The organism is Falsiroseomonas stagni DSM 19981 (genome assembly GCF_900114315.1).
Classification (GTDB): Bacteria; Pseudomonadota; Alphaproteobacteria; order Acetobacterales; family Acetobacteraceae; genus Falsiroseomonas; species Falsiroseomonas stagni.
In genome coordinates, this window is record NZ_FOSQ01000016.1 from 5,418 (window position 1) to 118,263 (window position 112,846).

At 68.8% G+C, this 112,846-nt stretch carries 107 protein-coding genes, 1 tRNA gene and 1 pseudogene (1 of these 109 running past the window's edge); 68 read left to right on the forward strand and 41 right to left on the reverse strand.

Annotated elements, in window-relative coordinates:
- On the reverse strand, positions 1-6,080 hold a 6,080-nt coding region (locus BM041_RS30820; protein WP_175534184.1), incomplete at its 3' end, for an Ig-like domain repeat protein.
- 1,311 nt (positions 6,081-7,391) lie between these two features.
- Here BM041_RS30820 and BM041_RS26010 point away from each other — a divergent pair.
- The gene (locus BM041_RS26010; RefSeq protein WP_175534185.1) at positions 7,392-8,939 is read left to right on the forward strand and encodes a methyltransferase domain-containing protein; all 1,548 of its coding nucleotides are present in this window, start codon (positions 7,392-7,394) and stop codon (positions 8,937-8,939) included.
- A gap of 8 nt (positions 8,940-8,947) precedes the next feature.
- A complete protein-coding gene (locus tag BM041_RS26015; protein WP_175534186.1) occupies positions 8,948-9,970 on the forward strand; it encodes a rhamnan synthesis F family protein in 1,023 nt (340 codons plus the stop codon).
- Positions 9,971-11,354: 1,384 nt separating this feature from the next.
- Here BM041_RS26015 and BM041_RS26020 read toward each other — a convergent pair.
- A pseudogene (locus tag BM041_RS26020) lies at positions 11,355-11,612 on the reverse strand (transposase); the annotation flags it as partial.
- 217 nt (positions 11,613-11,829) lie between these two features.
- Between BM041_RS26020 and BM041_RS30230 the strand changes: the two are divergent.
- From BM041_RS30230 to argB, 15 genes are all read left to right on the forward strand, one after another.
- On the forward strand, positions 11,830-12,030 hold the full coding sequence (locus BM041_RS30230; RefSeq protein WP_139226189.1) for a hypothetical protein: 201 nt from the start codon (positions 11,830-11,832) through the stop codon (positions 12,028-12,030).
- 348 nt (positions 12,031-12,378) lie between these two features.
- On the forward strand, positions 12,379-13,992 hold the full coding sequence (locus BM041_RS26025; RefSeq protein WP_092962843.1) for a sensor domain-containing diguanylate cyclase: 1,614 nt from the start codon (positions 12,379-12,381) through the stop codon (positions 13,990-13,992).
- Positions 13,993-14,181: 189 nt separating this feature from the next.
- The gene (locus tag BM041_RS26030; protein WP_217648851.1) at positions 14,182-14,805 is read left to right on the forward strand and encodes a ribonuclease D; all 624 of its coding nucleotides are present in this window, start codon (positions 14,182-14,184) and stop codon (positions 14,803-14,805) included.
- A gap of 282 nt (positions 14,806-15,087) precedes the next feature.
- The gene (lptC, locus tag BM041_RS26035; protein ID WP_245762283.1) at positions 15,088-15,789 is read left to right on the forward strand and encodes an LPS export ABC transporter periplasmic protein LptC; all 702 of its coding nucleotides are present in this window, start codon (positions 15,088-15,090) and stop codon (positions 15,787-15,789) included.
- Positions 15,786-16,820, forward strand: coding sequence for an LptA/OstA family protein (locus tag BM041_RS26040; protein WP_245762277.1), 1,035 nt, complete (start codon positions 15,786-15,788; stop codon positions 16,818-16,820). The genes lptC and BM041_RS26040 overlap by 4 nt, the downstream gene beginning before the upstream one ends.
- A complete protein-coding gene (gene lptB, locus BM041_RS26045; protein WP_175534188.1) occupies positions 16,817-17,620 on the forward strand; it encodes an LPS export ABC transporter ATP-binding protein in 804 nt (267 codons plus the stop codon). The genes BM041_RS26040 and lptB overlap by 4 nt, the downstream gene beginning before the upstream one ends.
- 51 nt (positions 17,621-17,671) lie before the next feature.
- Complete coding sequence (rpoN, locus tag BM041_RS26050) at positions 17,672-19,168, forward strand: RNA polymerase factor sigma-54 (protein ID WP_092962845.1); 1,497 nt, start codon at positions 17,672-17,674, stop codon at positions 19,166-19,168.
- A gap of 67 nt (positions 19,169-19,235) precedes the next feature.
- Complete coding sequence (hpf, locus tag BM041_RS26055) at positions 19,236-19,844, forward strand: ribosome hibernation-promoting factor, HPF/YfiA family (RefSeq protein ID WP_092962846.1); 609 nt, start codon at positions 19,236-19,238, stop codon at positions 19,842-19,844.
- A gap of 334 nt (positions 19,845-20,178) precedes the next feature.
- Positions 20,179-20,313, forward strand: a complete 135-nt coding sequence (rpmH, locus tag BM041_RS26060) for a 50S ribosomal protein L34 (protein WP_092962847.1) — start codon at positions 20,179-20,181, stop codon at positions 20,311-20,313.
- A gap of 25 nt (positions 20,314-20,338) precedes the next feature.
- Positions 20,339-20,707: a ribonuclease P protein component gene (gene rnpA / locus BM041_RS26065; protein ID WP_092962848.1), complete on the forward strand. Its 369-nt coding sequence runs from the start codon at positions 20,339-20,341 to the stop codon at positions 20,705-20,707.
- Entirely contained in the window at positions 20,704-20,982 is a 279-nt protein-coding gene (gene yidD / locus BM041_RS26070) for a membrane protein insertion efficiency factor YidD (protein WP_092962849.1), read from the forward strand. The genes rnpA and yidD overlap by 4 nt, the downstream gene beginning before the upstream one ends.
- An 11-nt stretch (positions 20,983-20,993) precedes the next feature.
- Positions 20,994-22,826, forward strand: a complete 1,833-nt coding sequence (yidC, locus tag BM041_RS26075; RefSeq protein ID WP_092962850.1) for a membrane protein insertase YidC — start codon at positions 20,994-20,996, stop codon at positions 22,824-22,826.
- Positions 22,823-23,512: a ribosome biogenesis GTP-binding protein YihA/YsxC gene (gene yihA, locus BM041_RS26080; RefSeq protein WP_092962851.1), complete on the forward strand. Its 690-nt coding sequence runs from the start codon at positions 22,823-22,825 to the stop codon at positions 23,510-23,512. The genes yidC and yihA overlap by 4 nt, the downstream gene beginning before the upstream one ends.
- Before the next feature lie 115 nt (positions 23,513-23,627).
- Positions 23,628-23,972 (forward strand): hypothetical protein, encoded by a 345-nt coding sequence (locus tag BM041_RS26085; RefSeq protein WP_092962852.1) that lies wholly within the window; start codon positions 23,628-23,630, stop codon positions 23,970-23,972.
- A 115-nt stretch (positions 23,973-24,087) separates the two neighbouring features.
- A complete protein-coding gene (argB, locus tag BM041_RS26090) occupies positions 24,088-24,972 on the forward strand; it encodes an acetylglutamate kinase (protein WP_092962853.1) in 885 nt (294 codons plus the stop codon).
- A 41-nt stretch (positions 24,973-25,013) separates the two neighbouring features.
- On the opposite strand, the gene BM041_RS26095 is transcribed toward argB, so the two are convergent.
- From BM041_RS26095 to BM041_RS26105, 3 genes are all read right to left on the reverse strand, one after another.
- Positions 25,014-26,258 carry a phosphotransferase gene (locus BM041_RS26095; RefSeq protein WP_092962854.1) on the reverse strand — a complete coding sequence of 415 codons (1,245 nt, stop codon included), beginning with the start codon at positions 26,256-26,258 and terminating at the stop codon, positions 25,014-25,016.
- Between the two features lie 148 nt (positions 26,259-26,406).
- Positions 26,407-27,633, reverse strand: coding sequence for a DUF2336 domain-containing protein (locus tag BM041_RS26100; RefSeq protein ID WP_092962855.1), 1,227 nt, complete (start codon positions 27,631-27,633; stop codon positions 26,407-26,409).
- Positions 27,633-28,880 (reverse strand): sensor domain-containing diguanylate cyclase, encoded by a 1,248-nt coding sequence (locus tag BM041_RS26105; protein WP_092962856.1) that lies wholly within the window; start codon positions 28,878-28,880, stop codon positions 27,633-27,635. The genes BM041_RS26100 and BM041_RS26105 overlap by 1 nt, the downstream gene beginning before the upstream one ends.
- Before the next feature lie 133 nt (positions 28,881-29,013).
- On the opposite strand from BM041_RS26105, the gene dapD reads away from it, so the two are divergent.
- From dapD to BM041_RS26125, 4 genes are all read left to right on the forward strand, one after another.
- The gene (dapD, locus tag BM041_RS26110) at positions 29,014-29,850 is read left to right on the forward strand and encodes a 2,3,4,5-tetrahydropyridine-2,6-dicarboxylate N-succinyltransferase (protein WP_092962857.1); all 837 of its coding nucleotides are present in this window, start codon (positions 29,014-29,016) and stop codon (positions 29,848-29,850) included.
- Between the two features lie 129 nt (positions 29,851-29,979).
- Positions 29,980-31,101, forward strand: coding sequence for a succinyl-diaminopimelate desuccinylase (gene dapE, locus BM041_RS26115; protein ID WP_092962941.1), 1,122 nt, complete (start codon positions 29,980-29,982; stop codon positions 31,099-31,101).
- 80 nt (positions 31,102-31,181) lie between these two features.
- Complete coding sequence (locus BM041_RS26120; protein WP_092962858.1) at positions 31,182-31,724, forward strand: hypothetical protein; 543 nt, start codon at positions 31,182-31,184, stop codon at positions 31,722-31,724.
- Positions 31,725-31,752: 28 nt separating this feature from the next.
- The gene (locus BM041_RS26125) at positions 31,753-32,820 is read left to right on the forward strand and encodes an Ldh family oxidoreductase (RefSeq protein WP_092962859.1); all 1,068 of its coding nucleotides are present in this window, start codon (positions 31,753-31,755) and stop codon (positions 32,818-32,820) included.
- A 3-nt stretch (positions 32,821-32,823) separates the two neighbouring features.
- Here BM041_RS26125 and truA read toward each other — a convergent pair whose 3' ends face one another.
- Genes truA through def form a run of 3 tightly spaced genes read right to left on the reverse strand, consistent with a single transcriptional unit; the run spans position 32,824 to position 35,047 of the window.
- Positions 32,824-33,585: a tRNA pseudouridine(38-40) synthase TruA gene (gene truA / locus BM041_RS26130; RefSeq protein ID WP_092962860.1), complete on the reverse strand. Its 762-nt coding sequence runs from the start codon at positions 33,583-33,585 to the stop codon at positions 32,824-32,826.
- On the reverse strand, positions 33,585-34,514 hold the full coding sequence (gene fmt, locus BM041_RS26135; protein WP_092962861.1) for a methionyl-tRNA formyltransferase: 930 nt from the start codon (positions 34,512-34,514) through the stop codon (positions 33,585-33,587). Before fmt ends, truA begins: the two co-directional genes overlap by 1 nt.
- A complete protein-coding gene (gene def / locus BM041_RS26140) occupies positions 34,511-35,047 on the reverse strand; it encodes a peptide deformylase (protein WP_092962862.1) in 537 nt (178 codons plus the stop codon). The genes fmt and def overlap by 4 nt, the downstream gene beginning before the upstream one ends.
- 152 nt (positions 35,048-35,199) lie before the next feature.
- Between def and BM041_RS26145 the strand changes: the two genes are divergently transcribed.
- The 6 genes from BM041_RS26145 (at position 35,200) to BM041_RS26170 (ending at position 40,091) form a co-directional block, all read left to right on the forward strand.
- Entirely contained in the window at positions 35,200-35,697 is a 498-nt protein-coding gene (locus tag BM041_RS26145; protein WP_092962863.1) for an Hsp20 family protein, read from the forward strand.
- A gap of 65 nt (positions 35,698-35,762) precedes the next feature.
- On the forward strand, positions 35,763-36,017 hold the full coding sequence (locus tag BM041_RS26150; protein ID WP_092962864.1) for a DUF1150 family protein: 255 nt from the start codon (positions 35,763-35,765) through the stop codon (positions 36,015-36,017).
- A gap of 78 nt (positions 36,018-36,095) precedes the next feature.
- A complete protein-coding gene (locus BM041_RS26155; protein ID WP_092962865.1) occupies positions 36,096-37,550 on the forward strand; it encodes a dihydrolipoyl dehydrogenase family protein in 1,455 nt (484 codons plus the stop codon).
- Between the two features lie 56 nt (positions 37,551-37,606).
- Entirely contained in the window at positions 37,607-38,401 is a 795-nt protein-coding gene (locus tag BM041_RS26160) for a 3-hydroxybutyrate dehydrogenase (protein WP_092962866.1), read from the forward strand.
- A gap of 34 nt (positions 38,402-38,435) precedes the next feature.
- Positions 38,436-39,545, forward strand: coding sequence for a patatin-like phospholipase family protein (locus BM041_RS26165; RefSeq protein ID WP_092962867.1), 1,110 nt, complete (start codon positions 38,436-38,438; stop codon positions 39,543-39,545).
- Between the two features lie 171 nt (positions 39,546-39,716).
- Positions 39,717-40,091: a hypothetical protein gene (locus tag BM041_RS26170; RefSeq protein WP_092962868.1), complete on the forward strand. Its 375-nt coding sequence runs from the start codon at positions 39,717-39,719 to the stop codon at positions 40,089-40,091.
- Position 40,092: 1 nt separating this feature from the next.
- Here BM041_RS26170 and BM041_RS26175 read toward each other — a convergent pair whose 3' ends face one another.
- From BM041_RS26175 to BM041_RS26200, 6 genes are read right to left on the reverse strand one after another with little or no spacing between them, the layout of a single operon-like run.
- On the reverse strand, positions 40,093-41,265 hold the full coding sequence (locus BM041_RS26175; RefSeq protein WP_092962869.1) for a zinc-dependent alcohol dehydrogenase: 1,173 nt from the start codon (positions 41,263-41,265) through the stop codon (positions 40,093-40,095).
- Positions 41,266-41,324: 59 nt separating this feature from the next.
- A complete protein-coding gene (locus BM041_RS26180) occupies positions 41,325-41,705 on the reverse strand; it encodes a DUF3293 domain-containing protein (RefSeq protein ID WP_092962870.1) in 381 nt (126 codons plus the stop codon).
- Positions 41,702-42,886, reverse strand: a complete 1,185-nt coding sequence (locus BM041_RS26185; RefSeq protein ID WP_092962871.1) for a class I SAM-dependent rRNA methyltransferase — start codon at positions 42,884-42,886, stop codon at positions 41,702-41,704. The genes BM041_RS26180 and BM041_RS26185 overlap by 4 nt, the downstream gene beginning before the upstream one ends.
- A gap of 19 nt (positions 42,887-42,905) precedes the next feature.
- Complete coding sequence (locus tag BM041_RS26190; RefSeq protein WP_092962872.1) at positions 42,906-43,796, reverse strand: DMT family transporter; 891 nt, start codon at positions 43,794-43,796, stop codon at positions 42,906-42,908.
- A gap of 52 nt (positions 43,797-43,848) precedes the next feature.
- Positions 43,849-44,523, reverse strand: coding sequence for a hypothetical protein (locus tag BM041_RS26195; RefSeq protein WP_092962873.1), 675 nt, complete (start codon positions 44,521-44,523; stop codon positions 43,849-43,851).
- Positions 44,524-44,581: 58 nt separating this feature from the next.
- Positions 44,582-45,370: an aldolase gene (locus tag BM041_RS26200; protein WP_092962874.1), complete on the reverse strand. Its 789-nt coding sequence runs from the start codon at positions 45,368-45,370 to the stop codon at positions 44,582-44,584.
- A 68-nt stretch (positions 45,371-45,438) separates the two neighbouring features.
- Between BM041_RS26200 and BM041_RS26205 the strand changes: the two genes are divergently transcribed.
- The 3 genes from BM041_RS26205 to BM041_RS26215 all read left to right on the forward strand — a co-directional run bounded on the left by BM041_RS26205 (position 45,439) and on the right by BM041_RS26215 (position 48,665).
- Positions 45,439-46,032, forward strand: a complete 594-nt coding sequence (locus BM041_RS26205; RefSeq protein WP_092962875.1) for a peroxidase-related enzyme — start codon at positions 45,439-45,441, stop codon at positions 46,030-46,032.
- A 339-nt stretch (positions 46,033-46,371) separates the two neighbouring features.
- Entirely contained in the window at positions 46,372-47,619 is a 1,248-nt protein-coding gene (locus BM041_RS26210; RefSeq protein WP_092962876.1) for a Zn-dependent hydrolase, read from the forward strand.
- Positions 47,620-47,783: 164 nt separating this feature from the next.
- Positions 47,784-48,665 carry a coiled-coil domain-containing protein gene (locus BM041_RS26215; protein ID WP_092962877.1) on the forward strand — a complete coding sequence of 294 codons (882 nt, stop codon included), beginning with the start codon at positions 47,784-47,786 and terminating at the stop codon, positions 48,663-48,665.
- 66 nt (positions 48,666-48,731) lie between these two features.
- Here the strand turns inward: BM041_RS26215 and BM041_RS26220 are convergent, their stop codons facing one another.
- Positions 48,732-49,457, reverse strand: a complete 726-nt coding sequence (locus tag BM041_RS26220; RefSeq protein ID WP_245762278.1) for a VIT1/CCC1 transporter family protein — start codon at positions 49,455-49,457, stop codon at positions 48,732-48,734.
- Positions 49,458-49,578: 121 nt separating this feature from the next.
- Here BM041_RS26220 and BM041_RS26225 point away from each other — a divergent pair, with 121 nt between their 5' ends.
- From BM041_RS26225 to gap, 4 genes are all read left to right on the forward strand, one after another.
- Entirely contained in the window at positions 49,579-50,604 is a 1,026-nt protein-coding gene (locus BM041_RS26225; protein ID WP_092962879.1) for an alpha/beta hydrolase family protein, read from the forward strand.
- 39 nt (positions 50,605-50,643) lie between these two features.
- Entirely contained in the window at positions 50,644-51,723 is a 1,080-nt protein-coding gene (locus BM041_RS26230; RefSeq protein WP_092962880.1) for a calcium:proton antiporter, read from the forward strand.
- 188 nt (positions 51,724-51,911) lie between these two features.
- Positions 51,912-53,855: a transketolase gene (gene tkt, locus BM041_RS26235; protein WP_092962942.1), complete on the forward strand. Its 1,944-nt coding sequence runs from the start codon at positions 51,912-51,914 to the stop codon at positions 53,853-53,855.
- A gap of 22 nt (positions 53,856-53,877) precedes the next feature.
- Positions 53,878-54,900: a type I glyceraldehyde-3-phosphate dehydrogenase gene (gene gap, locus BM041_RS26240; RefSeq protein WP_092962881.1), complete on the forward strand. Its 1,023-nt coding sequence runs from the start codon at positions 53,878-53,880 to the stop codon at positions 54,898-54,900.
- Positions 54,901-54,971: 71 nt separating this feature from the next.
- On the opposite strand, the gene BM041_RS26245 is transcribed toward gap, so the two are convergent.
- Positions 54,972-55,358 (reverse strand): DUF6636 domain-containing protein, encoded by a 387-nt coding sequence (locus BM041_RS26245; RefSeq protein WP_092962882.1) that lies wholly within the window; start codon positions 55,356-55,358, stop codon positions 54,972-54,974.
- Positions 55,359-55,391: 33 nt separating this feature from the next.
- Here BM041_RS26245 and BM041_RS26250 point away from each other — a divergent pair, with 33 nt between their 5' ends.
- The 4 genes from BM041_RS26250 (at position 55,392) to BM041_RS26265 (ending at position 58,173) form a co-directional block, all read left to right on the forward strand.
- Positions 55,392-56,594 carry a phosphoglycerate kinase gene (locus BM041_RS26250; RefSeq protein WP_092962943.1) on the forward strand — a complete coding sequence of 401 codons (1,203 nt, stop codon included), beginning with the start codon at positions 55,392-55,394 and terminating at the stop codon, positions 56,592-56,594.
- A gap of 190 nt (positions 56,595-56,784) precedes the next feature.
- Positions 56,785-56,991, forward strand: coding sequence for a hypothetical protein (locus BM041_RS26255; RefSeq protein ID WP_092962883.1), 207 nt, complete (start codon positions 56,785-56,787; stop codon positions 56,989-56,991).
- Between the two features lie 157 nt (positions 56,992-57,148).
- Positions 57,149-57,703, forward strand: a complete 555-nt coding sequence (locus BM041_RS26260; RefSeq protein WP_092962884.1) for an NUDIX hydrolase — start codon at positions 57,149-57,151, stop codon at positions 57,701-57,703.
- Positions 57,700-58,173 carry a hypothetical protein gene (locus tag BM041_RS26265; protein ID WP_092962885.1) on the forward strand — a complete coding sequence of 158 codons (474 nt, stop codon included), beginning with the start codon at positions 57,700-57,702 and terminating at the stop codon, positions 58,171-58,173. The genes BM041_RS26260 and BM041_RS26265 overlap by 4 nt, the downstream gene beginning before the upstream one ends.
- On the opposite strand, the gene BM041_RS26270 is transcribed toward BM041_RS26265, so the two are convergent.
- The 6 genes from BM041_RS26270 to dapF all read right to left on the reverse strand — a co-directional run bounded on the left by BM041_RS26270 (position 58,174) and on the right by dapF (position 64,540).
- Entirely contained in the window at positions 58,174-59,181 is a 1,008-nt protein-coding gene (locus BM041_RS26270; RefSeq protein WP_092962886.1) for a transporter substrate-binding domain-containing protein, read from the reverse strand.
- 16 nt (positions 59,182-59,197) lie between these two features.
- On the reverse strand, positions 59,198-60,226 hold the full coding sequence (locus BM041_RS26275; protein WP_092962887.1) for a transporter substrate-binding domain-containing protein: 1,029 nt from the start codon (positions 60,224-60,226) through the stop codon (positions 59,198-59,200).
- A gap of 10 nt (positions 60,227-60,236) precedes the next feature.
- On the reverse strand, positions 60,237-61,046 hold the full coding sequence (locus BM041_RS26280) for a DUF4189 domain-containing protein (protein ID WP_092962888.1): 810 nt from the start codon (positions 61,044-61,046) through the stop codon (positions 60,237-60,239).
- Between the two features lie 181 nt (positions 61,047-61,227).
- Positions 61,228-62,190 (reverse strand): signal recognition particle-docking protein FtsY, encoded by a 963-nt coding sequence (gene ftsY, locus BM041_RS26285; protein ID WP_456303970.1) that lies wholly within the window; start codon positions 62,188-62,190, stop codon positions 61,228-61,230.
- Positions 62,191-62,462: 272 nt separating this feature from the next.
- The gene (gene mtaB / locus BM041_RS26290; protein WP_092962890.1) at positions 62,463-63,713 is read right to left on the reverse strand and encodes a tRNA (N(6)-L-threonylcarbamoyladenosine(37)-C(2))-methylthiotransferase MtaB; all 1,251 of its coding nucleotides are present in this window, start codon (positions 63,711-63,713) and stop codon (positions 62,463-62,465) included.
- Positions 63,710-64,540 (reverse strand): diaminopimelate epimerase, encoded by an 831-nt coding sequence (gene dapF, locus BM041_RS26295; RefSeq protein WP_456303971.1) that lies wholly within the window; start codon positions 64,538-64,540, stop codon positions 63,710-63,712. Before dapF ends, mtaB begins: the two co-directional genes overlap by 4 nt.
- 130 nt (positions 64,541-64,670) lie before the next feature.
- Here dapF and BM041_RS26300 point away from each other — a divergent pair, with 130 nt between their 5' ends.
- The 3 genes from BM041_RS26300 (at position 64,671) to BM041_RS26310 (ending at position 68,335) form a co-directional block, all read left to right on the forward strand.
- Complete coding sequence (locus tag BM041_RS26300) at positions 64,671-66,224, forward strand: ABC transporter substrate-binding protein (protein WP_092962891.1); 1,554 nt, start codon at positions 64,671-64,673, stop codon at positions 66,222-66,224.
- A 109-nt stretch (positions 66,225-66,333) separates the two neighbouring features.
- A complete protein-coding gene (locus BM041_RS26305) occupies positions 66,334-67,206 on the forward strand; it encodes a metallophosphoesterase family protein (RefSeq protein WP_092962892.1) in 873 nt (290 codons plus the stop codon).
- A 157-nt stretch (positions 67,207-67,363) separates the two neighbouring features.
- Complete coding sequence (locus tag BM041_RS26310) at positions 67,364-68,335, forward strand: ATP-grasp domain-containing protein (protein WP_092962893.1); 972 nt, start codon at positions 67,364-67,366, stop codon at positions 68,333-68,335.
- Positions 68,336-68,503: 168 nt separating this feature from the next.
- Here BM041_RS26310 and BM041_RS26315 read toward each other — a convergent pair whose 3' ends face one another.
- Positions 68,504-68,836, reverse strand: coding sequence for a hypothetical protein (locus BM041_RS26315; protein WP_092962894.1), 333 nt, complete (start codon positions 68,834-68,836; stop codon positions 68,504-68,506).
- An 8-nt stretch (positions 68,837-68,844) separates the two neighbouring features.
- Positions 68,845-69,054, reverse strand: a complete 210-nt coding sequence (locus tag BM041_RS26320) for a hypothetical protein (protein WP_092962895.1) — start codon at positions 69,052-69,054, stop codon at positions 68,845-68,847.
- Between the two features lie 237 nt (positions 69,055-69,291).
- Between BM041_RS26320 and rpmI the strand changes: the two genes are divergently transcribed.
- The 4 genes from rpmI (at position 69,292) to pheT (ending at position 73,529) form a co-directional block, all read left to right on the forward strand.
- Entirely contained in the window at positions 69,292-69,498 is a 207-nt protein-coding gene (gene rpmI, locus BM041_RS26325; protein ID WP_092962896.1) for a 50S ribosomal protein L35, read from the forward strand.
- A gap of 15 nt (positions 69,499-69,513) precedes the next feature.
- Positions 69,514-69,879: a 50S ribosomal protein L20 gene (gene rplT / locus BM041_RS26330; RefSeq protein ID WP_092962897.1), complete on the forward strand. Its 366-nt coding sequence runs from the start codon at positions 69,514-69,516 to the stop codon at positions 69,877-69,879.
- A gap of 85 nt (positions 69,880-69,964) precedes the next feature.
- Positions 69,965-71,050, forward strand: coding sequence for a phenylalanine--tRNA ligase subunit alpha (gene pheS, locus BM041_RS26335; RefSeq protein ID WP_092962898.1), 1,086 nt, complete (start codon positions 69,965-69,967; stop codon positions 71,048-71,050).
- Positions 71,051-71,054: 4 nt separating this feature from the next.
- Complete coding sequence (gene pheT, locus BM041_RS26340) at positions 71,055-73,529, forward strand: phenylalanine--tRNA ligase subunit beta (RefSeq protein WP_092962899.1); 2,475 nt, start codon at positions 71,055-71,057, stop codon at positions 73,527-73,529.
- Here the strand turns inward: pheT and BM041_RS26345 are convergent.
- The 3 genes from BM041_RS26345 to BM041_RS26355 all read right to left on the reverse strand — a co-directional run bounded on the left by BM041_RS26345 (position 73,526) and on the right by BM041_RS26355 (position 74,853).
- The gene (locus tag BM041_RS26345; protein WP_092962900.1) at positions 73,526-73,807 is read right to left on the reverse strand and encodes a DUF2218 domain-containing protein; all 282 of its coding nucleotides are present in this window, start codon (positions 73,805-73,807) and stop codon (positions 73,526-73,528) included. The genes pheT and BM041_RS26345 overlap by 4 nt on opposite strands.
- A gap of 5 nt (positions 73,808-73,812) precedes the next feature.
- Entirely contained in the window at positions 73,813-74,370 is a 558-nt protein-coding gene (locus tag BM041_RS26350; RefSeq protein WP_092962901.1) for a PadR family transcriptional regulator, read from the reverse strand.
- 90 nt (positions 74,371-74,460) lie between these two features.
- Positions 74,461-74,853, reverse strand: a complete 393-nt coding sequence (locus tag BM041_RS26355) for a RidA family protein (RefSeq protein WP_092962902.1) — start codon at positions 74,851-74,853, stop codon at positions 74,461-74,463.
- 136 nt (positions 74,854-74,989) lie between these two features.
- Here BM041_RS26355 and BM041_RS26360 point away from each other — a divergent pair, with 136 nt between their 5' ends.
- Entirely contained in the window at positions 74,990-75,979 is a 990-nt protein-coding gene (locus tag BM041_RS26360; RefSeq protein WP_092962903.1) for a Bug family tripartite tricarboxylate transporter substrate binding protein, read from the forward strand.
- A gap of 6 nt (positions 75,980-75,985) precedes the next feature.
- Here BM041_RS26360 and BM041_RS26365 read toward each other — a convergent pair whose 3' ends face one another.
- Complete coding sequence (locus BM041_RS26365; RefSeq protein ID WP_092962904.1) at positions 75,986-76,390, reverse strand: VOC family protein; 405 nt, start codon at positions 76,388-76,390, stop codon at positions 75,986-75,988.
- Between the two features lie 122 nt (positions 76,391-76,512).
- Between BM041_RS26365 and BM041_RS26370 the strand changes: the two genes are divergently transcribed.
- Positions 76,513-77,673, forward strand: coding sequence for an MFS transporter (locus tag BM041_RS26370; RefSeq protein WP_092962905.1), 1,161 nt, complete (start codon positions 76,513-76,515; stop codon positions 77,671-77,673).
- Positions 77,674-77,733: 60 nt separating this feature from the next.
- On the forward strand, positions 77,734-79,539 hold the full coding sequence (gene lepA, locus BM041_RS26375; RefSeq protein WP_092962906.1) for a translation elongation factor 4: 1,806 nt from the start codon (positions 77,734-77,736) through the stop codon (positions 79,537-79,539).
- Between the two features lie 39 nt (positions 79,540-79,578).
- Here lepA and BM041_RS26380 read toward each other — a convergent pair whose 3' ends face one another.
- Positions 79,579-80,568, reverse strand: coding sequence for a Bug family tripartite tricarboxylate transporter substrate binding protein (locus tag BM041_RS26380; RefSeq protein ID WP_092962907.1), 990 nt, complete (start codon positions 80,566-80,568; stop codon positions 79,579-79,581).
- 239 nt (positions 80,569-80,807) lie between these two features.
- Between BM041_RS26380 and BM041_RS26385 the strand changes: the two genes are divergently transcribed.
- Entirely contained in the window at positions 80,808-81,791 is a 984-nt protein-coding gene (locus tag BM041_RS26385; protein WP_092962908.1) for a tripartite tricarboxylate transporter substrate-binding protein, read from the forward strand.
- 120 nt (positions 81,792-81,911) lie between these two features.
- Here the strand turns inward: BM041_RS26385 and BM041_RS26390 are convergent, their stop codons facing one another.
- On the reverse strand, positions 81,912-82,994 hold the full coding sequence (locus BM041_RS26390; RefSeq protein ID WP_092962909.1) for an adenosine deaminase family protein: 1,083 nt from the start codon (positions 82,992-82,994) through the stop codon (positions 81,912-81,914).
- 170 nt (positions 82,995-83,164) lie between these two features.
- On the opposite strand from BM041_RS26390, the gene BM041_RS26395 reads away from it, so the two are divergent.
- A tRNA-Ser gene (locus BM041_RS26395) sits at positions 83,165-83,254 on the forward strand.
- Positions 83,255-83,537: 283 nt separating this feature from the next.
- On the opposite strand, the gene BM041_RS26400 is transcribed toward BM041_RS26395, so the two are convergent.
- From BM041_RS26400 to BM041_RS26440, 9 genes are all read right to left on the reverse strand, one after another.
- Positions 83,538-84,455, reverse strand: coding sequence for a restriction endonuclease (locus tag BM041_RS26400; RefSeq protein ID WP_092962910.1), 918 nt, complete (start codon positions 84,453-84,455; stop codon positions 83,538-83,540).
- Positions 84,452-87,127 (reverse strand): DEAD/DEAH box helicase, encoded by a 2,676-nt coding sequence (locus BM041_RS26405; protein ID WP_092962911.1) that lies wholly within the window; start codon positions 87,125-87,127, stop codon positions 84,452-84,454. The genes BM041_RS26400 and BM041_RS26405 overlap by 4 nt, the downstream gene beginning before the upstream one ends.
- A complete protein-coding gene (locus BM041_RS26410; protein WP_245762279.1) occupies positions 87,124-88,794 on the reverse strand; it encodes a site-specific DNA-methyltransferase in 1,671 nt (556 codons plus the stop codon). The genes BM041_RS26405 and BM041_RS26410 overlap by 4 nt, the downstream gene beginning before the upstream one ends.
- Positions 88,791-90,590 (reverse strand): AIPR family protein, encoded by a 1,800-nt coding sequence (locus tag BM041_RS26415; protein ID WP_092962912.1) that lies wholly within the window; start codon positions 90,588-90,590, stop codon positions 88,791-88,793. Before BM041_RS26415 ends, BM041_RS26410 begins: the two co-directional genes overlap by 4 nt.
- Entirely contained in the window at positions 90,587-93,448 is a 2,862-nt protein-coding gene (locus tag BM041_RS26420; RefSeq protein WP_092962913.1) for an SNF2-related protein, read from the reverse strand. The genes BM041_RS26415 and BM041_RS26420 overlap by 4 nt, the downstream gene beginning before the upstream one ends.
- Positions 93,438-93,689: a methylation-associated defense system helix-turn-helix domain-containing protein MAD1 gene (gene mads1 / locus BM041_RS32165; protein WP_092962914.1), complete on the reverse strand. Its 252-nt coding sequence runs from the start codon at positions 93,687-93,689 to the stop codon at positions 93,438-93,440. Before mads1 ends, BM041_RS26420 begins: the two co-directional genes overlap by 11 nt.
- A 90-nt stretch (positions 93,690-93,779) precedes the next feature.
- Positions 93,780-94,160, reverse strand: coding sequence for a hypothetical protein (locus BM041_RS26430; RefSeq protein WP_092962915.1), 381 nt, complete (start codon positions 94,158-94,160; stop codon positions 93,780-93,782).
- Positions 94,157-95,509: a recombinase family protein gene (locus tag BM041_RS26435; protein ID WP_092962916.1), complete on the reverse strand. Its 1,353-nt coding sequence runs from the start codon at positions 95,507-95,509 to the stop codon at positions 94,157-94,159. Before BM041_RS26435 ends, BM041_RS26430 begins: the two co-directional genes overlap by 4 nt.
- A complete protein-coding gene (locus BM041_RS26440) occupies positions 95,506-96,012 on the reverse strand; it encodes a DUF2924 domain-containing protein (protein ID WP_092962917.1) in 507 nt (168 codons plus the stop codon). Before BM041_RS26440 ends, BM041_RS26435 begins: the two co-directional genes overlap by 4 nt.
- Before the next feature lie 323 nt (positions 96,013-96,335).
- Here BM041_RS26440 and BM041_RS26445 point away from each other — a divergent pair, with 323 nt between their 5' ends.
- The 14 genes from BM041_RS26445 to BM041_RS26510 all read left to right on the forward strand — a co-directional run bounded on the left by BM041_RS26445 (position 96,336) and on the right by BM041_RS26510 (position 108,413).
- Positions 96,336-97,568: a hypothetical protein gene (locus tag BM041_RS26445; protein WP_139226193.1), complete on the forward strand. Its 1,233-nt coding sequence runs from the start codon at positions 96,336-96,338 to the stop codon at positions 97,566-97,568.
- A complete protein-coding gene (locus tag BM041_RS26450; RefSeq protein ID WP_217648852.1) occupies positions 97,552-98,478 on the forward strand; it encodes a helix-turn-helix domain-containing protein in 927 nt (308 codons plus the stop codon). Before BM041_RS26445 ends, BM041_RS26450 begins: the two co-directional genes overlap by 17 nt.
- A gap of 125 nt (positions 98,479-98,603) precedes the next feature.
- A complete protein-coding gene (locus BM041_RS26455) occupies positions 98,604-99,176 on the forward strand; it encodes a sigma factor (protein ID WP_092962920.1) in 573 nt (190 codons plus the stop codon).
- A gap of 33 nt (positions 99,177-99,209) precedes the next feature.
- Positions 99,210-99,566, forward strand: a complete 357-nt coding sequence (locus tag BM041_RS26460) for a hypothetical protein (protein ID WP_092962921.1) — start codon at positions 99,210-99,212, stop codon at positions 99,564-99,566.
- Entirely contained in the window at positions 99,563-99,931 is a 369-nt protein-coding gene (locus tag BM041_RS26465) for a hypothetical protein (protein WP_092962922.1), read from the forward strand. Before BM041_RS26460 ends, BM041_RS26465 begins: the two co-directional genes overlap by 4 nt.
- On the forward strand, positions 99,928-100,830 hold the full coding sequence (locus BM041_RS26470) for an ATP-binding protein (protein WP_092962923.1): 903 nt from the start codon (positions 99,928-99,930) through the stop codon (positions 100,828-100,830). Before BM041_RS26465 ends, BM041_RS26470 begins: the two co-directional genes overlap by 4 nt.
- A gap of 16 nt (positions 100,831-100,846) precedes the next feature.
- A complete protein-coding gene (locus BM041_RS26475; RefSeq protein WP_092962924.1) occupies positions 100,847-101,491 on the forward strand; it encodes a hypothetical protein in 645 nt (214 codons plus the stop codon).
- A gap of 17 nt (positions 101,492-101,508) precedes the next feature.
- Positions 101,509-103,185 carry a DEAD/DEAH box helicase gene (locus tag BM041_RS26480; RefSeq protein ID WP_092962925.1) on the forward strand — a complete coding sequence of 559 codons (1,677 nt, stop codon included), beginning with the start codon at positions 101,509-101,511 and terminating at the stop codon, positions 103,183-103,185.
- Between the two features lie 165 nt (positions 103,186-103,350).
- Entirely contained in the window at positions 103,351-103,560 is a 210-nt protein-coding gene (locus tag BM041_RS31605; protein ID WP_092962926.1) for a DUF6511 domain-containing protein, read from the forward strand.
- Positions 103,560-104,327, forward strand: coding sequence for a hypothetical protein (locus BM041_RS26490; RefSeq protein ID WP_092962927.1), 768 nt, complete (start codon positions 103,560-103,562; stop codon positions 104,325-104,327). The genes BM041_RS31605 and BM041_RS26490 overlap by 1 nt, the downstream gene beginning before the upstream one ends.
- Positions 104,324-106,675: an AAA family ATPase gene (locus BM041_RS26495; RefSeq protein WP_092962946.1), complete on the forward strand. Its 2,352-nt coding sequence runs from the start codon at positions 104,324-104,326 to the stop codon at positions 106,673-106,675. The genes BM041_RS26490 and BM041_RS26495 overlap by 4 nt, the downstream gene beginning before the upstream one ends.
- Before the next feature lie 418 nt (positions 106,676-107,093).
- A complete protein-coding gene (locus BM041_RS26500) occupies positions 107,094-107,642 on the forward strand; it encodes a crossover junction endodeoxyribonuclease RuvC (RefSeq protein WP_092962928.1) in 549 nt (182 codons plus the stop codon).
- Positions 107,639-107,869 (forward strand): hypothetical protein, encoded by a 231-nt coding sequence (locus BM041_RS26505; RefSeq protein ID WP_092962929.1) that lies wholly within the window; start codon positions 107,639-107,641, stop codon positions 107,867-107,869. Before BM041_RS26500 ends, BM041_RS26505 begins: the two co-directional genes overlap by 4 nt.
- Positions 107,859-108,413 carry a DUF6456 domain-containing protein gene (locus tag BM041_RS26510; protein WP_092962930.1) on the forward strand — a complete coding sequence of 185 codons (555 nt, stop codon included), beginning with the start codon at positions 107,859-107,861 and terminating at the stop codon, positions 108,411-108,413. The genes BM041_RS26505 and BM041_RS26510 overlap by 11 nt, the downstream gene beginning before the upstream one ends.
- A 3-nt stretch (positions 108,414-108,416) precedes the next feature.
- On the opposite strand, the gene BM041_RS26515 is transcribed toward BM041_RS26510, so the two are convergent.
- Positions 108,417-108,926: a GNAT family N-acetyltransferase gene (locus tag BM041_RS26515; RefSeq protein ID WP_245762280.1), complete on the reverse strand. Its 510-nt coding sequence runs from the start codon at positions 108,924-108,926 to the stop codon at positions 108,417-108,419.
- Complete coding sequence (locus BM041_RS26520; protein WP_092962931.1) at positions 108,917-109,240, reverse strand: type II toxin-antitoxin system TacA family antitoxin; 324 nt, start codon at positions 109,238-109,240, stop codon at positions 108,917-108,919. Before BM041_RS26520 ends, BM041_RS26515 begins: the two co-directional genes overlap by 10 nt.
- 397 nt (positions 109,241-109,637) lie before the next feature.
- Between BM041_RS26520 and BM041_RS26525 the strand changes: the two genes are divergently transcribed.
- The 4 genes from BM041_RS26525 to BM041_RS31610 form a co-directional block, all read left to right on the forward strand.
- Positions 109,638-111,092 carry a site-specific DNA-methyltransferase gene (locus tag BM041_RS26525; RefSeq protein ID WP_245762281.1) on the forward strand — a complete coding sequence of 485 codons (1,455 nt, stop codon included), beginning with the start codon at positions 109,638-109,640 and terminating at the stop codon, positions 111,090-111,092.
- Entirely contained in the window at positions 111,082-112,335 is a 1,254-nt protein-coding gene (locus BM041_RS26530; protein ID WP_092962933.1) for a site-specific DNA-methyltransferase, read from the forward strand. Before BM041_RS26525 ends, BM041_RS26530 begins: the two co-directional genes overlap by 11 nt.
- 100 nt (positions 112,336-112,435) lie before the next feature.
- On the forward strand, positions 112,436-112,672 hold the full coding sequence (locus BM041_RS26535; protein ID WP_092962934.1) for a hypothetical protein: 237 nt from the start codon (positions 112,436-112,438) through the stop codon (positions 112,670-112,672).
- Between the two features lie 95 nt (positions 112,673-112,767).
- On the forward strand, positions 112,768-112,846 hold the beginning of the coding sequence (locus BM041_RS31610; protein ID WP_245762282.1) for a DUF3489 domain-containing protein. Its footprint extends 791 nt past the window's final position; 79 of the gene's 870 nt are visible here — the first part of the coding sequence; its start codon is at positions 112,768-112,770; the stop codon falls past the right edge of the window.

The window sequence follows — 112,846 nt, forward strand, 5'->3', positions numbered from 1 at the left end:
GAAGCCAACGCGGACGACAGGGTCGCCGTCACGGTCTGGCTCGCAACCTTCGTGAGACGGTCGCTCGTCGACGTTCCGGTATCCGTGCCAATGGCAAGGCCCGACAGCGTCGTCGTCGGCGCCACCGTATCGAGAACATAGGCCTGATCGAACGCCGCGCCAGCGTTGCCAGCCACGTCCATGACGCGGAGCTGGATGCTGGAGCTGCCGGCCAGCGTCGCGCCAGCCCAGCTGACCGCCGTACCGCTCGCCGCGGACGTGATGTCAGACCAGGTCGCCCCGCCGTCCACAGAACCCTGCAAGATATCGCCAGCCGCCAGCGCCGACGACAGCGTCGCCGTTACCGTCTGGCTGGCCGCCTTGGTGACGAAGTCGCCGGCCGAGGTGCCCGTGTCCGCGGAGATGTCGAAGCCCGAGAACGTCGTCGCCGGGGCAACCGTATCGAGTTCATAGACCTGACCGAACGCCGCGCCAGCGTTGCCAGCCGCGTCCATGACGCGGACCTGGATGCTGGAGCTGCCGGCCAGCGTCGCGCCTGTCCAGCTGACCGCCGTACCGCTTGCCGCGGACGTGATGTCAGACCAGCTCGTCCCGCCGTCCACCGAACCCTGCAGGATCTCGCCAGTCGCCAGCGCCGACGACAGCGTCGCCGTTACCGTCTGGCTGGCCGCGTTGGTGACGAAGTCGGTCGCAAAAGTGCCCGTATCCGCGGAGATATCGAAGCCCGAGAGCGTCTTCGTCGGCGCAACGGTATCGACCACATAGGCCTGGCTCGTGGAGCCGACATTGCCGGCCTCATCCGTCACGCGCAGCTGGATGGTCGAGCTGCCGGACAGCGTCACGCCCGACCAGGTTACCGCCGTGCCGGACACCGAACCGGTGATGTTCGTCCACGTCGTCCCGCCATCCACCGAGCCTTCCAGAACCTCGCCCGCCGCCAACGCCGCGTTCAGCGTCGCCGTGACGATCTGGCTTGCCACATTGGTCAGGAAATCGGTCGCGAGCGTGCCGCTATCCGACGAGATGTCGATCCCGGACACGCCAGGCGCCGTTGTATCCAGCACATAAGCCTGGCTGGCCGCGCTGCCGGTGTTGCCGGCGGCATCGGTCACGCGCAGCTGGATGCTCGAGCTGCCGGCGAGGGTCGCGGTAGCCCAGGACACGGCCGTACCGGACACCGAACCGGTGATGTCGGACCAGGACGCCCCGCCATCGACGGAGCCTTCCAGGATGTCGCCCGTGGCGAGAGCCGAGGACAGCGTCGCCGTGACCGTCTGGCTCGCCACATTGGTGACGAAGTCGGTCGCAGAGGCACCGCTATCCGACGCGATGTCGATCGCCGAAAGCGTGGTCGTCGGCGCCGTGGTATCCAGCACATAGGCTTCGGACGCCACGCTGCCGGTGTTGCCGGCCGCGTCCATGACGCGCAGCTGCACGCTGGAGCTGCCCGCCAGCGTCAAGCCGGTCCAGCTCACCGCCGTGCCGGTGGCCGATGGCGTGATGTCAGACCAGGTCGCGCCGCCGTCGACCGAACCCTGGAGGACCTCACCGGTGGCGAGAGCCGAGGACAGCGTCGCCGTGACCGTCTGGGCCGCAACATTCGTGACGAAGTCGCTGGCCGAGGTGCCGGTATCCGAGGAGATGTCGATCCCGGAAAGCGTCGTCGCGGGCGGCGTGGTGTCCAGCTCATAGGCCAGGCTGGCGAAACCACGGTTTCCAGCCGCATCCGGCGTAAGGCGCAGCTGAACACTGTTGCTGCCAGATGCCAGTACGGCGGGGGCGGAAACAGCCGTGCCGGTAACCGAGCTGGGAGCCACATTCGCCCAGCTCACGCCGCCATCGACCGACAGCTCCAGGACTTCGCCAGGCAGCAGCGGTGCCGACAGCGTCGCCGTCACCGTCTGGAGCGCATCCTTCGTGATGTCGTCAGTCGCCGATGTGCCGGTATCCGAGGAAATGGCGATCCCCGAGATCGTCGTGAACTGCGTATCGAGCACATAGGCCTGCGTGGAGCTGATGCCTGCATTGCCCGCGGCATCGAGCACCCGCATGTGGATGCTCGAGCTCGTGACGCTCTGCACACCACTCAGCAGGGTGGCGCCCACCCAGTTGACGGCCGTGCCGGATACGGAAGTCGTGATGTCCGTCCAGGTCAGGCCACCATCGACAGAACCCTCCAGGACCTCGCCGGCCAGCAGCGCGGTCGACAGCGTCGCCGTGATGTCCTGGGTGGCCACATTGGTCAGGAAGTCGGTGGCCAGCGTCCCTGCGTCAGCGGAGATGTCGATCTGCGACACCGTCGTGGTCGCCGCCGTGGTGTCGAGCACATAGGCCGCGGTCCCCGCGACACCGACATTGCCGGCCACATCGGTCACGCGCAGCTGGATGCTGGAACTGCCCGACAGGGTAACACCTGTCCAGTTCACCGCCGTGCTGCCGACGCCGCCGCTGATGGTGGTCCAGGTGGCGCCGCCGTCGACGGACCCTTCAAGGATCTCGCCAGCCAGAAGCGGGGACGACAGAGTCGCCGTCACGGTCTGGGCGGCCACATTGGTGATCAGGTCGGACGCGGAGCTGCCCGTATCGCTGGACAGACCGATCCCCGACACCGTCGTCGCCCCGACCGTATCGAGCACATAGGACTGAGCGCTCACAGTACCGATATTGCCGGCCGCATCGACGACCCGAAGCTCGATCGACGAGCTGCCGGAGAGTGTGGCGCCGGTCCAGGTAACGATCGTGCCGCTGATCTGGTTCGTGATGTCCGTCCAGTTCACCCCGCCATCGACGGAGCCCTGCAGGATGTCACCGGGATCCAGCGGCGTGGTGAGCGTCGCCGTGATCGTCTGCGTGGCCTGCTTGGTCTCGAAATCGCTGGACGAGACCCCCGTATCCGAGGAGATGTCGATGTTCGACGCCGTGGTCACCGGATCGAGCTGATCAAGCACGTAGTTCTGAATGCCAGCCGTACCGCCATTGCCGGCGACATCGGTGACCCGAACCTGGATGCTCGAGGACGCCACTGTCCCGAATGCGCCCGGCAGGGTCACGCCGAAGCTATGCGTGGACGTGCCGGCAACACCGCCTTGCGCTGCCCAAGTCACCCCGCCATCCACCGAGGCTTCAACGTACTCGCCCACCGCCAGCGGCGCGGAGAACGCCACATTGACGATCTGGAACGGGGTTTTCGTCAGGAAATCGCTCGAGGAGGTGCCGCTGTCGTTCGAGATGCTGGTGATCGACACCGCCGTCAACGGCGCCGTCTGGTCGAGTTCATAGGCCTGGATGGAGGGGATGCCGACATTGCCGGCGGCATCCGTCACCCGCAGGCGGATGTCATTGACACCCGCCGACAGCGCCACCCCCGACCAGGCGATCACGGTACCAGTGGCCGCAAAGGTGACATCCGCCCAGGTCACCCCGCCATCGAGCGAGCCTTCCAGGACTTCGCCCGTCGTGAGCGCAGCAGACAGCGTCGCATTGATCGTCTGGGGACCGGCGTCGTTGGTGACGAGATCGGTCGTCAGAGCGCCGGTATCGGACGAGAGACCGATCGCGGAGACGGTCGTCGTCGCCGCCGTCGTGTCGATCACATAGGCCTGGCTGGCGATCGTGCCGACATTGCCGGCCGCGTCAGTCACCTTGATCTGAATGGTATTGCTGCCGGTCAGCGTCTGGCCAGCCCAGGTTACCGTCGTGCCCGTCACGGAACTCGTGATATCGGTCCAGGTCGCCCCGTTGTCGATCGAGCCTTCCACCAGGTCGCCGGTATCCAGCGTTGCGCCCAGCGTCGCCGTGATCGTCTGGCTGCCCGCGCTGGTGATGAAATCGCTGTCGGAACTGCCAGTGTCGTCGGAAATGTCGATCGCCGACACCCCCGTACCCGTCTGGTCAAGGACGTAGTTCTGGCTGGACAGAACGCCGTTATTGCCGGCCGCGTCGGTGACGCGCAGCACAATTGAGTCGCTACCCACCAGGGTCGCGTTAGGACCAGACCAGCTCACCGCCGTGCCGGTCACCGACCCCGTGATGTCCGTCCAGGTCGCGCCGCCATCGACCGAACCGTAAAGCGCCTCACCCGCTACCAACGCGGACGACAGCGTCGCCGTGATCGTCTGGGCAGCATCCTTGGTGACGAAGTCGTTCGAGGAGATACCGGTATCCGACGAGATATCGATGGAAGACGCGGTCGTCGTCGCCGGCGATGTATCCAGCACGTAGTTCTGCGTGTCGACACTCGTATTGCCGGCAACATCGGTGGTCCGCAGCTTGATGGAGCTGCTGCCCGCCAGCGTCGCGCCAACCCAAGTCACCGAGGTGCCGGACACCGAACTCGTGATGTCTATCCAGGACGCGCCGCCATCCACGGACCCTTCCAGGATCTCGCCGGCTTCCAGCGCAGACCCGAGGGTCGCAGTAATGGTCTGGCTCGCGGTCTTGGTAATGAAGTCAGACGCCGAACCGCCGGTATCGGCCGAAATGCCGATGCCCGAGATCGTCGTCGACGCGGTGTCGAGCACATAGGCCTGGCTGGACAGGGAGCCGATATTGCCCGCCAGATCCTTCACCTGGAACTGAATGGCGCTGGCGCCCGAAAGGGTGGCGCCAACCCAGTTCACCGCCGTGCCGGTCACCGAGCCCGTGATGTCCGTCCAGGTCGCACCGCCATCCGTCGAGCCTTCCAGGATCTCGCCCGACGCCAGGGCGGTGGACAGCGTCGCCGTCACCGTCTGGGCAGATTCGTTTGTCCGGAAGTCCGAGGGAGATGCCCCTGTGTCATCCGAAATGTCGATGCTGGCCGCGGATGTCAGCGGCGCCACGGTGTCAAGGACGTAGCTCCTGCTGGCCACAGGGCCCGAGTTTCCGGCAAAATCTTCCACGCGCAACAGAATGTCGTTGCTGCCTGGCCTGAGCGACACCGACCAGTTGAGAGTGGTGCCAGAAACAGCGCCGTTGAGAGACCCCCAGGACACGCCACCGTCGACGGAACCGAGCAGAATCTGATCCACACCCAAGGTGGAAGAGAGAGTCGCAGAAATCGTCTGCGACGAGTTGTTGGTATTGAAGTCGGAATCCGACGTCCCGGTATCGGCGCTGATGTCGATCGCCGACACCGTCACATCCGGCGCGACGGTCAGCAGCGTGTAGCCCAGGCCCTGAGCCGGACCATAGTTCCCAGCCGCATCGGTCACGCGCATCTGGATGCTGCTGGTGCCGCCGATCAACTGGGCAGCAGCGGAAACCGAAGTCCCAGTGACGGACGCGCTGATGTCGGACCAGCTGGCCCCGCCATCCACGGACAGCTCAAGGATCTCGCCACCAGCCAACCCCGACGAAAGTGTCGTCGTGATGGTCTGGGAAGCCGTCTTGGTGACCAGGTCGCTCGAGGAAACGCCCGTATCGTCCGAGATGGAGATAGACGACACCGTCGTGCCCGGAGCCACCGTATCGAGTTCGTACGGCCTGACTGACTCAGTGCCGGTGTTGCCCGCAGCGTCAGTGACGCGCAGCCGAAGGCTGTTCGTCCCGGACAGAAGCGCCGCACCCGACCAACTGACCGAAGTGCCAACCACAGAACCCGTGATCGTCGTCCAGGTTGTACCGTTGTCGACCGATGCCTCCAGAATCTCCCCCGCCGCCAGCGGAGCAGAGAGAGTGGCCGTGACAGTCTGGCTCGCGGTTTTGGTGAGGAAGTCAGACGCGGAACTGCCGGTGTCCGCCGAAATGTCGACACCCAACACCGTGGTCGTCGGCGCGACCGTGTCCACCACGTAAGCCTGACTTGAGACCGGGCCGGACAGGCCGCCCGACACAACCCTGAACTGGAGGCTTGAGTTACCCGCCAGCGTCACGGAAGACCATGCGACCGACGTTCCCGCAAACACGGAGGACGAGATATCCGTCCAGTTCAACCCGCCATCAACCGAAGCCTCTAGCGCCTCACCAGACACCAGCGCCGCCGAGAGGGTCGCAGTGACGTTCTGAATTGCATTCTTGGTGACGAAGTCAGCCGCTGAGCTGCCGCTGTCCTGAGAGATGTCGATCCCGGAAATCGTCGTCGTCGGGCCTGAGAAACTCATCTATCTTCTCTCTCTGCACTGCGGCAGGCCCGAGATTTCGAGCCACGGCCGCAAGGTTTGGACAGCCCCCTCGGCTCATTCTCTGAACAAAGAGAGGCGGGTAACGTCTTCTACATCAAAGGCGGCGAGTCGTACTGGCTCATTTGTCGAGGTTTTCGCACTGTTTGTTGGCGGTAAAGCGTAGTTGCGCTGAGTTTGGTGTCCTGCCGAAGCCGGGCTGATCCTGGCGACTTCGGATAAAGCCCTCGAATTCCAGCAATTTATTATTCGTATACAGTGTTTATTGACTTCATCTGTCCGCCTGGCATTGATGGGACCCAATCATCGCCTGTAGTCACGAGTGGTATTTCCGTGTAGCCGCCGCACCGCGGATTCGTCCCCTGTGGCCGGACGGCTGCCGCCCTTCGCAACGCCGGCCCGCACAGCGTGAAGCCGGCGTCGGCCTCGCCTTTCAACCGAGGGGATCAGCCTCCCCAACGCATGACAGCGGTTCCGCCTCTTGCCGCCGGCGCCAGGAAGGTTCCCTTGCGCAACTCCCATGACCTGACATCGGCGCGACCGATGGTCTCGACGCGGCCGTGCGGCGCGGCAAGCGGCGCGGCCACGCCAGCACCGCCCGATCCGCCCCACCCCGTCGGGCCCTCAGTATGTCCGGATCATGCTGCTGCGCTGGCAGGGGGGGCTCTGCTCGCAGCCCTGGGCAGCCGCAGGGTCACCAGACCTTGTCGCGCCTGAGAACTCCAACTCCCGGGAATCCGCCCCTCACCACACAAGGGTGGCCAGACAGGCTGAGAAGCACGACGCCTGCGACGTCTTCGAAACCGCCCACCGGAACCGGCACAAGCCGAGACCTGGACGCAAGCCAGGCGCCTGTCGCGTTCCGCGCGAGAACTCCGTCGGAGGTCGCGATTGAGTCGTGGAAGTACACATGTCTCGACAAACAGGCGCTCAAGTAGGGCCTAGATGTCGATACAGAACGCCGCTCCTGATGTAAGCGCTGCGGCGGCCGGCCGGTCCTGCCGCGGTACACCCGGCAGCGCTTCTGCTGGCTCACGTGGCGGGTGGCGGAGCCCGGCTTGCGTCGAACCGAGCCTTCCGCAGCGCAATAGGGTCCGCCAACAGATGTTCGAATGGCATTCAGACGCGACCGCCGTGAACCGGGAGCCGGCGGGCGGTGCCTCTGAACACGCTCGCTGCCCGAATTGCTACCGGGAAAAGGGGCGCAGACTGGTGCTCTCGGCGCCAGTCAATGCGTCCAGGGTTCGGCTTTTCGCCTGCGAGGCCTGCGGAGCCCATTATTTCGAGGGCCCGATGGCTGGCGCCTACTCCAACTTGCCCGCCGGGGGCACCGATGCGTTGACCTTCTACCTGCAGCAGGGTGCCAACATCGGCGGCATGGCGATGCGGCTCGAGGCGCTGTCCCGCCCCCCAGGAACCGCTTTCGTTGAAGTCGGCTGCGGCTTCGGCCTCTCACTCGACTTCGCAAGGCGCATGCTTGGCTGGCAGGTGCGTGGGCTCGACCCCTCACCTTTCGCGGCCGCAGGTCGCGACCAGTTGGGTGTTCCGATCGAGAGCAGGTACCTGGAGGCCAGCGGTCTGGACCACGCCTGTGCCGATGTGATCCACGCCTCCGAGTTCATTGAGCACATGGCCGACCCCGTGCCGATGCTGGCCACGCTCCGCCAGGCGCTGCGGGAGGATGGCACGCTACTGCTGACCACGCCGGCCGCCGAGATGATCCGCCCGGACACTGGAGATGGCCTCCTGGTTCCTTTGCTCTCGCCCGGCTGGCACCTGGTGATCCAGTCAGCGGAAAGCCTGCGCTGGGCTCTTCGCGAGGCAGGGTTCGAGACGGTGTCGGTGGTACGGGAGGGCGCGCAGCTGGTGGCGATGGCGGGCCGGCTGCCTGATGCCGCGGCACCCGGCACCACCTCCCGCGTTCGGTACCGCGAATGGCTTCGGCAGGTGGCCGAGACCGTGCCAGCGGAATCCGATCTCGGTTTCGGTGCCCGTGCACGGCTGTATCGCGAACTGGTAACGGCCGGCCTCGCCGAGGCAGATGCGGTCTGGACCGCACTGAATGCCGCGGCTCAGGCGCGCTGGGGAAGTCAGCTCGAACGCCTTGGTGCTGCACCCACGGATGCGCTCAGCCTGGAGGCCCTGGTCACGCGGGAACCGCTTGGATTGGCCGGCATTCTGCTTGCCCGCGGCTGGGTACAGAAGCGAACTGGCAAGCCGCCGCAGGCGCTCTTCGAAGGTGCGATCAGAGCCGCCGGGCGGTTGCGGGCGGCGCTTCGGGATTTAGGCGCGGATGATGGCGATGCAGAGGACCTGGCATTCGCTGCGGAGGCCGAGTTGATCCTCCTTGCTGCGGAGCGCGGCGAGGACGGCATTGCCACAAGACTGCGCGCACTGCGCGAGGCCGGTGGCCACCGCCATGCCGATACCACCGCTGCCACCTGTTTCATTTCCCTCGTCAACAAGGCGGCCTTCGATGAGGCGCAGCAGCTTGGCGGCGTCGCTCGATCCGTCATCGCCACACTGCGCGATCCGGCACGGCCTTTGACCTGGGCCGATGCGTCCGTGGTCTACTGCGCGGCGACGATGGAACTGCAGGTCGAAGGTGGCCGACCGGCGCTGGCGGTCACGTGGCTGGGCGACCTTCGCGCACGCATTCTGCATCACCATCAATCGTCAGGGCCGCACGGTCCTGCGGCCGGAACCGACCTCTTCTGGCCGGCGGTGGATGCCGAAATGCTGGGCTGGCGTCTACAGGGCCAGCAGAGGACGGCGATTCAGGTTGCTGCCGACGCCGAGCGAGCGGCGAAGGAAGCGCGCTTCCCGGCTCGCGCCACATGATAGCCTTGATGACCTGGCTACGGCGCGGGGCGACGCTGACGACTGGCCTCTGGCGCATCATCCTGGCCCGGTTCTTCTATCATTTGGCCGCAGGCGACCAGGGTTCCCAGGTGACAGAGCGCAGGCCGGGCCTGGCAGCCCTGGGAAAGCGGTGCTGCGTGTTCGTGCACTTCGACGACCGCGGTATCGTGAAGCAGCACACCCGTTGCTATCTGTTGGCGCTGCGGCGGTCAGGCTTCGGCATCGTCTTCGTGACCAACGCTGCCACCCTTGAGGCGGATAGCGCCCAATGGCTGGCCGAGCACTGCGCTCTCATCCTCATCCGGCGCAATCGCGGCTACGACTTTGGTGCCTACCGCGATGGCATCGCCGCGTTCTTCCAGGCGCAGATCAAGGCTGATCTGTTGCTTCTGGCCAATGATAGCGTCTACGGTCCCCTCGTGGGGCTCGGCGATATCTTTGATCGGATGGATTTCGGCAAGGCCGACGTCTGGTCGCTGACTGACAGTTGGCAGCATCGCTACCATCTCCAATCCTTCTTCGTGGCCTTTGGCCCCGCAGCACTGGCCAGCGCGGGTTTTGCCGAATTCTGGCAGCGCGTGCGCAATGTCAGGTCCAAATGGGCAGCGATCCATTTCTACGAGTTGTGGATGACGCATCGCATGCAGTCTGCCGGGCTCCGGTGCGCTGCGATCTGGGACTACTTCGCGCTGCTCGGCACGCTGCAGGAAGCCCAGAACGCGCCGCAGCCAGACGGCCCGGTCACTATCGAGCAGAGTGTGCGGCGGCTGGCGAATGAGCGTGCATTGGCGTGCTGGCGCCGCCGCATTGCCTTGAACCCGACGAGTGACCTGTGGCTGGCCCTGCTTCAGGATGGGTTTCCGTTCATCAAGCGTGAACTGCTGCGGCTGAATCCGGGCCGCTTGCTGGACCTTCACATGTGGCACAGCGTAGTATCAAGGCGTTCTCCGCAGATGTACCGGCTCATCATGGATGATCTGAAGATGAGCATGCGGAAGCAGGCACCCTGAACATGGATCGTGTCCGCGTGGTGCAGGAGCGCGATGGGACACGATCTCAGTCGCGGCCGTCTTCCTGCTCCTTCAAGATCCCGATGATCTGCTCATCGCTGAACCTGCTGCGCTTCATTCGTCCGTCCCTTGCTGGATCGGACTCTGCCAGAAAATTGCGCCATTTCAGGGGAGCAGGTCACCACTGACGAACTGCTGCGCCAAACTACGCGCTCATCAACAAACATCTCATGGCAGTCGAGAGCTGGGGCGCGCACTTTTGCGACAACGCGCGTTGCGCATGGCGTGTAAGGTCGGGAACAGTGAGGGTCGGCGCGGTAACCGAAATCAGCGAGCTGCATGCGTGCTCGCCTAGGTGTGTGCCTCCCGCGCCATTGGTGCCGCCCGGTGTCCATCCTGGGCTGCGGTTCGGGCGCCTTACCGTCCTTGGCGAAGCCGAGCGGTATGTCTTGCGCGCCCACGTAGCCCTTCGCCGCTCGCTTTATCACCTGTGCGCGGCGAGGCCGCGACGGCTCGCGCCGATACGATGAAACGCGGACAGACCGCAATCGGCGGCTGCATGCGGGGTGACAAGACGCGCAGCCGGACAACACGGCGTGGCTGCAAGACGGGCGGGGTGCGGCTGCCGGAATACGAAATGTGGCAGGCTCTGCTGCACCGGCGCGACGGCGTGCGTATCCGCGCCCAGCAGCGGCAGCGGGATGGCCTCGGCTTCGTCGCCAGTTCTGCGGGACGCCGTTCGGTACCCGTCCGCGACGCATGTGCCAACACAGCCAGACGAGGGGCGCGCCTGCTCGCCGATCAACTTCTACTGGTCCACGCAGCGCGTCTGCCTTGGCATCGCGCGCCGGTTCATCACGTTAAGATCGTCCACCATGATACTGCGCGAAGCCTCCAATTCCGCTCGGTCGGCCTATTCGACGCTGTGCAAGAGGCTTCAGCGGCGCTGAACGATCGATCCCGCGCTGGGCCACACGGAGGGCGCCTGATATGAGCGGCGCTGGACTGAAGGTCGTAAATTCGGGCGCATGTAGCCAACCTTGCGACCGACCGCAGTGTTCATGCCGTGATTGCGAAATGGCGCGCCGGCGGAAGGAGGTCAGCGAACTCATCGCGCGGATGGAAGAGCCACCTTCGGTGGGACGGCTGCTACGTCGGATGGGCTTCGGGCTTCGCCACCTTCTGGTCGGTGCGGTTGCATGTATAGGCAGCACGGCACGGTGGGTGTCCCGTCGCTCTGAAGATGACGAATGGGATCCGTATTGATGTGATCCCTATTGAGTTGATGGACTGTCATTTTGGACCAAGAATGTAGCAGGGCGGTGCCACGGGTCACGTCAGTCAACGTGGTGGAAAATGCTGTCAGGCTTGAGGTGGCCACGGCTCAGGCGGCCTTGGGTGGAAGTTGCAGGGTTTCGTTGGTGAGTGCCGGGTTGAGCGTCTCGCCCATGGCCTCGACGCCCATGTAGCGGTGCTGCATCTGCCGTTCGTCGTTGGCTTCGGGCAGGACGCCACCTGTCAGGCGGATGATGGAGGCTTCGAAGGGAAAAATGCCGACCACGTCGGCGCGGCGTTGGACCTCCTTGTTCAGCCGTTCCAGTGAGTTCGTTGAATGTGGCTTGGTCCTGTGCTGCGGCGGGAACCCGGCCTTGAGCTGACCCGGTTGGTCAACTGAAGTGGTTGCCATGACGGACGACGCGGCGACGGCACCACTCACCGGCTCCTCTTGCGACGTAACCGTCGTCTGGGACCCACCTTGCGGCGCGGGCTGCTGATGGTGCGCTGTCGCGGCTGATGTCGCGGTGGAGTTTGGGATGGAGATCGAGGCGGGGACTGTGAGCGCTCATACGAGAAGTCGCATGAGTGCACGCAGCGAGGTGGTGGAGGTGGTGACCCGCGGTGAGCGGCGCCGGGCCTGGGCGGTGGAGCAGAAACGCCTGATTGTCGCCGAGGCGATGCAGCCGAGCGCGACTCCGACGGAGGTTGCACGGCGCTGGGGCACCCGAAAACCCGTAAAAGACGATCATCCAGAGCGAAAACCCATCACGATTTATCAGTAGGTTAGGGCTAAATCATTGGGGAAGGGTGCCTTTCCTGGGCACCATCACCCCGTGCCAGTCGGCGCGCGGGTCGCGGCAGCAGCAATCTCACAGCTTGTCGGGTTGGCATCTCCACCGGGGGTGGCGCGGCTGCCCTTCGACAACCCTAGCAGGTTGTTGCGGCGCACACGCCGCGATGCCAGACTGGCGTGCCGCGCTTCGCCCGGGGAACCGGCGGCACGGCATGGCCTGTCGCAGCCGGACCGTCACCGCCCACCGGTGCCGATCCCGCCCGCGGCCATCCCCGGTGGCATCCCCGCCGCCATCGCCTGCGCCTAGACACGACTTCCGCGAGATCGTCCCGACCTGATGCGAGACAGGCACTTCGGCGGCTTCGGCTTCAGCACCCCGTCAGGGGGCGCCCCCCCCGTCGGCAAGGCGGTGGAGAGGTCCCCCATCGCGGAGTCGCTGACCCACCCCCTGCCCCTGCTGGCGGCCAATCTGGTGGTCGCGCTGCTCTATGCCGGGCTCGGCGCCGCGGTGGGCCTGTTCTTCGCGCGCTACGGCCTGTTCCCCGCCCCGATCTGGCTGCCCGCCGGCATCGCCGCCGTCGCCACGCTGGTGGGCGGCTTGCGGCTGGTGCCGGGACTGTTCCTGGGGTCCTTCGCCGTCAACGGGCTGCTGCTCGATGCCGGGCTGCTGCCCGCGGCGCTCATCTCGGTCTCCAACAGCCTCGGCCCCTGGGTGGGCGCGGTGCTGACGCGGGCGCTGCGCCCGCCCACCGGCCTCTTCACCCGGCTGCGCGGCGTGCTGGGCTTCGTGGCCGGCGGCGTGATGCTGCAATCCGGGCTCACCGCGCTGGGCGGCACGGCGGCGCTGCTGCTGGCGGGCGACCTGCCCGTGGCCTCGGCCTATTCGGTCTTCGCCCGCTGGATGCTGTGCGATGCCGGCGGCGTCTTCTTCTTCGCCCCCGCCCTGATGCTGTGGATCGGCGCCGAACGCACGCCCGCCGTGCCGGGCCACCGGCTGGCGGCGGGCGATGCGGCGGTCTTCGCCGCCACGGCCGGCCTGGCCGCGCTGGTCTTCGCCCTGCCCCCGCCCTTCTCCGCCCTGGTGCAGCCGGAGGCGGTGGTCCTGCTGACCATCCCCGTCACCTGGGTCACGCTCCGCATCTCGCTGCGCGCCGCCTATTCCCTGCTGACGCTGATCAGCGTGGTCGCCACCATCGGCACCCTGGCCGGCCTCGGCCCCTTCCAGCCCGATGTCGTTCCCAATCCCCTGCGCGCCGTCGCGATGATGGTGGTGCTGATGGCCACCAATGCCCTCGCCCTCATGGCGCTGCTGAGCGAGCGGCGGGAGGCGGAGGCACGACTGGCGGAGGGCAATGCCCGGCTGACGGAGGAGGTGGCCGACCGCACCGCGGAACTGCGCTACCGCGCGGAGACCGACGACCTGACCGGGATCGGCAATCGCGGCCATTTCCTGCGCGGCCTGGCGGACCACATCGCCGCGGCGCGGCGGCAGGGTTCGCCCCTGGCGTTGGTGCTGCTGGACCTCGACCAGTTCCGCCTGCTGAACGACATGCGCGGCCACGCCGCCGGCGATGCGGCGCTGCAGGCCGTGGCCCGGCTGGTGGAGGCGCGACTGGAGGGCATCCCCGCCAATCTCGGCCGCCTGGGCGGGGAGGTCTTCGCCGTCTCCCTCCCCGGCCTCGATGCCACCGCGGCGGCCACGCTGGCGGAGGCGATGCGCGCCGCCATCGCCCGGCACAGCTTCGCGGCGGAGGAAGGCGAGGCCCCGTCCCGGATGACCGCCAGCCTCGGCGTCACCGGCCTGCTGCCGCGGGACCAGGCGGCGGAGGATCTCCTCCGCCGCGCCGATGCCGCCGTCTTCCTGGCCAAGGCCAAGGGCCGCAACCGGGTGGAGGTGCGGATGGTGAGCGAGGTGCCGAAGGAGATGCGCGCCAGCAGCCTGTCCCGGTAGCGGCCACCCCCTGCCTCCGCTATAGCGGCCCGGCGGCCGGCGACGGGATCACCCCCGGACCGGCCAGGCCTTTCCCCTGACAGGGCCCCTTCCCCGATGGCCCCACCACCCGCGGCCGCGCCCCGGCCGCCGAGCCCCCCCGCCCGGGGCGCCGGCGGCCAGGGCCAGACGCTTTTCACCCGGAACGCCATGATCCAGCTGCATCGGCACGACCTGCCGGAAGGACTGAGCTTCGGCTCCGCCGTCGCCATCGATACCGAGACGATGGGCCTCGACCCGCGCCGCGACCGGCTCTGCCTCGTGCAACTCTCGGCCGGGGACGGCACCGCGCATTGCGTGCAGATCCTGCCGGCCAGCCTCGGCGGCCGGGGGGGCGATTGCCCGAACCTGAAGAAGCTGCTGACCGACCCGTCGGTGCTGAAGATCTTTCACTTCGCCCGCTTCGATGTCGCCGCCCTCTACAACGCGCTGGGGGTGGAGGTCGCGCCGGTGGTCTGCACCAAGATCGCCTCCAAGCTGGTGCGGACCTACACGGACCGGCATGGCCTGAAGGACCTGTGCAAGGACCTGCTCGGCGTCGAGATCTCGAAGCAGCAGCAATCCAGCGACTGGGGCCAGCCGGAGCTGACGCCGGAGCAGCTGACCTATGCGGCGTCGGACGTGCTGCACCTGCATGCGCTCTGGGCCCGGCTGAAGGCGCTGCTGGAACGCGAAGGGCGGCTCGACATCGCGGAAGCCTGCTACCGCTTCCTGCCCATGCGCGGCCGGCTGGACCTGCTGGGCTATGAGGATCCCGACCTGTTCAGCCATTGATACCGGCGGACCGGTCGCCTGACCGGTCCGAGCGCCCGAATGGGCGCCGCGGCAAGTGCCGCGAAGCCAAGGAAACCGGAGGTTTCCGCCCGGCGTCTCAGGGGGCCTTGAGCGGTCACGCGAAAAGGCCGTTGGCATGAGGCCGCGGCCTGCCGTGAAATCGCGCGATCGTTGCCAAGGCGCGCCCAGGTTGACGAAAGGTTGGCACGTTTCTTGTCCGGACATCGCCGGAAGGCCCATCCGCTCGTTGACCCTATGGCCTGGCAGGCCCATACAGGCTTGGTGCGATTGCCCCCGCCCATCTCCTCCCGCCCTGCCGGCTCCGCCCCCGGCGGCTTCCGCGCGCCGCCGCGCCGCATGCTGGCCCCGTCGCGGGAACGGCGCGCCCCGCGGCCCGCGGAGCTTGCCCGGCGGCGCATCGCCGTCAGCATTGCCAAGCGCGTGCTGCCGCTGGCGGCGGTGTGCCTGCTGGCGGCCATCGCGCTGTGGCCGGAATTCGACAGCGCGGCGGATCGGGGCCGGATCTCCTTCCAGCGGGTGATGTCGGCGCGGCCGGACGCGCTGCGTATCGTCGATCCCCGCTACCAGGGCGTGGACGAACAGAACCGCCCCTATAACGTGACCGCCACCCTCGCCACCCAGGCGGGCAACGAGGATACGGTGAACCTCCAGGCCCCGCGCGCCGACCTGCTGATGGGCGACGGCACCTGGATCTATATCGAGGCGCGCGATGGCCGCTACGACCGCCCCCGCAACCAGCTGGACCTGGTGGGGCGCGTGACCGTGCACCACGACGACGGCACCCAGTTCGTGACGGAGAAGGCGGCGGTGGACCTGGCCGCCGGCGCCGCGATGGGGAATGACCCCGTGGCCGCGCAGGGCCCCTTCGGGACCCTGACCGCCCAGGGCTTCCGGCTGATCGATCGCGGCCAGATCGTGATCTTCACCGGCAATGCCCGCGCGGTGCTGGAGGGCGGCAAGTGATCCGCCGCGCCGTACTGGCCGCCGCGCTGGCCGTGCTGGCCGCCCCGGTGGCCGCCCCCGTGATGGCCCAGAACCTGGACCTGACGCAGGGCGGCCCGGTCGAGATCACGGCGACCGACGGGATCGAATGGCGCCAGCAGGAACAGGTGATCGTCGCCCGCGGCAATGCGCGCGCGGTGCGCGATGGCGTGACGGTGGATGCGGACCGGCTGATCGCGCGCTACCGCCCCCGCGCCGGCACCACCGCCCAGCCCGGCGAAAGCCCGCTCTCCGGCGGGGAGATCTTCCGCTTCGAGGCCGAGGGCAATGTCCGGGTCACCTCCGCCACCGAACGCGCGGAAGGCGACCGGGCGGTCTATGACATCGACCAGGCAGTGATGGTGATGTCGGGCCGGAACCTGTCCCTCACCACGCCGGAACAGCGCATCACGGCGCGGGACAGCCTGGAATACTGGCCGCAGCGCCGCATGGCGGTGGGCCGCGGCGGCGCCGTGGTCACCACCAGCGACAACCGGCGCATCGCGGCGGATACGCTGGTCGCCTATTTCCTCGAATCGCCTGCGCCCGGCGCGCCGACGGCCACACCTGCGCCCGCGCCCACCCCGGCACCCACCACCGCCGCCAGCCGCCCCGCCGCCATCCCCGGCCTGCCGGGCAATACGGAGAACAGTCGCATCGACCGCGTGGAAGCCTATGGCAGCGTCGAGATCCGGTCGCCGGAGGAAGTCGTTCGCGGCGATCGCGGCGTCTACAGCCCGCCCACCGGGCTCGCGCGGCTGATGGGCGGCGTGCGCATCACGCGCGGCGACAACCAGTTGAACGGGACGGAGGCGATCGTGAACCTCCGCACCGGGGTCTCGCGCCTCGTCTCCGCGCCCGGCGACCGGGTCCAGGGCCTGGTCGTGCCGCAGCAGCAACCCGCCCCCGGCAGCGTGGCGCCGGCGCAGCGCCCCGCCGCGCGGCCCACGCCGGCGCCGGTACCCGCGCCCCCGCCCCCGGCCCCCCGCCCACCGCAGGGAGCGACGCGATGACGCCCCCCGATGGCCCGCCGCCCGACGGCCCGCGCGACCTCCGCACGGGGGCGCCCCCGGTGCGGCTTGCCGCCGACAATTCCGGCCTGGTCGCGAAGGGCCTCGGCAAGCGGTACAAGAAGCGCCCGGTCGTACGGAACGTCTCCATCAGCCTGAAGCGGGGGGAGGCCGTCGGCCTGCTCGGCCCCAACGGCGCCGGCAAGACCACGACCTTCTACATGATCACCGGCCTGGTGCAGCCCGATGAGGGCATGGTCACCATGGACGGCCATGACGTGACCTTCCTGCCGATGTACCGCCGCGCGCGCCTCGGCCTCGGCTACCTGCCGCAGGAGGCATCGATCTTCCGCGGCCTGTCGGTGGAAGACAACATCCGCGCCGCGCTGGAAGTGGTGGAACCCGTCCGCGACCGGCGGGAGCAGATGCTGGACGCGCTGCTGGCGGAATTCGGCATCGGCCACCTCCGCCGCGCCCCCGCGCTCGCGCTGTCCGGCGGCGAACGCCGGCGCTGCGAGATCGCGCGCGCGCTCGCCACCCAGCCCAGCTACATCCTGCTGGACGAACCGCTGGCCGGCATCGACCCCATCGCGGTGGGGGAGATCCGCGACCTGGTGAAGCACCTGAAGGATCGCGGAATCGGCGTGCTGATCACCGACCACAATGTGCGGGAGACGCTGGAGATCATCGACCGCGCCTACATCCTGCATGACGGCCAGGTGCTGATGGAGGGCAGCCCGCGCGACATCGTCGCGCATGAGGGCGTCCGCCGCGTCTACCTCGGCGAACGCTTCTCGCTGTAGGCCTGGACCCATGACAGGCGCCGCGCATCACCAGGCGGGGGGCTGAGGGCGATGGCGATCGGCCCGCGCCTCGACATGCGGCACACCCAGTCGCTGGTGATGACGCCGCAGCTGCGCCAGGCGATCAAGCTGCTGCAATCCTCCAACATGGAAGTCACCGCCTTCGTGGAGGAGGAGCTGGAGCGCAACCCGCTGCTGGAGCGGGATGAGCGGCCGGAGCCCCGCACCGTGGCGGATGAACGCGCGCCGGAAGCGATGGCGCCGGAGCCGCGGGATTCGCTGGACGCCGCGACCGCCACCGCGATGGCGGCTGACAGCCCGCTCGATGCCGATTACGGCAATGTCTATGATGGCGACGGCAGCGGCGGCGGCTCGGGACTCGGCGCGGGGGATGGCGCGGGTCGCGGCGGGCGGGCCGATTTCGACGACGACCTCTCCGGCATCGAAGACCTGGCCGATGCGCGGAAGACGCTGCGCGAGCACCTCGGCGAACAGGTGCGGCTGAGCTTCCATGACCACCGGGACCGCCTGATCGCGGCGCAGATGCTGGCGATGGTGGACCCCGCCGGGCGCCTGCCTGTGACCGATGCCGCGATCGCCGCCGCCATGGGGTGCGAGGAGGCGAAGGTCGCCGCCGTGCGCGCGCGCATGCAGCGCCTCGACCCCGTCGGCATGTTCTGCCGCGACCTGCGGGAATGCCTCGCGGTGCAGCTGGCGGACCGCAACCGCCTCGACCCCTGCATGGAAGCGCTGCTCGACAACCTCGACCTGCTGGCGCGGCGCGACCTGCGCGGGCTGATGCGCGTCTGCGGCGTGGATGCCGAGGATCTGGCGGAGATGGTCGCGGAGCTGAAGCGCCTCGACCCCAAGCCGGGCGCGAGCTTCGACGCGGCGCCCGCCATGGCGGTGGTGCCGGATGTGCTGATGCGCCGCACCAATGATGGCGGCTGGGCGGTGGAGCTGAACCCGGAGACGCTGCCCCGCATCCTGGTCAACCGCGGCTTCCACGCCCGCGCCGTGGTCGGCGCCCGCAACCGGGACGACAAGGCCTTCATCGCCGACAAGCTGCAGAGCGCGACCTGGCTGGTGAAGTCCCTGGAACAGCGCGCCAATACCATCCTGAAGGTGGCCGCCGAGATCGTGCGCCGGCAGGACGCCTTCTTCCGCCTCGGAGTCGGACATTTACGGCCGTTGATTCTCCGCGACGTGGCCGAGCATGTCTCCATGCATGAGAGCACGGTCAGCCGCGTGACCGCGAACAAGTACATCGCGACACCGCGCGGGACGTTCGAGCTTAAGTATTTCTTCACCACTGCCATCGCCGGCACCAGTGGTGGCGAAAGTCATAGCGCGGAGGCGGTACGCTTTCGCATCCGCGAGATGATCATGGCCGAAGGTATTGACGACGTCTTGTCCGATGACGCGATTGTCGAGCGTCTTCGCAAGGAGGGTGTGGACATCGCCCGCCGAACGGTGGCCAAATACCGGGAGGCGTTGCGCATACCATCGTCTGTGCAGCGCAAGCGGGAGAAGGCCGTCCCGGCCTGACCTTGGCGCTTTTCCGCCGGTTCCACCCGGGCGGCCTTTTCCGAACCGGAGAAGGAGCAAATCCCTCATGCACATTACAGTCGCGGGCAAGCAGGTCGAAACCGGTGATGCGCTGAAGACGCATGTGCGGGACGGCCTCGGCACCATCGCGCGGAAGTATTTCGACCACGCGCTCGAAGCGAATGTCACCTTCCGCCGCGATGCGAAGGGCCACGCCTTCGTCTGCGACATCAACCTCAAGGCCGGTCGCAACCTGTTCATGCGGGGGGAGGGCGAGGGCAGCGACGCCCACAAGGCCTTCGAGGAAGCGGCCGAACACGTCGCCAAGCGGATGCGACGATACCGACGCCGGATGAATGACCACGCCCGCCACCTGGCCGGAGAGCGGGAGCCCGAGATGGGCGAGCCCGCCCGCCAGATGGTCCTGGCGCGGGAGACGGAGGAGGAGGTCGAGGCCGATGCCGAGCCCGCCATGGCGAGCGGCGCGGACCATCCCGCGGTGGTCGCCGAAACCCCCGCGACGATCGACCGCCTGACGGTGGGGGAGGCGGTGATGCGCATGGACCTGGCGCATGTCCCCGTCCTGATGTTCCGCAACCGCGCGACCAATGCGCTGAACGTCGTCTATCGCCGGGGCGATGGCCATATCGGCTGGATCGACCCGCGCACGAACTGAACCGAGTCCCTGCCCGGCCCCCCGCGCTTGCGGGGGGTCGCGGCACTGCCGCGACGCCGAAGGCTGGTCGGGGTGGGGGTCGTCACGCGTTTCGGCTTGCCCGCCCCCTCACCTTTCCCCGATTTATGGCCAGAACCTGTCTTCGCCCCCGCCCCGCCCCCCGCGCGCGGTTGACGGCAGGCCGCCCCCTTCCCTATACGTCCGGGCCTTCGTCGGGGCGCGCCCTGGTCCTTCGCGGCCGCCATGACGATCCCTTAGAGATACCTGCCGGATCGTCGGCGCCACCGGGACTTCCCGCGGCGGTGGACGGGTCCGGTCACCGCGGGAGTGTGTCGTGAAGCGTACCTATCAGCCCTCGAAGCTCGTCCGGAAGCGCCGTCACGGTTTCCGCGCCCGCACGGCGACTGTCGGCGGCCGCAATGTGCTGGCGAATCGCCGCGCCAAGGGCCGCAAGAAGCTCTCGGCCTGATCGCGGGGCGGGCGAGTCCAGTGTCATGCCGGCACGCCCGCCGCGACTGAAGCAGCGCCGCGAATTCCAGCGCGTCTCCTCCCGCGGCACACGCGTCGCGCGGCCTGGACTCGTGCTCCAGGTGCTGGCCGGGACCGAGGCGCCGTTGCGCGTCGGCTTCACCACCACCAAGAAGATCGGCAACGCCGTCACCCGAAACCGCGCCCGGCGCCGGTTGCGGGAGGCGGCGCGCATCTTGTTGGGAGAGGCGGCGCCCGCCGGCTACGACCTGGTGCTGATCGGCCGTGACGCGACCGCGACGCGGGATTTCCGCACCCTGCTCGGCGACCTCCGGGGCGCCCTGAAGCAGGCCGGGCTGCTGAAGCCCGCCCCCGTGCCGGACCCCGTGCCGTGACTCCCCAGCAGCACCTGCTGCGCGGCGCCATCCGCACCTACCAGTACACGCTGCGCCCGATCATCGGCTGCAACTGCCGCTTCCTGCCGCATTGCAGCGACTACGGGCTTGAAGCCGTCTCGGCGCATGGCGCGTTGAAGGGGTCCTGGTTGACCGCCCGCCGCATCCTGCGCTGCAACCCCTGGCATCCGGGTGGCTATGACCCGGTGCCGCCATCCTCCTCCCCGAACGCCCGCGGCGCGGACCCCGCCGCCGCCGGCGTGACGAAAGGCTGAACCAGGCCGTCATGGACCAGAAGCGCCTCCTCGCCGCCATCGCCCTGTCGGTCGGCATCCTGCTGATCTTCGACCTCTGGAACCGTCCGGCGCGGGAGGCGGAGCGCCTTCGGCAGGCGGAGATCTCCGCCCAGCAGCAGGCCGCCACGCCGGCCGCCGGCACCCCGGGTGCCGCCGTGCCCGTCCCCGTCCCACCCACCGCCGTCTCCAACCAGGCGCCCGGCGGCGCCACCGCGGCGCCCGCCGCCAACCGGCCGCCGGAACAGCGCGTGGCGCTGGAGAATGCGTCCCTCCAGGGCAGCATCGGCCTGCGCGGCGCGCGGCTGGATGACCTGGTGCTGCGCCGGTACCGGGAGACGGTTCGCCCGGACAGCCCGCTGGTGCGCCTCTTCGCGCCACGCACGGAAGCCAATCCCTATTTCGCCCAATGGGGCTGGACCGCGGCCGATGGCCGCACCGTGGTGCCCGGGCCCGATACCGACTGGACGGTGGAAGGCGGCCCCCTCGGCCCCAACGCGCCGGTCACGCTGCGCTGGGACAACGGCCAGGGCCAGGAATTCCGCATCCGGCTCGAACTCGACGACGAATTCATGGTCACCGCGCGCCAATCCGTGCGCAACACCAGCGCGGAGGCCATCCAGGTCCTGCCCTGGGCGCGCGTGCGGCGAGAGACGACGCCCCAGGTCGCCGGCTTCTTCATCCTGCATGAGGGCTTCGTCGGCGTGCTGAATGGCCGCCTGGTGGAGTGGACCTACAAGGATGCGCGCGCGGAGGCCGAGAAGCGCCGCGGCCCGGCGGTGGAACAGGAAAGCCCCGGCGGCTGGGCCGGCTTCACCGACAAGTACTGGCTGGCCGCGCTGACGCCGGTGGACCAGGCGACCCAGGTCCGAACCGCCTACCGCCATTCCGGCGAGGGGGGGCAGGATCGCTGGCAGGTGGACATGGCCACCCCCGCGCCGCAGACCATCGCCGCGGGCGCCGAAGGCACCCTCGCCACCCGGCTCTTCGCCGGCGCCAAGGAAGTGCGGACGCTCGACCGGTATGAGGCGCAGCTCGGCATCGTCGATTTCGACAAGGCGATCGACTTCGGCTGGTTCTACTGGCTGACCAAGCCCTTCTTCTACGCGATCGACTGGCTGTTCCACATCTTCGGGAATTTCGGCGTCGCGATCCTGGTCTTCACCTTCGGCCTGAAGCTCGCCTTCTTCCCGCTGGCCAACAAGGCCTACATCTCCATGGCGCGGATGAAGACGCTCGCGCCGAAGATGACGGAGGTGCGGGAGCGCTACAAGGACGACCCCGCCAAGGCGCAGGCGGAGATGATGGCGCTGTATCGGTCGGAGAAGGTGAACCCCGCCTCCGGCTGCCTGCCCATCCTGCTGCAGATCCCGGTCTTCTTCGCCCTCTACAAGGTCCTGTTCGTGACCATCGAGATGCGGCACGCGCCCTTCTTCGGCTGGATCCACGACCTGTCCGCGCCGGACCCCACCAACCTGTTCAACCTCTTCGGCCTGCTGCCCTTCGACCCCATGCAGCTGTCCAGCCTGTTCCACATGCCGGCCTGGGCCATCGCGATGGGCATCACGATGTTCCTGCAGTTCAAGCTGAACCCGACGCCGCCGGACCCCATCCAGGCCAAGATCTTCGCCTGGATGCCGCTGATCTTCACCTTCATGCTGGCCTCCTTCCCGGCGGGCCTGGTCATCTACTGGACCTGGAACAACCTGCTTTCCATCGCCCAGCAGTACTGGATCCAGCAGCTGGACAAGAAGCGCCAGGGCCGCCCGGCCGCGGCACCGCCGCCGCCCAAGCCCGCCGCCGCGTCCAAGGGGAAGCAGGGATGACCCTCCCCCCGGCCGCCCCGCTTCCCGCGGGCGGCCTTGCCGAGGCGAAGCTGGAGGAGGACCGCGCGGCGCTGATCGAAGCCGGGCGCCTCCTCTTCGCGCGGCCCTGCACCTTCTTCTACGCGTCCCAGAGCATCGACCAGCTGCCGCCGATGCGCGGGCCGGAGATCGCCTTCTGCGGCCGTTCCAACGTGGGCAAGTCCTCCCTCCTCAATGCCCTGACGGGGCAGAAGGCGCTGGCCCGCGTCTCCGTCACGCCGGGCCGCACGCGGCAGCTCAACTTCTTCGACCTGGATGAGGGTCGGCTCACGCTCGTGGACATGCCGGGCTACGGCTATGCCAAGGCCTCCAAGACGCTGAAGGAGGATTGGCAGGGCCTGATGTTCGACTTCCTGCGCGGCCGACCGACGCTCCGGCGCGTCCTGCTGCTGATGGATGCCCGGGTCGAGACCAAGCCCGCCGACCGCGCCGCGATGGAATTGCTGGCGGATGCCGCCGTCGCCTACCAGATCGTCGTCACCAAGGTGGATGACGTGAAGCCGCCGCAGTTGAAGAAGCGGCTGGCGGAGATCGATGCCCTGGTGAAGAAGCGCACCGCCGCGCACCCGCTGGTGATGGTGACGTCGAGCGAGAAGGGCACCGGGATCCCCGAATTGCGGGCGGAGCTGGCGGGCCTCGCGGCCTGAGCGGAACCGGCCGGGACTCGCGGAACAGTCGGAAATCCGCCCTTCATCCTTGCGGCGTAGCATCCGCCCCGGCGATGCGCGCCGCGCGATCGCCATCCCTTGCAAGGATGCATCCATGTTCCGACGCTTCATCCTCGGCGCCACGCTGCTGGCCGCCACCGCCGTCGCCGCGCCCGCCTTCGCGCAATGCGACACGCGCTTCACCTTCCGCAACAACTCCGGCGCGCAGGTGAACGAGTTCTATTTCGGGCCCTCCTCCAACTCCAACTGGGGACGTGACCGGCTGGGCGAGAATGTCCTCCCCCATGGCCGCTCCGTCTCCTACACCCCCGGTGGCCGGGGCGGCGCCTATGACTTCAAGGTGGTCTGGGCCAGCGGCGAGACGGCGGAGCTGATGCGCGTGAACATCTGCGAGGCGTCGGAGATCATCGCCACCCGCCGCGGCATCGAGGCGCGCTGACCGCCGGGCGGCGGGCACCGCCCGCCGCCACCCCACCCTTGACCCTTGCGGCGTTCGGCCCCAAACCGCGCCGCCCGCGGCGGAAGGTCCCGGGCGCACCGGGGACGCCGTGACCATGACCGATGACGCGCTCGACCAGATGGCGATCCTCGCCGGCGCGCTGCCCTTCCTGAAGCGCTACGACGACCAGATCGTGGTGGTGAAGTATGGCGGCCACGCGATGGGAGAGGAGGAGACGGCGCTGCGCTTCGGGCGCGACATCGCCCTCCTCGAACAGGTCGGCGTGAACCCCGTGGTCGTCCATGGCGGCGGCCCGCAGATCAACGCCATGCTGAAGCGCCTCAACGTCCAGTCCACCTTCGTGCAGGGCCTGCGCGTGACGGATGAGGCGATGCTCGACGTGGTCGAGATGGTCCTGGCCGGCCCGGTCAACAAGCAGGTTGCCTCCGCCATCACCCGCGCCGGCGCGCTCGCAGTCGGGATCTCCGGCAAGGATGGCGGCCTGGTCCGCGCCCGCAAGCTCAGCCGCACCTACCGCGACCCCGGCTCGAACATCGAGAAGGTGCTGGACCTCGGCTTCGTCGGCGAACCGGAAAGCGTCGATGCGCGCGTGCTGCGCCTGCTGATCGGCGCGGACATCGTGCCCGTCGTCGCCCCCGTCGGCGTCGATGCCAACGGCCAGACCTACAACATCAACGCCGATACCGTGGCCGGCGCCATCGCCGGCGCGCTCGATGCCGAACGGCTGCTGATGCTGACCGATGTGCGCGGCGTGCTCGGCCCCGACGGCAACCTGATCCCGGAGATGACGGTGGCGGAAGTGAAGGCCGGCATCGAGGCCGGCTGGATCTCCGGCGGCATGATCCCGAAGGTCGAGACCTGCATCTATGCGGTGGAGCGGGGCGTGAAGGGGGCTGTCATCCTCGATGGCCGCGTGCCCCATGCCGTGCTGCTGGAACTCTTCACCGATCGCGGCGCGGGCACCCTGATCCGCGCCTGAGGCACCCGCGCGGACCCGCTGGCAGGCGGGGGCGTCAGCCCTCACCCCTCCCAGGCCAGCGCGCGTTCCAGGTAGCAGGCGGCGGCCTGCGGGTGTTCGTGCCGCGTGGCCAGTTGCCAGGCCGACAGCGCCGCCGCCAGCATCATCTGGGACGTGCCCACCCCCGCCGGCAGCGGCCGCGCCCAGGTGATGCGGTCCAGCGACATCGCCCCCCCCTCCTCCGGGCTGAACGGCACCGGCCAGCCCGCGCCGATCGGCGCCAGCCACCAGCGATCCCAGTCGATCACGCTGGGCGTGCCCTGCTCATCCGCCAGGATGTTGCCGGCATGCAGGTCGTCATGCAGGACGAAGAGGGGCAGCGGCGCCAGCGCGGCCTCGATCGCCGCCATCCGCGCCGCCGCCGCGGACGCCGCGCCATCGGCCCTCAGCCGATCGCCGAGATGCGCGCGCACGGCCGGCCGAAGCCCGCCGGAAGCCACATAGCGCAGGTCACCCATGATCTGGTGCATCAGGTACTTGCCCGTCGCCAGGCGGGGGTGCGGGGGCTCGGACCAGTAGTGGTACATCAATTCGCGCCAGGTCCGTTCCCAGCGGGACACCGGCAGCGTCTCCCCCGGGATCATGGCGTGGAAGCTCGACCCGAAGGGGCCGTTCCGCAGCATGCCGTAATAGGCGGGGGCGAACAGCCGCTGCGGCGGCACGGTGGTGAACAGCAGGTCCTGGAGCGTCAGCTTCTCGACCTCCGACTTGCTTTCGCCGAAGGTCTTCTCCACCAGCACCACGGGGCGGGACCGGCCTTCCAGCGTCACCTCGTGCCGGTACAGCGCCATGGCGACCATGCCCGGGCGCATCCGGGTCGTCGCGATCCCGCGCACCTCTCCGCCGAGCCTCGGGCCCAGCACCCGGCCAAGCCGCGCCAAGCTCGTCTCGCCCTCGAAATGGGCGAGGAACTTCTTCTGCACGGCAACGCGCTTGGCCAGCCAGTCCCGCCTGTCGGCGAAGCCGGCATGGCCCGCCGCCACCAGCACCTGGTAGACCAGCTGGCCCGCGGCCCAGTCCAGCGACGCATTGTATTGCTCCGCGAGGGCGACCAGCGCCGCGTGATCCGCCAGCGCGTCGTCGCAGCCCGGCTGCAGCAGGGGGGCCACCAGGGGGGCGAGCACCGCCCGCGCCTCCTCCCGCCGCCCGGCCTCCAGCGCCTCCAGCGCCGCACGGAGCGCGCGGTGGGACGCCGGGGGCGCGCCATGCGGTGCGGCGACCGACGTCGCCTGACTATCGCCTGTCATCGTATCCACCCGCCACCGCCCCTGCGCCCCCGCCGTTTCGCTGCGGCGCAGGGCCGCTTTCGCCGCCCCAAGGGGCTTTCGCGAGGCGGACGATATTTGCGGGTCCGGAAAAGTCCAGCATGACCCGCGCGGCGCGGCGCGCCGGGGGTCAGGCGGGCAGGCTCTCCAGCAGTTCCGCCTGCCATTCCAGTTCCGCATTCGCCATCGCCCAGCCGCCGGTCGCGGTGGGGCGGACGATCTCATGCGGCGGCAGGGCGCCCAGCACCATCTGCACCGCCTCCGCCAGGGCCGGCGACCAGCCGGCCCGGTGGCACAGCCCCGCCAGGGCACGGCCGCTGCGCAGGGATAGGGCGGCTTCGATCTGCCCCTCCGTCATGGCGGAATCGCGGGCCAGCGCCTCCTTCAGCGCCTCCCGGTCACCGACGCGGGCGGCAGTGAACAGCGTGGCCTCATGCGGCGCCACCTCCCCATCCGCTTCGGCCATGCGGGCGATGAGGCGGGATCGGAGCGATTCCGCCAGGCCGCTCGGCAGGTCCGGCCGCGCCGCCAGGCGGCTGATCAGGTGGTCGGCCACGATCTCCCCCAGCGCGCGGGCGGCGCGCGGCGGCAGGCGCGACCGGCGGATCAGCGCCGCCTGCCAGCTCGGCCGGCTGCCCGCGCCAGCCACGAGCGAATCCAGCGTCGCCTCCCGGATGGCGGCGGAGGGATTGGCCAGCAGCACGGCGACGGCGGCGGTATCGGCGGTGGCGGCGATGGCGTCGGTGACGGGTTCCGTCAGGGCCGGGCGGCGGGCAACGGCGCGCCGCGTGCCGGGCGCCGGCGGATCCGCCACCAGGGCCATCAGGTCGTCATCGGTCAGCAGCGGCGACAGGCGGATGACGGGCTCCGCCACCGGCATTGCCGTATCCCGGGCGAGGCGCAGGATCAGGTCCCGGGGTGCATCGGGCATGTCGCGCAGCACCGCGGCCAGCGCGGCCCGCACCTCGACCGCCGTATCCTCCACCAGCAGCGCCAGCGTGCCGCCGGTCAGCCGCGTCATGCGGTCCTGCGCCCCGGCATTCAGCTTCGGCGCCAGGCGGGCGACGCGGCGCGCGAGTTCCGTGCGCACCGCCGCGTCCTGGTCATCGGCCAGCAGCCGGTCCGCGGCCGGCGGGGTCGCGGCATTGCCGGCCACCGCCCGCCGGACTTCCGCGGCCGGGTCCGCGGCCAGGTAGGTCAGCAGTTCCGGCGGCGTGCCGGCCTGGCGCGCCACAGCCGTGCGCGCCGCCGTATCGCCATGCCGCGCCGCATGGACCGCCTCCGGGCTGGCCCCGTGGGAGGCCGCCGGGGATGCTCCACGCGCCGCCCCCTGGGCGGCGGGCGCCATCGCCGCCATCAGCGCCGCCCCCCGGCCTTGGCGCGCTTCACCGCATACATCGCGGCATCCGCCCGCATCATCAGGCTGCCCAGGTCCTCCCCCGCCGCAGGCAGCGCGATGCCGAGGCTCGCGCGCAGCGCGCCCTCCCCGGCCTCAGGCCAGCCCGGCAGCGGGCCGGGATGGCCGATCGGCCGGGCGCGATCCAGCGCCGCCGCCTCGCTCTCCACACCCTCCAGCCAGAGGCAGAATTCGTCGCCGCCCAGCCGCGCCGCCACATCGCCCGGCCAGGACGCGGCGCGCAGCCGCTCCGCCATGCCGCGCAGCGCGGCGTCCCCGGCCTCATGCCCCAGCACGTCGTTCAGCGGCTTGAGGCCATCCAGGTCGATGAACAGCAGCGCGCCCGCCGCGGGGCGCACCCGGCCGGCCAGGGCCATGGTGAAGCCGCGGCGGTTCAGCAGCCCGGTCAGCGCATCCCCATGCGCGGCCTGCGCCAGTTCCTGCTGGCGCAGCGCCTCCGCATGCAGGCCGGCAACGGGCATGGCCAGGGCCTCCAGCAGGTCGCGGTCCTCGGCATCGAAATCGGGCTGCGCCTCGTCCCGCCAGGCCAGCAGGCAGGCGCCGGATTCGGCACCGACCAGCAGCAGCCGGCTGGCCGCGGCCGGGACATCACCGGGGGAAGGCAGGCGGCCGAGCGGCACGGACGCCGTGCCCTCCACCGCCACGCGCCAGCCCGCGCCTTCCGGCACCAGCAGCGCCGCACCCATCGCCGGCAACGCCGCCGGCAACGCGCGCAGAATGGCGCCGAGGGCCGCCGCCGCATCGCCCTGCCGCTGCCCCAGCCGCAGCAGCCTGCCGAGCGTCGTCGCGCGGCGCAGCGCGCGGGCGGAGACCTCCGCCATCCGCTCCTCCGTCGTCACGTCCCGCCCGGCGCCGCGCAACCCTTCCTCATGCGGCACCACCGTGAAGTCGAGGCAGGATGGCGTGCCATCGGCGCGGTTCAGCCAGATGCGCGCGCCCCGCATCGCCTGGCGCGTGCGGAACAGGCCGCAGCCGCCGCCGGCCAGCAGCTGCGCGGCCGGCCGGCCCAGCAGCGCCTCCGCCCGCCAGCCCAGCACCTCATCCGGCCCGACGAAGGTGAAGCAGCCGGCGCCATCGGTCTCGAACACCATGTCCGCCGCCAGCAGCGCGAAATCGCGCCAGCGGGCACGGCTGTCGATCAGCGCGGATGCCAGCGAGTGTTCGCGATCATCGGGTAGGACATCCATGCGGGGAAGGATGCGGGAAGCGGGTGAATTGCCGGTTAGCGCGGGATGCGCGCCCCCTTCCGTTGACATCGCGCCAGCGCGCTAGGCATGGTCCCGGCGCATCGATACCCCCCGCCAGGACACCCGCACCACCATGGACAAGACTGCCCTCCAGGCCCGCATCGAAGCGCTCTGGGCGCGCCGGGACACGCTGAATGCGCAGACCCACGGCGCCGATCGCACCGCGGTGGAGGAAGCGCTGGCGCTGCTCGATTCCGGTGGCGCGCGCGTCGCGGAACCCGACGGAAACGGCGGCTGGAAGGTGAACCAGTGGCTGAAGCAGGCCGTGCTGATGTCCTTCCGCCTGTCCGACAGCCAGCCGATGGACACCGCCGCCGGTGCCTATGACAAGGTGCCGCTGAAGTTCGAGGGCTGGGGCGAGAACCGCTTCAAGGCCGCCGGCTTCCGCGCCGTGCCGGGCGCCGTCGTGCGCCGCAGCGCCTATATCGCGCCGGGCGTCATCCTGATGCCGTCCTTCGTCAACCTCGGCGCCTATGTCGACAGCGGCACGATGGTGGATACCTGGGCCACGGTCGGGTCCTGCGCGCAGATCGGCAAGAACTGCCACATCTCCGGCGGCGCCGGCATCGGCGGCGTGCTCGAACCGCTGCAGGCGAATCCCGTCGTCATCGAGGATGACTGCTTCATCGGCGCGCGGTCCGAGGTGGCGGAAGGCGTGATCGTGGAACGCGGCAGCGTGCTGTCCATGGGCGTCTATCTCGGCATGTCCACCAAGATCATCGACCGCGCGACGGGCGAGGTCTTCTACGGCCGCGTCCCCGCCTATTCCGTCGTCGTCTCCGGCACCCTGCCCGGCAAGCCGCTGCCGGATGGCACGCCGGGGCCGAGCCTCTACTGCGCCGTGATCGTGAAGCGGGTGGATGAGAAGACCCGCTCCAAGACCAGCATCAACGACCTGCTGCGGGATTAGCCTTTTCATGCCCTCAGACGCCGGGCGCCGCCTCCGGCAGCTTGGCTTCCGCGCCTGCGCGCTGTCGCATCGGTCGATGCGGTGGCGCTGTGCGCGCGGCCGCTTCGCGGCTCGGGTTGGCCGGGCCGCATGACCGACCCCCTTCCCCTCGCCCAGGCGCTGATCCGCTGCCGCTCCGTCACCCCCGCGGATGACGGCGCGCTGGCGGTGCTGGAAGCGGCGCTGGCGCCGCTCGGCTTCGCCTGCCAGCGCGTGGATTTCGGCACCACGCCGAACCTCTATGCGCGGCGCGGCACCGGCGGCCCGCATCTGATGTTCGCCGGCCATACGGATGTGGTGCCGCCGGGCCAGGGGCACTGGACCACCGATCCCTTCGGGGCGGAGGTCCGCGGCGGCGTGCTGTATGGCCGCGGCGCGACCGACATGAAGGGCGGCGTCGCCGCCTTCGTGGCCGCCATCGCCGCGGTGCTGGAACGCCGCCCCGCCCTGCCGGGCAGCCTGTCGCTGCTCATCACCGGGGATGAGGAAGGCCCGGCGCTGGACGGCACGGTGAAGGTGCTGGGCTGGCTGAAGGACCGGGGCGAGATCCCCGATTGCTGCCTGGTCGGCGAGCCCACCAGCAAGGTGGAACTGGGCGACACCATCAAGGTCGGCCGCCGCGGCAGCCTGAACGCCGCCATCACCGTCCACGGCACGCAGGGCCACGCCGCCTATCCCCAGCGCGCCGACAACCCCGTGCACCGCCTGGTCCGCGTGCTGCACGCGCTGACGGCGGAGCCGCTCGACCAGGGCACGCGATTCTTCGAGCCGACGAGCCTGCAGGTCACCAGCGTCGATGTCGGCAACCCCGCCACCAACGTCATCCCGGGCAGCGCCACCGCGCGGCTCAACATCCGCTTCAACGAATTGCACACCGAGGCCAGCCTCACCGCCCGCATCAAGGCGGTGCTGGCGGCGGAGGCCCCGCGCCACGACCTGTCCATCGAATGCTCGGGCGAGAGCTTTCTCACCTCGCCCGGCCCCTTCGTGGATGCGCTGGTGCGCGCGGTGCGGGCGGAATGCGGGCGGGAACCGTCGCTCGATACCGGTGGCGGCACCTCCGATGCCCGCTTCGTGGCGAAGCATTGCCCGGTGGCGGAACTCGGCGCGGTCGGCGCCACCATGCACAAAGCGGATGAATGCACGCCGGTCGATGAACTCCGCGCCCTCTCCCGCCTCTATGCCCGGGTGATCGAGGAGGTGCTCGGCTGAGCGGGTCCCCCGCGCCCGGCGCCGGCGGTCCGGGCGGCACGCCGCCGGAACCGCCGCTGCGCCTGTCGATCGCCGCCGGCATGGCCGGCGCCACGCTGCTGGCGCGCGGACGGCCGGAGGGGATGGTGCTGATGGAAAGCACGCCGTCCGGCGCCTGGCGGTCCTTCATCGCGGCCGCCATCTGCCTGCCCGCCTTCCTGGCGCTGCGCTTCTTCAGCTGGGCGCAAGCCGGCGCGGGGATGGAGGTGCTGGGCCGCCCGCTGATGGCGGAGATCATCACCTATGCGCTGGGATGGCTGATCTTCCCGCTGATCTCGCTCTTCGTGGCGGAGCTCTGGGGCCGCGGTGCCGCCTGGCCGCGCTTCATCGCGGGCTGGAACTGGATCAACATCATCCAGTACCTGCTGTGGCTGGCCCTCGCGGTGCCGGTCGCGCTCGGCGCCTCGGGGCTGCTGCTGCAGGGGCTGACGCTGGCGTGTTTCGGCTACCTGGTCTGGCTGGAATGGTTCACCGTGCGCGTGGGCCTCGGCCTGACCGGCGGCAGGGCGACGGCGGTGGTCTTCCTCGACCTCCTCATCGGCGTCTTCCTGGCGGGGCTGGCGCAGCGGCTTTCGCTGGGCTGAACGACAAGGATTGGGGGAGACACGTCGCATGACCGACCGGCAGGAGGTCGCCCGGCATGATGTCGGGGGGCTGCGGCAATTCGCCATCAGCGCCTGCACCGCCGCGGGGCTCGATCCCGAGAAGGCCCGCGCGGTGGCGGAGGTGCTGCTGGAAGGCGACCTCATGGGCCATGACACGCATGGCCTGGCGCTGCTGACGCCCTACCTCGATGCGCTGGCCAGCGGCGACATGCGCGCGGTGGGGGAGCCGGAGCTGGTGGCAGCGACCCCGGTCGCGGAAACCTGGGATGGCCGCAAGCTGCCCGGCCCCTGGCTGGTGCGCCGCGCCATCGACAAGGCGCAGGAACTGGCCGCGGATTTCGGCATGGGCGCCATCAGCATCCGCCGCTGCCACCATATCGGCGCGCTCGCCGCCTATGGCCCGCCGGTCGCCGCCGCCGGGCGGATGCTGATCCTGACCTGTTCGGACCCCGCCACCGGCAGCGTCGCCCCCTGGGGCGGCACGAAGCGCGTCTACACCCCGAACCCGCTGGCCGCCGCCTGGCCGACCCCCGCGGGGCCGGTGCTGATCGACGTCTCCATGTCCAACACCACGAACGGCATGACGGCCCGCAAGCGCGCGGAGGGCAAGCAGTTCGACCACCCCTGGCTGCTGGACGGCCACGGCAATCCCACCACGGACCCCAACGCCTTCTGGGCCGAACCCGCCGGCACGCTGCTGCCGCTGGGCGGGATCGAGGCCGGGCACAAGGGCTTCGCGCTCGGCCTGCTGGTGGAGGCGCTGACCAGCGCGCTGGCCGGCCATGGCCGCGCCGACAACCCCACGGGCTGGGGTGCCTCCGTCCTGGTGATGGTGCTGGACCCCGCCCGCTTCGGCGGCACGGACGCCTTCATGCGGGAGACCGGCTGGATGGCCGATGCCGTCCACAGCAACCCGCCCCGCCCCGGCCAGGCCGCCCCCCGCCTGCCCGGCGAGCGCGCGATGCAGCGCCGGGCGGAGGCGATGGAGAAGGGCGTGGCCCTCCACCCCGGCATCCCGCCGGCCCTGGCGAAGCTGGCGCAGCGGTTCGAACTGGAAGCGCCGGAACCGCTGTAGGGATCAGACCCAGTCCGGCTCCGGATCGTACTTCGCGTAGCGGAACACCAGCCCGTCCGGCGGCGCCGTCATCCCCGCGCGCGTCCGGTCCCGCCCCTCCAGCAGGGTGCGGGGCCAGGTGACGGGCCGCCGCCCATCCCCCACCTCCACCAGCGTGCCGACGAGGTTGCGGACCTGGTGGTGCAGGAAGGACCGGGCCTCCGCCACGATCACCACCTCCTCCCCGATGCGCGACACGTCCAGCCGGTCCAGCGTCCGCAGCGCCGACTTCGCCTGGCAGGAGGCGGCGCGGAAGGCGGAGAAATCATGCTTGCCGAGCAGGCCCTGCGCGGCCTCATGCATCGCGCCCGCATCGAGGCGCCGCTTCACATGCCAGACCTTCCCCGGCTCCATCCCCGGCCGCGATGGCCGGTTGAGGATGCGGTAGCGGTAGCCACGGCCGATGCAGTCGAAGCGCGCCGACCAGTCATCGGCCACGCGCGCCGCGGCGGTGACGACGACGGGATGCGGCAGGGTGCGGAAGTTGATGGCATCGCGGATGCGATGCGGCGGCAGGTCCTGCGCCAGCACCACATCCGCGACCGCCGCTTCCGCATGCACCCCCGCATCCGTGCGCCCTGCCGCCGTCGCGGTCGGCACTTCGCCATGGTTCAGGAAGGCGCAGGCTTCCTCCAGCACCTTCTGGACACTGGGAAGATCGCCCTGCCGCTGCCAGCCGCAGAATTCCGTGCCGTCATATTCCAGGCGCAGCGCGTAGCGCGGCATCAGGCTGGGGTCGGGGCTAGCACGGTGCCCGCCGGCATCGGAAAGCCACGGAGAAAATCCGCCGCCGGCATGGCCGCGCGGCCCGCGCGTTGCAGCCGCAGCAGGCGGATGGCGCCGGCCCCGCAGGCGATGGTGGGCGCGCCATCCAGCACAGTCCCCGGCAGGCCCTCGCCCGGGGCGGGTTCCGCCGCCAGCACGCGGATCACCTCCTCCCCCGCCTGGAAGAAGCAGCCGGGCCAGGGATTCATGGCGCGGATGCGCCGGTCCAGCGCCGCGGCATCCTGCCACCAGTCGATCCGCCCATCGGGCTTGGAGAGCTTGGGCGCATAGGTCACGCCCTCCTCCGGCTGCGGCACCGGTTCCGGGTTTTCCGCGAGTGCCCGCAGCACAAGCGGCCCGCCGATCGCAGCCAGGGCATCGTGCAGCTCGGGCGTCGTCATGCGCGGGCCGATCGGGACACTTTCCCGCAGCAGCATGGGGCCGGTGTCCAGCCCCTCCTCCATCCGCATGATGGTGATGCCGGTTTCGCTGTCCCCGGCCAGGATCGCCGCCTGGATCGGCCCGGCGCCCCGCCAGCGCGGCAGCAGGGAGGCATGGATGTTGAGGCACCCCCGCCGCGGCGCGTCCAGCATCGCCTTGGGCAGGATCAGCCCATAGGCCGCGACCACCGCGACATCCAGGTCGAGCGCCCGGAACGCCGCGTGCTCCGCCTCATCCTTCCTGACGCGCGCCGGCGTCCGCACCGGCAGCCCCAGTTCGAGCGCGGCGCGATGCACCGGGCAGGGCGTCTCCCGCTGCCCGCGCCCCGCCGGCTTCGGCGGCTGCGTGTAGACCGCGACGATGTGGTGCCCCGCCCCATGCAGCGCCCGCAGCGCCGGCACGGAAAAATCCGGGCTGCCCATGAACGCAATGCGGAGGGGGCGGCTCATTCGCTCGCCTTGGCCTTCAGCTCCTTCGCCAGCTTCCGCAGCAGCATGTTGCGCTTCAACGCCGAGAGGTGATCCACGAACAGCACGCCATCGAGGTGGTCGATCTCATGCTGCAGGCAGGCGGCCATCAGCCCCTCGCCCTCGATCTCCTTCTTCGCGCCGGTCAAATCCTGGTAGCCCACCTTCACCCGCGCGGGCCGCGTCACCTCCGCGAACTGGTTCGGCAGGGACAGGCACCCTTCCTCCCGCGTCGCCAATTCCTTGCTGTCCGCGATGATGGTCGGGTTCACCAGGACCAGCGGCGCGCGGATGTCGTTCTCATGCAGGTCGATCACGACCAGGCGCAGCATCTCCCCCACCTGCGGCGCGGCCAGCCCGATGCCCGGCGCCTTGTACATCGTGGCCAGCATCCGTTCCGACAGCGCCGCGATCTCCGCCCCCGCCGCCAGGACCGGCTTCGCCTTGGCGCGCAGCCGGGGATCGGGCACGAAAAGGATGGGCATCAAGGCGGGGTCGGTCGGGGGCGTGGACATGGCGGGCCTTGGTGGCGGAAGGGCCGGCACAGGTAGCCCCGCCCCGCCCCCCTTGCAACGGCGCACCCAACCGCCAAAATCTCCCCCCACGGGGTGCCTTGGGGCCCCGCGGACCAACGCTTCGCTCCTGAGCGAGGAGGCACACGATACCGATGTCACGCCCTTCCCTGTTCGGCTCTCCGCTGTTCCTCGGCTTCGACCATCTCGAACAGATGCTCGACCGCGTGCAGAAATCGGCTGACGGCTACCCCCCCTACAACATCGAGCAGACCGGGGAGACGCGGCTGCGCATCACCCTCGCGGTGGCCGGCTTCTCGATGGACGACCTCCAGATCACGCAGGAGGACAACCAGCTCGTCATCCGCGGCCGGCAGCGCGACGATTCGGAAGGGCGCATCTTCCTCCACCGCGGCATCGCCGCCCGCCAGTTCCAGCGCGCCTTCGTGCTGGCCGAGGGGATCGAGGTGGAAGGCGCCTGGCTCGACAACGGCCTGCTGCATGTGGACCTGCGCCGCCCCGTGCCGGAAGTGCGTGTGAAGACCATCCAGATCGCGGCGCGCGGCAATGGCGCGCCGCAACGACCCGTCGTCAGCCAGGTGAGCGACCTGCCGCCCGCGCCGATCAACGGTATCCGCAACAGGGAGGGGTGATCTTCGGATACCCCTGCCGCGTTCAATCCACACGGGCCTCCGGGACGTGCGGGAAGGAGAAGACCATGAACGACCATGACAGCTACGCCGACGAGGCCCCCAGCTTCCTCAGCACCAATACCCTTCGCAGCCTGTCCAACCGCGATTTCGCGCGCCTCGGCGCGGACCATGTCGCCTATCTGCGCCCCGTCGTGATGAATGGCGCCGTCGCCTTCAGCATCCATGCCGCGGATGGCACGCCCATCGGCGCCGCGCCCAGCGCCATGCTGGCCGCCGCCGCCATCCGGCAGCACGACATGGAACCGGCCTCCGTCCACTGACGCCCCCGGCCCGCCCGGGGCTTGCCCCGGGCGGCGCCAGGTTGCATTGCCGGTGCCGCACGGCAGAGGACGCGGCCCATGGCCTTCGGCAGCACGCCTGACTTCGACGTGGTGGTGATCGGCGCCGGCGCCGCCGGCCTGTCCACCGCGGCCTTCTCCGCCGGGCTCGGCCTGAAGGTGGCGCTGATCGAGCGCGGGGCGATGGGCGGGGACTGCCTGAACTACGGCTGCGTGCCCTCCAAGGCCATGCTCGCCGCCGCCCATGCCGCCGCCAGCGCCCGCAACGCCCACCGCTTCGGCATCCGCCTGCCCGCGCCCGAGATCGACTGGGCGGCGCTCCGCGCCCATATCCGCGGCACCATCGCCCACATCGCGCCGACCGATTCCGAAGCCCGTTTCCGGGCCATGGGGGTGGAGGTGATCCGCGCCTCCGCCCATTTCGCAGCGCCGGACGTGATCGAGGCCGCGGGCCGCCGCATCACCTTCCGCCGCTGCGTGATCGCCGCCGGCAGCCAGGCCATCGTGCCGGACATCCCCGGCCTCGGCCCCGTCCCCTGGCTGACCAATGAGACGATCTTCGACCTGGAGGAACCGCCGGGCCACCTGATCATCCTCGGCGGCGGACCCATAGGACTCGAGATGGCGCAGGCCCATGCGCGCCTCGGCTGCCTGGTCACGGTGATCGAGGCCGGGCGCATCGCCGGGCGCGACGATCCCGAACTGGCCGATGGCCTCCGCCGCGCGCTGACCGCGGATGGCGTGGCGCTGCTGGAAGGCGCTAAGCTGTCGCGCGTGGAGCCCGACCCGGCGGAGGATGGCACCCCCGGCCTGGTCGCCGTGCTGGAGGATGGACGCCGCATCGGCGGCACCCACCTGCTGCTGGCGGTGGGCCGCGCGCCGCGCCTCGCGGGGCTCGACCTCACTGCCGGGCAGGTCGCGCACAGCAAGGCGGGCATCACGACGGATGCCGGGCTGCGGTCCACCACCAACCGCCGCGTCTTCGCGGTGGGGGACATCGCGGACCCCGTCGGCATAGGCCCCCGCGCCTTCACCCATGTGGCGTCCCAGCATGCCGGCATCCTCGCCCGCGCCATGCTGTTCCGCCTGCCCGCCAAGGTCGACTACGCCGCCCTGCCCCGCGTGACCTACACCGACCCCGAACTCGCCCAGATCGGCATGACGGAGGAGGAGGCCCGCGCCGCCGGCCACGACATCCGCATCCTGCGCTTCCCGGTGCCGGAGACCGACCGCGCGGTGACGGAGGGCGTGCGCCACGGCCTGGTCAAGCTGGTGGCCACGAAGTCCGGGCGGTTGCTCGGCGCCGGCATCCTGGCCCCCCATGCCGGGGAGATGGCCGGCACCTTCGCCCTGATGATCGGCCGCAAGATGAAGCTCTCCGCTTTGGCGGGCCTGGTCCTGCCCTACCCCACCCTGGCGGAGGCCGCGAAGCGGGCGGCCGGCGACTTCTACGCGCCCAAATTGATGTCGCCCTTCGTCAAGCGCCTGGTCGGCTTGCTCAAGCGCCTGCCCTGAGCAACCCTCCCGCCCATGCCGCGCTGCAACATATCAGATTGAGGAAGGATCGACCCATGACGAGGAAGCTGGAGGGCCGCGTGGCCCTGGTGACGGGTTCGACCTCCGGCATCGGCCTTGCCATCGCGCTGGCCTATGCGGCAGAGGGTGCGAAGGTGATGCTGAACGGCTTCGGCAAGCCGGAAGCCATCGCCGAGGCCCGCGCCAAGGTCGGCGCCGCCATGGGCGTGGCGGAGGCGCCCTATTCCGCCGCCGACATGTCGAAGCCCGCCGAGATCCGCGCCATGGTCGCGGAATGCCAGGCGACGCTGGGGTCGCTCGACATCCTCGTGAACAATGCCGGTATCCAGCATGTCTCCCCGGTCGAGGATTTCCCGGAGGAGCAGTTCGACCGCATCATCGCGATCAACTTCACCTCCAACTTCCACGCCATCAAGGCGGCGCTGCCGGGGATGAAGGCGCGCGGCTTCGGCCGCATCATCAACGTCGCCAGCGCCCACGGCCTGGTCGCGAGCCCCTTCAAGACGGCGTATGTCTCCGCCAAGCATGCCGTGGTCGGCCTGACGAAGTCGGTGGCGCTGGAAGTCGCGCGCACCCCCGTCACCTGCAACGCCATCTGCCCCGGCTTCGTCCGCACGCCGCTGGCCGAAGCGCAGGTCGCGCCGCTGGCCGCCAAGCACAACGTGTCGGAGGAGGTCGCGCTGACCGACTTCCTGCTGGAACGCCAGCCCAACAAGCGCTGGGTGGAGGTGGAGGAGATCGCGGAGGGCGCGCTCTACCTCGCCGGCCCCAACAGCGGCTCCATCAACGGCATGTCGCTCAGCATCGATGGCGGCTGGGTAGCGCAGTGAAGCCAACCAGGCCCCCGCTTCGGCGCCCTTCCCCATGATCGAGGGTGAGTTCAGGAAGGAGGCGGCCGACACCCTGGCCGCCCCCGGCGCCACCCAGGCGCCCAAGCCCAATATCCGCCCGCAGCGCGCCACGCGCCGCATCAACCTGGCGCTGCAGGGCGGCGGCACCCACGGCGCCTTCACCTGGGGCGTACTGGAACGGCTGCTGGAGGATGAGCGGCTGGAGTTCGAGGCCGTCTCCGGCACCTCCGCCGGCGCGGTCAATGCCGTGGTCTTCGTGCAGGGCCTCTGCGAAGGCGGGCGGGAGGGCGCGATCGCCGCGCTCGACCGCTTCTGGCGCGGCGCCGCCGCCCGGATGGCCGTCAGCCCCTTGCAGAACACGCCGATCGAGAAGGCGATCTGGGGCCATGACCTCACCTGGTCCTTCGCCTACCAGGCCTTCGAGACGCTGACCCGCGTCCTGTCGCCCTACCAGATGAATCCCACGCCCTACGACTTCAACCCGCTGCGCCAGGTGCTGGAGGAAGCGGTGGACCCCGCCGTGCTCTGTCACGGCAACGGGCCGAAGCTCTTCATCTCCGCAACCTCCGTCCGCACCGGCAAGCCGCGGGTATTTTCCAAGGAGGAGGTGACGGTCGACACCATCCTCGCCTCCGCCTGCCTGCCGCAATTCTTCAAGGCGGTGGAGATCGATGGCGAGCCGTTCTGGGATGGCGGCTACCTCGGCAATCCCGCGCTCTGGCCGCTCTACGAACAGGGCGGGCCGCCCGACATCGTGCTGGTGCAACTGAACCCCATCGTGCGGGACGAATTGCCGACGCGCCCGACCGAGATCGTGAACCGCCTGAACGAGATCAGCTTCAACGCCTCCCTCATGGCGGAAATGCGCGCCATCGACTTCGTCCAGCGCCTGCTGGATGCCGGCCGGCTGGAACAGCCGCGCTACCGGCGCCTGTTCATCCACTGCATCGAGGATGAGCCGCGCATGCGCGAATTCCGCCTCTCCACCAAGCTGAACGGGGATTGGGAATTCCTCTCCACGCTGAAGCGCTACGGAAGGGAAGCCGCGGATCTCTGGCTCGCCACGCATTTCGACAAGCTGGGCAAGGAGAGCAGCGTCGATATCCGGGAACGGTTCCTCTGAGGCATCTCCTATCACCGCCATAGGCAGCGCCGCCTCCCTTCGATTTCTTCCACTCCCTGCCTGCAACGAAGGCAATCCCTATCGCCCCCACAGGCGCTTCGGATTGGAAGCGCGCCGCCCGCCCGGGCTTCATCACCGCATCGAGGAACGATGCGGAGAGGAGCTTCGGCGATGGACAGAACCGCCCCCCAGGCCTGGGCCTGCGAGCCCGAGGAACCGCCCCCCTTCAGCCGCTGGCGCACCGGCCCCCTACACACGCGCCTCCGCGCCCGCGATCCCGTCCGCCTCTGGCACCCCGGCGATGGCGACCTCCGCCTGACGGAGGCCGATGGGGTGGAGACGCTGCAACTCGACGATACCGGCTGGACCCTGGCGCAGATCCTCGACGCCATCGTGCTGGAGCCGCGCAGCGCGAAGCCCGAGGCGAGCATCGGCGCTGTCGATGTCCAGCGCGTCTGCGGCCGCCTCACCATCGGGCGGGAGACGATCCGCTTCCGCGGCATCCTGCGGATCGTCGTCGGCGGCTGGTCGCTCTACAAGCGATGACCTACGGCGTCAGCACCACCTTGATGCAGCCATCCTTCTTGTCGCGGAAGGTGTCGTAGGCCGCGGGGCCTTCCTCCAGCGGCAGGCGGTGCGTGATGACGAAGCTCGGATCGATCTCGCCCTTGTCGATCCGGTCCAGCAGCGGCTGGAGGAAGCGCTGCGCGTGGGTCTGCCCCATGCGCATCGTCAGCCCCTTGCCGAAGGCGGCGCCCATCGGGAATTTGTCGGGGAAGCCGACATAGACGCCGGGGACGGAGACGGTGCCGCCCTTGCGGCAGCAATGGATGGCCTGGCGCAGCGCATGGATGCGGTCCGTCGTCAGCCCCACCGCCGCCTTCGCCTTGTCCATCATCGCATCCATGCTGCCGAGGCCATGCGATTCCGCCCCCACGGCATCGATGCAGACATCGGGGCCACGGCCCTTGGTCATCACCTGCAACTGGTCGTGGACGTCGAGCTTGGTGAAGTCGATCACCTCCGCCTTGCCCTGCATCCGCGCCATCTCCAGCCGTTCCGGCACACGGTCGATGGCGATGACGCGCCCGGCGCCGAGCAGCCAGGCGGAGATGATCGCCATCTGCCCCACCGGCCCGCAGCCCCAGACGGCAACGGTATCGCCGGGCTGGATGTTGCCCTGCTCCGCCGCCTGCCAGCCCGTCGGCAGGATGTCCGACAGGAACAGCACTTTCTCATCCGGCTGGTCGCTGCGCACCACCACCGGCCCGACATCGGCATGCGGCACCCGCAGGTACTGCGCCTGCCCGCCGGGATAGCCGCCATAGAGATGCGAGTAGCCGAACAGCCCCGCCCCCGCCTGGCCCTGCAATTCCGCCAGCGCCGCGGCATCGGGGTTGGTCGTGTCGCAGCAGGAGAACAGCGACTTCTCGCAGAAGAAGCAGGATCCGCAGGCGATGACGAAGGGCACCACCACGCGGTCCCCCTTCTTCAGCCGCGTGACCTCCGGCCCCACTTCCTCGACGATGCCCATGGGCTCATGGCCCATGATATCGCCCGCCTTCATCATCGGCACGTAGCCGTCATACAGATGCAGGTCGCTGCCGCAGATCGCGGTGGCGGTGACGCGGATGATGGCGTCGCCCGGCTGCTCGATCCGCGGATCGGGCACCGTATCCACCCGCATGTCGCCCTTGCCGTGCCAGCAGATCGCCCGCATCGCCGTTCTCCTTCGTGGTCGGAGGGGCAACGGGGGGTGGCGCGCGGGGTTGCGCGCCGTTACGCGGCCAGCAGCCGCGCGGGTCGGCCGCGTTCGACCATGACGATGGCGTGCTGGCGGAACCGCCGGGCGAGGCCCTGCAGCCGCGCCGGTTCCCCTTCCACCAGCAGGTGATGCTCCGCCCAGGCGCGGCCCCTGCCCCAGCCCTCGCCGATCACACGAACGGCCACCGCCTCGCGCAGCCGGTCCTGCATGCGGTCGTTCCAGCCCCAGGGCATGGCGCGGCTCAGGGGGTTCCAGGCCGTGATGAAGCCCGCCCGCCGCACCCCGTGCCGCGCCAGCAGCGCATCCAGGGCAGGCGACCGGCGGCCGATCCGCGCCACCGCGCCCTCGGCCTCATAGGCGGTCGCGCGGAAGGCGCGGATCAGCCGGGCATTCATGCGAGGTGCAGCAGAAGCCCCTTCAGATACGCGCTCTCCGGCAGCGCCGGATGCACGGGATGGTCGGGCCCCGCGCCGACACTCGCCAGGATCCGGGCCTCCCGCCGCGCCTTGTGCACGCCCCAGGTCACGGCCTCCGCGAAATCGGGCGGGGCGACGTGGTGGGAGCAGGAGGCGATGAACAGGATGCCGTCCGGCGAAACGAGCCCCGCCGCCAGCCGCGCCAGCTTGGCATAGCCGCGCAGCGCCGCCGGCTGGTCCTTCCGCGTCTTGGCGAAGGCAGGCGGGTCCGTCACCACCACCTCGAAGCGCCGGCCGCTGGCGGCCATCTTCTCCAGGTGGTCCAGCGCCTCCGCCTTCAGCGCCGTCACGCGGTCTCCGAACCCCGCCAGCCGCGCGGCCTGCATCGCCAGGTCCAGCGCATGCTCGCTGCGGTCCAGCAGCGTGACTTCGCGCGCCCCCGCCGCCGCGGCGGCCAGGCCGAAGCCGCCGGTGTGGCAGAAGGCGTCCAGCATCGTCCGCCCGGCGCAGAAGCGCGCGACCATGGCGCGGTTGGCGCGCTGGTCGAAGAACCAGCCGGTCTTCTGCCCGCCCAGCAGGTCCACCGGGAAGCGAAGCCCCGATTCCTCGACCGTCGCGGTGCCGTCGCTGCCATGCAGCAGCGTCACCGCCTCCTCCATCCCTTCCAGCTTCCTCACCGCGCTGTCGTTGCGCGCCACCACCAGCCGGGGGTCGAACAAATCCCGCAGCGCGGCCAGGATATGCGGCGTCGCCGCCTCCATCCCCGCCGTGTTGGCCTGCATCGCGACGGAATCGCCGTAGCGGTCGATGATCAGGCCCGGCAGCCCATCGGCCTCCGCATGCACCAGGCGGTAGAAGGGCGTGTCGAACATCCGGTCGCGCAGCGCCAGGCAGGCGCCGATCCGCGCCCTGTACCAGGCCGCGTCGCAGGCCGCGTCGGGGCTGGCATCCAGGCGGCGCGCCGCGATCAGGCTGTGCGGGTTGAAATGCCAGGCGCCATGCTTCTGCCCGTCATCGCCTTCCAGCCGCACCACGATGCCGGGCGGCAGGGCGCGCAGCGCCGGGGACATGGCGATCTCGTTGGAGAAGGCCCAAGGGTGCCCCGCCTTCACGCGGCGGTCGCCGCCCGGGGCCAGGCGGATCAGGGGACGGTCTGTCATGGGGGGCGTAATGCCCCGATCAGCCCCGCACCGCCAGCACCACGCCGCTGACCGTCAGGGACAGCGCCAGCACCTCCCGCAGCCCCAGCGGCTCCCCCAGGATCAGCGCGGCACTCACCACCCCCACCACCGGCGTCAGCAGCGTGCCCGCCGCGGCGGCGGAGGCCGGCAGCCGCCGCAGCGTTCCGAACCACGCCAGGTAACACAGCCCCAGCGGCCCGATGCCCCCATAGAGGATCAGCAGCCACCCCTGCGTCGTCACCGCCGGGAAGTCCGGCCGCTCCACCAGCAGCGCGCCCAGCAGCAGCGGCAGCGTCCCCAGTCCCATCTGCCAGATCACGGAGGATGCCGGCGGCAGCCCCAGCGGCCAGCGCTTCGTCACCACCGTGCCGAGCGAGAACAGGATCGCCCCCGTCAGCGCGAAGCCGACGCCGGGCAGCTTGCCCATCCCGGCCTCCACCCCCTGCGCCAGCACCAGCACCGCGAGCCCCGTGAGCCCGACGCCGAGCGCCAGCAGGCGCCGCGCCGTCAGCCTCTCCCCCAGCACCAGCCAGGCGAAGATAGAGGCCCAGACCGGCATGGTGTAGCAGACGATCGTCGCCTCCCCCGCCGCCAGCCAGACCAGGGAGAAGGAGGCCAGGCCCATCCAGGCCGTCACGTTCAGGAGCGACGCGCCGATCAGCCGCGGCCAGAGCCCCCGCGGCACCGCCAGCGATTCGCCCCGCCAGCGCGCGATCGCCGCCAGCAGGCCGATGCCGACCAGCGCGCAGATGACGCGCATGGAAAAGGGCGGCACCTCCACTAGCAGCAGCTTCATGGCCGGCCAGTTGAAGCCCCAGCCCGTGACGGTGGCCAGCAGCAGCAGCAGCCCGACGGGATCTGGACGCGCGGCGGGGCTGGCTGGGGGCATCCGATACCCTTAGCCCGCGCATCCCCGCGCCGGAACCCGGCGGCGCCGCCGGCTACATCCCCGGCCGCCCGCCATCCCCCACGCTGGTGCCGCGCGGCGGCGGCACAGGGCCCGTGGGCATGGCCCGCACCGCATCGATGCCGACATCGCAGTTCAGGTCGAGTTCGTCGCTGGACGATTCGCGCGGCCTGAAGCTCAGGTAGCCGAAGTGATCCTCGCAGCGGGATGCGTGGCGGCGGCGCAACTCATGGAACAGGTTGTCCGGCGTATCCAGGCCGGGGATCTCCCGCCCCACCAGCCCGGCCGTGGCGAAGGCAAGGGCCGCATGGCTGGCGCAGTTCCAGCCGACCAGGCTGAAGCTGCCGGGACGCGACCGCATCGCCCGCCAGGCGCCCACGAAGCGCGCCTGCTCCGCCGCCGTCACCCGGATCAGCAGGACGCCCGAGACCACGTTCCTGGCGGTCGCATCCGCCAGGTTCACGTACCAGGGGCGGTAGGAGGCGAAGGCCGCGAAGCCATAGACCTGGCCCGGCACGTCCATGCCCAGCGTCCCCCGATCCTCCGTCGCCGCATCGACGAAGAAGCCGACCGGCGCGCCGGAGGGCATGATGACATCGGCATGCCCCTCGCCCGGCGGGGGCACGCCGCGGGCCGTCTTGTGGCGGACGACCAGGGCGATGCTGCCCCGGTTCGGAAAGGGCAGGCTGCTGCTGGCGCCGAATGTCATGCTTCCTCCGCCACACGTCTTCAGGGTATTTCCCGAAGCTCAGCAACCGGAGGTAATCTCAGTCAAGAAAATCCGGTTCCTCGCGGGACAGGATCCGCTTCACGCTCTCCAGCGCCAGGCGGGCGCTCTCCCGGTCCCCTTCCCGCATCTGCGCGGCCGTCTTGGCGGCGATGTCGGGGCGGACCTGCTTCAGGGGCCGGCCGGTGGACAGCGCCAGGCGCTGCGCCTCCGCCGCGCGTTCCAGGTAGTACAGGTCGTCCCACGCCTCCGCGATGGTCGGCCCCACCACCATCACGCCGTGGTTCTTCATGAAGACGATGTCGGCATCCCCGATGGAGGCCGCGATGCGGTCGCCCTCATCGGTGTCGAGTGCGAGGCCGTTGTAGTCCTCGTCCACCACCGTCCGGCCCAGGAACTTCAGCGCGGATTGCCCGGCGAAGAGCAGGGGCGGCCCCTCCGTCATCGCCAGCGCCGTCGCATTCGGCATGTGGGTGTGGAAGGCCGCCTTCGCGCGCGGGACGTTCTTGTGGATGCGGGCATGGATGAAGAAGGCCGTCGCCTCCGGCACGCCGTCGCCGGCAATCACGTTGCCCTCGAAGTCGCAGATCAGCAGGCGGGATGCCGTGACCTCGCTGAACGCCCAGCCATAGGGGTTCACCAGGAACAGGTCATCGCGGCCGGGCACGACGAAGGAGAAGTGGTTGCAGATGCCCTCATGCAGGCCAAGCCGCGCCGCCATGCGGAAACAGGCGGCCAGATCCACCCGCGCCTGCCGTACCGCATCGGCGTCCAGCGCCGTATTCCGCAGCACAGCAGGCGCCGCTGCGCCGCCAAGGGCATGGGCCATGGGGGGTTCCTCCGCGTTACGGCCCCATGCATCGCAAGCCGGCACCGATCCGGCAAGGAGGACACAGCATGACCACCCCGATCAGCGCCTTCCCGATCCCCGACATCGCCACCCTGCCCGATGACCTCCGCGCCCGCATCCTGGCGGTGCAGGAGAAATCGGGCTTCGTGCCCAACATCTTCCTGGCGCTGGCCTGGCGGCCCGAGGAATTCCGCGCCTTCATGGCCTATCACGACGCCCTGATGAACAAGCGGGAAGGGCTGCCCGCCGCGGAGCGGCAAAGTCTTACAGCCGCGGAGCGGGAGATGATCGTCGTCGCGATCTCCGCCGCCAACCAGTGCCAATATTGCGTGGTGGCGCATGGCGCCATCCTGCGCGTCCGCGCCAAGGACCCCGCGATCAGCGAGCTGGTCGGCGCGAATTGGCGGAAGGCCCCCCTCACCCCGCGCGGCCGCGCCATCCTGGCCTTCGCCACGAAGGTCGCGGCGGAAGCGCACCTGGTGACGGAGGCCGACCGGGCGGCGCTGCGCGATGCCGGGCTGACCCAGGACGAGGCCTGGGACGTCGCCGCCATCGCCGCCTTCTTCTCCATGTCGAACCGCCTGGCCAATGCGATCGACCTGAAGCCCAATGCCGAGTTCCAGGCGATCGGGCGCGCCTAGGCCAGGCTGCGGCATACGCCCATCTTCGGGTCCTAGGAGGTCGAAGGGGGAGCGCTGCTCCCCCTTCACCCCCTCGCCAAGGGCCAGCGGGCCCTTGGAACCCAGGCCATTGACGATGGTCCAGGGGGCTCTGCCCCCCACATCTCCAGGAAGGGGCGGATGGGGCGCGGGGAAGGCAGCGCCTACCCCGCATCACCAGCGCCCCCATCCCCTTGTCCGTGCTGACAAAACCCTCCCGCGATCGAAGCGTGACCCCGACAGGGACGGCGGGGAGAGAGGGTTGGGTCAGCGGGCCACCCCAGGATAAGGTCCGCCCCGACCACGCAGGGACCGGAATGCATGAGCGGCAGCAACCAGCGGATCGACGGCCAGCGCCTGTGGGACGGCCTGATGGCCATGGCGCGCCACGGCGCCACGCCGAAGGGCGGCGTCCGGCGCCTGACGCTGACCGCCATCGATCAGGCCGCGCGCGACGATTTCCGCGCGCAATGCGAGGCGCTGGGCCTGACGGTGCGCGTGGACGCCATCGGCAACATGTTCGCGCGGCGAGAGGGCCGCGAGCCCACGCGCCTGCCGGTCCTCTTCGGCTCCCACCTCGACAGCCAGCCCAGTGGCGGGAAATTCGATGGCGCGCTCGGCGTGATGGCGGGGCTGGAGGTGATGCGCACGCTGCACGACCTCGGCATCACCACCGAGGCGCCGCTGGAGCTGGTGAACTGGACGGATGAGGAAGGCAGCCGCTTCGGCCTCAGCCTGATGGGCAGCGGCACCTGGGCGGGCGTCTATCCCATCCAGCGCAGCTACGCCCTCAAGGACATCGATGGCGTGACGGTCGAATCCGCCCTCCAGGGGATCGGCTACCAGGGCACGCAGCCCGCCGAGCCCTTCCCCGCCGACAGCTATTTCGAACTCCACATCGAACAGGGCCCGATCCTGGAGAAGGAAGGCGCGCGCATCGGCATCGTCACCGGCGCGCAGGCGCAGGTCTGGTGGGATGCGCGCATCACCGGCCAGGACAGCCATGCCGGCACCACGCCCCCCTATGCCCGCCGCGATGCGCTGGTGGCGGCCGCGCAGGTCATCACCCTGGTGGACCGCCTGATGCGCAACCATGGCGATGACGGCCGCGGCACCGTCGGATTCCTCAAGGTCGAGCCCAACAGCCGCAACGTCATCCCGGGCGAGGTCAGCTTCAGCATCGAATTCCGCCACCCCGACAGCGCCGCCATCGCGGCGCTGGCGCGCGACTTCCCGGCGATGGCGCAGGCCGCGGTCACCCCCACCGGCTGCACCCTCGAACTCACGCCGGTCCTGCACTATGATGCGCAACCCTTCGATGCCGATTGCGTCGCGCTGGTCGAAGCGGCCGCGCAGCGCCTCGGCCACCCCGCGCGCCGGATCGTCTCCGGCGCCGGTCACGACGCCGTCTATGTCGCCCGCCGGATGCCCGCCGCCATGATCTTCACCCCCTGCAAGGACGGCCTGTCCCACAACGAGGCCGAGAGCATCGAGCCGGAGGAGGCCGAGGCGGGTTGCCAGGTGCTATTCGAGGCGGTGGTCGCCCGCGCCAACCGGAGCCTGGTCTGATGCCCGGCCGTGGCAAGGGCCGGCGGGGAACCCCGCCGCGGGGCAGGCCCACCGCGCCGGCGCGCCCTGCCGTACCCGTGAAGGGCCCCAACCCTTCCGTGAGTGGCACGGCCGCACCGCCCATGTCTTCTTCCCTCCCAGACAGCAGCGAGCGACGCACCCCCATGAACCCGACGCTGAACCCGATGCTCTGGCCGCGCCCGGCGCAGATCGCATCCGGCCTCCTTCTCCTCCTCGCCCTGTCGGGCTGGGTCGTCGCCATCGGCCGCGGCGGCGACATCCGGGACGCCAACGCCCGCGCCCGCGCCCAGCAGGACCAGCGCACGAGCATCGAGGCGACGCTGGCCGAGGAACGCCGCGCCAATGGCGACCTGGCGGCGATCCGCACCCGCGCCCAGCAGGCGGAAGCCGCCCGCGTGCAGGCGGAAGCCGCACGGGCCGACGCGGAGAGCCGCACCGCCGCCCTGCGCACGGATCTGGAGGCCCGGACGCGGGAGGCCGAGGCCGCGACCGCGCGCACCGGCGAACTCAGCCGGGGCATCCAGGCGGCGGAGCAGGAACTCGCCCGCCGCACCGAAGCCGCCCGCGCCGCGGAAGCCGATCAGGCGCGCCTCGCCGCCAGCCGCGACAGCACGGCGGAGGCGCTCCGCGCCCTCGAAGCCCGCCTCGCCAGCCTGACGGCCGAGAATGCCCGCGCCACGGCGGCGGCCGGGGAGGCGCAGGCCCGCCTTTCCACCCTTCGCACCGAAGCGCAGCAGGCCGAGCAGCAGCGCGACGAACGCCGCCAGGCGGCCGCGGGCGCCCAGGCCGAGGTCGCGCGCCTGGCCGCCGGCGCACAGGACCAGGAACGCCGCCTCGCCACGCTGCGGGACCAGGCCCAGGCGGCCGATGCGGCGCTGGAGGCACGCCGCCGAAGCGTGGCGGAGGCCGAGGACCGCGTCCGCGCCGGCGAGGCGACGCTGGCGCGCCTGCAGCAATCCATCGCGGAGGCGGAGCAGCGGCTGCGGGAGGCGGAGCAGCGCGCCACCGCGCCGGCGCCGAACTGAGAGGCACCGAACTGAGGGGTGGGGCGCTGAACCCCATCCCCGAGCGCCTGGACGGCCTGCGTCGGGCTACGCCACCAGGCGCCCGACGAACCAGGCCGCCGCGGCCACGGCCGCACCGATGCCGATCGCCTGCACCGCCCCCACAGCCGCCGGCAGGCCCTTCGCCTGCGCCCGCACGGCGCCCAGGCCCAGCATCGCCAGCCCGGTCATCACGGCGGAGGCCAGCAGCGGCCGGTCGCCCACCATGAAGGGCAGCAGCGGCACCAGCCCCGCCAGCGCCCCGCCCCCGCCCATCGCCAGCGCGGATCGCGCGGCGCGGAAGGGATCGGGCTCGCTCAGGTCGAGTTCGAACCGCATCATGAAGTCCACCCATTTGCGTCGGTCGGCCGCGATCGCCTCCACCGCCTGGCGCAGCACATCGCCCTTCACGCCGTAGCGGTGCAGGATCGCCGCCACCTCCCAGCGCTCCCGGTCGGGGTAGAGGTGGCTCTCCTCCTCCTCCCGCCCCCGCTCCAGCGCGTAATGCGCCGCTTCCTCCCGCGCCGTGACCCAGCCGCCCAGCGCCGCGGCCAGCGAGGACGCCGCCACGGCGGCCAGCCCGGCGGTGACGATCACGCCCGAAGACGCCCCCGCCCCGGCCAGCGCGACCGACAGCGCGAAGGGCAGGGCCAGTCCCTGGGACGCGCCCAGCACCAGGTCCCGCCCCGTGCCATCCTGCGCGAAATGGCGCTCCTCATGCGGCGGGCCGGGCGGCATGGGCGGCAGGCCGTCGCGCGACGGCTCGGCAAGCACGGGTGGGTTCAAGACATCCTGCATCGGCCGACACTACAGGCCCGCGCCACCCGCCGTCACGCCCTTCCCGTGCCCCGCACGGCTCTGGCATGGTTCGAGAAACCCAAGGAGGGAACTGCAAATGCGTCGCATCGCCATCGCCGCGCTGCTGGCCTGCACACTGGCCGCGGAAGCGCCGGCCCAGCCCCTCCAGGTCCGGGAAATCGGCAGCCTGCATGTCGGCGGCCGCATCGCGGAGATCAGCGGCCTGCCGGAGCAGGAGATCACCTTCAGCCCCGGCGCGCCGCCCTTGCGCATCAACCCCAACGGCCAGTTCCAGGTGGAGCAGATGTACGCCCAGTATGTCCGCCTGGCGGAGCCCCGCGCGCGCTATCCCCTGATCCTCGCCCATGGCGGCGGCCTGACCGGCGTGACCTATGAGACGACGCCGGATGGAAGGCCCGGCTGGCAGATGGCGTTCCTGCGCGCCGGCCATGATGTCTTCGTGACCGATGCGGTGGAACGCGGCCGGTCCGGCTGGGCGCGCTTCCCCCAGGTGTTCCCGGGCGAACCCGTCTTCCGCACCATGGGCGAAGGCTGGGGGCTGTTCCGCGTGGGCCCTGGCGATGGCTGGAACATCGACCCCGCGCAGCGCCGCGCCTTCCCGGACAGCCGCTTCCCGACCGGCGCCTGGAACCAGTTCATGATGCAGGCCGTGCCGCGCTGGGTGACGACGGACCGCCAGATCCAGGCGGGCTACGATGCCCTTGTCCAGCAGATCTGCCCCTGCGTGCTGCTGGTGCACAGCCAGGGCGGCAATTTCGGCTTCCGCGCCGCGCTCAACGCGCCGGACAAGGTGCGCGCCGTGATCGCCGTCGAACCCTCCGGCGCGCCGCCCGAAAGCCAGGACGCGGCGGCGCTGAAGGAGATCCCGCACCTGGTGGTCTGGGGCGACTACACCTCGGAAAACCCCTTCTGGCAGCGCATCCGGTCCAACATTGATCGCTGGCAGGCGCAGATCCGCGCGGTGGGGGGCGTGGCGGATACGCTCGACATGCCGGCGGAAGGCGTGCGCGGCAACAGCCACATGATCATGATGGACACCAACAGCGACGACGTGGCCGCGCGCATCAACACCTGGTTGGAACGGCGCGGGCTGGTTCGATAGCGGGTTGTCACAGCCGGCGCGGTCCTTCACAGGACGCGCATGGCCTCGTCCCCTCACGCCCCCCTTCCCGCCTGGTCCTGGATCTTCCCCGCCGTCGCCGGCGGCCTGCTGGCCGCCTTCTTCGGCGCCGGCGGCTGGATGGCGCTGCCCATGGCCCTCGTCCTCGGCGGCACCGTCTTCGCCGCCGTCCACCATGCGGAAGTCGTGGCCACCCGGGTGGGGGAGCCCTTCGGCACCCTGATCCTCGCCATCGCGGTCACGGTGATCGAGGTCGCGCTGATCGTCTCCCTGATGATCTCGGACCCCGTGGACCAGGCCGCGCTGGCGCGGGATACGCTGTTCGCCGCGGTGATGATCGTGCTGAACCTGCTGGTGGGCCTCTGCCTGCTGCTGGGCGGCGCGCGGCACCACGAACAGGGCTTCCAGGCGCGCAGCGCCTCCGCCTTCCTCTCCGTCATCGTCGTGCTGGCGACGCTGGTGCTGGTGGTGCCCAACACCACGATCAGCACGGAAGGCCCGGTGCTGACCGGGGCGCAGATGGCCTTCGTCGGCGTCGCCGCCTTCGGGCTCTACACCGTCTTCGTCTTCGTCCAGACGCTGCGCCACCGCGACTACTTCCTGCCGGAGGATGACAGCGAAGGCGCGCATGCCGCGGCCCCCTCGCTCCGCGCCACCTGGATCGCGCTCGGCCTGCTCGGCCTGTCGCTGGTGGCGGTGGTGCTGCTGGCGAAGTCGCTGACGCCTTCCGTGACGGCGGGGCTGGATTCGGTGGGCGCGCCGGCGGCGGCCGTCGGCGTGGTCATCGCCTGCCTGATCCTGATGCCCGAATCCGTCGCGGCGCTGCGCGCCGCGCGGGCCAACCGGCTGCAGACCGCGCTGAACCTGGCGCTCGGCTCCGTCCTCGCCTGCATCGGGCTGACGGTGCCCTGCGTGGTGGCGCTGGCGCTGATCCTCGATCAGCCGCTGATCCTGGGCCTGCCGCCCTCCGGCATGGTGCTGCTGGCGGCGACCTTCATGGTCTCGATCCTGACGCTCGGCGCCGGGCGGACCACGGTGCTGCAAGGGGCGGTCCACCTGACGCTGGGGCTGGCCTGGCTGTTCCTGGTCTTCGTCCCCTAGGACAAGCCCGGTTGCCGCTGGGCGCCCCCCCCTTTATAGGGTCGGCGCCCGCGAAGGCCCCCCCCGCGCACGAGGTTTCCTTTCCCTTGGCCAGCATCGAACCCGAGACCCAGCAACGCGCGGAGCCGACCCCGGCCCAGGCCGCCCAGGCCCTGTTGCTCGCCCGTCCCGCGACGGAGGAGCGCCGCATGGCCGACGCCATCCGCGCGCTGGCGATCGATGCGGTGGAACAGGCGAAGTCCGGCCACCCCGGCATGCCGATGGGCATGGCCGATGTCGCCACCGTCCTCTTCACCCGCTTCCTGAAATACGACGCGGCCGATCCCCGCTGGCCGGACCGGGACCGCTTCGTCCTCTCCGCCGGCCACGGCTCCATGCTCCTCTACGCGCTGCTGCACCTCACCGGTGCCGGCATGGGCATCGAGGATCTGAAGAAGTTCCGGCAGCTCCACTCCCCCGCCGCCGGCCATCCCGAATATGGCGAGCATCCGGGGATCGAGACCACCACCGGCCCGCTCGGCCAGGGCATCGCGACCGCGGTCGGCATGGCGCTGGCCGAACGCATGCTGGCCGCCCGCTTCGGCAAGTCCCTGGTCGATCACCGCACCTGGGTCATCGCCTCCGACGGCGACCTGATGGAGGGCATCAGCCATGAGGCCGCGTCCTACGCCGGCCACATGAAGCTGGACCGCCTTTGTGTCCTGTACGACGACAACAACATCTCGATCGATGGCGATACGTCGATCTCGCTGTCGGATGACGCGCTGAAGCGGTTCCAGGCCTATGGCTGGGCGACGCGCCGCGTCGATGGGCATGACCATGAACAGGTGGCCTCCGCCATGGCCTGGGCCATGCGCAGCCGCAAGCCGACCCTGATCGCCTGCCGCACCATCATCGGCTTCGCCGCCCCCACCAAGGCCGGCACCGCCGCCAGCCATGGCAGCCCGCTGGGTGCCCAGGAAGCCGCCGCCGCCAAGGCCGCGATGGGCTGGAACCACGCGCCGTTCGAGGTGCCGGAAGGCATCAAGGAACGCTGGGAAGCCGCCGGCCGCCGTGGCGCGGGCACCCGCCGCTCCTGGCTCAAGCGCCTGGCCAACCATGCCAGCCGGGAGGAGTTCGACCGCGCCATGGCCGGCCGCCTGCCGGAATCCTGGCATGAGCCGCTAGCGGCGCTCCGCGCCAAGCATGCCGAGGACAAGCCCAAGATCGCGACCCGCATCGCCAGCCAGAAGGCCCTGGAAGCCCTGGTGCCGGCGGTGCCGGAGATGGTGGGCGGCTCCGCCGACCTCACGGGATCGAACAACACCAACGTCAAGGGCATCCCCGCCATCAGCCCCGGCAACTTCGCCGGCCGCTATGTCCATTGGGGCGTGCGCGAACACGGCATGGCGGCCGCGATGAACGGGATGGCGCTGCATGGCGGCATCATCCCCTATTCCGGCACCTTCCTCGTGTTTGCCGACTACCTGCGCCCCGCACTCCGCCTGGCCGCCCTCATGCGTCAGCGCGTCATCCACGTCCTGACGCATGACAGCATCGGCCTGGGCGAGGACGGCCCGACGCACCAGCCGGTGGAGACGCTGGCCTCGCTCCGCGCCATCCCGAATGTCTGCGTCTTCCGCCCGGCCGATGCGCTGGAAACGGCGGAGTGCTGGGAACTCGCGGTCAAGCGCGCCGATGGCCCCTCGGTCCTCGCCCTGACGCGCCAGAACCTGCCGGCGCTCCGCACCGACAGCGGGGAGAACCGCTCCTCCCGCGGCGGCTATGTCCTCGCGGAAGCCAGCGGCGAACGCCGCGCGACGCTGATCGCGACGGGGTCGGAAGTCAGCCTCGCCATGGCCGCGCGCGAAGCGCTGGAGGCCGATGGCGTGCCCACCGCCGTGGTCTCGCTCCCGTGCTGGGAACTCTTCGCCCTCCAGGACGAAGTGTATCGCAGCCAGGTGCTCGGCACCGCGCTGCGCGTGGGCATCGAGGCCGCGCTCCCCTTCGGCTGGGACCGCTGGCTCGGGCCGGAGGGCATCTTCATCGGCATGCAGGGCTTCGGCGCCAGCGCGCCGGCGGAAGACCTGTTCCGCCATTTCGGCATCACCGCGGAGGCCACGGTGGCCGCCGTGAAGAAGCGACTGGGTTGATCAAGGAAGGGGAGATCGGGTTATGGCAGTGAAGGTCGCCATCAACGGCTTCGGGCGCATCGGCCGCCTGGTGCTGCGCGCGATGATCGAGAGCAACCGCACGGATGTCGAGTGCGTCGCGATCAATGACCTCGGCAGCGTCGAGGCCAACGCCCACCTGTTCCGCTACGACAGCGTGCATGGCCGCTTCCCCGGCGAGGTTGCCGTGGACGGCAACAAGATCATCATCACCGCGAATGGCCGCACCTATGCGCCGATCGTGGTGAGCGCGGAGCGCGACCCGACCAAGGTTCCCTTCCAGGGCGTCGACGTCGCCATGGAATGCACCGGCATCTTCACCAGCAAGGAAAAGGCCAGCGCGCTGATCACCGCGGGTGCGCGCAAGGTCGTCATCTCCGCCCCCGGCGACAATGCCGACGCGACCATCGTCTATGGCGTGAACCACCAGACGCTGACGAAGGAGATGACGGTCATCTCCAACGCCTCCTGCACCACCAACTGCCTGGCGCCCATCGCCAAGGTGCTGCACGACAATTTCGGCATCCTCCGCGGCTACATGGTGACGATCCACGCCTACACGGGCGACCAGAACACGGTCGATACGCTGCACAAGGACCTGCACCGCGCCCGCGCGGCCGCCGTCTCCGCCATCCCGACCTCGACGGGTGCCGCGAAGGCCGTGGGCCTGGTGATGCCGGAGCTGAAGGGCAAGCTGGACGGCACCGCCATCCGGATCCCGACGCCGAACGTCTCCCTCGTCAGCCTGGACTTCGTGCCCGCGAAGACCGAGGGCCTGACTAAGGAAGCCATCAACGCCGTGATGAAGGCGGCCTCCGAGAGCGGCCCGCTGAAGGGCATCCTCGGCTACAACACCGCGCCGCTGGTCAGCATCGACTTCAACCACGACCCGCACAGCAGCACCTTCGACGCCACCCAGACCCAGGTGGTCGATGGCGGCCTGGTCCGCGTGATGTCCTGGTACGACAATGAATGGGGCTTCTCGAACCGCATGTCGGACACGGCGGCGCTGTTCGGCAGCCTGTAACGACCAAGCCCCCGCCCTTCTCCCTCCCCCGCTCTGCGGGGGAGGGAGAAGGGCGGGGGTCTGCATACCCCTCAGAACCTGTCGAGCCGGGCGCGGGAGAGTTCGAACCCCCGCGCCTCCGCATTGCTGCACCGAAGCCCCGCCTGGCTGGAGGCGCACACCACCCCCGCGCCGCGCCAGGTCGCGCCATAGCCCAGCACCGGCACCGTGCGGCTGACGATCAGGTCGCCCGCGCAGAGCACGGCCGATGGCCCCCGCGCCGCCAGCCCATAGGCGTGCCCCCAGTCGCTGTCGCATTCCGCCGGCGCAGGCGGGCGGGGGAAGCTGAAATTCACGATTTCGCACCGGACCGCCCCCTCCCACACCTCGCAGCGGATATTGCCGGACGGCAACTGGAAGCCCGGCTGGGCCGATGCTAGGACCGGAAACAGACCGAAAACCGCGATCCATCGGATCATTCGTCACCCCGTAGCGCTTCTCTCGGCAGGATGATCGCCCCCATGAGCTTCAAAACCATTGATGCGCTGGAACCCGCCGGCAAGCGCGTGCTGCTGCGCGCCGATTTGAACGTGCCCGTGCGCGACGGCCGCATCACGGACCGCACGCGGATCGAACGCCTGGCGCCGACCATCAAGGAACTGTCGGACAAGGGCGCGCGCGTGATCGTGTGCAGCCATTTCGACCGGCCCAAGGGCAAGCGCGTGCCGGAGATGTCGCTGAAGCCGATGCAGGAAGCGCTGGCCGCCGCGCTCGGCCGCCCCGTCGCCTTCGCCGATGACTGCGTGGGCCCGGAGGCCGAGGCCGCCGTCGCCGCCCTGGCCGATGGCGATGTGCTGCTGCTGGAGAACACCCGCTACCACGCGGGAGAGGAGAAGAACGATCCCGGCCTCTCCGCCGGCCTGGCGAAGCTCGGCGACGTCTTCGTGAACGACGCCTTCTCCGCCGCCCACCGCGCCCACAGCTCGACCGAAGGCGTCGCCCGCCTGCTGCCGGCCTATGCGGGCAGGCTGATGGAGGCGGAGCTGAAGGCGCTGGACGCGGCGCTCGGCAACCCCGCCCGCCCCGTCGTCGCCATCGTCGGCGGCGCCAAGATCAGCACCAAGCTCGACCTGCTCGGCAACCTCACGGGCAAGGTGAATGTGCTGGTCATCGGCGGCGCCATGGCCAACACCTTCCTGGCCGCCCAGGGCCACAGCATGGGCAAGTCGCTGCAGGAGGCGGAGATGCACGACACCGCCCGCACCATCCTGGCGGAAGCCGCCGCCAAGGGCTGCGAGATCCTGCTGCCCGTGGACCTCGTCGTCGCCGGGGAGTTCAAGGCCAATGCCCCCTCCCGCACCGTCGCGATCGACCGGGTGCCGGACGACATGATGGCCCTCGATGTCGGGCTCGACACGGTGGCGATGGTGGAGGACCGGCTGCGTTCCGCCTCCACCCTGGTCTGGAACGGCCCCTTCGGCGCCTTCGAGATCCCGCCCTTCGACACCGCGACGGTCGCCGTGGCGCAGACGGTCGCAAGCCTCACCGCCTCCTCCGGGCTGAAGTCCATCGCCGGCGGGGGCGACACCGTCTCCGCGCTGCGCCATGCCGGGGTGATGGAGCGGATGACCTATGTCTCCTCCGCCGGCGGCGCCTTCCTGGAATGGCTGGAAGGCAAGACGCTGCCGGGCGTGGCGGCGCTGGAGCAAGGCTGAGCCCGCTCAAGGCTGAGTCAGGCCGACATTTTCCGACAATCTTCACGCTTTCTGAAGATTTGTTGGGGTTGCTACCGGAAGTTGCTGGACCGTTAACGGCGGGGGGGGCCACGCTCCCCCCATGCGCATCGTCCGTCCCATCGCCGCGAATTCCTCTGGCCGCTTTACGAAGCGTTCAGACCTCCGCCCCATGGTGGTTCGCATGATCAGCATGAACTCCCTGGCCGCCTTCACGGCGGAAGTCTCGCGGATGCCGGGCCTCGCGCAGGTCCGTGGCGTCACCGGCCAGCAGGGCCAGACCGGCACTGCCGAACCGCAGCAGCGCAAGCTGGAATCCCTGCCAGCCATGCCCGCCGCCCCCACGCCGCGCGGATCGCTCCTCGACCTTCGCGTCTGACGCGCCGCGCCCGAAGCGGGTGACGCCAGCGGCATGATGCCCAGGCCGGTGCCGGGCGCGAAGCCGTGCCGCCGTCGCGCGCGAATCTGAACGGGCGTACCATTTCCGAGTCGCCGAACAGCTTGCCCCCGGCGCGCCGCGGGGCCACCCTTCGGCCATGTCCAGCACCGCCACCCGCTTCGTCCGTCGGACCCCGGAAGGGGAGGACCGCGAACGCCTGACCTGCGCGGATTGCGGCTACATCGCCTACGAAAATCCGAAGATCGTCACCGGCTCCGTCGTCGTCGTCGATGGCAAGGTGATGCTCTGCCGCCGCGCCATCGAACCCCGCCGCGGCTTCTGGACCATCCCCGCCGGCTACATGGAGCTGGACGAGACGGTGGAGGAAGCCGCGATGCGGGAGGCGCGGGAGGAAGCCTGCGCCGACCTCGCGCTGGACGGCATCCTGGCGGTCTATTCCATCGCCCGCATCGGCCAGGTGCAGGTCCTGTTCCGCGCCCGCCTCGCCTCCCCGGGCTTCGCGCCGGGCGTCGAAAGCCTGGAAGTCCGGCTCTTCGACTGGAATGAGATCCCCTGGGGCGACCTCGCCTTCCCCTCCGTCCACTGGGTCCTGAAGGCGTGGCGGGAGGTGGGGGACGGCCCGCTCGGCGCCCCCCGCACCAACCCGGTGGAAGACAGCCGCGGCACCGGCGGCCTGGCGGAGGGATCATGAGGCCACCCCTTCCCATCCTGCTGGCCGCGCTGCTGAGCCTGCCCGCCGCCGCCCAGGGCACGCCCGCCACCACGACCGATACCATCATCCTGCCCCGCGCGACGGTGACGCGCCCCGTCACGCCCCAGCCGACCGTCAGCCGCCCGCAGGCACCCAAGCCCCAGGTCGCGCGCCCCGAACGCCCCCGCGTCGCGCGGCCGGCGCAGCCCCTGCCCGCGCCGCCGCCGCCCGCACCGCCCGTGCTGACCCCCTATGCCGGCTGGGATGCCGCCCCGGTGCCGAACCGGGCGATCGAGGCCCCGCCCGACCGCTTCGCCCGCCCGCCGCGCCCGACCCTGGAACCCGCGATCATCGAGCCCCAATGGCGACACCGCGGCTTCACCTTCGGCCGCGAACACGCGCCCGACCGCAGCGAGCGCCTGTTCAACGAAATCGCCCCGGGCGCGCGGCTGCGCATCCCGCTGGACTGATCAGCGCATCGGCACCGGATACAGCAGGCCGCCGCGGTCATAGAGCTGGTTGAGCCCCCGGACGAGCCCGATCGGCGATCCGCCGCCGAGGTTGCGCTCATACATCTCGGCATAATTGCCGACCTGCGTGACCACGCGGAACATCCAGTCATCCGGCAGGCCGAGCGGCGCGCCCAGCCCCGGCAGGCCGCCCAGCAGCCGCCGGATGCGCGGCGGCCCGCTGTCGCGCAGCGTGGCGGCATTGGCGGAGGTGATGCCCATCGCCTCCGCCTCGATCAGCGCGTTCACCGTCCAGAAGGCGATCTGCTCCCACTGCCGGTCGCCATCCCGCACGAAGGGGCCGAGCGGCTCCCGGCTGATGACATCGGGCAGCATCACATGCTCCGCCGTGCCGAAGCGCGTCGCCACCAGCCCGGCCAGCGGCACCATGTCCGCGCTCAGCGCCGCGCAGCGCCCCTCCCCAAAGGCCGCCAGCAATTCGGCCAGCGTCGGCAGGGCGAGCGGCGTGATGGCGATGCCCGCCCGCTTCGCCGCATCGGCCAGCGACTGTTCATTGGTGGAACCCGCGGTCACGCAGACGGTCCGGCCGGCCAGGCCGGCCAGGTCCTCGATCCCCGACGCGCGCCGCACCACGAAGCCCTGGCCGTCGAACACCGTGACGCCGGCCGCCGCCAGGCCCATCGCGGTGTCGCGCATCATCGTCTGGGTGGCGGCGCGGGCCACCAGGTCCACGCGCCCGGCGGCGGTGGCGGCCAGGCTGTCCGCCATGCTGCCGGGCACGAAGCGGACCTTGCCCGCATCCCCCAGCGCCGCCGCCGCCACGGCACGGCAGGTATCGGCATCGATCCCCGCCATCCGGCCATCCGCCCCCGCCACGGCGAAGCCGGGCAGGCCGGTATGGACGGCGCAGAGCACCTCCCCCCGCGCGCGCACGGCATCGAGGGTGGAGGGCTGCGCCGCGGCGGCGAGCGGGAGGCCCATCATCAGGGTCGCGATCAGCTTGCGCATGGCGTCGTCCTCCGCGTCAGCGCAACGGCATCGGGTAGTGCAGCCCGCCGCGGTTCCAATTGTCGTTCAACCCGCGGTCCAGGCCGAAGGGGCTGCCGGCGCCCAGGCTGCGGTCGAACACCTCGGCATAGTTGCCGACCTGCGCGATCACCTGCAGCGCCCAATCCTCCGCCAGGCCCAGCGCGGCGCCGATCCCCGGCTCCACCCCCAGCAGCCGCCACAGCGCAGGTTCGTTGCGCTGCATCACCGCCACCAGGTTGCTGCTCGCCGCCTCCAGCTCCTCCGCCTCCAGCATCGCCTGCAGCGTCCAGAAGACGATCGCGCGCCAGGCCGGATCGCCGGCGCGGACGAAGGGGCCGAGCGGCTCCCGCGTCACGACCGTGGTCAGCACCCGGAACCCCGCGGGGTTCGCGAGGTCGCTGATCCGCCGGACCATGAGCTGGGAGGCATCGGACGCAGCCGCGTCGCATTCCCCGGCCTCCAGCGCCCGCACCATGGCCGTGCCATCCGCCGATTCCGTGATGGCGAGCCCGGTGCCCAGCGCCGCTTCCAGCGCCTCCCGCGTCGCCGCGCCGCCGGCGGCGCTGATGCAGAGGCGCCGTCCCGCGAGGTCTCCCGGCAGGGTGACCGCCGACGCCGCCGGCACCAGGAAGCCGAGCCCGTCGAAATAGAGCGTCCCGGCCGAGGCGACGCCGCGCCCCGCTTCCCGCGAATAGAGCCGGGTGGCGTTGCGGGCGACGAGGTCCGCGCCACCGGCCTCCAGCGTCCCCAGCGCCTCGGCCACCGTGGTGACGGTCGCGAAGCGCACCTTCCCCGCATCGCCCAGCGCCGCCGCCGCGACGGCCCGGCAGAAATCGGCATCGAGGCCGCGCATCGCGCCCCCCGCATCGGCGGCGGAGAAGCCGGGCAGGCTGCCATTGACGATGCAGCGCACCTCGCCGCGCGCCCGGATCTCGGTCAGCGTCGGGCTCACGGGCTGTGCCGCCGCGGTTTGTGCGGTGGCAGACAGGGCCAGCAGCAGGGCGGCAAGGACAGGGCGGATCATGGCAGGGTCCTCAGCAGCCGGTGGCGACGACGCGGCAGGTGGACCCGCCCGGCAGGCGCCGGCAGGAATCGAGCGCCGCCGCTTCCGCCGCCTGCGCCGTTTCCGCCGTCGCGGTCAGGTTGCGGTTCAGCACCATGGTGCTGAGGTCGCCGGTCATCGCCACGGCGTTGGGGTGGCGCGATACCGCCTGCACCAGCGCGCCGCAGCGATTGACGATCTCCTCCACGAATTTGCAGGGCACCCGGCCGGCCATGGTCTGGCAGGACCGCACGGCCTGGGTGTTCACCGCCAGGCGATCCGCGCCGCCATTGCCGAAGCCCCAGGCGGCCATCGGCGCGTCGGTCGCATAGATGGCGCCGAAGCGGCTGCCCGGCGGTGGCGCGGCGGATGGCCCGGTGGAGACGCCCCGCCCATCGCCCGACGCCACCGCGGCCTGCGCCGTGCCGATCGCCTGGAAGCAGGGGCCGGACTCGATCCCGCCCGTGGTGGCGCCGCACACGGCCAGCCGGGGGCGCGCATTGCGCTGCGCCGGCAGGGCCATGCGGTACATCGCCCCTTCCCGGCAGCGGCTGTCCCAATAGGCGGTGCGGGCTGCATCGAAGCCGGAGAAGGCGATGGCGCTGATGGCCTGGCATCCGGCCGCGCTGCCGGTGATGAAGCGGAACACCTCCGCCCGCCGCGCCGTCTCCTCCATCCCCGCAAGCTGGTCATGCAGCGGGTTGCCGGTCTGCGCCCTTGCCCCGGCAACCGGCAGGACCAGGGCGATGAACCCGGACAGCAGCGCGAGGCGAACCCCGCACAACGACAGGAGTCGGAGCATGAGATGGCACTCCCCTGGCGATTGAACTCTCGCCTGACGCGAATATCTCCCCCTGCTTCGCGCGCCACGGGACTATCGACAAGTTACGATACGGACTCAGGCCATCACGATTAGTTGCATAGACGCGATGTCATACTATTCACGGGATCGTGATGCCTGCCGCGCTCGACGGCGCAGGGCGCTAGCCGAGCCCGACCAGCCCCCGCGCGAAATCCCGCGCCGTGAAGGGCCGCAGATCGCCCGCCTTCTCCCCCACCCCCACCATATGCACCGGCAGGCCGATCTCCTGCGCCAGCGCCACCACCACGCCGCCCTTGGCGCTGCCATCCAGCTTGGTGACGGCCAGGCCCGAGACCTCCACCATCTCCTTGAAGATGCGCACCTGCTGGATGGCGTTCTGGCCCGTGGTGGCGTCCAGGGTCAGCAGGACGGAATGGGGCGCGGCGGGTTCCAGCTTCCGCATCACGCGGATGATCTTCCGCAGTTCCTCCATCAGGGCGGATTTGTTGTGGAGTCGCCCGGCGGTATCCACCAGAAGCACGTCCACGCCCTCGGCCTTCGCGCGCGCCAGCGCGTCATGCGCCAGCCCCGCCGCATCGGCGCCCTGCTTCGCGGGCACCACCACGGCGCAGCCCGTACGCTCCCCCCAGATCTGCAGCTGCTCCACCGCCGCAGCCCGGAAGGTGTCCCCGGCCGCGAACATCACCTTCAGCCCCTGCTCCCGGTATTGCTGGCCGAGCTTGGCGATGGTGGTCGTCTTGCCCGTGCCGTTCACCCCCACCATCAGCACGACATGCGGCGCGTGGGACCGTTCGATCACCAGTGGCTGCGCGACGGGGGCCAGGATCTCCGCGATCGCCTCCGCCAGCGCGGCCTTCACCTCCTCATCCGTCACTTCCCGCCCGAAGCGCGTCTTGCGGAAGCCCTCCACGATGCGGCGGGATGCCGCGACGCCGAGGTCGGCGCCGATCAGCGTCTCCTCCAGCTCCTCCAGCGCCTCCTCATCCAGGCGGCGCTTGCGGAAGACGGTGGTGATGGCGTCGGTCAGCCGCGCGGTGGAGCGTGACAGCCCGGCCTTGAGGCGCGCGAACCAGCCGCCCTTCGCGGCTTCCTCGGGCCGGGGTTCCGGCTCGCTGCTCGCCAGCGCCTCCCGCAGCGCCGCGGCATCCTCCGGCGGCGGCAGCGGCGCGGTCGCGGGCTCCTCCGGTATCGGCCCGGCGGGCTCGGGCAGCCGCGCCTCGAAATCCGGGGCGGTGCCGGCGGCGGGCGGCGCGGGCGGCACCGGCACCACCGATGGCGGGGCCGGCGCGGCGCTGCCCGGCGGATAGGCTTCCGCGGGATGCCCCGGCTGTTCCGGCGCTTGTGCCGGTTCCTTGCCGCGGATGCGGTCCCAGAGCCCCTTGAGTGCCATGGATGCTACGCCGCCTCCGCGATCAGGCCCTGGTCGTCCACGCCAACGACGCGCAGCCGGCGCAGTTCGCCGGCCTGGCCGCGTCCCTCCGCCAGCCGCACCGGCGCGAAATGCTCGCTATGCCCCCGGCCGGAGGCCTCGAACAGCACGCGCTCCTCCGCCCCCAGCCGCCCGGCATGGAAGCGCCGCGCCGCCGCCTGGCCCGCCGCCCGCAGCCGTGCCGCGCGCTCGCGCCGAACGGGCACGGGCAGTTGCGGCATGCGCGCGGCCGGGGTGCCGGGGCGTTCGGAATAGGGGAAGACATGCAGGAAGGAGAGGTCGGCCTCCTCCACCAGCGCCATCATCGCCGCGAAATGCGCCTCGGTCTCGGTCGGGAAGCCGGCGATCAGGTCGGCGCCCAGCGCGATGCCCGGCCGCAGGTCCCGCGCCCGCCGCGCCAGCGCCAGCGCCCCCGCCCGGCTGTGCCGGCGCTTCATGCGCTTCAGGATCAGGTCATCCCCGTGCTGGAGCGACAGGTGCAGATGCGGCATCAGCCGCGGTTCCTCCGCCAGCAGCCGCCAGAGGTCGTCGTCCATCCCGGCCGGGTCGATCGAGGAAAGCCGCAGCCGCGGCAATTCCGGCACCAGCGCCAGCAGCCGCCGCACCGCCTGGCCGAGGGTCGGCCGGCCGGGCAGGTCCGGCCCGTAGCTCGCGATATCGACGCCGGTCAGCACCACCTCCCGGTACCCCGCCGCCACCATTGCCCGCGCCTGCTCCACCAGCGCGCCGAGCGGCACGGATCGTGACGGCCCGCGCCCCTGGGGGATGACGCAGAAGGTGCAGCGATGGTCGCAGCCCTGCTGCACCTGGAGCATGGCGCGCGCCCGCCCGCTGAATTCCGTGACCAGCGGCGGCGCAACGGCGTCGGCCAGCATGATGTCGGACACCGGCGCGGGCGGGGCCGACAGCGCCGCCCAGGTCGCGGGCTTCAGCTTCTCCGCATTGCCGATCACGCGCTCCACCCCCGGCAGGGCGGCCCAGGCAGCGGGCGCGATCTGCGCCGCGCAGCCCGTGACGATGATGCGAACGCCGGGCCGTTCGCGGGCCACGCGGCGGATGGCCTGGCGCGCCTGCGCCTCGGCCTCCGCCGTCACGGCGCAGGTGTTCACCAGCACCGTCCCCTCGCCCGCGCCGCCCTCCGCCGCCAGCCCTCGCATGGCGGCGGATTCGAAGGCGTTGAGCCGGCAGCCGAAGGTCAGGACCTCAGGCTGGCTCATCCGGCATAGGCCGCCAGGTCCAGCACCCCGGAGAAGCTGGTGGCGACGGGGCCGGTCATCAGCACATGGCCGTCGCCCTCCCGCCATTCCATCACCAGGTCGCCGCCCGGCATGGTGATGGTGGCGCGGCGCCCGGTCAGGCCGCGGCGATGCGCGTTCACGATGGTGGCGCAGGCGCCGGACCCGCAGGCCAGCGTCATGCCCGCGCCGCGTTCCCACATCACCAGCCGGATATGGTCGGGCGACATCACCTGCGCGAAGCCGATATTGGCGCGGTCGGGGAAGATCGGGTGGGTTTCGAGCCGGGGCCCGATCTCCGCCACCGGAAGGGCGTCGAGGTCATCGACGAAGAAGGTCGCGTGCGGGTTCCCCATGGAACACACCGCGGGGTCGGCGACGGGCCCGAGGGCGAGCGGCACATGCAGCGTATCGACCTCGTCTGCCAGCGGCACGTCCTGCCAGCCGAGACGCGCGGGCCCCATATCCGCCCGCCAAAGCCCGCCCGGCAGGCGCTCCACCGGCAGTTCCCCGGCGATGGTCCGCACCACCACCCGGTCCTTGCCGAGCTGGTCCGCGACGAGGGAGGCGATGCAGCGCGTCGCATTGCCGCAGGCGCCGGCCTCCGACCCATCGGGGTTGCGGATGCGCATGAAGACGTCTGCACCCGGCGGTGGTTGCTCCATGACGATGAACTGGTCGCAGCCGATGCCGAAATGCCGGTCCGCGATCCCCGCGGCATGGCGCGGCGTCAGCCCGAGCTTGGTCTCGCGCCCATCCAGCACGACGAAGTCGTTGCCGAGGCCATGCATCTTGCGGAAGGGGATCATCACGCCCCGCATATAGAGCGCGCCACCCCCCGTTGGAACCCGCGGCGCGGGCCGTCATGGCGCGGACTGCGTCCCGTCATCCTCCTGTCGCCCGCGCCCCCTACAAGCGCCCGCGACGAAGGAGGCCGCCATGCCCAGCCGCCGCGCGATTCTCGCCACCTCCCTGGCCCTGCCCGCCCTCCTGCCGCGCATCGCCGGGGCGCAGTCACCCGATACCCGCCCCGTGCTGCGCGTCGCCGTCCAGGCCCTGCCGCCCACGCTGGAACCGCTCGAAGCCATCTCCAATGTCGGGCTGCGCGTCACCGGCAATGTCTTCGACACGCTCTGGCGCCGGGACTTCGCGGCGGAAGCGCGGGATGGCGGCCAGCGCCTGGCGCCCTTCCTCGCCACCGCCCTCGACCAGCGCGATCCGCTGACCTGGGTCGCGACGCTCCGCCCCGATGCGCGGCTGCATGATGGCGGGCTGATGACCAGCGCCGACGTCCTCTCCACCTTCTCGGCGGAGCGGATGTGGGGCCCGCAGGTCCAGACCTTCGAGGGCCGCGTGAATTTCGGCCACCTCGCCGGCGTCGATGCCGATGGCCCGCACCGCGTGGTGTTCCGCACCAGGACGCCCGATGCCGTCATGCCCCAGCGCCTCGCGGCCTATGGCGGCTGGATCCACAGCGCGGCGGCCTATGCCGAGTCGGGTTTGCAGGGGCTGCGCGCGCGCCCCATCGGCACCGGCCCCTATCGCGTCGCCAGCTTCCAGCGCGACCAGCGCGTGGTGCTCGACTCCCATGATGAATACTGGGGCGGCCGCCCGCCCGCCCGCCAGGTGGTCTTCAACGTGGTGCCCGAAGCCTCCTCCCGCCTCGCGGGCCTCCGCGCCGGGGACTACGATCTGGTCACCAACCTCCTGCCCGAGCAGATCGAGGGCCTCGACCGCAACCCGACGATCGAGGGTGTCGATGTCGCGCTCGATTTCGCGCATATCCTCTACTACGACACCCGCCGGCCCTTCCTGCGGGATGCGCGGGTGCGGCGCGCGCTGAACCATGCGGTGGATACCGACAGCCTCGGCCGCAGCCTCTGGGGCCCGGGCTTCAAGCCGATGCGCGCCCTCCAGATCCCGGCCTTCGGGGACCTCTACGACGCCAACCGCCGCGGCCTCGCCTTCGACCCGGACCGCGCCCGCCGCCTGCTGCGGGAAGCGGGCTATCGCGGGGAGGAACTGACCATCCGCATCGCGCCGGGCTACTACCTCCAGATGCTCCAGGCCGTGCAGGTCATCCAGCAGATGTGGCTGGCCGTCGGCGTGAACACCAAGCTGGAAACCCGGGAGAACCTCTCCCTCATCACCCAGCCCGGCGCCGATATCCGCCCTACCTCCATCGCCTTCCGCTTCCCCGATCCACTGGGCGGCGGGCTCGCCGTGCATCTGTCCCGCGAATACTCGCTGCAACAGGGCGGCTTCTGGCAGCCCGTGCGGTTCAACGAGATCGTCGATGCGCTGCGCGTCGCGACCGATCCCGCGGAGCGCCGGCGCCTCTTCCTCGCCTTGATGGATGAGTTCGAGGCCGAGGCCCCGGCGCTGATCCTCTATCCCGTCCGCGAATACCTCGCGAAGCGGCGATCCATAAGGTGGAGCCACCCGCCGCTCTACTTCATGGATTTCCGCGCCACCGCCCTCTCCTTCGCCTGAGAGCTTGTGAATTAATGCCCGAAAGCGCCGGAATCCGAGGAAAAATCCCAATGATTTCAACGGGCATTAATGCTCAAGCTCGATTCTTTCACAGACTCTGAGGATTGCCATGAGCAAGATCGTCTTCCTCTCCGACCTCCACCTCTCCCCCACCCATGGCTTCTTCTGGGAGAATTTCCGCCTGGCCCGCGATGCCGCCGACCAGGCGGGGGCGGAGGCCGTGGTCGTCAATGGCGACCTCTGCATCAACGGCCCGGACAGCGATGCGGAGATGGATTTCGCGCGGGCCGCGCTCGGCAAGCTCCGCACCCCCGTCCTCGCGCTGCCCGGCAACCACGATGTCGGCGACGAACCGCCCGGGCAGGATCTGGCGCAGTTGGTGGATGAGGCACGGCTGGACCGCTGGGATGCGCGCTTCGGCACGGACCGCTTCGCCCTGGATGCCGGCGCCTGGCGGCTGATCGGCGTCAACGCCCAGCTCTTCGGATCGGGGCTGGAGCGGGAGCGGGAGCAGTGGGACTGGCTGGAAGGTCGCCTCATCGCCTCCTCCCACCGCCGCATCGCGCTGGTGCTGCACAAGCCGCTGTTCATCGAGGATGAGGGCGAGACGGCCGAGACCGCTTCCTGCATGACGCCCGGGCCGCGCGCCGCGCTGCTGGCGCTGCTGCGACGCCACCGCGTGGGCCTGGTCATCAGCGGGCATCTGCATGCGGAACGCGACCGGGTCGTGGGCGGCATCCGCCACCTCTGGCTGCCGGCACTCGCCTTCCTCGGCAGCGGGGACCATGGCGGGCGCCCGGCCGTCGGCGCGGTGGTGGTGGATTTCGCGGGGGCGGAGGCCTCCGTCATGCCACTCGCCGTGCCGCCGCTGGCGCCGCACGACCTGGCGGCGATCAAGGGCCATGGCCGCTACCGCTTCCTGCGCGACATGCCGGCCAGCCCGCCCCCGGCGGAGCCGGCAAGCCGGCCCGCGGCGGAGTGAGGCGTTCTCGCGCCCCGCTGCTGCGGAGCAAGGCTTTCCCCATCGGACCCCTGAACTTGGGAAGGAAATTCTTTCTTTGGGCCAGCTATTGCCGAATGGGAGAAGAATCATCTTCTCTGGGGCCGAAACACCGCCTCTCCAGGGAAAGTCTTCGCCCGTGACCAAGGTCCATGTCATCCACGAGAACGACGCCTGGGTGGAGCCGCTGCGCGCGGCCTTCGACGCGCTCGGCACGCCCTATGAGGAATGGTTCCTCGACACCGGCATCGTGGACCTCACGCGCCCGCCGCCGGCCGGCGTCTTCTACAACCGGATGAGCGCGTCCTCCCACACCCGCGGCCACCTCTACGCCCCCGAATATGCCGGCGCGGTGATCGAGGTGCTGGAACGCCACAACCGCCCGCTGGTGAATGGCCGCCGCGCGCTGCAGCTCGAACTCAGCAAGGTCGCGCAATACCAGGCGCTGGCGATCCACGGCATCCCGACGCCGGCGACCATCGCCGTGGTCGGGCGCCAGAACATCCCGGACGCCGCGGCCAAGCTCGGCTTCCCCGTCATCCTGAAGCACAACCGCGCCGGCAAGGGGCTGGGCGTCCGCCTGGTGCATAGCGAGGCCGGGCTGCGGGAGGCGCTGGCCCTGCTGGACATCACCGGCGACCCGGAAGCCCATCCCCGCGACGGCATCTGGCTGGTCCAGCGCTACATCGAGGCCCCCGAGCCCTTCATCACCCGCGCCGAATTCGTGGGCGGCCGCTTCCTCTACGCCGTTCGCGTGGACACGAGCGAGGGCTTCGAGCTCTGCCCCGCCGATGTCTGCGCGATCGGCGAAGGCGCGGTGTGCCCGGCGGTCGCGCCGACGCATAAATTCAGCATCATCGAGGGCTTCACCCACCCGCTGATCCACCGGATGGAGGCCTTCCTGATCGCCAATGGCGTCGGCGTCGGCGCCATCGAGTTCATCACGGACAAGGCTGGCCAGACCTTCGCCTATGACGTGAACACCAACACCAACTACAACGGGGATGCCGAACGCCGCGCCGGGCGCAGCGGCGCCCAGACCGGCATGGGCGCCATCGCCGCCCATCTGACCGCCCTGCTGCGCCGGGACGTGCTGGCCCAGGCGGCCTGAGCGGAAATCAGTGGCGCGGGCGGCCCAGTTCGCGCTACGTTCCCCTTCGCCACCACCCGATCCGCGGCCGTGGCGAAGGGGGGGGACCCCGCGAAATCGGTGCTAAATGCACCTAATCGGCATAATCGGCTAAAGGGGGTTAGTGGCTTAAAGGCCACAGGCGCCGCCTCAATCCTCCATCACGCCCGGCCGGCGCCGGGCCAGGCGGGTATAGCCCTCCACCCCGCAGCCCTTCGCCCGCGCCAGCTCCGCCGCCGCCACGGACGCGGAGGCATGCGGGCCGGAGACCACGAGGTAGAAACCCTCCCGCAGCCCGACATAGGCCATCGACGAATCCTGTTCGTTGCTGATGCCGCAACGGGTCAGCGCCCCCTGCACCCGGCGCAGCACCGCCTGGTCCGGCGCGTCCGGGTCGAGGGAGGCGTAGATGTTGTAGGGCCGCAATTCCTGCGCCTGGGCCGGCGCCGCCAGGGCCACCACCGCCAGCAGAGCCTTCAGCATCCCCCGCGCTACCGGTTCGCGGCCTTGTTGGAGCCGACATTCTCATGCCACTCCACCGGCAGCCCGTCCCAGCTCGTGATCTGCTTGCCCGGCCATTTCCGGCGGGTGTAGACGGCGAAGCCCTCGGCGGTGGGTTCCACATAGCCGTTCTTGCCGTCGTTCAGCTTGAGCTTCGCGGCCAGCGCCTCGGCCTGTTCCTGCATGTAGGTGTCGGTCATCGGTGTCTCCTCCGCCGTTTCAACGCGTACGGTCCGGCAACCGTCCTGCCCCCTCCCTATACACCGGGGATTGCGCCGCGCCGCATCCGCCGCTAGAAGCCCGCCTCCACGCGCCAGGCCTTGTGTTGGACATGCCTGTCCGTGGATACGCGTCCCCGCCGCATGGTGCGGCCCCGAACCCCGCAAGGGACGTAGGGTGCAAGGTGGGACGTGCCCGACCCGACCAGGAGGTCCGAAATGTCCAAGATGAAGACGAAGTCCAGCGTGAAGAAGCGATTCACGCTGACGGCGACCGGCAAGGTCAAGGCGGGCGTGGGCAACAAGCGCCACATGCTCACCGCCAAGACCAACAAGATGAAGCTGCAGAATCGCGGCACCTTCGTGCTCCGGAAGCAGGACGGCGACACTGTGAAGCAGTGGATGCCCTACGGTTCGGCACGGTAAGGGGAGCGCAGCACCATGGCACGTGTGAAGCGGGGCGTTACGAAGCACGCCCGTCACAAGAAGATCCTGAAGCTGGCGGAGGGCTATGTCGGCCGGTCCTCCACCGCCTATCGCCCCGCGCTGGAGCGGGTCGAGAAGGCGCTCCAGTACGCCTACCGCGACCGCCGCAACAAGAAGCGCGAGTTCCGCGGCCTCTGGATCCAGCGCATCAACGCCGCGGTCCGGGAACACGGCATCACCTATTCCCGCTTCATGGCGGGCATCAAGGCGGCGAATATCGAGATCGACCGCAAGGTGCTGGCCGCCCTCGCCTATGACGACGCCGCGGGCTTTGCCGCCATCGTCGAAAAGGCGAAGGGCGCCCTCCCCGCGCAGGCCTGAGCCCCTTCCGGGCAACAGGTTTATCGAAGACAAGAGGGCCGCTCCCGCCAGGGGGCGGCCTTTTTCTTATCCGGAGCCTCGGGTGATGAGCGACGACCTTTCCACGCTGCGGGCCGAGACCGAGGCCGCGCTGGCCGGCGCCGCCGACCTTCGCGCGCTTGATGCCGTGCGCGTCGCGGTGCTTGGCAAATCGGGCAGCCTCTCCGGCCTGCTCAAGGGCCTGGGCCAGGTGCCGGCAGACCAGCGGAAGGACCGCGGCGCCGCGCTGAACCGCCTGAAGAACGAGATCGAGGCGCTGCTCGAATCCCGCCGCGCGAGCCTTGAGGAAGCGGCGCTCGACGCCCGCCTGAAGGCGGAACGCATCGACGTGACGCTGCCGCCGCGCCCCTTCGCGCCGGCGACGGCGGCCGAGGGCGGCATCCATCCGATCAGCCGCACGATCGAGGAACTGACCGCGATCTTCGGCGCCATGGGTTTTCGCGTCGTCGAAGGCCCGGATATCGAGAGCGACTGGCACAATTTCGGCGCGCTCAACATCCCGGACCACCACCCCGCGCGCCAGGACCACGACACCTTCTACATGCCGGGCACCGACGCCAACGGCCATCGCCGCGTGCTGCGCACCCAGACCTCTCCGCTCCAGATCCGCACCATGCTGGGCGAGGCGCCGCCGATCCGCATCATCGCCCCCGGCCGCACCTACCGCGCCGACCATGACGCGACGCACTCCCCCATGTTCCACCAGGTGGAGGGGCTGGTGATCGACCGCGGCATCACGCTCGGCCACCTCAAGGGCTGCCTCATCGACTTCCTGCGCAGCTTCTTCGGAATCAGCGACCTCCCCGTGCGCTTCCGCTCCTCCTACTTCCCCTTCACCGAGCCCTCCATGGAAGTGGACATCGGCTGGAACCGGAAGACCGGCGAATTGGGTGGCGGCGGCGACTGGCTGGAGATTCTAGGCAGCGGCATGGTCCACCCGAAGGTGCTGGCCAATTGCGGGCTCGACCCACGCGAATGGCAGGGCTTCGCCTTCGGCATGGGGATCGAGCGCATCACCATGCTGAAGCACGGGATGCCCGATTTGCGCCCCTTCTACGAAAGCGACCTCCGCTGGCTGAAGCACTACGCCGCCGATCCGCTCTCCCCCGCTTCCCTGCACGAGGGGATCTGACCCCATGAAGTTCACCATGTCCTGGCTGCGTGAGCACCTCGAGACCGAGGCCACGCTCGACCAGATCAGCACCACCCTCTCCGCCATCGGGATCGAGGTGGAAGGAATCGAGGATCGCGCCGCCGCCCTCGCCTCCTTCCGTATCGCCCGCGTGATCGAGGCGACGCAGCACCCCAACGCCGATCGCTTGCGCGCGCTGCGCGTCGATCTCGGCGATGGGCGCGAATATTCCGTCGTCTGCGGCGCGCCCAACGCCCGCACCGGCATGGTCGGCGTCGCCGCCCTGCCCGGCAGCTTCATCCCCGGCACCGGGATCACGCTGAAGGTCGGCGAGATCCGCGGCGTGAAGTCGGAAGCGATGATGCTGTCGTCGCGGGAGATGGGCCTCGGGGACGACCATTCCGGCATCGTGGACCTGCCCGGGGATGCGCCCGTCGGCGCGCGCTACGTGGATTACGCCGGCCTCGACGATCCGATCATCGAGATCAAGGTCACGCCGAACCGCGGCGATGCGCTCTCCGTCCGCGGCATCGCGCGGGACCTCGCGGCGGCGGGACTCGGCACGCTGAAGCCCTGGGCGGTGGAGCCCGTGGCCGCTGCCTATCCGTCGCCGCTATCCTGGACCATCGAGGATCCGCGCGCCTGCAACTGGGTGCTCGGCCGCGCCGTGCGCGGCGTGAAAAACGGCCCCAGCCCGCAATGGCTGCAGGACCGGCTGGTGGCGATCGGGCTGCGCCCGATCAACGCGCTGGTCGACGTCACGAACTTCTTCACCTTCGCCGTCGGCCGCCCGCTGCATGTCTTCGACACCAGCAAGGTCATGGGCACCACCCTCGCCATGCGCATGGCGAAGGACGGCGAGGAATTGCTGGCGCTGAACGGCAAGACCTACACGCTGACCAGCGAGGATGGCGTCATCGCCGATGATGCGCGCGTCGAGGCACTCGGTGGCGTCATCGGTGGCGAGCATTCCGGCTGCGACGAGAACACCACCGAGTGTTTTCTCGAGTGCGCCCTCTTCGACCCGGTGAGGATCGCGCTGTCCGGAAGGCGGCATGACATCCGCACCGATGCGCGATCCCGCTTCGAACGCGGCATCAATCCCTCGCTGCTGCCCAAGGCGCTGGATGCCGCGACGCGGATGATCATCGACCTCTGCGGGGGCGAGGCTTCCGACGTGGCCGCCGCCGGCACGGAGCCCGCCTGGCAGCGCGAAGCCACGCTGCGCTTCGCCCGCGTGGAGGAACTGGGCGGCCTCGACATCGCGCCCGACCTCGCGGTGGAACGCCTGACGCGCCTCGGCTTCTGCCCCGTCAAGCGGGACGAGGCTTCCGTCACCGTCGCCGTGCCGCCCTGGCGGAACGACATCGCCGGCCATGGCGCGCTGGCGCAGGACCCGTCCCTGCCGGCGGCGCGCGCCCAGGCCGCGGCCGAGGGCTGCGCGGCGATCGAGCCGGAATGCGACCTGGTCGAGGAAGTGCTGCGCCTCGGCGGCCTCGATGCCGTGCCGGCGGTGTCGCTGCCCGTCGCCTCCCCCGTCCCGCGCCCGGCGCTCTCCGCGAAGCAGTCCCGCGCGGCGCTGGCCCGGCGCGTGATGGCCGCGCGTGGATTGCTGGATTGCGTGACCTACGGCTTCCTGGCGAAGGACCAGGCGGCGCTGTTCGGGGAGACGCCGGACAACCTGCGCCTGGAAAACCCCATCGCCAGCGACCTCGACCAGATGCGCCCGACGCCGGTCGCCTCCCTCGCCTTCGCCGCCGCGCGCAATGCCGCGCGCGGCTTCGCGGATGTCGGCCTTGGCGAGATCGGCGGCGCCTATCGCGACCCCGCCAGCGGTTCCAGCCAGCTGGCCGTGGCCGCCGGTGTCCGCACCGGCATGACGGCGCCGAACTGGGCCGCGCCCGCGCGTCCCGTCGATGCGATGGATGCGAAGGGCGATGCGCTGGCGGTGCTGGCGGCGCTCGGCGTGCCGATGGCCGCCGTCTCCGTCACCACCGATGCGCCGGGCTTCTACCACCCCGGCCGCTCCGGCGTGGTGCGGCAGGGCCCGAAGGTGGTGCTGGCGACCTTCGGGGAACTGCATCCGAAGCTGCGGCGGGAGATCAACCTGGCCGGCCCCGCCGTGGCCTTCGAGGTCTTCCTGGACGCCATCCCGGACCCCAAGCGCCGCAAGAAGGCCATGCCGGACCTGCCGGCCTTCCAGCCGCTGCGGCGCGACTTCGCCTTCCTGGCGGAAGCAGGCGTCTCCGCCGACGCCGTGCTGCGCGCCGCCCGCAACGCGGACAAGGCGCTGGTGACGGATGCCGTGCTGTTCGACCGCTACGCCGGCGACAAGGTGGCGGAGGGCAAGATCAGCCTGGCCATCCAGGTCACGCTGCAACCGCGCGAGCGCACGCTGACGGATGCGGAGATCGAGGCCGCGAGCCAGAAGATCGTCGCCGCCGTCACCAAGGCGACCGGGGCGACGCTGCGCGGCTAACCCGGCTGCCAGACCACCTGCGGCGGATCGCGGAAGGCGAAGCGCAGCAGGTGGTCGGCCACCACCTTCTGCATCCGCGCCATCACGGCCTCCTCCGCCGTGGTCAGGCGCAGGACCAGCGCGCCCTCCTCGGCTTCCAATTCGCAGAGGGCTTCCGGGAACTCGATCCGGCCCTGCCGCTCGTCATGGCTTGCGGGGATGCGGTGGGCGAAATGCTTGCAGAGCTGGCCGAGGTAGCGGGACGGCGTCGCGGTCTCGACGCGGGCGGTGGTGATCATGGCGCTCACCCCTGCTCCACCACGCGGGCCGCGGCGTCGATGGCGTCCGCGATGCGCTGGCGGTGCCCGGCATCGATCGGGCCCTGCGACATCCGCATGCGCAGCGCGAGCTTCAGGTTCTCCATCGCGCGGCGGATCTGCATCGTCGCCGCCACGCCTTCGCCGCCGTCCGAATGGGTCATCCGGGCGAGGATAGCGTCCACCACTGCCCTGCTCTCGGCCAGCGCCTGCTCACCCTCCTCCGTCACGGTGTAGAGCTTGCGGCTGCCCTCCGTCGTGGCGGTGACCTGGCCGATCTCCTCCAGCAGCGTCAGGGTGGGGTAGATGACGCCCGGGCTCGGCGAATAGGCGCCGGCCAGGCGTTCCTCGATGGCCTTGATGATCTCGTAGCCGTGGCGCGGCTTCTCCGCGATCAAAGCGAGGATGACCAGGCGCAGATCGCCCTGGCCGAACATCCGGCCACCGAAGCCGCCGCGGCGGTGGTGGTTCGGGCCGTGGCCGCCCTCGCGGCCGAAGCCATGGCCGAAGCGACGGCCTTCATGACGGAGGAAGTGATGGAACATGGGCTCTCCGATTGAACTCCGATATATCTGATATTCGATATATCGAAGTTCGGTCGCCAGCCTCAAGTAAGATATATCGACGATATGTAACTAGCCTGCCTTCTCGCCGAGATAGGCCGTCGCGTCGATCTCCACGAGGCAGTCGGGGGAGCCAAGACCCGTAACGATGCAGGAGACGCGGTGCGGCCCGTCTTCCGCGAAATTGGCGAAGTAGACCTCGTTCATCGGCTCCCAGTTCGCGCGGTCCGTCACATAGACCGTGCACTTCACCACGTCCTTCAGACTGCCGCCGGCCTCCTCGATCACCGTGCGGATGTTGTCGATGCATTGCTGCGTCTGGGCGCGGACGTCGCCGATGGCGAAGCGGCCGTCGCGATCGCGGCCGGTGAAGCAGACGAACATGAACCCGCCCGCGATGGTGGCGTGGGGGAAGGGTCGGCTGCCCTTGAAGACCTTGTCGGAGATGATGCCCTTTTTCGGCATGGCCCGGCTTCCTGCTGTGGTGGTGGGCGCATTCTAGAACCGTTGCACGCGCGGAAGGCAGCCCCACGCCCGATGACGGGGCCGTGAATGATTCATGGCCTTCCGGCCACGCGACGGCGGTTGCTAGCCTCTCCGCATGATCCTCCGCCGCACGCTGCTCGCTACCGCCGCCCTGCCCCTCGCCGCCCCGGCGCTCGGCCAGATATCCACCACGCGGCCCCTGCGCCTCATCGTGCCGAACCCGCCGGGCGGGCAATCCGACACCATCGCGCGCCTCTACGGGGAGGCGATCCAGGCCACCTCCGGCCAGGCCGTGGTGGTCGAGAATCGCAGCGGCGCGAACGGGTTGCTGGCCATGGACGTGGTCGCCAAGGCGCCGCCGGATGGGCTGACCACGGGCCTTTTCAGCATCACCATGTTCACCTCGCTTCCCGCCATGATGCCGCGCATGCCGCTCGACGTGGACCGGGACGTGACGGCCATCACCAGCGTGGTCACCAGCACGGTGCTCTGCGTGGTGCAGGAACGGCGGGCACGGGAGCGTGGATGGACCGATTTCCGCGCCCTGGTGGAATGGGCGAAGCGGCCCGGCAACGGCCTGACCAATGGGGCGGCGAGCAGCGGCGGGGCGTCCCATCTGCTGACCGCCACCATCGCGCGCCGGGCAGGCGCCGACATCACCGTGGTGCCCTATCGCGGCGGCGCGCCGGCGCTGAACGACGTCCTGGCCGGCACCATCGACATGGCCTTCGACTTCATGCCTGCCTTGCTGCCCCATGTCGCCGCCGGCACGCTGCGCGCCCTGGCCGTCGGGTCGCGGGACCGCGTGCCCTTCCTGCCGGACATCCCGGGGATGGGCGAGTTCGCCGATCTCGGCATCGGCGACCTCGACCTGCAATCCTGGAACGTGCTCTCCGGCCCCGCCGGCCTGCCGCCGGAGTTGCAGGCCCGCACGGTGGAATTGTTCCGCCGCGCCAACACCCATCCGGGGTTGGAGGAGCGGCTGCGCCAGAACGGCCTGCTTTCCCTGCCCCCGGTGGAGCCCGCCGCCGTGCGCGCCCGCATCCTGGCGGACCGGCCGCGCTGGGCGGAGATGGTGCAGATCAGCGGCGCGCGGATCGAATAGGGGCGGTCAGCCCGCCACCATCAGCATCCACTGCACCCCGAAGCGGTCCACCACCACGCCGAAGCGGGGGGAGAAGAAGGTGCGGCCGGGCGGCATCCGCACCACCCCACCCTCGGCCAGCGCCGCGAAGTGGCGGTCCACCGTCGCCTCGTCCGGCAGCGTCACCGCCAGGCCGAAGCCGGTGAAGCCCGGCGCCTCCGTGCAGCCGCCGTCGGAGGCGAGGACCCGGGCATCGCCGATCCGCATCTCGGCATGCATCACTTTATCCTCCGACCCTGGTGGACCGTACAGGCCGTCCGGGTTGTCGCGGAAGCGCATCAGGGCAGTGACCTCCGCGCCCAGGGCTTCCTTGTAGAAGCCCAGCGCTTCCTCGCACTGGCCTTCGAAGAACAGGTAGGGTTGGACGGGCATCGCATGCCTCCCTCAGTCATTAAACCGATTGGTAAAGTTATGCCGTGCCGATGGCAAGCCCCTTCCCCGGGCCTGACGCCGCCGCGGTTCTGCGCCACCCTGGCGCGCAGGGGCGGAGGCGGATGATGGGCAAGACGTGGCAGCTGGCGGTGCTGTGCCTGGCGGTGGTGCTGGTGCTTTCCGTCTGGTTCGCCGGCACCGCCGCCGTGCCGCGACTGATCGCGGAGGGGCTGATCGCCCCTGGCCGTGCCGGGTCCCTGACCATGGCGGTGCAGCTGGGCTTCGTGGCGGGCACGCTGGTCTCCGCCGTGCTGTCCCTGGCGGACCGGCGGGACCCGCGGCGCCTGTTCCTGGGCTCCGCGCTGCTGGCCTCAGCCGCCACCCTGGCGCAGACGCAGGTGGAGCCCTCCGGCACCGCCGCGCTGCTGCTGCGATTCGTGGCGGGGGCCGCCATGGCGGGGGTCTATCCCGTGGGCATGAAGCTGGCGGCGAGCTGGGCGAAAGGCGACCTCGGCCTGCTGATCGGGCTGCTGGTGGGTGCCGTCACGCTGGGCTCCGCCCTGCCCCACCTGGCGCCGAGCCTGCTGGCGGGGCTCGGCTGGCAGGCGGCGTATCTGGGCGCGGGGGTGCTGGCGGCGGCGGGCGGCCTGCTGATCCTGGCCTTCACGCCCGGGCCGATCATGGGCACCCGCCCGCCCTTCCGCCCCGCCCAGGCGCTGGAAGCTTGGCGGAACAAGGGGTTGCGGCTCGCGAATCTCGGCTATCTCGGCCACATGTGGGAACTTTATGCCATGTGGGCCTGGGTGGGGCTGTTCCTGGCGGGCGTGCTGGGCGGCCAGGCGGGGCCCTGGACCTTCGCGGTGGTGGCGTCCGGCGCGCTGGGCTGCGTGGCGGCGGGGCTGCTGGCGGATCGGTGGAACAGGGCCAGCGTGGCGGCACTCTGCATGCTCGTCTCCGGCAGTTGCGCCCTGCTGGCGGGGCCGGCCGCGGCGCTGGGGCCGGCGGTGGTGCTGGCCCTGGCGCTGGTCTGGGGCTTCGCGGTGGTGGCGGATTCGGCGCAGTTCTCCGCCTGCATCGTGACGCTCTCGCCCCCGGACTATGTGGGCACCATGCTGACGGTGCAGACCAGCCTCGGCTTCCTGCTGACGGCGCTGACCATCTTCCTGGTGCCGGCCGCGGTGGGGTGGCTCGGCTGGGACTGGGCCTTCGCCGTGCTGGCCCCGGGGCCGCTGCTGGGGGCGATCGCGATGCTGAAGCTGCGCCCCTTGCTGTTGGCGCGTTAAGCCAAAGCTTTCCTCCGCGCCATACAACCCCTATGTGAGCCTCAAACCCGCAGGCCCCTCATGACCGACGTACCCCTCGACCGCATCCGCAACTTCTCCATCATCGCCCATATCGACCATGGGAAATCCACGCTCGCCGACCGCCTGATCCAGACCACGGGCACGGTCGCGCTGCGGGACATGAAGGAACAGCTCCTCGACAACATGGAGCTGGAGCGGGAGCGCGGCATCACCATCAAGGCGCAGACCGTCCGCCTGGCCTACAAGGCGCAGGACGGGCTGACCTATACGCTCAACCTGATGGACACGCCCGGCCACGTGGACTTCGCCTATGAGGTCAGCCGGTCGCTCGCGGCCTGCGAGGGGTCGCTGCTGGTGGTCGATGCCTCCCAGGGCGTGGAGGCGCAGACGCTGGCCAATGTCTACCAGGCCATCGACGCGCATCACGAGATCGTCCCGGTCCTCAACAAGATCGACCTGCCCGCCGCCGAGCCCGACCGGGTGAAGCAGCAGATCGAGGATGTGATCGGCATCGATGCGTCGGACGCCGTGATGATCAGCGCCAAGACCGGCGTGAACATCGAAGGCGTGCTGGAAGCCATCGTCACCCGCCTGCCCGCCCCGACGGGCAACCCGGCAGGGCCGCTGAAGGCGCTGCTGGTGGATAGCTGGTACGACGCCTATCTCGGCGTCGTCGTGCTGGTGCGCATCAAGGATGGCGTGCTCCGCAAGGGCATGAAGATCCGCATGATGTCGAACGGGTCCACCCATACGGTGGAACAGGTCGGCGTCTTCACGCCCAAGATGGTGCCGGTCGACTACCTGAGCCCCGGCGAGATGGGCTTCGTCACCGCCGCGATCAAAACCGTGGCCGACACCAATGTCGGCGACACGTTGACCGAGGACCGCAACCCCGCCGCCGAAGCCCTGCCCGGCTTCAAGCCCAGCGTGCCGGTCGTCTGGTGCGGCCTGTATCCCGTGGACGCCGATGACTTCGAGAAGCTGCGGGAGAGCGTGGGCAAGCTGCGCCTCAACGACAGCAGCTTCCACTACGAGGCCGAGCACAGCGCGGCGCTCGGCATGGGGTATCGCTGCGGCTTCCTCGGCCTGCTGCACCTGGAGATCGTGCAGGAGCGCCTGTCCCGCGAATTCGACCTCGACCTGATCGCGACGGCGCCGAGCGTGGTCTACAAGATCCGCCGCACCAACGGCGTGGTGAGCGAATTGCACAACCCCGCCGACATGCCCGATCCCTCCGTGATCGATGAGATCGAGGAGCCCTGGATCAAGGCGACGATCATGGTGCCCGACGAGTATCTCGGCCCCGTGCTGACGCTGTGCAGCGAACGCCGCGGCCAGCAGCTGGAACTGACCTATGTCGGCGCCCGCGCCATGGCGGTCTATCGCCTGCCGCTGAACGAGGTGGTGTTCGACTTCTACGACCGCCTGAAGTCGATCAGCCGCGGCTATGCGAGCTTCGACTACCAGGTGGACGACTACGTCGCCGGCGACCTGGTGAAGATCTCGATCCTGGTGAATGCGGAACCGGTGGACGCGCTGTCCTTCATGGCCCACCGCAGCCAGGCGGACCGCCGCGGCCGGCAGATCTGCGAGAAGCTGAAGGAGCTGATCCCCCGCCAGCTCTTCAAGATTCCGATCCAGGCCGCGATCGGCGGCCGCGTCATCGCGCGTGAAACCATCAGCGCCATGTCGAAGGACGTGACCGCCAAATGCTACGGCGGCGACATCAGCCGCAAGCGCAAGCTCCTCGACAAGCAGAAGGAGGGCAAGAAGCGCATGCGCCAGTTCGGCAAGGTGGAAATCCCGCAGAGCGCCTTCATCGCCGCGCTCAAGATGGACGCCTGAGGCAAGCTTCCGGGGCGGCGGCTGCCGCCCCGGTTCCCGTCACGCCTCGACGCGGATGTTCTTCTCCCGCACCAGCTGCGCCCACTGCGCCCGCTCCGCCCGCACGAAGGTCGCGAGCTCCTCGGGCGTCGAGGGCTCGGCCACGCCGGCCTGCTGGCGGAACACCGCCTGCGTCGTCTCATGCCGCATGCCGGTGCGCAGCGCCTCGTTCAGCCGGGCGATGATGGCGGGCGGCGTCCGCGCGGGCGCGTAGAGCGCCAGCCAGAGGCCGGTGGACAGCGGCACGCCCAGCTCGCCGAGGGTCGGCACGCCCGGCGTCAGGTCGATGCGGTTCGGATGGGCCAGGGCGATGATCCGGGCGCGGTTGTCGCGCGCCAGGCTCTCCGCGCCGCCGACCGGCAGCATCATGGAATCGACCTGGCCCGCCGCCACGGCCTGCATCCCCGGCGCCTGCGCGGCGAAGGGCACGTGCAGCTTCTCGAACCCCTGCGCGCGGGCCACGAATTCGAAGGCGAGGTGGGAGGAGGAACCGACGCCCCAGGAGGCATGGGACAGGCGCCCGGCCTCACGCCGCGCTTCGCGGACGAAGCTGGCATAGTCCGTGATCTCCCGCCGATGGGCGCCGATCATCAGCGCGAAGGGCACGCGGGTGACCATGGAGATCGGCGCGAAATCCGTTTCGTCACTGTAGGGCAGGTTCGGAAAGGTGGAGCGGTTGATCGCGAAGGTGTCGGTGATGCCCATCGTGATCGTGGTGCCATCCGGCGTGGACCGCGCGGCGGCCAGGGTGCCGACCGTGCCATTGGCGCCTGGCCGATTCTCCACCACCACCGGCTGCCCGAGCGTGGCCTGGAGCCCCACCGCGACGCCGCGGCTGATGACATCCGTGATGCCGCCGGCGTTGTAGGGGACGATGATGCGGATGGGCCGGTCCGGCAGGCCGGGCTGCGCCAGCGCCGGCTGCGCCAGCGGCGCGGCAACAAGGGTGGCTGCGCCGCCCAGGATGGCGCGGCGGTTCAGGCGTATCATTGGATGCTTCCCTATTTATGGATTTCAGGTAATCTTACATCCATGATATCGTATTCAAGGGGTGCCATCGAAAAAGCCCGCCATCGGGCAAACCCCCGTGTTGGATGCGACCTTCGGGGCCCGCCGCCAACGAAAACGGAACTGGCGCCCCGGGAATGGATGACATAGACGGATCGCCAAGGCTCCGAGCCCTGCCCCAGGCCCGGGCCAGTCTTGTGTTCACGAGGAGACGCACCGCAATGATCGGTTTCGGCAAGCGCGCCCTGATGGGGCTTGCGGCGGCAACGATGCTGTCCGCCCCCGCCCTGGCGCAGGCACCCTACCCAACCCGCCCCATCACCATGATCATCCCCTTCGCGGCCGGTGGCCCGACGGACACGGTGGGCCGGCTGATCGCCCAGACCATGGGCAACGAACTCGGCCAGCCCGTGGTGGTGGAGAATGTCGGTGGTGCCGGCGGCACGCTGGGCGCCCAGCGCGTCGCGCAGGCGCGTCCGGATGGCTACACCATCCTGCTGCACCATATCGGCATGGCGACGATCCCGACGCTCTATCGCCGCGTGCCCTATGACCCGATCAACGGGTTCGAGACCATCGGCCTGGTGACCGATGTCCCGATGACGCTCGTCGCCCGCCGCAACTTCCCCGCCAACAACCTGCAGGAACTGGTGCAGGTGATCCAGCGGGACCGGGAGAAGCTGAACTACGCCAATGCAGGCATCGGCGCGGCCAGCCATCTCTGCGGCCTGCTGTTCATGCACGCCATCAATGCGCCGATGACGACCGTTCCCTATCGTGGCACCGGCCCCGCCATGAACGACCTGGTGGCGGGCACCGTCGACCTGATGTGCGACCAGACCACGAGCACCACGGAACAGATCCGCGGCAACACCATCCGCGCCTTCGCCGTGACCACACCGAACCGCGTTGCCTCCCTGCCCGAGTTGCCGACCGCGGCGGAAGCCGGGCTGCCCGGCTTCGACGTCAGCGTGTGGCACGGCCTCTATGCGCCGCGGACCACGCCGCGCCCGATCGTGGACCGGCTGAACCGCGCCCTCGTCTTCGCGCTGCGGGACGAGACCATCGCCCGCCGCTTCGGCGAACTCGGCACGGCGCCGGTGGCGATCGAGCGCGCGACGCCGGAAGCCCACCGCGCCTTCTGGCAGGCGGACATCGCCAAGTGGCGCCCGCTGATCCAGGCCGCCGGCCAGTTCGCCGACTGATTTTTCGTCAGGCTGCCGCGGGCGCGTGGGGAAGTCGGGCACCGCCTTCTCGCCAGCGCCGGCGGCTGTCAGGTTGCGTCACAAAGGGGGGGCGGTCCGAAGGGGCCGCCCCTTCGCGTTTCAGCGGCGGGTGATGGCGAGGTCCAGCGTGCGGTCCTCCGGGTCCAGGTCGCGCTCCAGCGCGTCCAGCGCCTCGGTGAAGGAAGCCCGGAGCGCGGCCTTGCGCGCCTCCGGCAGCCAGCTGGCCTCCACCCCGGCGAGGGACAGAGCCCGCGCCTCCGGCACGCCCCAGGCAAGGTCGGCGAAGACGGTGCGCCAGCCATGGCCCATGGTGGTGCCGAAGATGGCGGGATCATCCGTGCCCAGCACCAGCTTCAGCCCGGCCTCCTGCATCGCCTTGATGCGCTGCCGGCGGGGCGCGCGGTTGTGGGGCATGCCGGACCAGCAGGCCATGGTGAAGGGCACCTGTTCCGCGCGCGCCCTGGCGACCACCAACGGGTCCGCCAGGATGCCGTAGCCATGGTCCAGCCGGTCGCAGCCCAGCGCATCCCGGCAATGGGTGAAATGCGCGGGCGGCGCCTCGAACGGCGCCTGGTTGTCCTCGCACAGATGGGCGGTGCGGCGGTACCCCGCGCGGCCAGCCTGGCGCCAGGCCTCCACCCAGACCAGCGGCGGGCCCGCGCGCTCCGCCCCATCGAGGCCGATGCCCACCACCTCCGGCCTCGGGTGCTGCGCCATCCAGTCCAGCATCTGCAGCGCTTCGGAGGGCAGGCAGACGCTGCGGTCGATGCAGGCGATGAGGCGGGAGGAGACGCCATAGGCGCGCTCCCCCTTGGCCAGCCCTTCGATCAGCCCATCGACCAGTTCCGGGTAGCCGATGCCGGTGGGCGTCGCGTAGTGCGGGTTGAAGAAGATCTCGGCATGGCGCGTGTTGCCGTGGCGGTGCAGGTCCTCGATGCATTCGAAGGCGACGCGCGCGAAATCCTGCGGCGTGGCGACGGCCAGCGCTGCCAGGCGCAGCACTTCGAGGAAATCGTAGAAGGTCTCGAACCGATAGAGATCCGCGGCCGGCCTGGGCAGGCGGAGCTCGTTCTGGAAGGCCAGTTCATCGAGCGTCGCCGGCCGGATCGCGCCTGCGATGTGGAGATGGAGTTCCACCTTCGGCACGGCGTCCAGATAGTCGGAGAAGGCGAGCCGGGGCATCAGCGCGCCGGTGGCATCATGGGCAGGGAGGCAGGTCGCGGCATCGGGCTTCTCCCGCTCGGGTTGGGCCGCACCGTCCTATGCTGCCCGGGGAGCGTCAATGATGCGTCGCATTTCCCCCCGCCCGGGGTTGCCGCCCCGCCCGCGGCTGGCTAGAACGCCGCCGCGTAGGACAGGTGGCCGAGCGGTCGAAGGCGCACGCCTGGAAAGTGTGTAGGCGCGAAAGCGTCTCGTGGGTTCGAATCCCACCCTGTCCGCCAGTTCCAATACGAGCCGTGCTCTCCGCCTGACCGAGCGCCGCGCTGAGTGGCAGGTTTCCTGGGGTTTTCGGGGCAGACCTGTTGACTGGCCGGACGCGGAGACAGGCGAAAATCGCTCTCCGGAGGCCATTTCTCTCCGGACCTCCTGACTTGGCCGATTTGGTACGGAACTCAAAAACCCAGGTAAAAGGCTGGTTTCAGCGCGGTCAGCATTGGCTGTGGTTCGAACCCCACTTGCCCGAAATCCGCAATTCGAGAGCGAACACCCGCTACGGCCAGTAGGTCACTCATCCTCCGAGAAAAAGTCCTCGTCGAGGCGCTTGAACTCAACGATTCGACTGATTCGCACCCCGACACCGTGCTCGACCATCAGTTCGGTCAAGCGCTTCCCGTTGATCAGCACCACACGCTGCGGGATCCTGGATACGAAGTCGATGGCCTGGGCCGAGAATGCGGAGGTAGTCACAAAGACCCCCTTCGAAGCGCCGAGGCCGACGAGGCTGCCGGTAAATGCTTGGATCTCCGGCCGGCCAATGGTGCTTCCCGGCGCGTGCCGCTTGGCCTGCACATAGACTCGATCCAGGCCGAGGACGTCCTCATTAATCACGCCATCGACCCCGCCGTCACCGGACTTGCCGAGCTGCTCCGCGGCATTCAGACGTGATCCCCCGTAGCCCATGGCCACCAGAAGTTCGACGATCAGCTGCTCAAAGAAGGCCGGGCTATTCTGCAGGATCCGCCCCAGGAGCTCATCGCGCAGTGCCGCCTGAAGGGCTTTATAGGCAGCGTCAACGACCTCTTCGGGCGTCGCGGCCGGCGGCTCCGCCTCCATGACCGGATCGGCGGCACCGGCCTCCTCCTCGCCGCGGTAGAAGTCGCGGAAGGCCGGGATTGCCAGAAGGTATTTCGTATTGAGCTCTGTCGGCGGGCTGGCGAGCACCCTTCGGCCCGCATCGGTAATCACGAAGCGGCCACGCTTTGGGCTTTCGAGCAGTCCTGCCTTGGTCAGATAAAACTTCGCCCAGTGCAGCCGGTTGTGGAGCACACGCTGCTTCCCGCTGGGCAGCATCTGCTCGCGTTCATCGTTGGTGAGCCCAAAGCGCACGGCAATGGCGTCGGAGGCTAGCGGAACAGACGACTCGCCGCTCGCGCCGATCTCGAGGACCGGGAGCATCAAGGACTGATAGTCGGGGATGCTCACTTGGCCCCTCCGAATTGCTGCAGAAGACCGACCAGAGTCATGTTCTCCGCCATCGCATCGTGAGGGATCAAGGCGTATCGCCATTGCTTGCCGCCGTAGGTCGCTGCGTGACTGCTCGCGTGCCGACACCATTCGAGCGCAGAATCGCGCTTTGCCAACACCTCCGGGCCAGTCATCTGATTTGAGGCCTTGGGTTCAAGCATCAGGATGCCGTCAGCCGTCTCGGCTACAAAGTCGGGCTGATACTCCTGAAGGTCGGTTCCGCTGCGGTAGAAGAGCTGAAACTGTCCCCGCGCTGGCTTGAACCACTTCTGCGCTTCGCGATCGAGAATGACCGCGAGCTTCCGCTCAGCATCCGACTGGAATTTCTGGGTGGGATACAGGCACTTCTGGAACCCGCCAAACAGGTATCGAGCCATGTTGGCCTTGTCCGCCGGGGCCTGCCGGAAATCGAGCGGAGCCTCTCCGGCCGTCGCCGTGTAGGCGCTCTTTCGCAACTCGGTGAAACCACGTGTGACAACGACCTCGTACTCGACCTCAGTGTCCTGCCAGAAGTGGTTCTGCATCTGTGCATGAACGAAGCGGGCGATCTCCTTCTGGTGGAGGCGCAAGATCTTGCGAACCCCATCGTCAGGATGGGTCGCCAACAGATGGTTCGCCACCTGGGACGCCAGGTCGTAAAGCAGATCAGCATGCTCGTCGTAGGCCACGTCATCGAAGTCGATCAGGCCGCTGACGACATAATCTTCCAATCGCTGCTCATCGACATTGCCGGCGCCGAGTCCGATACGATCGACTTGCCCCGTCCGCAAATGCGCAGCCCAAAGCGTTTCATTCGGAACTTCGTAGCGCATACGCGCCAGGTCGAGCGTGAAGTGATGGAAGCCGGACTTAACCTCACCCTTCGGCGTCACGAGAATGCGGGGAATGTCGATCGTCTGCTGGACGACGAGGTTGACGGTCTTGGCTACGATGGCTGTGAAATCGGGTTGCTTGGCAATCCCATCCAGCTCTAGCTGCGCAGGCCGATACTGGCTTTGCACCTCGCGTAGAACCGCCGCCTGCACGTCGGGCTGTTGTAGATGCGCGACGCTGGGCAACCGCGAGGGCTCGGCCTCCATCTTCCGGATTACGTCATAAGCAATCCGAGCAACTTGCTGTTCCTCATGAGTGAACTCGGCCGGCGCTTCCTCGAAGCCGGATAAACCGCTGGCCGGCGCATCTGACCTGAGACCGAGCTTTGCCTCGAGCTGAGGTCGCGACTCGACCGTGACGGTCTTCTGCTCCAACTCCCCTGCCGGGAGGATGACCTGCTGAAGGCGGATGGCCGAGTCCGGCTTACGCGCCTCGTCGACGATCTCCTGGAAGCGATCATGCGCGACGATGTTCAGGCGATCGACCGCGGTGACCCCTGTTCGCCGGCCGTAGGGAAGCCGCAGGCCGCGCCCAATCGATTGCTCGATGAGCGTGCGGGCATTGGCAGCGCGCAGCGGCACGATCGTATAGAGATTGGTGACGTCCCAGCCTTCCTTCAGCATGTTGACGTGGATGACGATCTCAGTTGGCTCGTCAGCACTCTCAACCTTCAGAAGCTTCTCGATCGTCTCCTCTTCCTTCACGCTGGAGTCGACCTGGATGACCTTGTCCGCATAGCGCCCCTCGAAGAAGGCGCTGGACTTGATCAGCGCCATCAACTCCGCGGCGTGTGTAATGTCGCGTGCGATCACGAGCACAAAGGGCTTGACGATTCGCTCGCCGACCTGCCGCGCGTAGGTTTCCAGTTCTACCTTGACGCTCTCGTGCAGACGCACGCCGTCTTCCAGCTTGATCTGCTGTAGCTGCTCGGGGGATTTGCCGGTTGCGACGAAGTTCTCGCGGGTAACGACCGCAGGCTCCTTCACAAAGCCGTCGGCCATGGCCCGGCTGAGTGGGTAGTCAAAGATCACGTTCTGGAATGGCGATGGCCCGCGCGTCGTCTCGACGAACGGGGTCGCCGTGAGCTCCAGCCCTATGACCGGCTTCAACTCGTTGATGGCACGCACGCCCGCCGTCGCCCGGTAGCGATGTGACTCATCCATGATCAGGACGAGATCCTTCTGCGCCGCGAGGTAGTCGAAATAGCTGTCCCCGATTTCCTCTTTAAAGCTGCGGATGCGCGGACTGCGGCCGCCACGGACCTCGGAGTTGATCTTGGAGATGTTAAAGATGTTGATGGTGACCGGAAACAGATTACCGCCGCTGGCGATTTGCCGCTCGAAATTGTCGCCCGTCGTGATGACGGGCGGCGAGATCGCGAATTCAGCGATACCCTTCAGCACGTATTTCGGCGTGTTAGGGGTAAAGTCAGCGATCAGTTTGTTGTAGATCGTCAGGTTCGGCGCAAGCACGAAGAAGTTGTTCAAGCCGTACGCCAGGTGCAGATAGGCGATGAACGCGCCCATGAGACGGGTCTTGCCGACGCCGGTCGCGAGCGCGAAGCACAGGCTAGGAAAGTCACGCTCGAAGTCTTTGACGCTCGGGAACTCTGATCGAATCGCGGCAAGGGCCGCCTCCAGATCGGCGCCCTTTTGCGGCGACACCAGTTCGGTGACACGATCCAGAATCTCGAGGGATTGCCGCTGCGGAGCGCGGAGGCTGAGACGACCGGCGATGGCGTTGACGTGCCGGTTCATTGGTCGTCCCCCGCGTGATCGAACAGGCCCGGCAGGGAGGCGGATCGGGAATGCGCCTTGTCGGCCACCTTGGGGGCGGGCGGTGCCTTGGGCAGGTTCTCCACATTGAGGCTGTAGTCGTCATGGCCCCACTCGCAACGCTCGCGGATGTGGTTCGGGATCTTCTTCACCGTAAGGTTGGACCAAGCAGACGTATTGCCGCGGAATGCCGCGCAGAGCACTAGCAAGCTGCGTCCCTCGCCGACCTCCTCGCTCAAGGCGTCGAGCTGATCCTTCGAAAGCGTCTGCGTCGTCACATAGATGAAGTCACGCTCGGTCGAGCAGCCATGCTGCCAATACACGCTGTCGCTCGGGGCATAGGTAAAGCCCTCGATCTTGCAAAGCGCCTCGGCCAGCATCTCGCCGTTGTAGGCCTTGCTGATAACTTCGCGGCCCCACTTGTCCTTTTCGAGGAGCGACGGCGCCAGTTTGAAAAAGCGGAAGCCGCCGCCGCCTTGCCATCCGGTCGCCTCGGTCACTCCGCCTCGGTCTTCCCCGTCGATTACCTTCTTCACGCGCGGTATAATATGCGTGTGGCAATGCTCCTCCAGCTCCACCATGATCCAACGACGGCCCATCTTTTGGGCCACCGCGCCGGTAGTGCCGGAGCCAGCAAAGGAGTCTAAGACGAGATCCCCAGGAACAGTAGAGATTTGCAATATTAGTTGAATAAGTTGCTCTGGCTTCGGCGTTGAGAATGGCTCAATTTCCGGTAGCAACTTGCGCAAGTGGTCTCTCTTTGCACTTTGGTTCGTGCCCGCATCCACCGCGGGCCACCAGGTCCGAGGCACGACACCTTGCTGCACTTCAGTCAGATAGCGCTTAATGACAGGCATGCTGTCACCTTTATTCCCAAAGTGCACTCGGCCTTCTGCGCGAGCAGCCTCGAAATTTTCCTTCGAAAAGCGCCAATAGTTTCCACTGGGTGGCGTCACAACGCGCCCGGAAGGGAGCGTGATGGGAAACCGCGCGCCCTCGGAACCGCTCTTCGCGGTGCCATTGTCACCCTGAAGCCAGCGCCCTCTTGGGTCGTTATCGGGATTGCGATACCTCGTTTCCTGCTCCAGGCTTCTAGGAAGAAGATTTCTGATTTTCCGCCAGATTTCCCGCTTCTTCGCATAGAGAAGAACATGGTCATGAGCAGAAGAAACATCTGTATCGCCGCGGCGGCCCTGATCTTTTTCCCACGCAAATGACGACACAAAATTGGTGCGACCGAAAATTTCGTCACACATCACCTTAAAATAATGAGCCTCGTTGTCATCCAGCGTCACCCATAGCGAACCCTCTTCGGACAACAATCTTCGAATGATCTCAAGACGATCGCGCATCAAGCCTAGCCAGATGGAGTGCTCCAGTCCGTCGTCATAGTGCTCGAACGCGCTACCCGTATTGTAAGGCGGGTCGATGAACACGCACTTGACCTTGCCCGCGAATTCCTGCTCTAGCGCCTTTAACGCGAGCAAATTGTCGCCGAAGATCAGCCTATTGTCGAAAATATCGTCGTCGCTTACTCGATGACTGGCGTGGTACGAATTTTTCGGATCCTCCAGCAGAATGCGTGGCTCCAGCCGCGGCCGGTTCTCCTTGCCCACCCAGGTTAGTTCGAGTTTTTGCTTCTTGATCATGTGATATTTCCGATCTGCGGCGCCTTTGCCGACAGATAGTCAAAAAGAGCTTTTTGAGGGTACGGATCTGTGGGGACCATTTTGGCCTGAAGGGGCGCAATCGCCGGATCGGCCGCGAGCCCATAATGAGTGATCATCGCGTCCCGGAGGATTGGCACTGCGTCTCCAAGGGTACGCAGCAGAGCTAGTGGTCCCTTGTAGGACGTTCGCCTGGAAACCTCGTCCCAGAGGCATTGACGCGCCTCGTCAAACGGTACCGAGAATTGAGCGTTCAGTTTGGCCTGGTTGATAATCGCCGCGCCGCTCAAGACCCTTTCCAGGCGCTTCGCGAGAACAAACCCCAAAGCGAAACTACCGTGTTTGTAGGTCAGTTTCTCGTAGCCAGCCCCCTTTGCGGCAGCCTCCCTCACCATACGGCCGTGGAGATATCGAGAAAAAAGAACCGCATTCACCAGCCGATAGGCGGTGAGTTCAATGGCAAAGAGTGCTTTGTAGGGTGCACTATCGACCAACAGAAGCTGGCCGGGCTCCTTCTTCAAATAGACAGGGAAGCGCGGGTCCGGTTGGATAATCGCAAGGGCCTGAGCAGCTTCCTCGATCCGAATCCGCTTTGGGTCAGCAGTGCCGTCGACCCCTTCCGGTTTATAGACGTAGTGATAGCCCAGAACCGCCAATTCACGTCGAAGTCGCTCTTGTTGGTCGTCGAGTGCAGCAAAATTCTGCGCAGATACGGGATTCTGAAGGTTTCGTGCTTTCGTAACACGCTTGCTGAACTCGGCATCGTGGTCCGCCTGGATAACGGTCGCGTGGACAAAGGCTGCTGATATTGACGCGCTGGGATTAGCTGCCACGAAGGCGGCAGACGATGCGACGGTCTGCGCCCCGTTAATGATCGACATTCCAGTCAGGCGAAGGCGCTTCCCGGCTTTTCGGCTATCTTTGGGATCAATTTTATCAGCCAGGATCGCCACGCCATTGTTAAGATGCTCGAATTGATCAGGCGTTGTTGCTAATGTGCTTTGGATTGCGATGTTCGCGTCAGTGTTTAGGCCAAGATGCTGTCTGATATTTTTTGCATAGAGCGCTTTGCCATGCATCTGGTGCAGCTTGACAAGATCGGAGACAGCAATGAATCCGATGTAGGTTTTACGAATATCACTTCGACATCCCGACGCTTGAAGTATTATATTCGCATCCACTCTCGGGTAAGCTTGTCTCTGTTGTAGCTGACCGACAATCTTGGCAGATTCGAAACTGATCACGGTCGGGGCGAATCGCTCCTCGCCGTGCGACGGATCATCGAGGAGTTGCTGAAGCGCCACATTTGCGTGGTGGCTTAGGCCTGCTCCGACATGCACAACAACTACCTCGATACGCGAGCAGTTTTCGATCGCATCCTCAATTGCGATATGCCTGGTAAGGACGTGATTGTTAAATCCGGCGAAATCTTGGGCAATTAATTTTCGAATCCCCTGCACAAAGGCGTTTGCCTCTTCCTGGCTGAACATCGCGCCAGATTTTAACTTGCCTTGTACGAGGTAGAGCGTCTCGCTGGGCGCGTGATAGTAGATTGCATCGACGCCGAAGTCGTCATAGTCGTCAACAACCGACTCCGCGGCCTCCTTCGGCGAAACATCGCATAGGGCGGATACGGCGAACGCAGCGAGCGCACGCGATAGATTCTTCACCTCATCTTGCTGGTGGCCTTTCGGCTGGAGCAGTGTCGGCAAGTGTGCGACGAAATCCGCACGAAGAACGGTTTCCAACAGCCCCCGCTGGGCATCGTTCAAGCTCATCCAATTCTCCAGCGGATGGTGAAGAGGGGCGCGACGTCGACCTTCTGTTCGAGCTTAGACTCGATTTGAGCGATCAGTCCCGCCCGCTGCCGGTCAATCTGGTCCTGTGCGTCGAAGAGCGAGCGCCGCTTTTGATTGCGCGTCGCTTCCAGCGTTTTGATCTGCTTCTGCCCAGCGAGCTTTTCTTCGAGAGTCAGGGCGGTCGTGGCAGCACGCCGAGCCTCCTTGATGAGCCTGTCGATTTCCTTGATCTCTCGCTCCAGCCCAACCTTTAGGTCGTCGGCCCAGCCATCGAGCTTATCGGCTTCGGCCTCGAAGAATCGTGCGTTTCGCTCCGACACGGCCCTCCTGATCAGCGCTCGGCTCTCGTTCAAGGACGTCTCAAGCTGGGTGACGGCGCGAGGGTCGGGAGTGACCTCGTGTACGCGCGTGCCATGAATTGTCAGGAGGCGATCACAGACTTCGCGGGTCAGCAAATCTCCCTCGTCGGTGACTCCTGACAGGAGGATGTGGTCCTCCGCCTCGTCGAGAGCTTCGACGGTCATCAGGGATGCAGCAAGCCAGCCAGCCCTGCCAATTAGCGGCTCTAGGATACTGATCTTGCCGGAATGATTGGTGTAGTCGAAACGGACCTCTGCCGGGCTGAGCGCCCGTGCCTTGGCGCGCGCGACAACGGCTTCACCGAGGGGATGATTGAGACGATAGGTGTGTGCCTCACCCGTCCGTCGCGGCAACTCATAGAGGCCGGGCGGAATCGCGGCTCCGTTCGCCCATTGAGGTCGCGCGAGCAAGGTGAAGGACGAACCGTTGTGGAACGTCGCCACCCCATCCAGCTCGTGCTGCGTCAGGCGCATCAACCACTGCTCATAGCGATCGAGGTAAACCCTCGCGTCCTCATCTCGGATGCGGAGCTTCTCCCGGACCTCATCATCGAATTTTTCGAGGAGCTTTTGCCGCGTCTGGCTCATCGCAGCATCGATTTCGAGACTCAGCTCTAGCTGCAGTTGGTCGAAGGCTGCCCGTATTTGTTCGGGTTGACGGCACTCCTGGTAGATGCCGGCAATTCTCTTCTCGAAATCGACACCGGACTCGATCGTACCCAAGATCTCGTCGCTTGCGCCGAATACCCCTTCAAAGAGGCGAAACTTCTCTGAGAGAAGCTGATAGACTCGCTGGTCCGCTTCGTTCTGGCGATTGATGAAGTTCACCACGACGACGTCGTGCTTCTGGCCATATCGATGGCACCGTCCGATGCGCTGTTCCACCCGTTGCGGATTCCAGGGCAAGTCATAGTTGACGACCAGCGAGCAGAATTGAAGGTTGATGCCCTCTGCACCCGCCTCGGTCGCGATCATGATCTGACCTTCCTCACGGAAGTAGTCGACGAGGGCAGACCGCATATCTGCGGTCCTCGATCCCGTGACACGATCCGATCCGGCATGTCGTTCAATCCAACGTGTGTAGATTTCACGCGAGAGTGGATCTGTGTTTGATCCATTGAACAGAACGAGACCGCTCGCATAAGGACTATGTGCGAGAGTTCTTTGGAGATATTCCTGGGTACGCCGTGACTCCGTAAAGATGATAGCCTTCTCGGCGCCGCCGAGTTCGCGCGCTTTTGCGAAGGCGACGTCCAGGGCCTTCAGCAGGGCCTTGCCCTTGGCGTTGTGCTCAATTGAGGTCGCCAGCTTCGCGAAGGATTCGAGATCTGCGATTTCGGCCTGGATTGCCTTCCGGTCGGCATCGGTCAGCGGTTCTTCATCCGCACCCTCGGGCCATTCATCGGCAGTCGCATCGAGAGCCTCGAAATCCTCGGAGAGCTCCTCCTCCAAGGGCGTTACAACCGGGTGGGCGTCGAGCTTCGCTTGCAGCCGCTTCGAGATCGATTTCAGTGCGCCAGCGATCGCAAACGTCGATGACGCCAGCAGCTTGCGAAGGACCAGCGTCATCAGCGCGCGCTGGCCCGCGGGCAGCGCCTGCAGATTGTCACGCTGCAGATAGTCGGAAACGAGTTGATAGAGACGATCTTCGCCGTCCCCGGGTGTAAACTCTTCGACCAGAGGCAGGCGGCGCGTATAGGGGATGTATGCCGTTACTTGGCGCCGAAGTGTCCGGTGGCAGATAGGCTTCAGACGCTCCTTCAGCGCCTCGAAGTTTCGTTTATCGCCCGGATTTGCGAACTGCTCTCGGAAACTCTTCACGTCACCAAAGGCGTGCTCGTCGATAAAACTGACAAGACCGTACAGTTCAAGCAACGAATTTTGGAGTGGCGTCGCAGTCAAGAGGAGTTTGTTCTTCTCAGCAAGCGCATTCTTGAGTGTGTTGGCAATAACGTTCGAAGGTTTGTAGACGTTCCTGAGCCGATGAGCCTCGTCGATCACGACAAGGTCCCACGGCACCCGTTGTACATCGGACGCCTTAGAGCGCGCGAACTGATATGAACATATCACGATAGCATTCTGGAATTCGAAAGGCTGGGGAAATCCATCTCGGATCGACTGGTTGTAGGATTTCGACTCCAAAATTACGCAAGGGAGAAGAAATTTTTCACTCAGTTCTTGATGCCACTGCTTGCGCAAATTTGACGGCACAATGACCAGGATACGACGCTTTCGCTCGGCCCATCGCTGAGAAATGACCAATCCGGCTTCAATCGTTTTCCCAAGACCAACTTCGTCGGCCAGCAACGCTCCCTTTGAAAGCGGGGATGCAAAAGCAAACAGCGCTGCATCGACCTGGTGGGGATTGAGATCGACCTGGGCGCTGGCCACTGCTCCTGCTAGGCGCTCCGAGCTATCGGGCGCGCACCGCTTCGTCAGCTCATGCGCAAGGTATTTTGCGTGAAAGTCAGTGATCATCCTGCCTCCCACGACCCCTCGTCATCCCTTCGGAAGGCTTGGGGGCATTCTGGATCGTGGAGGAGTTGAGGGCCACTTTCTGCGCCTCAATCCAGCGATCAAGATCAACCCGCTTGAATCGCCACTGCCCCCTTACCTTAAATGCCGGAATTTCCGACCGTTGAGCCATCGTATAGACGGTCTTGTCCGCCACTTTGAGGAACCCCGCTACTTCCGGCAGAGTCAGAATTTCATCAGACATCAGCCGCGCCTCGGGGTAAGGGTTGCCAAAGGATGCCAGATTCGGGCGGCCAACGCTAGCATGCGCTAGTATCTTAACCAGTCGGGCGCTTCAAAAACGGCGTCTCTGCTGCTCCCACTCCACCGGAAACGGCTCCATCAGCCCCGGCAGCGTCATCCCTTCGGACTGCCGCCCATCCAGGATCGCCTCAACGAGGCCCGGCGCCAGCAGCGTGAGCCGGAGGAGGCGCGAGACGTAGGAGGAGTTGATCTTCTCGGCTGCCGCCAGTTCGTTGATGGTGGCGAAGCGTCCCGCCTCCATCATCCGCCGCCACCGGAACGCCCGGGCCACCGCCTTCATCAACGTGGTGTCCCCAGCCGAGGCCCCCCGGTTCGTGGTACTGGCAGGCGCGATCATCAGCTTCCGCCCGCCCCGCGGCTTCCGGACCACCAGCGGCACCCGGACAGTCAGCATCTGCGCGGCGCCGGTCATGCCGCTGCCCTCGCCGCTTCGGCCGGCGGCGCCGCGAGGTCCCGCGCCAGGCTGGCCAGCCCCTCCAGCTTCAGCCGCACGTCGGCACCCCCAGGTCCGATGTCCACCCGGTCGACCAGGAGACGGATGATGCGCGCCTGCTCCGCAGGGAAGAGTTCCTCCCACAGCGGATCCAGCCGCTCCAGCGCCAGGCGCGCCTCGTCCTCCGTCATATCCGGCGCCGAGGCCCGCGCTGCGCGCCATGCGCCCAACACCACCTCCGGCTGGCGCAGCAGCCCCCGGACCTGCCCGATGACCGCGCCCTCAATCTCCGCAGCGGAAATACGCGCGATGGCCGGCCCGTCCGCGGCGCTGCCCTTCAACACGGACTGGCTGACATAGTAGCGGTACTGCTGGCCGCGGCGCCCCCGCGCGTGAGTGGGCGACATGGCGCGGCCATCGCTCCCGAAGATCAGCCCGCGCAGCAGCGAGGGTGTCTGGCAGCGCGTGCGGTTGGCGCGTGTCTTCGGACTGATCGCCAGCAAAGCGTGCGCCGCGTCCCACATGGCCTGTGGCACGATGGCAGCATGCTCGCCGGGGTGCGACTTCCCCTTGTGCGTCGCCTCGCCGAGAAAGGTCCGGTTGCTCAGCACCCGGTAGACGTCGCTCTTGGTGAAGGCGCGGCCGCGCTTCGTGGTGGCGCCCTCGGCGCGCAGCTTCTGCACCAGCTTCGTGCCGGATTCCGTTTCCACGAACCCCTCGAAGATGCGGCGCACCAGCGCCGCCTCGGCGTCGTTTACCACCAGCTTGCGATCGCGCGCGTCGTAGCCGAGAGGCACGAAGCCGCCCATCCAGATCCCGCGCGCGCGTGACGCCGCCACCTTGTCGCGGATGCGCTCGCCAATGACCTCCCGCTCGAACTGCGCGAAGCTGAGGAGGATGTTCAGCGTCAGCCGCCCCATGCTGGTGGTCGTGTTGAACGACTGCGTGACAGAGACAAAGGTCACGCTGTTCGCGTCGAACACCTCCACCAGCTTGGCGAAATCCATCAGTGCGCGCGACAGCCGGTCGATCTTGTAGACCACCACCACGTCGATGAGGCCGCGCTCAATGTCCGCCAGGAGCCGCCGCAGCGCCGGCCGTTCCAGCGTGCCGCCGGACACACCGCCATCGTCGTAGCGATCGCGGATCAGCACCCATCCCTCCGACCGCTGGCTGGTGATGTAAGCTTCGCAGGCCTCGCGCTGGGCATCGAGGGAGTTGAACTCCATGTCGAGCCCTTCCTCGCTCGACTTGCGCGTGTAAACCGCGGCGCGGATCTTCCTGACCGTGGCCGGCATCGCGGCGTCGGCGGCGGGTTTGCGCTTCATGCCGCGGCCCTCCGGTTCTTCAGGCCAAAGAACAGCCAACCATTCCAGCGCGTGCCGGTGATGGCGCGTGCGATGGAGGAGAGCGACTGGTAGGGACGGCCCTGATATTCGTAGCCGTCGTGCAGGACCGTCACGCTGTGCTCGACGCCTTGATACTCGCGGATGAGGCGCGTGCCGGTAATCGGCTTGTCGTCACCGCGGATGCGCCGCAGGACGGGGTTGCCGCCGTCAAGCTGCTCGCCCAGCGCCTCGAGGCGCTGGATGGTCTCGGGCTTCAGGCCGCCATAGGCCAGTTCCTGGATCCGGTAGGCCAGGCGGCTTTCTAGGAAGCGCCGGTTGTAGGGCGGCGGTTCGGCCGCGAAGAGCTCCCGCCACTGCTGCTTCAGGTCCGGCGTGTCGGCGATCTTCAGGGCCGCGAGCCGGCCCAGCACGTCGGCTGGTGGGATGGCGGGGATGGTTGGCACCGGCGGGGTGCCGGCTTTGGGTTTGGTAGCGCGTGTCATGCGGGTCTCCGGTTGGTCCGGTTCGCATGCAGGCGCTGGGGCGCCGAAAAGGGTAGTAACCGCTCTCCCTGGTCCGCCGCCTCGCGCGCAGCTTCCTCGGCAGCGCGGCTGCGCAGCCGCAGAAGGCCGGCGGCGAGGATGCCGCAGACCTCGCGGAGGTGCGGCGGGTGGTGGGGATTGGCCGCAGGGCGGAGGGGTTCGCTTGCCACCCCCACCATTTACCCAGGCACGCGGGAATCCGTCTCACCGAGTGCAGAATCGATTCGACAGGCGCACGCCTGGGTTGATAGAACGCATGGCGAACACATTGCGCGGAGTCCAGGTTGGCGAAGAATGTCAGGAACTTTGTAAATCGCGCATTCATGCGCACAGTAGATCTCGATCTGCTCCAGGAGCTTCTGGCGCCGTATGCCGCCGAACTGAAGTTCGATTGGACTACTCTACCAGCCGACGAGGCTGAGCGGAGAGATGCGCTCTTCATCCTGTTCAAGGATGGCGGCGAAGATTTTCCCGATGCGCTCCTGGATGCTTTGCATTGCATCCTGACCCTGTCCACTCCGAATGGCGCGCGTGCCCTGCAGGAGATTGCGGACGAGAAAGGGGTTGCGCTCGTCCCGGAGAGCGAACTCGCTGCGCCGGGCGACGGCAAGCATCTGACACCGCGGCATCTCGCGCTTCGGGCCTACCTTCGCCACCCCGGCATCTTTGAGCGCGCGGTTCACCGCCAGGCTTTCTTCGCCGCCTCTCCACTGCGTCTCGTGGGGGCCCGCCGCGGCGTCGTTGTGCTGAACGAGAATGCCGCGGCCCAGGGCGCCTTCAAGGCGGCATGCTCGGTATTCTTCGCAAAACGGTACCTGGGACGGATCTGCGATATCCACTGGTACCCCGAAGCGGGCCTCATCAACGTCCTGATCGAGCACGGCATGAACGCCGTGACCACCACCGTCGAGGAGGAAGGCGAGCAGAAGGTCAGAACCATCCGCGAGATGACGCTGGACGCCATCAGCTTTGATCCAAGGACAGGGCACATCAAGGTCAATGCGCGAAGCCTTGTCGAACGCCGCGAGCTGGTGCGGCTGTTCGCCACCCACCTTCTTGCCGATCCTGACTTCTTCGCCGGACCAGGCAGCGATCGGCTTTACACGCTTGCGCCCATTCGGTCTGGCGGTGCGCCGTGGAAATTTAAGAATGATTGGGACGAGGACCTGAAGGAGGTCTTTGTAAAGCAGGTCGATGTCGACGAGGCAGAGGAGGGACATACCGGGCGCGGCGGCTCGCCGTGGTCGCTCAGCATGCGCGACACGGAGAATGCGCTGGCGCGGCTCTATGAGATGGTGCCAGACATCGATCTTGGCGTGCTGCGGATCGAGACAATCAAGCTGTTGCTCCGCTTCGAGGTCGATGGCCGGAAGCGCGATGTCCTCGTGACCATTCGCCCGAATAATGTGGCCAGCTTCCGCGACCACATGTTTGAGGCACGTATCTTCCAGCATCTGCGCGAGAACGGCTTTGTCCAGTCACCTCCAGCTCTCCCGGCTGTTGCTTCGGCAGCTTGACCGGCATCCGATCCGTGCCCTGCCGGAAGCCGAACTAGCGCCGTTTGGAGACGCGTTCACGGCCTTTCGGCAGGCGGGCATGCTGCGGTATCGGCGGCCAGAAGATGACCTCGATCTCTGCCGTACCGGCTTCGGCGACAACGGCGAACTCGTTATCGAAGGTATCACCTCGGGTGGGCATCGCTGGCTCGACATCGACTTTGGCGTAGTGGGTGCTCAGATGCGTCGCGCCACAGGCTTGGTAGGCCCGCCACTCGAGAGGCTCTCCAACCGCGTCCTTCACCTCGGTCGCCCGCCTGGCGACGTCCATCGCAGGGCCTTCTATCTCGTTCGGCTTTTTGGCAACGCCAATGCCCTAGACATAGCCCTGGCGTTGAAGGGGCGAAGCAGCGGGATACGGCCGGTCATTGTGACACCTGTGGCGCGCGATCTAGCACTCGATGTTGGCCGACGGCTGGAGTTGGAAGGAATCCCGGTCGTCGCCGCGATAGGGCTGCTGGACGAAGAGGCCGTCGTGCCTTTGGCCTTGCGCTTGGCGGGCGCGGGAATTCCAGAGCAGCGCCCGCCTGATGCCCTCGAGATCGACGAGCACGCGGGCACGGCACTCTTCCATCGCAAGGCGCTTGACCTGGAACCGCGGCATTTCCGTGTGCTCATTGCCCTGGCGCGCGAGGCAAGCACCGACCGCGGAATCGTGCCGGCTGACGCACTCCTTGAGGAACTCGCCAAGAGCAAGGATCAAGACCGGCAGCCACAGCAGGAGCAGGTCGCGGTGTCGATCAGCCGCATTCGCGCAGCCCTCCGTACCGCTGCGGGTACCTCCGCGGACAGCGAAGGGCAGATGGTTCGCAATGACCGGCAGGGCGGCTACGCGCTGACGATCGAGAAGCGCAGGGTATTCGTCGACTGAGCATTCGCTGCCCCCGCCAGCTTGGCCGATAGACTACCGATAGGAACCGATAGACTGCCGAAAGGCCAGGACGCGCGCCGTCCACGAGGCTGTCCCCATCGCCACCCGATGGACAGGACCAGCCGATGCCCTTCACCCCCACCCGCCCCGAAACCAATGCCCTGCAGCGTAGCGCCGACCGTGTCGCCCTGCGCATCATCCGCACCTGCCGGATCCCCCGCCATGAGCAAGAAGATCTCCGCCAGGATCTGCTGACGGACCTCTTTGCCCGGCTGAAGGGCTTCGATCCGGCTCGCGGCGACCTCGGCGCCTTCGCCGCCGCCTGCTTCGACCACCGCGCCATCCGCCTCACCGAGCGCATCCTGCGCGGCCGCGCCACCATGGCGCCGATCTCGCTGGATGACCCGCAGCCCGGCGGCCAGGGCCTGACCATCGGCGACAGCGTCGCCGAGGCGGACGGCTATGGCGCCTGGCTTGGCCAACCGACCGACGCCTTCGCGGCGGTGGAGCGCCGCATCGATCTCGATCGCGCGCTGGGCACGCTGCCGGCCGAGACCCTCCCCCTCTGCGCCGAATTGACCGAGCGCTCTCCGCACGAACTGGCCAAGGCCAGCCCGACATCGCGCGCCACCCTTTACCGCCACCTGCGCGAGCTGCGGCTCCGCCTGCTCGTCGCCGGCATCCCGGCGGCGGCGTGAGACGGATTTGCGGGAGGCTGGGTAATACTCAACATGGACAGCACGATCATTGGCTTCCGCATCGCGGAGCCGCCGCTCACCGAGACGATGTTCTGCACCTGGTACGGCTCCGCCGTGCCTGGTGACCGCATCGTCTATCACCGCGGCTTCCTGGCGGTCGACGCCTCGCCGCTCACCTCGACGGTGCCGGATGCCGAGCGTCGCGCCCTGCTGCGCGTCGCCGAACGCGCCCTGCAGTTGGCCGAGGACGGGCTGGTGCACCTCGTCCAGCGCCGCATGGGCGAAAGCGACTTCACCTACCTCGCCATCGCCCGGCCCCGCGCGCGCAGCCGCGCCGGCACGCTGGCCTCGGTCCTGGCGGCGGCCAAGCCGACGAGCGTCGCCGCGTGACGGCTTCCGTGACCCACGCGGGCACCGCGCCCAGCACCCACCCCACCGCCCACAACCAGGAGAACGGCATGACGCCGCGGACCCCGCTGGACCATCTGCGTGAGAAGCTTTGGCTCAAGATGCTGCCAGACATCATCGAGGTGCCGACCGGCCCGGGCGGCAGCCCGGTCATCACCAAGCCGGTCGCGCAGGCAACGGTGGACGACGTGGCCTTCGCCGCCGAGGCGCTGTTCCGCCAGTCGGTCGCGCTGCATCGCAAGGCCGACGCACTGCGGCAGATCCACGACCTGGCGCGCCGCGCCGGTGCCGTCGGTGCCGTCAACGCGACGGCCGCCGCCGCCCGTATGGTGGATGTCGCCGAATGAGCGCGCCCTTCACGCAGCCGCCGGGGCGCGGCTTCCGGATCATCACCGCCGACGAGCGGCAGGCCGAGCCGCGTGGCGTCAAGGCCTGCATCTTCGGGGGCAGCGGCCAAGGCAAGACCAGTCTGCTCTGGACCCTGCTCGCCAGCACCACGCTGTTCATGGACCTGGAGGCCGGCGACCTCGCGGTCGAGGGCTGGGGCGGCGATACGATCCGCCCGCGCACCTGGCAGGAATGCCGTGACTTCGCTGCCTTCATCGGCGGCCCGAACCCGGCGCTGCGTGATGACCAGCCCTATTCCCCGGCGCATTACGCCGCCGTCTGCGAGCAGTTCGGCGATCCCGCCCTGCTCACCCGCTACGAGACGGTGTTCATCGACAGCATCACCGTCGCGGGCCGCCTCTGCTTCCAGTGGTGCCGCGGCCAGCCCGAGGCCTTCGCCGAGAAAACAGGCAAGCCCGACATCCGCGGCGCCTACGGTCTGCACGGGCGCGAGATGATCGCCTGGCTGACGCATCTGCAGCACACGCGCGGCAAGAACATCATCTTCGTCGGGATCCTCGACGAGAAGCTCGACGACTTCAATCGCAAGGTCTTCGTGCCCCAGATCGACGGCAGCAAGACCGGCCTCGAGCTGCCCGGCATCGTCGATGAGGTGCTCACGCTGGCGGCGATCAAGGATGAAGCCGGCGCGCTCCGCCGCGCGCTGATCTGCCAGACGCTGAATCCCTGGGGCTATCCCGCGAAGGATCGCAGCGGCCGGCTCGACCTGGTCGAGGAGCCGCATCTCGGCCGGCTGTTCGAGAAGATCCGCGGCCCTGCGCGCCCCGTCGCTGAACGTCTCGCACTGCCTCCGCCGCCGCTCGCGCTGGCCGCACCCTCCGACACCCCGAACACCTGATCCGAGGAGATCCCGCATGGCTTCCTGGAATGACTACAACGACGCCTCGCAGAACCCGAACCTGATTCCCAAGGGCACCATCGCGAAGGTGCGCCTGACGATCCGCCCCGGCGGCTTCGACGATCCGAGCCAAGGCTGGACGGGCGGCTACGCCACGCGCGGCAGCACCGGCGCCGTCTATCTGAACGGCGAGTTCACCGTGCTGGAGGGCCCCTACGCGAAGCGGAAGATCTTCACGCTGGTCGGCCTCTACAGCCCGAAAGGCCCGGACTGGGGGAATATGGGCCGCAGCTTTGTGCGCGGCATGCTGAACTCCGCCCGCGGGATCTCCGATAAGGACGCCTCGCCGCAGGCCCAGGCCGCGCGCCGCATTGGCGGCTTCGCGGACCTCGAGGGGCTGGAGTTCCTCGCCAAGATCGATACCGGCACTGACGCCAACGGCGAGCCGAAGAACGAAATCCGCATGGCGGTCACGCCGGACCACCGGGCCTATGCCACGGCGATGGGGCCGCACGCGGGCGCGCCCGGGCCCGCCTACGCGCCGCCGGCGCAGACCTATGCTCCGCCGCCCGCGGCCCCGACGCAGGGCGCCTTCCCTGCCGCCGTGCCGCGCACCCCGCCGGCGGCTGGAGCCGACAATCGCCCCGCCTGGGCGCGCTGAGGGAGGGCCGCACCAGCATGATGCTCCGCCCCCGCCAGAAGCTCTTCGTCGAGCGCAGCCTTCGTGCGCTCGGCCAGCACGGGAATACCCTCGGCGTCGCCCCGACCGGCGCCGGCAAGACGATCATGCTGTCGGCGGCGGTGGGCGAGCATATCGGCAGCAGCGCCGCCAAGGCTGCCGTCCTCGCCCATCGGGATGAGCTGACAGCGCAAAACCTGGCGAAGTTCCGCCGCGTGAACCCCGACATCTCCACCTCGGTGGTGGATGCCGGCCATAAATCCTGGGGCGGCCAGGTCACCTTCGCCATGGTGCCGACGCTGACGCGCCAGGCGAACCTCGAGGCGATGCCGGCGCTGGACCTGCTGGTGATCGACGAGGCGCATCACGCCATCGCCGACAGCTATCGCCGCATCATCGATCGGGCACTGCAGCGGAACCCGGGCTGCCGGATCTACGGCGTCACGGCGACGCCCAACCGCGGCGACAAGGTCGGGCTGCGGCAGGTCTTCTCGAACGTCGCCGACCAGATCCGGCTCGGCGAGCTGATCGCCTCCGGGCACCTGGTGACGCCGCGCACCTTCATCATCGATGTCGGTGTGCAGGACGAGCTCCGCGCGGTGCGCCGCAGCGGCGATGACTTCGACATGGGCGAGGTCGCCCGCGTCATGGACACCGTGCCAGTGACCGACGCGGTGGTGAAGCACTGGCAGGAGAAGGCTGGCGGCCGCCAGACCGTGGTCTTCTGCTCCACCATCGCGCATGCCGAGCACGTCGCTGCCGCCTTCAACGCGGCCGGCGTCCCTACGGTCGTCGTGACCGGCGACATGCCGGACAGCGAGCGGCGTTCCGTCCTGGCCGCCTATGCCAAGGGCGAGGCGCGCATCGTCGTGAATGTCGCGGTGCTCACCGAGGGTTGGGACCATCCCCCCACCTCCTGTGTCGTGCTGCTGCGGCCCAGCTCGTTCAAGTGCACGATGATCCAGATGGTCGGCCGCGGCCTGCGCACCGTCGATCCCACCGAGCATCCCGGCATCGTCAAGCGCGACTGCATCGTGCTCGACTTCGGCACCTCCTCACAGATCCACGGCTGCCTGGAGCAGGACGTCGATCTCGACAGCCAGCCCGGCGAAGGTGAGCCGCCCACCAAGACCTGCCCCTCCTGCGATGCTGAGGTGCCGATCGCGGTGATGGAATGCCCGATCTGCGGTCACGCCTTCGAGCCGCGCGGCCGCGAGACAGCGCCGCTGGCGGACTTCATCATGACGGAGATCGATCTCCTCCGTCGCTCCGCCTTCCAATGGTGCGACCTGTTCGGCGATGACGCCGCCCTGCTGGCAAATGGCTTCAACGGCTGGGCGGGCATCTTCTTCCTGAACGGCGCCTGGCACGCGGTCGGCGGGGCGAAGGAGGAGCGGCCCCGCCTGCTGTCCATCGGGGAGCGGCTGGTAGCGCTGGCCGCGGCGGACGATTGGCTGAACGCCTACGAGACGGACGAGAGCGCCCACAAGAGCCGGCGCTGGCTGCGGGAGCCGCCGACCGAACGCCAGCTGACCCATCTGCCCCCGGCGGCACGGGCCGATCTCGGCATGACCCGGTACCAGGCCTCGGCGCTGCTGACCTTCAAGTTCAACCGCCAGGCCATCCAGCATCTCGTGCGCAGGGCCCAGCCCGCGGCGCTGGGGCAGGCCGCATGATCGATGGCCCGCTCCCCGGAACCGCCCTGCGCCGTCTGCTCCCGCCCGGCGCGTGGCTTTGGCTGGTTCGACCCGGCGCCGCGGAAGAAGCCACGGCCCTCGGTCTCCTTCTGCTGCATCGCCTGCCAGGGCTTCTGGTCGCGCTTGGCGGGGAGGTCATCCGCAATGGTTGACCTCACCGAGCAGGAGAAGGCGGCGATGCGCGCCGCCATGCGCCGCGTCGCGGAGACGATGGCCGAGATCGGCTGGGACACCCGCTTCCAGGATCTAAGCGAGGCGCAGGTGCTGACGCTGATCGAGGTCGCCGTCGGCGGCTTCCAGGAGGCGATGCAGGCGATCGCCCGGCAGGCCGCGGCGGCGGAGGTGCCCTTCTGATGCTCGACTTCAACAGCCGCAGCCAGACCTCGACGCATGTGAATGCCGCCATCGACGCTGCTCTGGTCAAGGCCAATCAGGCGACACCGCCGCGCAGCTACCTGGGCGGCTCCCGCCTCGGCCATGCCTGCGAACGGGCGCTGCAATTCGAGTTCGTGCAGGCCCCAAAGGATGAGGGTGCCGACTTCGACGGCCGGCTGCTGCGCATCTTCGGGATCGGGCACGCGCTGGAGGACGTCGCTGTCGCTTGGCTGCGGGGCGCCGGCTTCGATCTTTACACCCGTCGCGGCGGTGGCGAGCATGGCGAGCAGTTCGGCTTCTCGGTCGCCGGTGGTCGCATCCGTGGCCATGTCGATGGCGTCTTCGCAGGCGGCCCGACCATCCCCGGCATGGCGTTCCCGGCGCTGTGGGAATGCAAGACCATGAACGCCAAGGCCTGGCGCGAGACGTCCAGTAAAGGCGTCGCGGCAGCCAAGCCGATCTATGCGGCGCAGATCGCGGTCTACCAGGCCTATATGGACGCCAGCGTCCCGGGCGTGGCGGACAATCCGGCGCTCTTCACCGCCATCAACAAGGACACAGCGGAGCTGCACCACGAGCTGGTGCCATTCAACGCTGACCTGGCGCAACGCATGTCCGATCGCGCCGTACGCATCCTGGCCGCGACGGATGGCGGCGAGCTTCTGCCCCGCGTTGCCGCCCAGGCCGACCATTTCGAGTGCCGCTTCTGCCCCTGGGCCAAACGGTGCTGGGCGCTGCCTGCATGACGACATGGGGCGACTTCAACGATGCCGCGCCGCTGCCGGATGAGGGCTTGAGCGAGCTTCCCACCGCTGGGCAGGTCGCCCTCGATCGACTTCCCGGTGCTGGGCAACCGATGCCGGCGGCCGCTGGGCCCATCGCGCCGGACATCGAGCAGATCGCCACCTTCCTCGACGTGGTGTTCGGCTATTGCGACGGGCTGATCCCCGTCCGCGGCTTCGTCGACCAGGGCCAGGGCCTCGACACCAAGCCGCACAACATCTGGGTGCCGGCCGATCGGCACGCCGCCGCATCCCTCAGCGCCTATGCCACCTGGGCCGCGCGTGAGGGCAGCGCCGTCTATGTCATCCCCGGCACCGTCGCCGAGCAGGGCCAGGCCCGCGCCGAGCATGTGCTGCAGATGCAGACCGTGGTGGTCGACCTCGACGCTGGCGACATCGCCGCCAAGCTGGCGCATCTGGTCCACCACCTGGGCGCGCCGACCCTGCTGGTCGAGAGCGGCGGCCGCACCGCCGAGGGTGCCGCCAAGCTGCATGCCTGGTGGCGGCTGACGGAGCCGGCCGAGGGCGAGGATCTGGCCCGCCTCTGCGCGCTGCGCGGCGAGATCGCGGAGAAGGTTGGCGGCGACCTTCACTTCCGCTCCGCGCACCAGCCGATCCGCGTGCCTGGCACCGTCCACCAGAAGCATGGCGTGCAGCGGCGCGTTACCATCCGGGAGCACCACCCCAGGGTCGAGGTGGAGCTTCCCGACTTCGCCGCGGCCGTCGCCACCATGCCGACCATGCCCGGCCTTGAGGCGCCCACCGCTGCCCCTGGCGCCAACCGCCCCGGCCTCGATGCCGTCCTGACCACGCCGGTGCGCGAGGGCAGCCAGGACGCATGGACGCGCTTCCAGGGCGCCAGCGCGGCCATTGGGCACTTCGTTCGCATGGTCCACGAGGGCCGTATCACCGGCGACGAGGGCTGGGAGGCGATCTGCCAATACAATGCCGCCTGCCTCCGCCCGGCCTGGCCGCTGGACCGCCTCAAGGTGGAGGCCGACGCGATCTGGGCCCTGCATGTCGACCGCAACGGGCCGCCCCTGCTCCGTGCCGCGGCCCCGCCGCCCGGCGCCATCGCCGCGCACACCCTGGGCGCGCTGCTGGACGACACCTCGCCGATGCCGGACGACCTGATCGGGCCGCGCCTGCTTACCCCGGGCGGGATGCTGGTGCTCGGCGGCGCGCCGAAGGTCGGCAAATCCGATTTCCTGATCAGCCTGCTGGTGCACGCCGCCGCCGGCGCACCCTTCCTGCGCTTCACGGCTCCGCGCCCGCTGCGCGTGTTCTATCTGCAGGCTGAGATCCAGTACCACTACCTGCGCGAGCGCCTGCAGCAGCTCCGGCTCGACCCCGCCGTTGTGGCCCGCGCCCGCGACACCCTCGTCGTCACCCCGAAGCTGCGCATGCTGCTCGACGAGCAGGGCGTTCCCCTCGTCGCTGCCGCCATCCGCGCCGCATTCCCCGACGCGCCGCCCGACATCATCTGCATCGACCCCATCCGCAACCTCTTCGATGGCGGGCCCGCGGGCGAAGGGGAGAACGACAACGCGGCGATGATGTTCTTCCTGCAGGGCCGCGTGGAGGCGCTGCGCGACCAGGTCGCCCCCGAAGCCGGCATCATCCTCGCCCACCACACGAAGAAGCTCAGCAAGCAGCAGGTCAAGGACGATCCCTTCCTGTCGCTCTCGGGCGCCAGTGCGCTGCGCGGCTACTACACCTCTGGCGCCATCCTGTTCCGCCCCGATGAGGAGCAAACCGAGCGCGAACTGCATGTCGAGCTCCGCAATGGGCCGGGCCTCGAGCCGATGCTGGTCGACAAACGCGGCGGCGCCTGGGTCGAGCTCGACCGGACGGGCGAGCGCCTGGTCAGGAAAGACATCGGCCGCAAGCTCGATGCCGAGCGCACGCGCCGCCACGACGTGATCCTGCGCCTGATCGCCGAGGAGGCGGAGGAAGGCCGGCTCTGCACTGCCAACGCCTTTGCGTCGAAGTTCGAGAACAAGCGCGGGCTCGGCGGCAAGGACAACATCCGCGAGCGGATCGGTGTCCTCGCCATGAAAGGCTACATCAAGTACCGGCGTGAGGCCCGAGACCTAGGGCAGCCCTACACCAAGTCGAAGAACGGCTATCTCGTTGTCCAGGACATGCTCCTCGGCACCGGCGAGGAGACCATTGATCCGGAGACCGGCGAGATCATCCCGGCCACCGTGCGGGTGCTCCCGAGCCACTTCCAATGCCCCCGGAGCGAGGCGCTGCTCGAGGTCGAGAACCCCGAGGTGTGGGTGCTGCACGACCCCGAGGAGCCCGCCTGATGGCCCTCTCGATGCGACTTCGCACTGCCCTAAACTGCTCCCGAAACTGCGCAGTTTCGGTCCGAATCTGCTCCCCTGCCGAAACTGCGAGTCTGTTTTTCGTCAATCAGATCAGCGGCTTCTGGCCGAAAGCAGTTTCGCGTAACGAATCTGTCCGAAACTGCTCCGAATCTTCTTTTTCTGATTTGAAATCAGTGCCTAGGAGCAGTTTGGCAGATTCGGTTTTTTGCCTCCCCCCTACGGGGGGTGTGCGTGCGCGCCTCAACGGCGCGCGCACACCACACCTCGGGCGACCGGGTTGGGCGCGTGGGCCACCCCCCCCAGGGTCATCCACCCCAAGCCGGGCAGCGACGGCGAGCTCCGCCAAGAACCGCGCCGTCGCCGCCCTCACCAAGATCATCCCCTCTCGGAGACCACCATGGCACCCGCGACTCTCACCATGCCCGCCGCCCATGCAAGCGGCCCGCCCATCGCCCTCCCGCCCACGATCAGCCTGGCGCACCACGCGGTCCTCGCCCTGGACCTCGGCACCACCACCGGCTGGGCGGTGCGCAGCGCGGATGGCGGCATCACCTCGGGCACCATGACCTTCAAGCCGACCAGGTTCGAGGGCGGCGGAATGCGCTTCCTGCGCTTCCGCGGATGGCTGGCCGAGCTCGCCAACCTGTCCGGCGGCGTGGCGCGGATCGTGTTCGAAGAAGTCCGCGCCCATGCCGGCACCGACGCGGCGCACATCTACGGCGGCTTCCTCGGCACCCTGACCGCCTGGTGCGAGGAGCACGACGTCCCCTACGAGGGCGTCCCGGTCGGCACGATCAAGCGCTACGCCACCGGCAAGGGCAACGCCGACAAGGCGAAGATGGTCGCCGCCATGCAGGCCCGCGGCTTCGCTCCGGCCGATGACAACGAGGCGGATGCGATCGCTCTGCTGCTCTGGGCGACTGACCACACGGGAGGCCGCGCATGAGCATGCACGGCGCACCGCTGCCGCCCCGCTCGTGCCTGGACCGCGGGACGCGTAGCCCGACGAACGACACCGAGGTCAACGCCATGCGGGCTGCCGCCTGGCATCGCCATGGCGTTGCCGCCCTGCCTGTCGCCGAGATCACCGACGACTGGCTGCGCCAGGCCATCACCAACGAAGCCAACCGGCGCTGGGGGCGTCGCAACGGGGAGAACCATCATGGCCGTTAAGCGAAAGCCCAAGGCGGCGAAGGCGAAGCAGGATGATCTGGCGAAGCCCTCGAAGTGGCGTCTCCAACACGGCGGCTTCTCCGAGCCGGTCCGCGACGCGGATCCGGACACGGGCTCACCCGTCGCCCATCGTCGTGCCGTAGACACGCTCGGGCTGATGCTGGCCAATGGCAGCATCACGCCGCAGATGCACGAGGCCGGGGCGATGTTCCGTGTGACCTTCCGCCTCGCGGCGCTGGACGGCATGCGAACGACGCAGCTGCTGCGCATCCAGGGTGGCGGAGGCGATCTGCTGAGCGAACGCCAGGCTGTTGCGCGGCGTCGGTTGGCCGCGGCCCTGGACCTGTTCGGTGGCGCGGACAGCGCCGGCGGAAGCTGCCTGTGGCACGTGCTTGGCCTCGAGTGTTCCCTGCGCGAATGGGCGATGCGGCAGGGGTGGTCGGGCCGTCCGGTCCATCACGTCCAGGCGCAGGGCATCCTGCTCACGGCGCTCGGCGTCCTGGCGTCCCATTATGGCCTGCAACCGCGGGAGCGTGCCGCGTGAGCTTCAGCCCAGGGCGGCCTTCAGGTCCGTCATTGTGGCCATCAGCGTCATCGGGTCGATCGGTGACGGCGTGAAGCCGCAGGCCTGGTAGTAGCGCTGAGCGTCGGCGTTCAGGGCCTGCACCAACACCCCGCGCACCGCCAGCACCTCGCTGGCCTGCAGCACGCGCAGGACCGCATCCCGCAGCAGGGCCCGCCCGATGCCCTGGCCGTGCAGGCTGCGGTCCACCGCCAGGCGGCCCAGCACAGCCATCGGGATCGGGTCTGGCATGTTCCGCTTTACACGTCCGGGAGCGGCGGTCACGGCCACAGCCCCTGCCGCCAGGCAGTAGAAGCCCACCACGAAGCCAGCGCTGCAAACCACGAAGGTCCGTGAGGCGCCGGCCGCCTGATTCGCCCGCGCACGCCGCCGCAGCCAGTCGTCGAGCGTGGCCTCGCCGCTATCGAACATCGCCAGGTCGTGCGTGTCGTCGAGCGGCGCCGGGGCGCTGAGCCGGCCGGCACTCACTCCCACGGTGGCGCGGTCTCCAGCAGCTTGCGCAGCCGGCCGTTTGGGTTGGGCGGCGCGTCGAGCAGCGCCTGGAACTTGGCGTACGCGGCCGGCTGGGTGCGGAACAGCGTGCGGTCGAGAATGGCGTCGGTCGCAGCGCGGCGCGCAGCCTCCAGCATGAACTCGGAGCGCGACTTCCCCGAGAGCACGGCGGCTTGGTCGATCAGGGCACGCTCCTCGGGCCGGACGCGGATGTTGATCGCGCCGACGGTGATGGCGGGCTGGGCCTTTGCGGGGCGTCGGGTTGGGGTGGTGATGCGCTTGGCGGGTGTGGGCATGGTGGCCTCCGGGGCTGGTTCTACGAGTCTGTATGGACATTGTCCACCACGCAGTCGCGGCGTCGATGAAACCGGATTGCGGCACCGGAACCAGAAGGGATAGTGTTTCGACAGTCGTTGAATTGCGACCGCAGCCAAGTGGCTCCCGAGCCACTGACCCGCTGATCAGCCACTGCGGCTCTCGAGCCGCAGGGTCCTTCCTGGCCCCGCTGTATGCGGGGGGCGGAAGCGCGCAAGGTCGCTAGCGCCAGGCCATAAAACAGGGTTGCGGTTTGCAGCCTTTTCCCCGTGCGATCAGCCAGATAACCCGCAAACCATACCGCGTCAGGTTTGCACCTGCGGGCCGCATGGTTTGCACCCACTCCCAAATCCGGATGGCCCGATGACGCTCCCATGGATGGCGGCGAAGATCCTGCTGCGTCCGGTGGCGGAGCTGCACCCGCATGCCGGCAACGCCCGCGTGCACAGCGCCGCGCAGCTGGAGCAGATCAAGGCCAGCATGCTGGCCTTCGGATTCACCAACCCGCTGCTGGTGGACGAGGACGGTGTGCTGATCGCCGGCCACGGGCGGCTGGAAGCTGCGTCCGCGCTCGGCATGGCCAAGGTGCCGACGATCGTGCTGCGCCACCTGTCCGCCGCGCAGAAGGAGGCGCTGCGCCTCGCCGACAATCGCATCGCGGAGAATGCCACCTGGGACCAAGCGCTGCTGCGTGATGCGCTGGCCGCGGTGCAGGCGGCGCAGGACATCGACCTCGGCGCGCTCGGCTTCTCGGCGGATGAGCTCGCGGACATCCTCGCGGCGGCTGGAGATGCCGTGTCCGACGGCGACGCGCCCGAGGCTCTGTCCGCGGTTCCCGCCGAGGGGGGCGATGGCACTGGCGCGGCGGGCACTGAGACGGAGCAGGCGGACGACCCCGCCGATGCCGAGCCTGAGCCGCCGCGCCAGGCCGTCACCCGCCCCGGCGATCTCTGGCTGCTCGGCGAGCATCGTCTGCTGTGCGGTGACAGCACAGACTCCGCCAGCGTGGCGCGCGTGATGGGCGAGGACCGTGCCGCGCTGCTGTTCACCAGCCCGCCCTACGGCAACCAGCGCGACTACACGACCGGCGGCGGCACCGATTGGGATGCCCTCATGCAGGGCGTGTTCCAGCATCTCGACGCGGCCATGCGGCCGGACGCCCAGGTGCTGGTGAACCTCGGCCTGATCCACCGCGACAACGAATGGCAGCCCTATTGGTCGGGCTGGCTCGACTGGATGCGCGCCCGCGGCTGGCGCCGCTTCGGGCTGTACACCTGGGACCAGGGACCCGGCCTGCCCGGCGACTGGAACGGGCGCCTCGCGCCGGCTTTCGAGTTCGTCTTCCACTTCAATCGGCAGGCGCGCCAGGCGAACAAGATCGTCCCGTGCAAATGGGCCGGCACGCCGAACAAGGGCAGCGGGCTGCGCGCCGCCGACGGCACCATCTCGGAATATCAGCATGCAGGGCTGCCGGTGCAGGACTTCCGGATCCCCGACAACGTGCTGCGCCTGACCCGCCACAAGGGCCGCGGCATCGAGACGGAGCACCCCGCGGTGTTCCCAGTCGTGCTGCCGGAATTCCTGATGCGCACCTACACCGACGAGGGCGAGGTCGTGTTCGAACCGTTCGGCGGCTCGGGCACCACTATCCTGGCAGGTCAGCGAACCGGACGGGCTTTGCGCGCGATCGAGCTGGCGCCTGCCTATGTCGACCTGGCCATCGCCCGCTGGCGGATGCTCCATCCCGAGCTGCCGGTGACCCTCGCCGAAGATGGGCGCGATTACGACGCCATTGCCGCGGTGCGGATGGAGATCACCGCCAATGCAGCCTGATCTCGTCGTCTCGTCGCTGCCGGTGGCTGGGCTCGTCCCCTATGCCGAGAACGCCCGCACGCATTCGCCGTCGCAGGTGGCACAGATCGCGGCGTCCATCGCCGAGTTCGGCTTTGTAAACCCGGTGCTGGTCGACGCCGAAGGCGTGCTGATCGCCGGCCATGGCCGCGTCATGGCGGCGAAACAGCTCGGGCTCGCCTCCGTGCCGGTGCTGCGGCTCGGTCATCTCTCCCCGGCGCAGGCGCGCGCCCTGCGCTTGGCCGACAATCAGATCGCGCTGAACTCGGGCTGGGACGAAGCGCTGCTGGCCGCCGAGATTGCCCGCATCCGCGACGAGGCGGTGGTCGACCTCGAGGTGCTCGGCTTCTCCGGGATGGAGCTCGACCGGCTGCTAGCAGCTGCCGATGCTGGTCTCGGCGATGATGCCGACGATGCGCCGCCACCGCCCGCGGTGCCCGTCAGCCGGACCGGTGATCTGTGGCGCTGCGGCGAGCACCGGCTGCTCTGCGGCGACGCGACGAAGCTGATCGACGTCCAGCGCGCCCTCGGCGCAGGCCACTTGGCCGACATGGGCTTCGTCGATCCGCCCTATAACGTGGCCTACGAGGGCGGCACCGCCGCCAAGATGACCATCGCCAACGACGCGCTCGGCGGTGGCTTTCCCGAGTTCCTCCGTCCCGCGCTGGCCAATCTGCTCTCGGTCACCAAGGGCGCCTGCTACGTCTGCATGTCCTCCTCCGAATGGCCCACGCTGCATCGCGTCTGGCAGGAGGCCGGCGGCAAATGGTCCAGCACCATCATCTGGGCAAAGAACACCTTTGCCCTCGGCCGTGCCGACTACCACCAGCAGTTCGAGGCGATGCTCTACGGCTGGCGCCAGGGCAGCCATCACTATTGGTGCGGGGCGCGCGACCAGGGGAACGTCTGGCATTTCGACAAGCCGGCGCGCAACGATCTGCACCCCACCATGAAGCCGGTGGCACTGGTCGAGCGCGCCATCCGCAACAGCAGCAAGCCGCGCGACACGGTGCTGGATTGCTTCGGCGGGTCGGGCACGACGATGATCGCGGCGGAGCGCACGGGGCGCCGCGCTGTGCTGCTGGAGATCGATCCCGCCTATGCCGACGTGATCGTGCGGCGCTGGCAGGAGACGACTGGCGAAGCCGCGGTGCTGGAGGGCGAGGATCGCATCTTTGCCGATGTCGCAGCGGCGCGATTGATGATCGAGAAAGCCCAATTATAGCAACAAGATAACGCTGCATCTTGCTTGGCTCGTGCGCGTCACAGCGCGAATGGTCCGTCACACGCAGAGCGCCCCGCCCTGCACCACGACGGAGACGACCATGACCGACCGCGAAGCCCGCGCCGCCCGCAACCAGGAAAACAGCCTGGCGGCCTTCCTCGCGAAGAAGGCCGAATTCGACGCCCTCCTCGCGGAGCTCACCCAGGCCAGCGCAGACCATTTCGGCGCTGACCCCGAGACGGTGCTCTGGGGTGAAGCAGCCTGGCTTTCGGATGCCACCGCGAAGCTGAAGGACATCGCGGACCAGCATTTCCGCCGCGGTGAATACGCCTGCTGACGCGGGCCACTTCCGCACCGCCCCGACCGGCAGCGCCGGCGGGGCTCCCGGCAGTAGGGGCCGATGACCGGCACCCGGAACCGGAGACCACCACGATGACCAAGCTTTCCGATACCCAGCGCGTGATCCTCAGCGCCGCCGCGCAGCACGAGATGGGCCTCGCCCGCGCGCCGA

What these genes read in the sequence shown, in the direction of transcription:
- BM041_RS26010 (WP_175534185.1), top strand. Translation starts at nt 7,392, where the DNA reads ATGGCTGGCGCCTACTCCAACTTGCCCGCCGGGGGCACCGATGCGTTG.
- BM041_RS26015 (WP_175534186.1), top strand. Translation starts at nt 8,948, where the DNA reads ATGACCTGGCTACGGCGCGGGGCGACGCTGACGACTGGCCTCTGGCGC.
- BM041_RS30230 (WP_139226189.1), top strand. Translation starts at nt 11,830, where the DNA reads ATGAGTGCACGCAGCGAGGTGGTGGAGGTGGTGACCCGCGGTGAGCGG.
- BM041_RS26025 (WP_092962843.1), top strand. Translation starts at nt 12,379, where the DNA reads ATGCGAGACAGGCACTTCGGCGGCTTCGGCTTCAGCACCCCGTCAGGG.
- BM041_RS26030 (WP_217648851.1), top strand. Translation starts at nt 14,182, where the DNA reads ATGATCCAGCTGCATCGGCACGACCTGCCGGAAGGACTGAGCTTCGGC.
- lptB (WP_175534188.1), top strand. Translation starts at nt 16,817, where the DNA reads ATGACGCCCCCCGATGGCCCGCCGCCCGACGGCCCGCGCGACCTCCGC.
- rpoN (WP_092962845.1), top strand. Translation starts at nt 17,672, where the DNA reads ATGGCGATCGGCCCGCGCCTCGACATGCGGCACACCCAGTCGCTGGTG.
- hpf (WP_092962846.1), top strand. Translation starts at nt 19,236, where the DNA reads ATGCACATTACAGTCGCGGGCAAGCAGGTCGAAACCGGTGATGCGCTG.
- rnpA (WP_092962848.1), top strand. Translation starts at nt 20,339, where the DNA reads ATGCCGGCACGCCCGCCGCGACTGAAGCAGCGCCGCGAATTCCAGCGC.
- yidC (WP_092962850.1), top strand. Translation starts at nt 20,994, where the DNA reads ATGGACCAGAAGCGCCTCCTCGCCGCCATCGCCCTGTCGGTCGGCATC.
- yihA (WP_092962851.1), top strand. Translation starts at nt 22,823, where the DNA reads ATGACCCTCCCCCCGGCCGCCCCGCTTCCCGCGGGCGGCCTTGCCGAG.
- BM041_RS26085 (WP_092962852.1), top strand. Translation starts at nt 23,628, where the DNA reads ATGTTCCGACGCTTCATCCTCGGCGCCACGCTGCTGGCCGCCACCGCC.
- argB (WP_092962853.1), top strand. Translation starts at nt 24,088, where the DNA reads ATGACCGATGACGCGCTCGACCAGATGGCGATCCTCGCCGGCGCGCTG.
- BM041_RS26095 (WP_092962854.1), bottom strand. Translation starts at nt 26,258, where the DNA reads ATGACAGGCGATAGTCAGGCGACGTCGGTCGCCGCACCGCATGGCGCG.
- BM041_RS26100 (WP_092962855.1), bottom strand. Translation starts at nt 27,633, where the DNA reads ATGGCGGCGATGGCGCCCGCCGCCCAGGGGGCGGCGCGTGGAGCATCC.
- BM041_RS26105 (WP_092962856.1), bottom strand. Translation starts at nt 28,880, where the DNA reads ATGGATGTCCTACCCGATGATCGCGAACACTCGCTGGCATCCGCGCTG.
- dapD (WP_092962857.1), top strand. Translation starts at nt 29,014, where the DNA reads ATGGACAAGACTGCCCTCCAGGCCCGCATCGAAGCGCTCTGGGCGCGC.
- dapE (WP_092962941.1), top strand. Translation starts at nt 29,980, where the DNA reads ATGACCGACCCCCTTCCCCTCGCCCAGGCGCTGATCCGCTGCCGCTCC.
- BM041_RS26120 (WP_092962858.1), top strand. Translation starts at nt 31,182, where the DNA reads ATGGCCGGCGCCACGCTGCTGGCGCGCGGACGGCCGGAGGGGATGGTG.
- BM041_RS26125 (WP_092962859.1), top strand. Translation starts at nt 31,753, where the DNA reads ATGACCGACCGGCAGGAGGTCGCCCGGCATGATGTCGGGGGGCTGCGG.
- truA (WP_092962860.1), bottom strand. Translation starts at nt 33,585, where the DNA reads ATGCCGCGCTACGCGCTGCGCCTGGAATATGACGGCACGGAATTCTGC.
- fmt (WP_092962861.1), bottom strand. Translation starts at nt 34,514, where the DNA reads ATGAGCCGCCCCCTCCGCATTGCGTTCATGGGCAGCCCGGATTTTTCC.
- def (WP_092962862.1), bottom strand. Translation starts at nt 35,047, where the DNA reads ATGTCCACGCCCCCGACCGACCCCGCCTTGATGCCCATCCTTTTCGTG.
- BM041_RS26145 (WP_092962863.1), top strand. Translation starts at nt 35,200, where the DNA reads ATGTCACGCCCTTCCCTGTTCGGCTCTCCGCTGTTCCTCGGCTTCGAC.
- BM041_RS26150 (WP_092962864.1), top strand. Translation starts at nt 35,763, where the DNA reads ATGAACGACCATGACAGCTACGCCGACGAGGCCCCCAGCTTCCTCAGC.
- BM041_RS26155 (WP_092962865.1), top strand. Translation starts at nt 36,096, where the DNA reads ATGGCCTTCGGCAGCACGCCTGACTTCGACGTGGTGGTGATCGGCGCC.
- BM041_RS26160 (WP_092962866.1), top strand. Translation starts at nt 37,607, where the DNA reads ATGACGAGGAAGCTGGAGGGCCGCGTGGCCCTGGTGACGGGTTCGACC.
- BM041_RS26165 (WP_092962867.1), top strand. Translation starts at nt 38,436, where the DNA reads ATGATCGAGGGTGAGTTCAGGAAGGAGGCGGCCGACACCCTGGCCGCC.
- BM041_RS26170 (WP_092962868.1), top strand. Translation starts at nt 39,717, where the DNA reads ATGGACAGAACCGCCCCCCAGGCCTGGGCCTGCGAGCCCGAGGAACCG.
- BM041_RS26175 (WP_092962869.1), bottom strand. Translation starts at nt 41,265, where the DNA reads ATGCGGGCGATCTGCTGGCACGGCAAGGGCGACATGCGGGTGGATACG.
- BM041_RS26180 (WP_092962870.1), bottom strand. Translation starts at nt 41,705, where the DNA reads ATGAATGCCCGGCTGATCCGCGCCTTCCGCGCGACCGCCTATGAGGCC.
- BM041_RS26185 (WP_092962871.1), bottom strand. Translation starts at nt 42,886, where the DNA reads ATGACAGACCGTCCCCTGATCCGCCTGGCCCCGGGCGGCGACCGCCGC.
- BM041_RS26190 (WP_092962872.1), bottom strand. Translation starts at nt 43,796, where the DNA reads ATGCCCCCAGCCAGCCCCGCCGCGCGTCCAGATCCCGTCGGGCTGCTG.
- BM041_RS26195 (WP_092962873.1), bottom strand. Translation starts at nt 44,523, where the DNA reads ATGACATTCGGCGCCAGCAGCAGCCTGCCCTTTCCGAACCGGGGCAGC.
- BM041_RS26200 (WP_092962874.1), bottom strand. Translation starts at nt 45,370, where the DNA reads ATGGCCCATGCCCTTGGCGGCGCAGCGGCGCCTGCTGTGCTGCGGAAT.
- BM041_RS26205 (WP_092962875.1), top strand. Translation starts at nt 45,439, where the DNA reads ATGACCACCCCGATCAGCGCCTTCCCGATCCCCGACATCGCCACCCTG.
- BM041_RS26210 (WP_092962876.1), top strand. Translation starts at nt 46,372, where the DNA reads ATGAGCGGCAGCAACCAGCGGATCGACGGCCAGCGCCTGTGGGACGGC.
- BM041_RS26215 (WP_092962877.1), top strand. Translation starts at nt 47,784, where the DNA reads ATGAACCCGACGCTGAACCCGATGCTCTGGCCGCGCCCGGCGCAGATC.
- BM041_RS26225 (WP_092962879.1), top strand. Translation starts at nt 49,579, where the DNA reads ATGCGTCGCATCGCCATCGCCGCGCTGCTGGCCTGCACACTGGCCGCG.
- BM041_RS26230 (WP_092962880.1), top strand. Translation starts at nt 50,644, where the DNA reads ATGGCCTCGTCCCCTCACGCCCCCCTTCCCGCCTGGTCCTGGATCTTC.
- tkt (WP_092962942.1), top strand. Translation starts at nt 51,912, where the DNA reads ATGGCCGACGCCATCCGCGCGCTGGCGATCGATGCGGTGGAACAGGCG.
- gap (WP_092962881.1), top strand. Translation starts at nt 53,878, where the DNA reads ATGGCAGTGAAGGTCGCCATCAACGGCTTCGGGCGCATCGGCCGCCTG.
- BM041_RS26245 (WP_092962882.1), bottom strand. Translation starts at nt 55,358, where the DNA reads ATGATCCGATGGATCGCGGTTTTCGGTCTGTTTCCGGTCCTAGCATCG.
- BM041_RS26255 (WP_092962883.1), top strand. Translation starts at nt 56,785, where the DNA reads ATGGTGGTTCGCATGATCAGCATGAACTCCCTGGCCGCCTTCACGGCG.
- BM041_RS26260 (WP_092962884.1), top strand. Translation starts at nt 57,149, where the DNA reads ATGTCCAGCACCGCCACCCGCTTCGTCCGTCGGACCCCGGAAGGGGAG.
- BM041_RS26265 (WP_092962885.1), top strand. Translation starts at nt 57,700, where the DNA reads ATGAGGCCACCCCTTCCCATCCTGCTGGCCGCGCTGCTGAGCCTGCCC.
- BM041_RS26270 (WP_092962886.1), bottom strand. Translation starts at nt 59,181, where the DNA reads ATGCGCAAGCTGATCGCGACCCTGATGATGGGCCTCCCGCTCGCCGCC.
- BM041_RS26275 (WP_092962887.1), bottom strand. Translation starts at nt 60,226, where the DNA reads ATGATCCGCCCTGTCCTTGCCGCCCTGCTGCTGGCCCTGTCTGCCACC.
- BM041_RS26280 (WP_092962888.1), bottom strand. Translation starts at nt 61,046, where the DNA reads ATGCTCCGACTCCTGTCGTTGTGCGGGGTTCGCCTCGCGCTGCTGTCC.
- mtaB (WP_092962890.1), bottom strand. Translation starts at nt 63,713, where the DNA reads ATGAGCCAGCCTGAGGTCCTGACCTTCGGCTGCCGGCTCAACGCCTTC.
- dapF (WP_456303971.1), bottom strand. Translation starts at nt 64,540, where the DNA reads ATGATCCCCTTCCGCAAGATGCATGGCCTCGGCAACGACTTCGTCGTG.
- BM041_RS26300 (WP_092962891.1), top strand. Translation starts at nt 64,671, where the DNA reads ATGCCCAGCCGCCGCGCGATTCTCGCCACCTCCCTGGCCCTGCCCGCC.
- BM041_RS26305 (WP_092962892.1), top strand. Translation starts at nt 66,334, where the DNA reads ATGAGCAAGATCGTCTTCCTCTCCGACCTCCACCTCTCCCCCACCCAT.
- BM041_RS26315 (WP_092962894.1), bottom strand. Translation starts at nt 68,836, where the DNA reads ATGCTGAAGGCTCTGCTGGCGGTGGTGGCCCTGGCGGCGCCGGCCCAG.
- BM041_RS26320 (WP_092962895.1), bottom strand. Translation starts at nt 69,054, where the DNA reads ATGACCGACACCTACATGCAGGAACAGGCCGAGGCGCTGGCCGCGAAG.
- rpmI (WP_092962896.1), top strand. Translation starts at nt 69,292, where the DNA reads ATGTCCAAGATGAAGACGAAGTCCAGCGTGAAGAAGCGATTCACGCTG.
- rplT (WP_092962897.1), top strand. Translation starts at nt 69,514, where the DNA reads ATGGCACGTGTGAAGCGGGGCGTTACGAAGCACGCCCGTCACAAGAAG.
- pheS (WP_092962898.1), top strand. Translation starts at nt 69,965, where the DNA reads ATGAGCGACGACCTTTCCACGCTGCGGGCCGAGACCGAGGCCGCGCTG.
- pheT (WP_092962899.1), top strand. Translation starts at nt 71,055, where the DNA reads ATGAAGTTCACCATGTCCTGGCTGCGTGAGCACCTCGAGACCGAGGCC.
- BM041_RS26345 (WP_092962900.1), bottom strand. Translation starts at nt 73,807, where the DNA reads ATGATCACCACCGCCCGCGTCGAGACCGCGACGCCGTCCCGCTACCTC.
- BM041_RS26350 (WP_092962901.1), bottom strand. Translation starts at nt 74,370, where the DNA reads ATGTTCCATCACTTCCTCCGTCATGAAGGCCGTCGCTTCGGCCATGGC.
- BM041_RS26355 (WP_092962902.1), bottom strand. Translation starts at nt 74,853, where the DNA reads ATGCCGAAAAAGGGCATCATCTCCGACAAGGTCTTCAAGGGCAGCCGA.
- BM041_RS26360 (WP_092962903.1), top strand. Translation starts at nt 74,990, where the DNA reads ATGATCCTCCGCCGCACGCTGCTCGCTACCGCCGCCCTGCCCCTCGCC.
- BM041_RS26365 (WP_092962904.1), bottom strand. Translation starts at nt 76,390, where the DNA reads ATGCCCGTCCAACCCTACCTGTTCTTCGAAGGCCAGTGCGAGGAAGCG.
- BM041_RS26370 (WP_092962905.1), top strand. Translation starts at nt 76,513, where the DNA reads ATGATGGGCAAGACGTGGCAGCTGGCGGTGCTGTGCCTGGCGGTGGTG.
- lepA (WP_092962906.1), top strand. Translation starts at nt 77,734, where the DNA reads ATGACCGACGTACCCCTCGACCGCATCCGCAACTTCTCCATCATCGCC.
- BM041_RS26380 (WP_092962907.1), bottom strand. Translation starts at nt 80,568, where the DNA reads ATGATACGCCTGAACCGCCGCGCCATCCTGGGCGGCGCAGCCACCCTT.
- BM041_RS26385 (WP_092962908.1), top strand. Translation starts at nt 80,808, where the DNA reads ATGATCGGTTTCGGCAAGCGCGCCCTGATGGGGCTTGCGGCGGCAACG.
- BM041_RS26390 (WP_092962909.1), bottom strand. Translation starts at nt 82,994, where the DNA reads ATGCCCCGGCTCGCCTTCTCCGACTATCTGGACGCCGTGCCGAAGGTG.
- BM041_RS26405 (WP_092962911.1), bottom strand. Translation starts at nt 87,127, where the DNA reads ATGAACCGGCACGTCAACGCCATCGCCGGTCGTCTCAGCCTCCGCGCT.
- BM041_RS26410 (WP_245762279.1), bottom strand. Translation starts at nt 88,794, where the DNA reads ATGATCAAGAAGCAAAAACTCGAACTAACCTGGGTGGGCAAGGAGAAC.
- BM041_RS26415 (WP_092962912.1), bottom strand. Translation starts at nt 90,590, where the DNA reads ATGAGCTTGAACGATGCCCAGCGGGGGCTGTTGGAAACCGTTCTTCGT.
- BM041_RS26420 (WP_092962913.1), bottom strand. Translation starts at nt 93,448, where the DNA reads ATGATCACTGACTTTCACGCAAAATACCTTGCGCATGAGCTGACGAAG.
- mads1 (WP_092962914.1), bottom strand. Translation starts at nt 93,689, where the DNA reads ATGTCTGATGAAATTCTGACTCTGCCGGAAGTAGCGGGGTTCCTCAAA.
- BM041_RS26430 (WP_092962915.1), bottom strand. Translation starts at nt 94,160, where the DNA reads ATGACCGGCGCCGCGCAGATGCTGACTGTCCGGGTGCCGCTGGTGGTC.
- BM041_RS26435 (WP_092962916.1), bottom strand. Translation starts at nt 95,509, where the DNA reads ATGAAGCGCAAACCCGCCGCCGACGCCGCGATGCCGGCCACGGTCAGG.
- BM041_RS26440 (WP_092962917.1), bottom strand. Translation starts at nt 96,012, where the DNA reads ATGACACGCGCTACCAAACCCAAAGCCGGCACCCCGCCGGTGCCAACC.
- BM041_RS26455 (WP_092962920.1), top strand. Translation starts at nt 98,604, where the DNA reads ATGCCCTTCACCCCCACCCGCCCCGAAACCAATGCCCTGCAGCGTAGC.
- BM041_RS26460 (WP_092962921.1), top strand. Translation starts at nt 99,210, where the DNA reads ATGGACAGCACGATCATTGGCTTCCGCATCGCGGAGCCGCCGCTCACC.
- BM041_RS26470 (WP_092962923.1), top strand. Translation starts at nt 99,928, where the DNA reads ATGAGCGCGCCCTTCACGCAGCCGCCGGGGCGCGGCTTCCGGATCATC.
- BM041_RS26475 (WP_092962924.1), top strand. Translation starts at nt 100,847, where the DNA reads ATGGCTTCCTGGAATGACTACAACGACGCCTCGCAGAACCCGAACCTG.
- BM041_RS26480 (WP_092962925.1), top strand. Translation starts at nt 101,509, where the DNA reads ATGATGCTCCGCCCCCGCCAGAAGCTCTTCGTCGAGCGCAGCCTTCGT.
- BM041_RS31605 (WP_092962926.1), top strand. Translation starts at nt 103,351, where the DNA reads ATGGTTGACCTCACCGAGCAGGAGAAGGCGGCGATGCGCGCCGCCATG.
- BM041_RS26490 (WP_092962927.1), top strand. Translation starts at nt 103,560, where the DNA reads ATGCTCGACTTCAACAGCCGCAGCCAGACCTCGACGCATGTGAATGCC.
- BM041_RS26495 (WP_092962946.1), top strand. Translation starts at nt 104,324, where the DNA reads ATGACGACATGGGGCGACTTCAACGATGCCGCGCCGCTGCCGGATGAG.
- BM041_RS26500 (WP_092962928.1), top strand. Translation starts at nt 107,094, where the DNA reads ATGGCACCCGCGACTCTCACCATGCCCGCCGCCCATGCAAGCGGCCCG.
- BM041_RS26505 (WP_092962929.1), top strand. Translation starts at nt 107,639, where the DNA reads ATGAGCATGCACGGCGCACCGCTGCCGCCCCGCTCGTGCCTGGACCGC.
- BM041_RS26510 (WP_092962930.1), top strand. Translation starts at nt 107,859, where the DNA reads ATGGCCGTTAAGCGAAAGCCCAAGGCGGCGAAGGCGAAGCAGGATGAT.
- BM041_RS26520 (WP_092962931.1), bottom strand. Translation starts at nt 109,240, where the DNA reads ATGCCCACACCCGCCAAGCGCATCACCACCCCAACCCGACGCCCCGCA.
- BM041_RS26525 (WP_245762281.1), top strand. Translation starts at nt 109,638, where the DNA reads ATGGCGGCGAAGATCCTGCTGCGTCCGGTGGCGGAGCTGCACCCGCAT.
- BM041_RS26530 (WP_092962933.1), top strand. Translation starts at nt 111,082, where the DNA reads ATGCAGCCTGATCTCGTCGTCTCGTCGCTGCCGGTGGCTGGGCTCGTC.
- BM041_RS26535 (WP_092962934.1), top strand. Translation starts at nt 112,436, where the DNA reads ATGACCGACCGCGAAGCCCGCGCCGCCCGCAACCAGGAAAACAGCCTG.